The following is a 115,343-nucleotide window of genomic DNA, read 5'->3' on the forward strand; positions in this document are numbered from 1 at the left end:
CGGGACCGTCCCACCCGACGGAGAGAACTCTGAACTCAACGAGTTCCACGCTTCCGCCACCCTGGGGGGACGGGTGCACGTGAAGGGATCGTTCGACGCCGAGGTCGGCGAGGCCCTGCACACCGCGCTGTCGGGCCTGTCCAAGCCGCACCCGAGCACCGACGACGACGGAAACCCGAACCGCGACCCGCGTTCCGCCGCGAAACGCCGAGCGGACGCGTTGGAGCAGATCATCCGCGGGCACCTCGACAACGCCCGCGGACCGGTCGAGGGCGGCGAACAACCACACGTCACCGTCACCATCGACCTCGACGCCCTCAAGGACGCCGTTGCCAAGACCGCGCCCACCCCGGCAACCGGGGCATGGACGAAGAACGGGTGGGACTACCACTCCAACAACCCAACCGGACCCGTCGGCGCAACCAGATCCGCACCCGGTGAAAGCTGCTCAGACGTCCGGCCGCCGCGGCACTACCGCAGAGTCCGGCACGCCAGCATGCCCTGGGCCGGACCCGTCTCCGCCACCATCGCCGCACGCCTGTCCTGCGACGCCCAGGTCACCGCGGTGTTCGTCGACAAGGAAGGCAACCCCCTCGACATCGGCCGCAGCACCCGCTTCGTCACACCAAGCCTGCGCAAGGCACTCGTCGCCCGGGACTGCGGATGCGCGTTCCCCGGCTGCGGACGACCCGCCGCATGGACAGACGCCCACCACATCATCCACTGGTCCGACGACGGCAAGACCGCACTGTCGAACCTCGTGCTGCTGTGCAAGAAGCACCACACGATCATCCACAAGAACCACTGGGCCGTGAAGATCGAATCGGACGGATTCCCATGGTTCACTCCTCCGGCCTGGGTGGACCCGGCGCGAAGACCACGGCCGGCTCACAACCGGCGCGAGATCCACGGAGCCTGACCAGGCAGTCGCCTGAACACCCACCCACAACCGGACCGGTTGCGGCCGAGACACATTGGCCGCAACCGGTCCGGTGCTGTTTCGGCTCCGACCCGAGTCGGCGCCCAGCCGGCATCGGGCTCGCGGCAGAGGCGAGCCTGCCGAGGCGACGTCAGTCCTCCACGATCCGCTCGTCCAGTCGCACCGTCACCGTCGCCCCAGCCTCCTTGCCGATGGCCCGGCGAACCTCCGCCCTGACCGGCAGCTTGTGCGTGCCGTCGCCCATCGCCATGAACGAACTGCGGAAGGGGCGGCCGTCGACGGTGCCCCGGACCTTCACCAGGCCCCGGGTCCCGAAGAACTCCACCGACTTCGGCCACACCACGTACGTCCAGCCGCCCTTGTTCGGGCCCTTCTGCAGCACCGCCGTGAACTCCTGGTCCAACATCGGATCTCCTCCCAGCCGGTCGACCGCCTACCAACGACAGCCTCCACCGAGGTAGACCCGCCGGCGAGGCCAAACTCATCGCCGACCCACACCGACCGGTCAGCCGATCCGCGTGCCGACCGGGACGTTGACGAAACTCGGCGCGTTCGGATCCAGCACCAGGTGCTGGGGCTTGAGCCCGCTCTCGTTGAGCAGCGGCCGCAGCAGCATGCCCTTGGGGAAGTTGCTGGCGTACACGTCCACGCGGAGACGGTGACCGGGCGCCAGCACGGCGTCGGTGGCGGTCAGGCCCACGTCCAGCGCGGTCGGCTGCCCGGGAACGACGGGCTGCCGGCTGTCCAGGGTCAGCCGGTAGAACGGGTCGGTGAGGTCCCCGTTCACCGACTTCCCGCTCCTCGCGTCGTCGATCGCGCGCAGCGACGAGGTGAGCTGGCCGCTGGTGAGCACCGTCGAAGTCCCGTCGGGCGCGACGTCGTTGAGGGTGGCGGCCCAGTAGCCGTCGGTGGCGTCGAGCACGGTGTTCAGGTGCACGTTCACCTGGCCGGAGATCTCCGTCCGCTCGGCCACCGGCGCACTGGTGAAGGTGAGCGCGTTCTGCTCGCTGAACCGCGCATCCTTGCCGCAGGCGTCGAGTACCGCGGTGACGCCGATCGTCTCCTGCGCGGAGTCCCGTGAGCACACCGTCGCCAGCCCCGGGGCGACCGTCAGCGTGGAGCCGGTGGTGGGCTTGTCCGCCACCAGGCTCCCGTCGTGGACACTGCCGTTCGCGGTGCCGCTCGACCGCGCGTCGAGGTACATCCGCTGGTGCGTCATGCCCGACCGCGGGAACTGATCCGCCGTGGTCCACCCGTTGCCCTGCTGGTACAGCGTGGCCGGGCCGTAGGTGTCGATGCCGTTGTCGATGCCCTTGAGCCAACGGTCGAACCAGGCGCGCTGGAGCACGTCGAGCCGCGGCGGGTTGCCCGGCTCACCGAAGCCGGAGCCGAAGTTCAGGTGGTAGGTGTCGCCCATGACCAGTTGCTTCTGTCCGGGCGGCAGCGGGATCGCGTTGTAGATCTTGGGCTCGCTGTTGGTGAAGATGTCGTGCCAACCGCCGTAGACCATCGTCGGGGCGGTGATGTTCTCCGGGTTCGAGACCAGGTCCCGGCGCAACGAGCTGTCTTCCTCGAGAAGTGCCGTCAGATCGGGCGTGACGGCGTCGACGCTCGGCACGGTGAGGGCGTTGAGCAGCAGCGGCACGAAGGTCAGTGGGTCAGACTGCCGGTCCGCCAACCATTTCGAGTCGAAGGTCCCGTTGAGGATCGACTGCACGTCCGGAAGCCACTTCATGCCGTTGACCGCGGCCAGCCACACCGGCATGAATCCGATACCGATGCCCCCGCCCGGCGCGACCACGTCACGCAGGATGTCGCCGCCGGGCTCGACCGGGACGATGGCCTTCAGCGCGGCAGGACGCTGGCTCGCGGCCTGCACCTGGTTGATCGCGGAGTAGGACACCCCGTTCATGCCGACCTTGCCGTCCGACCACTGCTGCTTCGACGCCCAGTCGATGGTCTCCACGGTGTCCTGCTGCTCCCGGGACTGGAAGACCTGCCAGGTGCCCTGCGAGAAGCCGGTTCCGCGCACGTCGACGACCACCTGGGTGTAGCCGCTCTGGATCAGCTTGGGGTCGACGCTGAACGTCCGCAGCCCGCCGCCTGAGGTCACCTTGATCAGGTCGCCGAGACCGGTGACCGGCGTACCGGCCAGGTTCAGCTCCCGGGCGAAGTCCATGATCGGCTCGCCGAGCTGCGGGACCGAGAGCGCCGCGTTCGCGACCGCCGAGACCAGCTTGGTGTACGGCGTCATGTTGACGACGACGGGCGTCTTCGTGTCCACGGCCCGTCCGGACGCGTCCGCCGGTCGGTACACGTTGGCCTTGAGCACCACGCCGTCACTCATGGTGATCGGCACGTCCCACTCGGTGTGCACGCCGGGGTACTGCTGCGGGCCGTCGGTGGTCGCGGTCCACTGCGCACCGAGGCTGCCGCCGTCCGGCGTGAGTGCGGCGGCCGGGGACGCCAGCGGCACCGTCAGCAGCACCCCGACTGCTGCCACCAGCGCGGCCTTAGCCATCTTCACGGTCAACGTCTCTCCCCCTGCCGACGAACGTCAAGACCCGTTCACCGAGGTAGAGAGCCTATTGCTCGGGCGCCAACCAGCAAGAACGGGCAGTACCGGAGCAACCCTAGGGGAGATTCGGCGCCGGACTTTACAGTGTAATGCAGGTCACATAACGCATCGCGGCCCGGCCGAGCGGCGTCGCCACCCGCGCGTCGAGACCACGCCGACACCTCCCCCTCGGCGTAGGATTTGTTCACCCACCAGCCAACTTGTCGTGAGATAAAGACCCCACATCCAGCCGACTCAGACAGGACAACAGGGTTTGCATCTCCCCTCGTCACCGGACAGTTCACCGCGAATCCCGGCCGAATACCTCCGGTCGCCGCACGCCCCCGCGCCGCGCACCCTCGTCGACATCGTCACCGCCACCGCGGCGGCGTTCCCGGACGCGCCCGCACTCGACGACGGCGACATGACCCTGAGCTACGCGGAGTTGCTGGACGAGATCGGTCAGGGTGCCCGACTGCTCGGCGAGGCCGGGGTCGGCGGCGGTGACCGGGTGGGCGTCCGGATGCCGTCGGGCACCCGCGAACTCTATGTCGCGATCCTGTCCGTCCTGGCCGCAGGCGCGGCCTACGTGCCGGTGGACGCCGACGACCCCGAGGAGCGGGCCGAGCTGGTCTTCGGCGAGGCCCAGGTGACCGCGATCGTCACCGGCACCGGGATCGAGCCCGGGACCGCGCACCGCGCCGAACCCGGTTCGCCCCGCACCCCGACCCTCGACGACGACGCCTGGATCATCTTCACCTCCGGCTCCACCGGAACCCCCAAGGGCGTCGCGGTCAGCCACCGCAGCGCCGCCGCGTTCGTCGACGCCGAGGCCCGGATCTTCCTGCAGCAGAATCCGATCGGTCCCGGCGACCGCGTCCTGGCCGGGCTGTCCGTCGCGTTCGACGCCTCCTGCGAGGAGATGTGGCTGGCCTGGCGGCACGGCGCCTGCCTGGTCCCGGCGCCCCGCGCACTGGTCCGCAGCGGCATGGACCTGGGCCCGTGGCTGGTCTCGCGGGACGTGAGCATCGTCTCCACCGTCCCCACGCTGGCCGCGCTGTGGCCGGCGGAGGCGCTCGAGGCGGTGCGGCTGCTGATCTTCGGCGGCGAGGCCTGCCCGCCGGAACTGGCCGAACGCCTCGCGGTCGACGGCCGCGAGGTGTGGAACACGTACGGCCCCACCGAGGCCACCGTCGTCGCGTGCGCCGCACCCATGGACGGCACCGGTCCGGTCCGCATCGGACTGCCGCTCGACGGCTGGGACCTGGCCGTCGTGGACGCCGACTCCCGGCCGGTCGCCGAGGGCGAGGTCGGCGAGCTGGTGATCGGCGGCGTCGGCCTGGCCCGCTACCTCGACCCCGCCAAGGACGCCGAGAAGTACGCGCCGATGCCCTCGCTCGGGTGGGACCGCGCCTACCGCAGCGGCGACCTGGTCCGGCTGGAGACCGCGGGACTGCTGTTCCAGGGCCGAGCCGACGACCAGGTCAAGCTCGGCGGCCGACGCATCGAGCTCGGCGAGATCGACAACGCACTGCAGAACCTGCCCGGGGTCAGCGGGGCCGCCACCGCCATCCGCAAGACCGCCGCCGGACACTCGATCCTGGTCGGGTACCTGGCCAGCACCGACCCGAACTTCGACGTGGCGGCCGCGCGCGCCGCGCTGGCCGAGCAGTTGCCTGCCGCGCTGGTGCCCCGCCTGGCGCTGCTCGACGAGCTGCCCACCCGCACCTCCGGAAAGGTGGACCGGGCCGCACTGCCCTGGCCGCTGCCCGGCGCGAGCGGCGAGGACGCGGCCGCGGCCGCGGGACTGGACGGCACCGCCGCGTGGGTGGCCGGGCTGTGGACGTCGATCCTCGGCGCCCAGATCACCGGGCCCGACGACGACTTCTTCACCAGTGGCGGCGGTTCGCTGGCGGCCGCCCAGTTGGTGACGGCGCTGCGCGAGCGGTTCCCCGAGGTCACCGTCGCCCAGCTCTACGACCATCCCCGGCTCGGTTCGCTCGCCGACTACCTCGACGAGCTGGCCCCCACCGTCGCCGCCGAGCCGAGGATCGTCACGCCCACACCGCGGTCCACCCAGTGGGCGCAGGTCGCGTGGACCGTCCCGCTGACCACCCTGACCGGGCTGCAGTGGGCCACCTGGCTGGCTCTCGTGAACAACGTGCTGGCCTGGTTCGTCGACGCCCCGTGGGCGCCGACGCTGTCCTGGTGGTGGGTGCTGCTCGCGTTCGCACTGTTCATCAGCCCGGTCGGCCGGATGGCGATCGCCGTCGCCGGGTCCCGGCTGCTGCTGCGCGGCCTGCGGCCCGGCAGCTACCCGCGGGGCGGCCGCGAACACCTGCGCCTGTGGGTGGCGCACCGGCTCACCGAGGCCAGCGGCGCCGCGAACCTCTCGGGCGCGCCGTGGATGATCTACTACGCCCGCGCGCTCGGCGCAAAGGTCGGACGCGGGGTGGACCTGCACACCCTGCCGCCGGTCACCGGAATGCTCGAGCTGGGCGAGGGCTGTTCCGTCGAACCCGAGGTGGACCTGTCCGGGCACTGGATCGACGGCGACGTGGTCCACATCGGCACCGTCAAGATCGGCGACGGCGCGGCCGTCGGCGCCCGCTCCACCCTGCTGCCCGGCACCCGGATCGGCCGGAACGCGGAGATCGCACCCGGCTCCGCGGTGTTCGGCCGCGTCAAGGCCGGCCAGAGCTGGGCCGGCTCCCCTGCCGTCAAGGTCGGCAAGGCCGTGCATCCGTGGCCGTCCGAGCGGCCGCCCCGCGGCACCCGGTGGGTTCCGGTCTACGGGCTCACCTCCCTACTGATCTCCGGGCTGCCGATCCTGGCGCTGGGCGCCGGGATCGCACTGGTCGGCTGGGGCGTGCGCGAGAGCGCGGACCTCGGCGCCGCCGCCGCCCGGGCGCTGGTCTGGCTGCCGGCCGCGACGCTGCTCTCGCTGTTCGTCTTCGCCGCGGTGACGCTGGCCTCGGTCCGCGCACTCGGCATCGGGCTCCGCGAGGGCTACCACCCGGTGCGCAGTCGCACCGGCTGGCAGGTGTGGGCGACCGAGCGGCTGCTGGACTCCGCGCGCACCTTCCTGTTCCCGATGTACGCCAGCCTGCTCACGCCCGGCTGGCTGCGACTGCTCGGCGCGAAGGTCGGCAAGAACGTGGAGGCCTCGACGGTGCTGCTGCTGCCGAAGTTCACCACCGTCGCCGACGGCGCCTTCCTCGCTGACGACACCATGATCGCGTCGTACGAACTGGGCGGCGGCTGGCTGCACATCCAGGAGGCGAAGGTCGGCAAGCGGGCGTTCCTGGGCAACTCCGGGATGGCCGGGCCGGGCCGCCGCGTCCCGAAAAACGGTCTGGTCGCGGTACTGTCCGCGGCGCCGAGCAAGGCGAAGTCCGGCTCGTCCTGGCTCGGCAGCCCGCCGGTGCGGCTGCGCCGGGCCGTCGACACCTCCGACGCGGCCCGCACCTTCGCGCCGCCGTTCCGGCTCAAGGTCGCCCGGGCGGTGGTGGAGACCTGCCGGCTGATCCCGGTGATGGTCACCTTCGGCATCGGCCTGGGCGTGTTGTTCGCGCTGCAGGCGCTGGCCGGCGCGGCCGGGTTCGCCGTCGCGACGCTGCTCAGCGGTCTGGTGCTGCTGGTCGCCGGGGCCGTCGCCGGCGCGGTGTCGGTGGCCGCGAAGTGGTTGGTGGTGGGCCGGATCGGCAAGGTCGACCATCCGCTGTGGAGTTCGTTCGTGTGGCGCAACGAGGTCTCCGACGCGTTCGTCGAGACCGTCGCGGCGCCGTGGTTCGCGCGGGCCGCCACCGGGACCGCGGTGCTGAACCTGTGGCTGCGCGGCATGGGCGCGCGCATCGGCCGCGGCGTCTGGTGCGAGTCCTACTGGCTGCCGGAGGCGGACCTGGTGACGCTCGGCGACGGTGCGACCGTCGAGCGCGGGTGCGTCGTGCAGACCCACCTGTTCCATGATCGGATCATGTCCATGGACACCGTCACCCTCGGCGCCGGCGCCACGCTCGGGCCGCACTGCGTCGCACTGCCCGCGTCCGGAATCGGCGACGGCGCCACCGTCGGGCCCGCGTCGCTGGTGATGCGCGGAGACACCGTGCCGCCGAACACCCGCTGGCAGGGCAACCCGATCGCCCCGTGGAGTGAGTCCTGATGGTGAAGCCGGGAAAGTTCGCCGCCGGCGGTGCCGGCAAGTTCTACGAGGAGCCGGTGGACGCGTACCTGCCGCACAACGGCAACCGCGGCTACCGGGTCTCGCGCTACGAGCTGGACCTGACGTACAAGGTGCCCAGCAACCGGTTGGCAGGCAAGGCGTCGATCACCGCAGTCGCCACCGAGTCGCGGCCGAAGTTCAGCTTCGACCTCTCCCCCGCACTGGCGGTGGCGAAGGTGTCGGTCAACGGCACCCGGCCCAAGTACACCCATCAGCACGGCAAGCTGACAATCACACCGGCACAGAAGATTCCGGCCGGCGCGGCGCTGGTGGTGACGGTGCAGTACGCGGGCACCCCCACCCCGGTCCACAGCATCTGGGGTGAGGTCGGCTGGGAGGAGCTCACCGAGGGCGCCCTGGTCGCCAGCCAACCGAACGGCGCCGCGTCCTGGTACCCGTGCGACGACCACCCCGGCGCCAAGGCCAGTTACCAGATCTCGATCACCACCGACTCGCCGTACTACGCGCTCGCGAACGGCGTCCTGCTCCGCAAGCAGACCCGGGCCAGCCACACCACCTGGGTGTACGAGCAGAGCGAACCGATGGCCAGCTATCTCGCCACCATCCAGATCGGTCCGTACGAGCGGCACCGCGTCGCGTCCTCGGCGGCGGCCGTCCCCATGCACGCACTGCTGCCGCAACGGCTGCGCGCACCTTTCGAGCACGACTTCGGCAGGCAGCCGGAGATGATGGACGCCTTCGTCCGAATGTTCGGGCCGTACCCCTTCGCCGCCTACACGGTGCTCGTCACCGACGACGATCTCGAGATCCCCATTGAGGCACAGGGAATCTCGGTGTTCGGCGCCAACCACTGCGACGGCAGGCGGGGCTCCGAGCGGCTGGTGGCGCACGAGCTGGCGCACCAGTGGTTCGGCAACAGCCTCACGCTGCGCAACTGGCGCGACATCTGGCTACACGAGGGCTTCGCCTGCTACGCCGAGTGGCTGTGGTCGGAGAACTCCGGCGGTCCGTCCGCACAGGAGATCGCCGACCAGGCGCACCGGAACCTGGCGCTGCTGCCGCAGGACCTGCTGCTCGGCGACCCAGGACCGGAGCTGATGTTCGACGACCGGCTGTACAAGCGCGGCGCCCTGACCCTGCATGCGCTGCGTCGCGAGCTCGGCGACGAGCCGTTCTTCGAGCTGCTGCGGCAGTGGACCGCCCGGTACCGGCACTCGAACGTGAGCACCGAGGAATTCACCGACCTGGCAGCACATTTCACCGAGCGTCCGCTGCGACCGTTGTGGGACGCGTGGCTGTGGAGCACCCCGCTGCCGTAGGCCGACAGGCGCCGGACGCTCGCGGCGGGCTCACTCGGCGGCGCCCTCCCCGACCTGGCCTCCGGGGAGTATCCCGTGCAGCACAATGCCGGTCAGGGCATCGGCAAACGACTCGGAGTCGTCCACGTCACGGGCGGACATCGCGTAGATGGCGGCGCCGGCCATGATGTCGAGGAGAACGTCGGCGTCGATCCCGGCGCGGACCTCGCCACGCGCGGCGGCCTCGTCCAGGCGGCGCGTCAACTCGGCGCGGACGCCGGCGCGCTGACGCTCGACCAGGGCGTACCGCAACGCCTCGTCGGTGTGCACCTCGCTCATCAGCGCGGGAGCGGCAGCCCGGGTGGCGGGGGCGGCGAAGAGGGCGACCGCACCGTGCACCAGCGCCCGGACCTGCTCTGTCATCGTGCCGCCGACATCGAGCACGGTGTCCTCGCCGGCGCCGGGCTCCGCGTTCAGTTCCGGGTAGATCGCGTCGTTCACGATGTGTGCCTTCGACGGCCAGCGCCGGTAGATCGCCGGGCGCCCGACACCCGCCAGGGCCGCGATGGCATCGATCGAGGTGCCGGCGTAACCCTTTTCGACCAGCAGTCGCCGGGTTGCGTCCAGCACGGCTGCGTCGATCGCCGGATCGCGTTGCGGTCCGAGCCGGCGCCGGGCTTCAGGTTCCTTCGGCATTGGTAAACCCCTTGCGTCCGGATATGACGACCGTTACATTGTGTCACGTCTTAGTCGTTACATCACGTATCGACAAAGCGTTTCACACTATCGGATCTCCCGCCCTCGGGACCGACCATCTCGACAGGGGTCGTCGGACCCAGCCAGCATGACGGACTCCGCGAAGCCGGTGACGCCGTCCCTGACTGGCCTGGCCGAGCCGGGTTCCGCCACCGACCGCAATCGTCTCGGTCGGTCCGTTCACATGCAGCAGAGAGGTTCCGACAATATGTCGTCCCGCACCCTCACGAAGGCCGCGGCCGTACTGGTCACCGGCGGCCTGATGTTCGCCGCCGTCCCCGCCACCGCGAGCGCCCTCGACCTGAGCGCCCTCGACACCGGCTCGCTCGGCGCGATCGCGCCCCTCCTCGAGGCCGGCTCCAGCGCCGGCCCCGCCGCCCCCACCGCTTCCGTGCTGAAGTCCGTCGCGAACTTCCGCGACGTCGCCGGCAACGTCGGCGACGGCTACGCCACCGCCGACGGCAAGCACCTCAAGCGTGGTGTCATCTACCGCTCCAACGCGCTGACCAAGACCAGCGACGACGACAAGGCGACGCTCCTCGAACTCGGCCTCGCCGACGTCTACGACCTGCGTGGCCTCGGTGAGGTCGCGGACAAGATGATGGGCGGCGAGGACAAGCTTCCGGCCGGAGTCAACTACGTCCCGACCCCGATCGATGCCGGGGACCTGGTCAAGCTCGCGACCACCCTCAAGACTCCCGCGGAGGGCACCGCGTACATGGAGGAGACCAACCGCAGCTACGTCACCAATTCGGACAGCCGTGCAGCCTTCGCACAGGTGCTGACCGCGCTGGCCACGGAGGAGGGCGCGCAGCTCTTCCACTGCACCTCGGGCAAGGACCGCACCGGGTGGACCGCCATGCTGCTGCAGTCCATCGCCGGCGTTGACTCGAAGACCATCATGGACGACTACATGGTCAGCAACGCCTACCTCGAGGCGACCACCCAGAAGACCCTGGGCATGATCACCGCCGCGATCGGTGCGGACGCCGCCGCCAACCTGACCCCGGTGCTGCGGGTCGAGGAGAACTTCCTCAAGGCCGGCCTCGACCAGATCACCACCAGCTACGGCACCATGGACGACTACCTCACCGAGGGCCTGGGCCTGAGCGCGGACACCATCTCCAAGCTGAAGGCCAAGCTGGTCAGCTAGTCACACTGCCCCAGGCAGACAGGTTCCGCCCCGTCACCCGCAAGCAGTTGCCGGTCGTGTGAACCGAGAAGGTCTCCTGTCGCGAAGTGGAGTGCACATGCACCCGCCTCGCCGACAGGAGACCTTCGTGCGTTGCGCCGGGTCGGGCCACCTGGGCACACCGTCTCGCCCCGAGCCTGCTCGGGTTCTCTCGAGTGCGGCCGGTCAGGGAACCCAGTACTTCGCGGCGAGCTCCTCGATCACGGGGTCGCCGTCGCGCGCCCCGTCCAGCACGGCCAGATCTCCGTCGAGCGAGAGCAGTCGGGGGTCGTCATCCTCTGCGCCGTCCGACGGGTAGTCGCCGTCCTCCGCAATCTGGCGGAGCAACTTGTCGCGCACCCGGGCCTTCAGCGAATCGCCCATAGTTGAGCATGGCCCCCCGACGGGCCCGCTGTCGAGTGAAACCGCGGGCGGGTTCAGTCGTCGTTGTCGTCCCGCTTGCCGAACACCCGTCGGGCCACCGGAATGAGCGCGACGAGCGCACCCACCATCACAATCACCGAGAAGATCTGCAGTGCCATCGGGCCACCTCGCGTGCGCTGGTCTGACGCACCGATCGGTGCGTCAGGTCGGGGCGAGCCACGCACCCCACGGGGTGTTGCGTGCCACCGTGAACACGGCAAGTGCCACGAGCACACCGACAGTGCCGGTCCGCCCCAGTGCCATTGTCCGCCCCGCGGCCGCGACCCGGCCGGCCCCGCGCCACCGGCGGCGCGCCCAACCCCACCACGCCACGGTCGCCACCAGGACCAGCGGCAGGACGAACAGGTTGCTCGACAGCGAGGCCGGCACGTCGCCGTGAGTCAGGTCGGCCATCGCACGCAGCCCACCGCAACCCGGACACCACAGGCCGGTCAGCGCGTGGAACGGGCACACGCCGTACGCGCCGGGCCGGTGCGGGTCCCGCAGGTACAGCAACGCCGCGGCGGCGACGGACCCGACGGCGACCACGGCGGGCGCCCGGATCGCCCGGGCCCGAATCCCCGGCGGCGACACCGTCATCGGATCACTCCATTCCGCGCGGCTTCGACTAGAACAAGGTGACACGACAATAGTCCGGGCAGAGCCGGTTCCTTCGGTGCCGGTTGCCGAGAGCGGCGACCGGTCCACGGGACCGGACGAACAGGGAGACCCTCATGACCGAACCCATCTTCGACAAGTCCGAGCAGTTGCAGCAGGTGCAGCACGGCCTGCTCGACGGCGAGTCCATCATCGCGGTGTACGACTGCACCGGCGCAGGCACCGGATTCATCGGCCTGACCACCCTGCGGGTGGTGATCCAGGACAAGAGCTTCGTCGGCAAGCGCACCGCGATCACGTCCATCCCCTACCGGAACGTGCGCTCGGTGTCGTTCGTGAGCAACAAGTCCTGGGCCGGCGAGTTCTTCTCGTCGAGCAGCATCGCGATCACCGCGGGCCCGGACACGTTCGAGGCCGACTTCCGCGGGCTGGAGAAGGCCCTCCACGCCCACGCCGTGATCCTCGACCGGATCAGCCGCTAGCGCACTTGTCCCCACCTGTGGACAAACCTATGCACATCGGCCTCCAAGCTGTGGACAGCCTGTGGACTGACACCCACATCATTTTGGCGACACGGCGCTGACCTGCACAGACAATATTGTTCACACTGTGGACAAATTCACCAACGGCGCATCTCCGGAAGGCACCCCGCCGGCGCCACCGGGGCAAACGACGGGAACTTGGGAGGTTTTCCACAGCACCTCCGGTTGTTCACAACCAGTACCCACCTCCCCCGGGCGCCGGCCCGCCAGGCCGGGCGACACGGACCGGATCGGTGGACCGGAACGCAAGTGGCGACCGACCGCTCGCCGTCCGCCCGGAACGCAGAAAAGCCCCTCACCTGATGTACAGGTGAGGGGCTTCGCTGAGCCGCCTGACGGAATCGAACCGTCGACCTTTTCATTACGAGTGAAATGCTCTACCGACTGAGCTAAGGCGGCGTGCCCGACCTTGCGATCGAACCGTCAGGAGTCTAGCGGCACTGCCCCCGGATAGAAAAATCGCCCCCACCGGTGGCCCGCGGACGCCGTCGACTCAGTTCAGCGCGGCGCCCAGACTGGCCACCATCGCCGCCACGGCGAACCGGGGTTTGACGTTGACGGCGAGCGCCTCCCGGCAGGCCAGCACCGCCTCGATGCAGCGCAGCAGCGCCTCGGGGCTGCCGGCCGCCGCCATCTTCGCCACCTGGTCGGCGCGATCCGGATGGTTCGGCTGCGCGGTCGAGCCGAGCGAGACGGCCAGCGCGTCCCGGTAGAGCGCCGCCAGGTCGATCAGCGCCCGGTCCAGGCTGTCGCGTCCGGTCCGGGTGGCCCGCGACTTCTGCCGCCGCTCGAGGTCCTTGAGCGCGCCTGCGGAGCCACGCAGCGCCCCCGCCGCACCCTTGCCGGTACCGCCTGCACCCAGCGCGGTACGCAGCTCCTCGGTCTCGCGTTCGTCCCGGGCCGCGCTCATCTCCTTGGCCTCGGCCTCCGCGGTCCGCACCAACTCGTCCGCCGCGGCGTACGCGGTGCCGGGCCGGGTCGCCGCCGAGGCCAGCCCCAGGGCCTGATCGCGGCGCTCGCGGGCCAGCGGGTCGGTGGCGAGACGGCGGGCCCGGCCCACGTGTCCGCCGCTGATCGAGGCCGCCAGCCGGGCGGCCTCGGGGTCCAGCTGGTCGCGGTCGCGCAGCACCCCGGCGATCGCGTCGACGGACGGGGTAACCAGCGCCACGTGGCGGCACCGCGAGCGCAGCGTCACCGAGATGTCCTGCGGATCAACCGACGGCGCGCAGAGCAGGAACACCGTCCGCGCCGGCGGCTCCTCCACCACCTTCAGCAGGGCGTTCGCGGCGCCCTCGGTGAGCCGGTCGGCGTCCTCGATCACCACCACCTGCCAGTACCCGGTGCTGGGACGACGGGCCGAGGTCCGGACGATCTCCCGCATCTCCGCGACGCTGATGCTCAGCCCCTCGGGGATCACCCGCCGGACGTCGGCGTGGGTGCCGGCCATCGTGGTGGTGCAGGCATGGCACTCGCCGCACCCGGGCACGCCGGGGTCGGTGCACTGCAGCGCGGCGGCGAAACACAGCGCCGCCACCGAACGGCCGGACCCCGGGGGTCCGGTGAACAGCCACGAGTGCGTCATCAGCGAGCCCGCTGCCTCGGCGCCGCCGCGCGCCGCGGTCGCCGCGCCCGTCAGCTCCGTCTCGACGTGCTCCTGACCGACCAGCCTGTCGAATGCTCCTGCCACTCCGCGAGCCTATCGGTCGGCACCGACGGTGCCGACCGACCACGCGCGGACGGGTCAGGCCTCGGGGTCGGCCGCCTTCTTCACGGCCTTCTTGGCGGGCGCCTTCTTGGCCGCCGTCTTCTTCGCGGCGGCGGTCTTGGTGGCGGGCGTCTTCTTGGCCGCGGCCTTCTTCGCCGGCGCCTTCTTGGCCGCCGCCTTCTTGGCCGGGGTCTTCTTCGCGGCGGCCTTCTTGGCCGTCTTCTTCGGCGCCGGACCGCGGGCCCGACGGTCCGCGAGCAGCTCGGAGGCCCGCTCGTCGGTGATGGACTCCACCTCGTCGCCCTTGCGCAGGCTGGCGTTCGTCTCGCCGTCGGTGACGTACGGGCCGAAGCGGCCGTCCTTGATCACCATCGGCTTGTCGGTCGCCGAGTCGTTGCCCAGTTCACGCAACGGCGGAGTGGCCGCGGCCTGGCGGCCACGACGCTTCGGCTCGGCGTAGATCTTCAACGCCTCGTCGAGGGTCACCGTGAACATCTGCTCCTCGTTCGCCAGCGAACGGGAGTCGGTGCCCTTCTTCAGGTACGGCCCGTAGCGGCCGTTCTGCGCGGTGATCTCTTCCTTCGACTCCGGGTCGATGCCCACCACCCGAGGCAGCGAGAGCAGCCGCAGCGCGTCCTCGAGCGTCACCGTCGCGACGTCCATGGTCTTGAGCAGCGATCCGGTGCGCGGCTTGGGGCCGTCCACCTTCTTCGCGGCCTTCTTCGCAGGCGCCTTCTTCGCGGGGGCCTTGGTCTTGACCGTGTCGTCGCCGGCGTCGGCGGTCTCCGGGACGGGCACCGGCACGATGTCCGGGGTCGGCTCGGGTTCCGGCTCCGGCAGGATCTCGGTCACGTAGGGACCGAAACGCCCTTCCTTGGCGACGATCTCGTGCCCGGTGAGCGGATCCACGCCGAGCTTGCGGCCGTCCTGCGGGGTGGCGAACAACTTCTCCGCGTACTCCGGGGTGAGCTCGTCCGGCGGCAGGTCGTCGGGCAGGTTCGCCCGCTGCGAGATCGGATCACCTTCGGGGTCATCAGGATTGACGACCATGCGCTCGAGGTACGGACCGAACCGACCGACCCGGACGTGCACCTCACGGCCCTCGGAGTCGTCGAATAGCCGGATCGAGTTGACCTCGCGGGCGTCGATGTCCTCGAGGTTCGCGCCGACCATCTTCTTCAGGCCGCCAGAACGGGCCACCGACCCCTCGGCACCGTGCTCGCCACCGAAGTAGAAGCCGGACAACCAGTTTCCGCGCTGCTCGCGACCACCCGCGATCTCGTCGAGGTCATCCTCCATACCCGCGGTGAAGTCGAAGTCCACCAGTCGGCCGAAGTGCGCCTCGAGCAGACCGATCACCGCGAACGCCACCCACGCCGGCACCAACGCGTTGCCGCGCTTGTAGACGTAGCCGCGGTCGAGGATGGTCTTGATGATCGACGCGTACGTGGACGGGCGACCGATGCCCAGCTCCTCGAGCGTCTTGATCAGGCTGGCCTCGGTGTACCGCGCAGGCGGGTTGGTGGTGTGGCCGTCCGGGTCCAGCTTGGTGGCCGTGACGCCCTGTCCCGCAACGAGAACCGGCAACCGCGACTCGGCGTCGTCGGACTGGCCGTCGGCCTCCTCGTCGAGGCTCTCCACGTACGCCTTGAGGAAGCCGGCGAAGGTGATCGTCCGGCCCGACGCGGAGAAGGTGCACTCCTCGCCGGTGCCGGCGGTGCCGGTGATGCGCAGCGTCAGGGTGGTGCCGCGGGCATCCGCCATCTGCGAGGCGATGGTGCGCTGCCAGATCAGCTCGTAGAGCTTGTACTCGTCGGTGCCGAGCTGGCTGTGCAGCTGGCCCGGCGTCGCGAACACGTCACCGGCGGGACGGATCGCCTCGTGTGCCTCCTGCGCGTTCTTCACCTTGCGGGTGTACTGACGCGGGCTGGGGCTGACGTACTCCGCGCCGTACAGCTCCGTGGCCTGCGCGCGCGCCGCGTCGATCGCCGACGCGGACAGCGTCGTCGAGTCGGTTCGCATGTAGGTGATGTGGCCGTTCTCGTACAGCCGCTGCGCCGTGCGCATGGTGCGCTCGGAGGTGAAGCGCAGCTTGCGGCCCGCCTCCTGCTGCAGCGTCGAGGTCATGAACGGCGCGTACGGCTTGCGGGTGTACGGCTTGTCCTCGGCGGAGGAAACCGTCAGGTCGACGCCCTGCAGGGCCTCGGCGAGCCGGCGGGCATGCGCCTCGTCCAGCACCGCGACGCCGGTCGACTTGAGCTTGCCGTCGGAGCCGAAGTCGCGGCCCGCGGCCACCCGCGCGCCGTCGACGCTGACCAGCCGGGCCCCGAAGCTGCGGGGGCTGGCCTCGGCACCGGCGTCGAGGGTCGCGGAGATGTCCCAGTACTCGGCGGTCCGGAAGGCCATCCGCTCGCGTTCACGCTGCACGATGACCCGGGTGGCCACCGACTGCACGCGGCCGGCCGACAGCCTCGGCATGACCTTCTTCCACAGCACCGGGCTGACCTCGTAGCCGTAGAGGCGGTCGAGGATGCGGCGGGTCTCCTGCGCGTCGACCAGGTCCTGGTCGAGCTCACGGGTGTCCTCGGCCGCGGCCAGGATGGCGGGCTTGGTGATCTCGTGGAAGACCATCCGGCGCACCGGGATCTTCGGCTTGAGGGTCTCTAGCAGGTGCCAGGCGATGGCCTCGCCCTCGCGGTCGGGGTCGGTGGCGAGGAAGAGTTCGTCGGCGTCCTTGAGCAGGCTCTTGAGCTCGGCGACCTTCGACTTCTTGTCGGGACTCACCACGTAGAGCGGCTCGAAGTCGTGGTCGACGTTAACGCCGAGCCGAGCCCACGACTCGCCCTTGTACTTCGCGGGCACGTCCGCGGCACCACGCGGCAGGTCACGGATGTGTCCCACCGACGCCTCGACGACGTAGTCCTTGCCCAGGTAGGGCGCGATCTTGCGCGCCTTGGTCGGCGACTCGACGATCACGAGACGGCGCACCTGGCCGGTCGGGGAGTTCCCCGCCGTGTCCTTATCCCGAGCTGCCACCTTGCTGCCTGCACCTTCCTAGACGTCAATGGGGCGATCGCGTCAGTTACTACAGTGACACATCGCCTGCCCCATCCTTGCAGATCAATCCCGTCTCGACTTTCTACACCCGTGGCCACGCACTGCGCGCCTCCGACTGGTCCGGCGGTTGGCCGATGTTCTCGACCAGGCGACTGAGCCTCCGGTGCCCCACCACCCGCAGTCCCGGGCGCGGACCGCGGGTGCCCATCAGGGTGGGCGCGATACCGGCCCGCATCAGCGACTGGGCGAGGACCGGATGGGTGTCCGGGGCGTGCGGGTCCAGCCCGAAGACGAACCGGTCGCCGTCCCCCTCGGCGCACCCGGCGGCGAGCGTCCACGCCCGCAAGGCCCGGGGACCGGGGATCCACCCCGCAGGCACGGCCTTGACCGCGCCCTTGGTCCAGTCCGCCGCGAGCGCGGCGAGTACCGCCACCGACGCCGTCCGCACCAGTGGGCTGCCCTCCTCGGAGCGGGTCACCTCCACGGCCAACCCGGCCTCGGCGATCAGTTCCGCGATCGCCTCGGCCCGCCACTGCGCGTCGACGACCACCGACACCCTGGCGCCGCCGCCGGCCACCACCACCTGACCTTGCGCAGCCAGCAGCCCACCCAGATCGTCCACATTCGGCGGGACCGTGTCTGCGGAGAAGAAGGACAGCTGATTCACAGAATGGACAGTAGACCCGCACACCGGCTAATTCACCGTTGCCGCAACGAAATGTGCCCGGACGCGCGCAATATCCCCGGGAATGGCTCGTCCCCCGCTACCTTTCGGCAACGGGGGACGAGTTTCGATCGATAGTGCTGCCGACCGAGTCGGTAGTGTTAATCGACCAAGCCGGTGATGTTACCGACCGATCAGAGCGCGCGAACGCCCGTGGCCTGCGGGCCCTTGGCGCCCTCTCCGACCTCGAACTCGACGTGCTGGTTCTCCTCGAGGGTGCGGAAACCGTTGCCCTGAATCTCGGAGTAGTGGACGAAGACGTCAGCGGAGCCGTCCTCGGGTGCGATGAAGCCGAAGCCCTTTTCCGCGTTGAACCACTTCACAGTGCCCTGTGCCATGTTGTTCCTTCACTTTCTAACACCGGATTCGGCGGACGGCACTCACTGCCCACCGGGCCGGTTCCGACCGCAGTGCCCCGCCACCTTCCGCAGGCTTACTTTCCCCCCGAGGAAAGGACGTGCACAGCGCTCGCAACATAGATCCTGCGAGCGTGTACACGAACACAGAAACTGCGACCGGGGGTCAGTCAACCACGGTTCCCGCGTATGCAACAGGCTAAATCACATAAAGAAATGATCTTGATCTTCACTACTATCTGATAACGCTCGGCGCGTCGCGGCCCCGCAGGATCCCGCGCCCGTTCGCGTCCGCGGTGGGCGCGTCACAGTAGGGTCGAATTCCCAGGTGCGAACAGGTGCGACCGCGGCGACGAGCAAATCCGAGAGGACCCGAAGTGAGCACACCGGCCGACCCGGCTGACAGTTTCGGGCGCACGCTGCTCGGTCGCGTGCTGGCCGGCACCCCACGCGGCGAGGACCCCCTCACCCACGTCGCGGAACTACCCGGTCGCGCAACCCAGTTCGCACAGTGGCCGCTCTGGGCGGACCCCGATCTCGTCGACGGCCTGCGCGAGAACGGGATCCCCCTGCCGTGGACACACCAGGCCGAAGCCGCCGAGCACGCCGCGGCGGGGAGGAACGTGGTCGTCGCGACCGGCACGGCATCGGGCAAGTCGCTGGCGTACCAACTGCCGGTTCTCACCTCACTCGCCGCCGACCCTCGCGCCACCGCCCTCTACCTGTCCCCCACCAAGGCGCTCGGCGCCGACCAGATCCGGGCCACCGTCGCCCTGTGCGATGCCGCGGACTCACTCGCCACCGTCCATCCCAACGCGTTTGACGGCGACACCCCGCTCGAGGTTCGGCAGTGGGTGCGCGCCAACTCTCGCTGGGTCTTCACCAACCCGGACATGCTGCACATCGGGATGCTGCGTTCGCACCAGCGCTGGGCGCACTTCTTCCGGAACCTGCGCTACGTGGTCGTCGACGAATGCCATTCCTACCGTGGCGTTTTCGGATCGAATGTGGCCCTGGTCCTGCGCCGTCTGCGGCGGCTCTGCCGGCGTTACGCCGCCGACCCGGTGTTCATCCTCGCCAGTGCCACCACCGCCGACCCGGGTGCGGCGGCGAGCCGGCTGATCGGCGCGCCCTGCGAGCAGGTGACCTCCGACGGATCGCCGAGCGGTCCGCGGACGGTCGCGCTGTGGGAGCCCCCGCTGCTGACCGAGGTGTCCGGCGAGAACGGCGCCCCGGTCCGGCGGGCGGCGGGCACCGAGGCCGCGCGGATCATGGCCGACCTGATGATCGAGGGGGCCCGCACCCTCACCTTCGTCCGCTCCCGACGCGGCGCGGAGCTGACCGCGATGGGCGCCAAGCGCCTGCTGACCGAGGTGGACCCGGACCTGGCCGGCCGGGTCGCCGCCTACCGGGCCGGGTACCTGGCCGAGGACCGCCGTGAGCTGGAGACGGCGCTCTCCGACGGCACCCTGCTCGGCGTGGCCACCACCAACGCCCTCGAGCTGGGGGTGGACATCGCGGGCCTGGACGCGGTGGTGGTCGCCGGCTTCCCCGGCACCGTCGCGTCGTTCTGGCAGCAGGCCGGGCGGTCCGGGCGGCGCGGCCAGGGCTCGCTGGTGGTGCTGGTCGCCCGCGACGACCCGCTGGACACCTACCTAGTGCACCATCCCGCGGCGCTGCTGGACAAGCCCGTCGAGGCCACCGTCACCGACCCGTCCAACCCGTACGTACTGGGACCGCAACTGCTCTGTGCCGCAATGGAACTGCCCCTCAGTGACGCCGAGGTGGAGGAACTGGGCGCGCTCGAGGTGCTCACCGGGCTCGCCGCCCAGGGCCTGATCCGGCGTCGGGCACACGGCTGGTTCGTCACCGCGGACTCCAATCCGCATGCGTCCGTGGACATCCGCGGCGGCATCGGCATGCAGGTGGCGATCGTCGACGCCGACTCCGGGCGGATGCTGGGCACCGTGGACGGTGGCCGGGCGCCCGCGACCGTCCACCCCGGCGCGGTCCACCTGCACCAGGGCGGGTCGTTCGTGGTGGACACCCTCGACCTGGAGAACGGCCTGGCCCTGGTCCACGAGGAGACCCCCGAGTGGACCACCAGTGCCCGCGAGAACACCGACATCACGGTGGCAGCCGAGCTCGACCGTCGCGACCACGGCCCGGTCACCGTCGGGCTCGTGGAGGTCGACGTCACCCACCAGGTGGTCGGGTACCTGCGCAGGCTGCCGTCCGGGGAGGTGCTCGACGCGGTGGAACTGGACATGCCCGCCCAGCGCCTGCACACCCGCGCCGTCATGTACACGGTGACACCGGAACTGATGGAGGGGGCGGGCATCTCCGCGGACCGGTTCCCCGGGGCGCTGCACGCGGCCGAGCACGCCGCGATCGGCCTGCTGCCCCTGGTGGCGACCTGCGACCGCGGTGACATCGGCGGCGTCTCGACGGCGCTGCACACCGACACCGGGCTGCCGACGGTGTTCGTCTACGACGGACACCAGGGCGGGGCCGGGTTCGCGGACCGCGGGCATGCCGAGCTGGAGCCGTGGCTGCGAGCCACCCGGGACGCGATCGCCGCCTGCGAGTGCGTCGCCGGCTGCCCGTCCTGCGTGCAGTCGCCCAAGTGCGGCAACGGCAACAACCCGCTCGACAAGGACGGGGCCGTCCGGCTGCTCTCTGCCGTGCTCGACGCGCTGCCTGCCCCCGCCGCCCGAATCGAATGAACGGAAGCGTTCATTCGATTAGATCGAACGAACGTACCGTTCATGCGGGCGGTGACGGGCGTCAGATCAGGTCGTTGCGCTGCAGCCAGTTCAGGATCGGCCAGCCGACGAACACCGGCAGCCAGCAGGTCAGCACGCGGTAGAGCAGCACCGACGGCACCGCGATGTTCGCGGGCACACCGAACGCGGCCAGGCCGCCGATCAGCGCCGCCTCCACCGCGCCGACGCCGCCCGGGGTGGGCGCCGCGGACGCCAGGGTGCCGCCGACCATCGTCACGATGGTCACCGTGATGAACGTCGCGCCACCGCCGAAGGCCTCGACGCTTGCCCAGAGCGCCAGTGCCGCACCGAGTGTGGTGGCGCCACAGCCCCCGACGATCAGCAGGAACCGGCCGGGATCGCGGGCCAGGTCGACGAGTTCGGCGGTCACATCGGTGATCTGGGGTCGCAGGTCCTCGCGCAGCCAGCGTCGCAGTTTCGGTACCACCATGAAGGTGCCGATCACCCCGAACACCAGGCCGGCGATCAGGTACAGCACCGTCCCCTTGGGGATGAAGTGGGAGAGGTCGGCGTTGCGTCCGGCCGCGACGCTGAAGACGACCAGCAACCCGACGTGGGTGATCACCTGCACGGTCTGCTGCAGGGCGACGGCGGCGGTCGCCCGCATACCGCCGAGCCCGTTGTGCTGGAGGAAACGCACGCTCAACGCCAGACCGCCGACCCCGGCGGGGGTGGTGGTGGCGGCAAAGGTGTTGGCGAACTGCATGATCGTCAGGTTCCGGAAGCTGACCGTCTCGCTCGCACACGCCCACAGCGCTGCGGCCGCACCGAAGTACGTCAGCGCGGACACCAGCAGTCCGAGCAGCGCCCACCACCAGTTCGCGCTCCGGAGCTCGGTCACGAAGGTCGGGACCGCACTGACGAACGGGTACGCCACGTAGACGAGGGCGATCAGCAGCACCAGCTGGATCAACTGGTTGCGGGTGAACCGAGTGACCTGCTCGATCCGGATCTCGTCGGTGTTGGTCTGCGCGCGGACCTCCGCGCGGGTCGCCGCCATCAACGCCTTCGGGTCCGACACGACCGCACGTATCCGCCGCGGCATCGCCGAGCGGGTCAACCGGCCCGACGCGGCGATCACCTGCGCGGCGCCGACGGCCGAGACGGCCTCGCGGACCGCCGGTTCCACCCCGAACAGCCCGGCGCTGACGAGCAGCAGTTGGGCGATGTCCGACTGCACGTCCACGTCGGAGGCGCCGACCTCGGATCGCGAGAAGCCGTCGAACAGCGCACCCTCCGGCGCCGTCCTGATGTTCTCCGGACGCAGGTCACCGTGCGAGATCTGCTGGGCGTGCAGCAGCGCAAGCCCGTCCCATACTGCGCGGAGGCTGTCGGGGTCGCGGCCGTCGAGCACCGTCCCGCGGGGCTCGGTGTGGGCGTAGAGCACCCAGCCGCGGTCCAGTGCCGCGACCGCCGTCGGCGCGCTGGAGGCCGTCCCGAGCGCCCCCACCGCGGTCGCCATCAACGCGCGGTGCTCGACCGCCCGGCGCAGCGAGGCGAACGGCGACGGCGTCTCGGAGTCGCGCATGGTCAACCAGCGCGCACCCTGCCTGAGCAGGCCCTCACTGCGCTGGTGCTGGCCGTACAGGTCGAGCACCACCACCTGTTCCGCCGCCTCGTGCACCATCGCCGTCCGCCCGCCGCGGTGCGACGCGGCGCCGAACTGCAGTGGGCGACCGGCGTCGGATCCCGGCGTCGGGACGACGTGGCAGCGCGCGGAGAGCATCAGTGGTCCGGGCCCGGCGGGTCTGAGCACCGACAGGTCGCGGACCAGCAGGCCGCGGCGCCCGAGCACCCGCACCGCCGCATCGATGGGGACCTCGAGGGCCGGGGTGCCGACGAACAGCACCACCAGCGCCCCGATGAACCAGCCGGCGGCCAGTCCGAACAGGGAACGCGCCGGCACCACGGCGCTGACGACGAGGTGCATCGGCACGAAGCCCAGCAGCAGGATCCACCACAGCCGACGCCACCGCACCGGCAGCCACGGCCCGCACACGGTGAGCACCGCGGCCAGCATCGCGATCCACCGCGGGTCGTCGAGGAACTGCGACAGGAAGGTGTCCAGGTGCGCGCTGAGGTCCAGGTGCCACTGCGGCGCGGCGACGCCGTCGCCGGTCACGGACATCGCGACGCCTGCGAACAACGCGGCGGCGGCGTAGCCGGCCAACAGCTTCCAACGTCGGCCCACCACGATGCCGACCAGGATGGCGAAGGGCAGGGCCACGATGGCCGCGCCGTACACGGAGTAGATCCGGTTCGACAGGTCCGGCGACGCCACCCCGATCAGATCGGACACCGCCGACTCGACCGACTCCCAGCGACCGCGGGTGGCGAGCGAGACCGCCACGACGGCGATCACGCAGAGCGCCGAGATCGCCACCCGGACCTGGTCGTTGGTCCGTCGGCGAAGCGGCTGCAGCAGGCTGCCGTGTACCGGTATCTCTCGTCCGTCGACGCGCATCGTCGCGCTCACCCCACGTGCACGTGCGGTCGACGCGACGGGTCCGGTTCGGCGCGGCGCAACACCTCGCGGGTCACCGGCGCCACCTCGCCCTGCCCGATGAACAGAAACCGCAGCAGGTTCGCGATCGGATTGCCTTCCGTCCATTCGAAGAACACGTGCGGCGGCTCGCCGGTCCGGTCCCGGATGTCGAGCAGGACCGCGGCCACCGAGTTCGGGATGACCGCGCTGTTGACCCACAGGATCCGGTACTCGCCGCGCTGTCGGCCGTGCACCCGCAACCGGGTCGCGAACTCGGACGAGTCCCGCACGTTGACCTCCAGGAACAGGATCGGATCGTCGTCACCCAGATGGCTTTCGAGCCGTTGCGCGGCGGCCTTGCGCCGGTACTCCTCGTCCGAGCGCTCCTGCGCGTCGTGCGCGACGATGCGGACGGTTCCCCGCGCCGCCTCCTCGATGAACGCCCGCGCCGTGTCGTCGTAGGTGACCGCCTCGGCCCGCAACTCGAAGGCCCGCTGGATCCGGGACGCGAAGGACACCAACAGGATCGCGAGGATGAACAGCGCCGCGACCTGCACGCCCTCCGGTCGTTCGAAGACGTTGGCGATCGTCGTGTAGAGGAAGATGGCGGCGACGATGCCGAACCCGACCGCCTTGCGCCGCTGACCCCGCCGGCGCGCGGAGAGGGTGACGGCGACCGCCGCCGAGGTGATCAGCACCAGCACGCCGGTCGCGTAGGCGGCGCCCTGCGCGTCGACGCTGGCGTCGAAGTACCAGGTGATGCCGAAGGCGACGGTCGCGAACACCAGCACCAACGGCCGGACCGCGCGCGCCCAGTCGGGAGCCATCCCGAACCGGGGCAGGTACCGGGGGACGAGGTTGAGCAGTCCGGCCATCGCCGAGGCGCCGGCGAACCACAGGATGGCGATGGTGCTGACGTCGTAGACCGTGCCGAACGCGTTGCCGAGGTAGTCGTGCGCCAGGTAGGCCAGGGCGCGGCCGTTCGCCTCGCCGCCGGCCTCGAACGCCGGCGCCGGGATCAGCACCGTGGTGACGAAACTGCTGACGATGAGGAAGGCGCTCATGATCAGCGCCGAGGTGGTCAGCAGGCGGCGGGCACCGCGAATCCGGCCGCGCGGCGCCGTGTCGGTGTCGGTGGCGTCCCCGCGGATCTGCGGCATCACGGCGACGCCGGTCTCGAAGCCGGACAGGCCCAGCGCCAACTTCGGGAACACCAGCAGCGAGATCGCGATCATCATCCAGGGGTTGCCGTGCGCGGTGGTCATCGCCGCGGTCCAGTCGGTGACCAGCGACGGCGCGGTTGCCACCTGCCAGAGTGCGGTGCCGAGCACCACCAGGTTGAGCGCGAGGTACACCCCGACCAGCGTCACCGCGATCCCGATGGCCTCGGAGAAGCCCTTCAGGAACACCCCCGCGAGCAGCGCCAGCAGCACCAGGGTCACCGCCAGGTTCCGGCCCTGCAGCGCCTCCGGGGCGAACGGGTTCTCCACCAGGTGCGCGGCGCCGTCGGCGGCGGACAGGGTCATCGTGATGATGAAGTCCGTCGCGGCGAAGCCGAGGAGCACGAGTACGAAGATCTTCCCGCCCCATCGCGGCAACATCCGGGCCAACATTGCGATCGAGCCCGCGCCGCTGTGGCTCTCCTCGGCGACCCTCCGGTACACCGGCAGCGCTCCGAGCAATGTCAGGGCGACCAGGACCAGGGTCGCGATCGGGGAGAGCACGCCGGCGGCCAGCGCCGCGATACCCGGCTGGTAGCCGAGGGTGGAGAAGTAGTCGACACCGGTCAGGCACATCACCTTCCACCAGGAGTGCTTGTGTTCCTCCTTCGGCGGCGAACGAAACGGTCCCTGATGACCGGCCGGTTCCTCGGTGATGTCCGCGAGCAGCCAGGAACGCAGGTGCGTAGCGGGTCGGTCCGTGGTGATCACGCTGCGAATCCTGCCATTGTGCGCCGGGGTGCAGGCCGATCAGTGGCCCGTGTTGCGTGGCGACCCCCTCGCTGCGGCGCGCGTTCCCACCACCGCCCGGCCCGATCCGGGCCGTACGGAACCCGTCAGTCCACCGGCCCGGCGCGTGCTGCCGCCACCGCCTCGGCCGGTCCGACCGCCGCGAGCGGTACCGCGACGACGGCCGTCACCAGCACGTCCCAGCGATCGATCCGGCACTCGCGGACCCGGGCGTGCATACGGTCGACCACCCCGCGGGCCGCCGCGCACGCCGCCTCCGGTCCCGCGCTCAACGCCGAGGCGGCGGCCAACGCGCCCAGGTCCGCGGCGGACTGGACCCGGTGGCGCGCCGACACCGCCGACCCCAGGCTCAGCACCAGCACCGCAACCGAGATCAGTGCCAGCATCGCGAAGCAGGCGACCACCGTCGCCGAACCGCGCTCGTCGGTCACCGGGGCTTCCCCCTCGGCCACGGTCACGGCCCGGCCGGCGGCGCCGTCACGGCCGACTCCTCCAGCGCCGCCACCGCGGACGCGGAGATCGTCACCATCGGCAGCAGCGAGACGCCGGTGCTGACCGTCGCCGTCACGTACCCGGCGGCCTCCTGCAGCTCCGCCCGCGCGCCCCGCGGGGCCACCCGGAGCGCCGCGGGGACGGCCTCGTCGCGGTCCCCGCGGGCCACTAACCGGGCCGCCTCCCGCGCGGCGTCGACACACCGCACGTGGGCCGACACCGCCAGGATCGCGCCGAGGCACAGCACCACCACCACGGTGATCGACGCGAGCGCAATTGCCGACTCCACCGTCACCGCACCCCGGTCGCCGAGCCCCGGCCGATCCGTCCTCCGGTCGGCCGGTCCGCTCAGACCGCGGTGTCGAGCGCCTTGGCGATGATGTCGGTCAGCGCCGTCACGATCGAGTCGCCGGTGACAACGGAGTAGAGCACCGCCCCGAACGCCGCCGCGGCGATGGTGCCGATCGCGTACTCCGCCGTCGACATTCCGTCCTCGGCGACCGCGGCAACCAGTAGTCGTGCACGAACCTCCCGAATCCTCCTGGTCAACAATGTCTTCCCCCTTCTCGATCACCGTCGCGGTGTCTCCGCGACGACGCGTGTCGCCGGCAATCACAGCAGTCCCTCCCCCAGTACCCGGGTGGCCAGTCCGATCACCACCGGCACGATGCCCAGGCACAGGAAGGCCGGCAGGAAGCACAGCCCGAGCGGCCCGCTGATCAGCACGCCGGCCCGTTCCGCCGCCGCGACACCGCGGTCCTCCACGGCCACCCGCTGTTCGGCGGCGAGCTCGGCGACCGCACCCGCAAGCGATGCGCCGGAGCGGGCCGACCGCCGGGCGATCCGGGCCAACACCTCCGTGTCCGGGTTCGCGGCGGCGACTGCCCAGGCCACCTCGGGCTCGGCGCCCAGGGCGAGCAGGCTGGCCGCCGAATCGAGCGCGCCGCCCAGGGGTTCCGGGCTGGACGACGCCACCGCGGCGGCGGCCGATGCGACCGGCAAACCCGAGCGCAGGCACGCGGCCAGCAGGTCGTAGCCCGCGGCCCCGCCCATCGGGTCGTCGGGCAGCGGTCCACCGCCGTCGCGGTCCGAGTCGGGCATACCGGCGCGCGCCGAACGCAGCCGATCGGCGGCCGCGCCGACGCCCGGCATCACCACCAGCACCAGCGCGAGAGCGGCGGCGGTGAGGGCGGTCATCGGAGCACCCGCCCGGTGATCCGGTCGGTCCACAACAGGCCCGCACACGCGAACAGCGTGCCGAGCACCAGCAGCACCCCGCCAGGCCCCTCGGACAGCAGGACCCGCACCGGGCCCGCGCCCATCAGCTGCCCGAGCGCAAGCCCGAGCACCGGCAGCCCCGCCAGCACGGTCGCCGTCGCCCGTGCGCCCGCGAGTCCGGACTCGACGCGACCGCGGAACCTGATGCGCCCCAGCAGGTCCGAGCGCACCGCCTCGAGCAGGTCGGCCAGCGCGATGCCGTGCCGGTCGGCGACCCGCCACGCGGTCGCCATGCGTTCCAGGTCCGCCTCGATCACTGAGCCGGGCGCCCGCAACCCGTGGGCCGCGCTGCCGCCGAGCCGCGCCGTCGCGGCGGCCCCACGGAAGGCCTCGGCGGCCACCCCGGTGGTCTCCGACGCGGCCACCGCACAGGCAGTCGCCGGGTGTGCGCCGACCCGCAACTCCCCGACGGCGACCTCCAGCCCACCCAGCAGTCCGCGCAGTTCGACGTCCCGCTCGCGGGCGCGGCGACGGCCTCGACGACGGTGCGCCGTGGTCCCCACCGCGACCGCCGCGGCGATGCCCGCAGCCGGGCCGACCGTCACGACACCGACCACCAGCGCCGCGCCCACCATCGGCACCGGCCCCGGTCCCCGGCGGACGCGCCGGCGCCGGGCACGCGGTCGCAGCCTGGACGCGACCCGCCCGGCCGGGAGCACCAGCAACGCGCCCGCGGCAACCAGCAGTGCGGTCGTCACCGCATTTCCCTTCGGATCAGCAACGCCGCCAACCGTTCCGCTCCCGGGCCGGCCGCCGAGCCTGAGGTCCATGCGGGCACCACCGACACCTCCCCGGCCGCACCCCTTTCGAGCACCCCGATCTCGGCGAGTGACCGCCGCCCGTCGACGGTGCGGCGCACGTGCAGCACCACCTGGACCGCGGCGGCGAGTTGGCTGTGCAGGGCGGCGCGCTCCATCCCGCCGAGCGCGGCCAGCGCCTCGAGCCGGGCCGGCACCTCTTCCGGCGAGTTCGCATGCACGGTGCCTGCGCCGCCGTCGTGACCGGTGTTGAGAGCGGTCAGCAGGTCCACCACCTCGGCGCCCCGCACCTCGCCGACGACGATGCGATCCGGACGCATGCGTAGCGCCTGTCGGACCAGCTGCCGCACGGTCACCTCACCGATCCCCTCGACGTTCGGCGCCCGCGCGACCAGGCGCACCACGTGCGGGTGAGTGGGCGCGAGCTCGGCCGCATCCTCGACGCAGATGATCCGTTCGCGCGGGGCCACCGCTCCGAGCAACGCCGCCAGCAGGGTCGTCTTGCCGGCGCCCGTGCCACCGACGACGAGGAAAGCCAGGCGCGCGGCGACGATCCGCCGAAGCAGGTCGCCCGCGTCGGGCGGGACCGCGCCGCTCCGACAGAGCGTGTCGAGCCCCTGCGTGGCCGGACGCAGAACCCGAAGCGAGAGACAGGTTCCCGCCTGTGCGACGGGCGCCAGCACCGCGTGCAGGCGCACCCCGAAGTCGGAGCCCTCCACCCCCGGCAGCCGACCGTCGACCCAGGGCTGCGCGTCGTCGAGCCGGCGGCCGGCGGCCAGTGCCAGCCGCTGCGCCAACCGGCGGACCGCCGCCTCGTCGTCGAAGGTCACCGCGGACCGTTCCAACCCGACACCACGGTCGACCCATACCTCGTCGGGCGCGGTGACCAGGACGTCGGATATGTCCTGTTGCCCGAGAAGAGGTTCGAGCACCCCGGCCCCGGTGAGCTCGGTCTGCAGCACCCGCAGCGCATCGAGCAGGTCGGTGTCGCCCAGTACCCCGGACGATTCCGCCCGGATCGCCGCGGCCACGGTCGCCGGGCTGGGCAGCGCCGAGGTGCTGGCCAACCGCGCGCGCACCCGGTCCAGCAGATCGGGCGAGACGAGCGCGCTCACGAGGCCCGCCCCGCTCCGCCGACCTCGAGCACGTCGAGGATCGCCGTGGCCGCGGCGGCCAACGGCGATCCCCGGCGCAGTCGGAGCCCGCCGTGGTCGAGCGTGGTGGCGAGGCCCGGTTCGGGCCGCATCGATGCGATCAGCGGCAAACCCAGCAGCTCCGCGACCTCACCGCCGCGCAGGCCGCCAGGCGACGGACCCCGCACCACCACACCGACATTCGGGTGCGCGCCCCGCAGAGCCACGGCGAGCGACTCCGCGGCGGCGGCCGCCCGCACCTGCGCCGGCACCACCACAATCACCAGGTCCGCGAGGTCGAGGACGCCGGCCACGGTCGCGTCGGACGTGCGCGGCACATCGCACACCACCAGTTCTCCGGCACCGCGGCCGGACTCGATCACCGCGGCCACCGCCGCCGGACGCGGAGCAACCGACATCGCACCACGGCCGCAGGAGAGCACCGCCACGGAACTCCCGGCCCGCGGCAGTGCGTCGTGCAGCGCCGCGGCCGAAACCCGGCCACCCTCGATCGCGACCCCGGACCACCGCAGTCCCGGACGTTGCTCGACGCCCAGCAGCAGGTCGAGCCCGCCACCGCGACTGTCGCAATCCACGAGCAGCACCCGACGATCCGGCCGGTGCCGCGGCGCGGTCAGCGCCGTCGCCGCGGCCAGCACCGACGCGCCCGCGCCACCACGGCCGCCCATCATCGCGACCACGGCACCGCCGGGCACCGCCTGCTCCGACCGTCGGGACAGCAGTGCCACGAGTTCCGGCTCCTCCGCGGGGAGTGTCAGCACGGTCTCCGCGCCCACGGCTGCCGCGGCCCGCCACTGCGCCAATCCCGCCTCGGCGGCGCACAGCACCACCAGACCGGGACGCCGGGGCAGGCCGGCCGCCGCGCAGGCCATCGCGGACGCCGCATCGAGCAGCACCTGCGAGGCCCCGTCCCAGCGCTGCCTGGGGACCGGCGGGGCGTGCTCGCCGACCTCACGGTCGGCGGCCGCGGCGGCTCGCCGGATGCTCGGCGACAGGTCTGCGTCGTCCGTCACAACGAGCACCCGGCGGTCGTTCAAGGGTCTGCTGGCGTCCATGTCGTCGACACTGCGCGGACGACGACACCTGCGGAAGCCGCTCGGCGACAATTGTGGACAGTTCCGCGCCTGTGGAGAGATTCTGGTACCGGCGAACCAGACCGCGCGCGCCCGCCGGACACCGTCGGTCGCCGAAAGCCCAAGCGCGGGTGTTGAACGCGGAATTTGATCAGAAAGCGGCGGCAACTCGATGCGGCCCAAATTATGCGGAAGACCCCCGCCAGGGGGGGAGGAGGCGGGGGTCTTCAGTGTTCAGCCCCGGGGGGTCGGGCTGAACACACCCGAACGAATCCAGGCAGAGCCAATACTACACCCGGCTCACGGGCTATTCACAAATTCAACTGAGCAGGCGTCCAGCTGAAGAACCGGCACGCCGCCGCCCGGCACCTGCGAGCGCGCCCTGGCCCTATGGTGGACCCGTGACTGCACCGGCAAGTAGCGCATCCGAGAACCGGAAAGTAGCGGCATTCTTCGACCTGGACAAGACCATCATCGCCAAGTCGAGCACCGTCGCATTCAGCAAGCCGTTCTTCGCCCAGGGCCTGATCAACCGGCGCTCCGTCCTCAAGAGCAGCTACGCGCACTTCCTCTTCATGCTCGCGGGCGCGGATCACGACCAGATGGAACGGATGCGCGCGAACCTGACCGACATGTGCACCGGCTGGGACGTCGCGCAGGTGCGGGCGATCGTCGCGGAGACCCTCCACGAGATCGTCGACCCACTGGTGTTCACCGAGGCCGCCGACCTGATCGCCGACCACAAGCTCCGCGGTCACGACGTGGTGATCGTCTCCGCGTCCGGAGAGGAGGTGGTCACGCCGATCGCACTCGCGCTCGGCGCCACCCTGAGCAGCGCCACCCGGATGACCGTGGTGGACGGCAAGTTCACCGGCGGCCTCGACTTCTACTGCTACGGCGAGGGCAAGGCGACGGCCATCCGCGAACTCAGCGAGAAGTACGGCTACGACCTCGACCGGTGTTATGCCTATTCCGACTCGGCGACGGACCTGCCGATGCTCGGCGCGGTCGGACATCCGACGGCCGTCAACCCGGACCGGGCCCTGCGCCGGGTAGCCACCGAAAAGGGTTGGCCCATACTGACGTTCTCGAACCCGGTACCGCTGCGGGCACGCATACAGACACCGTCCGGGACCACGCTCGCAACCACCCTCGGGATGAGCCTGGGCGCTCTCCTGGCAGGCGCGGTGACGTACAGGATACTGCATCGTCGACCCTGATTCGGGGCGCCGACACTGGGGTCGTTCCAGTCCGATTTCACCCTTGATGTGAGCGTGGCCACAGGGTACAAAGGAGTTACGGAAGGAACAGCAGGCCAGGGTCGAATCGGAAGAGAAGAATCGATCTCCCAGCTCGGAATTCCCAGCACGGACACCAGGAACCCACGCGGAGCTCAAGCCACTCAAGGGCAGAAGCGTTGTGGGCCTGCGAGACTCGATCACACGCGAGCGAGAACCTTGCACAAGTTGCAAAGGCGAACTGGCGGTAGTCGAGCCGACGCCGAGGCCGGACACACAACCCACCTAGCACGCTTTGGTAGCCAGGTAGTCCGTGCTAGCGGGCGGCGAGGTCGACGACAGTCGGCAGCACCGCCCGCTTTTACATGCGGGGAACCACAACCGGTTCAGCGATGGTGTTGCAACACAGCAGAATTCGAGTTGACGATACGGCGACTTCAGCCGGCCGCGGCCTCCGCGATCGAGGTGGCCTCGCGGGCACCCGCCTCGAATGCGCCACAGCACAGGATCACCCAGCTGCCGACACCCTCCGCGGTGCCGGACGCGAAACCCTCTGCAGCGGAACGGTACGCCTTCTCCCGGCGCAGCCAGCTGACCTCCGGAACACCCAGGTTGTGCGGATCGAACCCGCTCGACGCAGCGACCAACCGCGAGGCGGCCCTGGCCACCACGCCGTCCGCCGTCCCGAACGGCCGCAGCGAGAGCAGTTCGCCGTGCACCACCGCGGCGAGCACCGGGGCAGGCGCCGTGGTGCCGCCGGTGACGAGCTGAGCGAGCGCATCGAGCCGCTCCCCCACCCCGGACCCGGTGCGTGGGCGGCCGAGGTCCGCCGAGTCCTCCACCAGTCCGGCGGCGGCCAGCAGATGCAGTCGGGCAAGCGCCTGCAGCGGCGCCCGCTGCCACGTCCCCACAGTGATCGGCAGTGCGTCACCGTCCAGTGCCTGCGCCACCCGCAGTGCGCCGGTGAGGATCGGATCGCCCGCCTCTCCCACGCCCGGCAGTTCGGTGCTTCCGCCTGCGAGTGACGCGGACGCCCGCGCGGCACGCACGGCGGCCTCGGCGGCCGTCGTCGGCCAGCCGCGACGATTGGTCTTGTGCCGGTGCACCGCGCCGAGGGCGTCGCGCGCCCGATCGGCGGCGTCGAGTACTCCGGGCAGGTCCACCAGGGGCTGCAGTGGGTCGTTCACGCTGCTCGACGCTACCCGTCCCGCCGACCGGCGCCGCGAGGAGCCGTCCAGCGCTACCCGGCCGGGCCTATCTCGACACGACCGTCGTCGTGCACCACCAGCCCCGGATTGTGGACCACCTCCCAGCGGTAGCCGTCCGGGTCCGCGAAGTAGCCGCTGTATCCGCCCCAGCCGCGCCGCTCGCCGGCGGCCAGCAGTGCCCCGCCCGCCGCGACCGCGGCATCGAGCACCGCGTCGACCTCCGCCGGGGCGGCCACGTTGTGGCCGAGGGTGATCGGCGCCCGCCCCGCCGGTCCCACCGCCGGGGCGGTCGGTCCCGACTCGCGCGCCATCTGGTCGGCCGACCACAGCGAGAGCACCGCGCCCGGACCGATCTGGAGGAAGAGCACCTCGCCGGGGACGTACAGCGTCGGGCGCCAGCCGAGCCCGTCGACGTAGAACGCGTGCGCGGTCGCCGGGTCGGCGACACCCAGGGTGATCACGTTCACCTGTTGCCTCATGAGTCCAGGAGACCACCGCCGTGCCGGTCGCGCCAGCGCCACTCGCCGCGGTGCGCGGTCACCCCGACGCAGAACACGCCGGCGTCGTCAGCCGCGGCCGCAGTCGTCAGCTGCAGTCGTTCGTTCCGGCCGAGTGAACGGCACGTTCATTCGATCAGATCGAATGAACGCTTCCGTTCATTCGGAAGGGAGGGGACCGACGGGTTGCCGGCCGCTCGTCGGCGGAGGCAACCGCCGGTCGCGCCGGGGCGACCGGTCGGCGCACCGGCCGGGTTGCCCGCGGATGCAACGGTGCGCCCCGGATCGCATGTGACTACGCTCACAGCAGCGCAAATGCACACCTTGAACTGACCGAAAGAGGTACGGGCGAGATGACCAGCACGACCGACGCCAACGCGGCCGAGCACGCGACCGAGAGCTACCCGCCGAGCGCGGAGTTCGCCGCGGCGGCCAATGCGAGCCCGGAGTTGCAGGCGGCCGCCGACGCGGACCGGCTCGCGTTCTGGGACACCCAGGCCCGGCGCCTGGACTGGGCGACGCCGTGGACGCAGGTGCTGGACTGGTCGGACGCCCCCGTCGCCAAGTGGTTCGTCGACGGCAAGCTCAACGTCGCCTACAACTGCGTCGACCGGCACGTGCTCGCCGGCAACGGCGACCGCGTCGCGATCCACTTCGAGGGCGAGCCCGGCGACAGCCGCGACCTGACCTACAACGACCTGCTCGCCGAGGTGAGCCGCGCCGCAAACACTTTCACCGAACTCGGCCTGGTCGCCGGCGACCGCGTCGCCATCTACATGCCGATGATCCCCGAGGCCGTCGTCACCATGCTGGCCTGCGCCCGGCTCGGGCTGACGCACTCGGTGGTGTTCGCCGGGTTCTCCGCCACGGCGCTGCGCTCGCGCATCGACGACGCCGAGGCCAAGCTCGTCGTCACCGTCGACGGCCAGTGGCGCCGCGGCCAGGCGGCGCCACTCAAGACCGCCGTCGACGAGGCCGTCGACGGCGCCGCGTCGGTCCGGAACGTGTTGGTGGTCAACCGAACCGGGATCGACGTCGCGTGGCACGAGGGCCGTGACCTGTGGTGGCACGAGACCGTCGCGCAGGCCTCCCCCGAGCACGAGGCGCAGGCGTTCGACGCCGAGCACCCGCTGTTCATCCTCTACACCTCCGGCACCACCGGAAAGCCGAAGGGCATCATCCACACCACCGGCGGCTACCTGACCCAGGCCTCGTACACCCACCACAACGTCTTCGACCACAAGGCCGGGAGCGACGTGTACTGGTGCACCGCCGACATCGGCTGGGTCACCGGCCACACCTACATCGTCTACGGCCCGCTCAGCAACGGCGTCACCCAGGTGATCTACGAGGGCACCCCGAACTCGCCGACCGAGCACCGGCACTTCGAGATCATCGAGAAGTACGGCGTCACCATCTACTACACGGCGCCGACGCTGGTGCGCACCTTCATGAAGTGGGGCCGGGAGATCCCGGACGCCCACGACCTGTCCTCGATCCGGCTGCTCGGCTCGGTCGGCGAGCCGATCAACCCCGAGGCCTGGCGCTGGTTCCGTGAGGTGATCGGCGGCAACCAGGCCCCGATCGTCGACACCTGGTGGCAGACCGAGACGGGCGCGATCATGATCTCCCCGCTGCCGGGCATCACCGCGACCAAGCCGGGCTCCGCGATGGCGCCGCTACCGGGCATCTCCGCGAAGATCGTCGACGACGACGCCAAGCCCCTCGGCAACGGCGGTAGCGGCTACCTCGTCCTGGACCAGCCGTGGCCGGCGATGCTGCGCGGCATCTGGGGCGACATGGAGCGGTTCAAGGACACCTACTGGTCCCGGTACGCCGTGGAGGGCTGGTACTTCGCCGGCGACGGCGCCAAGTACGACGAGGACGGTGCCCTGTGGGTGCTCGGCCGCGTCGACGACGTCATGAACGTCTCCGGCCACCGCATCTCCACCTCCGAGGTGGAGTCGGCCCTGGTCAACCACCACGGTGTGGCCGAGGCCGCGGTGGTCGGCGCCGCCGACGAGACCACCGGCCAGGGCATCGTCGCCTTCGTCATCCTGCGCGAGGGCGTCGAGAACACGGGCGAGACCCTGATCGCGGAGCTCAAGGCCCAGGTCTCCACCGACATCAGCCCGATCGCCAGGCCGCGCCAGATCACGATCGTCCCGGAGCTGCCGAAGACCCGCTCGGGCAAGATCATGCGCCGGTTGCTGCGAGACGTGGCCGAGGGCCGCGACCTCGGCGACACCTCCACCCTGGTCGACCCCAAGGTGTTCGACGCCATCCGGGGCAAGTAGCACCCGAGCAGGACCCGCAAGGTGCCCTTCGCGCAGTCGCGCGGAGGGCACCGGTGCGTTCGTACGGCGCCGGGCCGGACACCCGCCCGACCGGCCGCGGACCCGCCCGGTGCGGCGACAATCTTCCGCCGACGCCGCACCCATCGCGGGGGTACCGTGACCGCAGGGGGAACGCGAGGCGGGAGTGCTGAGCTATGGCGTCCTCCGTTCGGGGCAGGGTCGGCAACCTGCCGCTGGACCTGACCAGTTTCGTCGGCAGGCGCCGCGAGGTGACCGAGGCGAGGCGGCTGCTCGCCCTCTCGCGCCTGGTGACCCTGACCGGGATCGGCGGGGTGGGCAAGACCAGGCTCGCCCTCCGCGTCGCGACCGAGGCCCAGCGTGCGTTCGAGGACGGCGTGTGGCTGGTCGAACTGGGCGAACAGCGGGACCCGGAACTGGTCCCCGACATCGTCGCCGCGGCCCTCGGGATCAGGGAGAACTCGGTCCTCTCCCCACTGCAGCTGATCACCGACCTCGTCGGGGAGCAGAAGGTGCTCCTCGTCCTCGACAACTGCGAGCACCTCGTCGACGCGGTCGCGAAGCTCGCGGAGACGCTGCTGCGCACCTGCCCCGAGCTGCGCATCCTGGCCACCAGCCGCGAGCCGCTGCTGATCGGCGGCGAGACGACGCTGCGCGTCCAGCCGATGACGGCCCCCGACCCGGACCGGACCGGCAGCGCGGCGGGACTCGCGCAGTACGAGGCGGTGACCCTGTTCGTCGAACGCGCCACCGCCGCGGTGCCGGGATTCGAGCTCACCGAGGACAACCAGGCGACGATCGCCCGAATCTGTCACAAGCTGGACGGGCTGCCGCTGCCCCTGGAACTCGCCGCCGCCCGGCTGCGGGCGATGTCGGCGGACCAGATCCTCGACCGGCTCAACGACCGGTACCGCCTGCTGACCGCGGGCAGCCGGGGTGCGCCCAGCAGACAGCAGACGCTGCGGATGTGCATCGACTGGAGCCACGACCTGTGCACGGAGACCGAGCGTCGGCTGTGGCGTCGGCTGGCCGTGTTCACCCACGGCTTCGAGCTCGACGGCGCGGAGGGCGTCGCGGCCGGGGACCTGACACCGGACGACCTGCTCGACCTCGTCGCGTCCCTCGTCGACAAGTCGATCCTCATCCGCGAGGAGCCCGACGGGGTGGTGCGCTACCGGCTGCTCGAGACCATCCGCGAGTACGGCCTCGAGCGGCTCGCGGATGCCGGCGAGAAGGACGACCTGCGCCGCCGGCACCGCGACTGGTATGCCGGGCTGACCGCACGGGCCGAGGCGGAGTGGATAGGTCCGGCCCAGCCGGAGTGGATCACCCGGCTGGACCGCGAGCAGGCCAATCTCCGGGACGCGCTCGAGTACTGCATCGCGGAGCCCGGCGAGGCCGAGGCCGGACTCCGAATCACCAACGCCGTCTACCTGTTCTGGCTCTCCCGCGGCCTGCTCGGCGAGGGCAGGCGCTGGCTCGACCGCACCCTCGAGGCCCAGGGCGGCGCACCGACGCTCGACCGCGTCAAGGCGCTGTGCGCGGCCGCTGTCCTGGCCGGCAACCAGGGCGACATCGTCACCGGGACGGAGATGGTCGACCGGGCCCGCGAGGCGGCCGCCGCGCTCGACTCCCCCGAGGCCGACACCCTGGTCGAGCACGCCGCCGGGCACCTCGCGATCTACAACGGCGACCCGGAACGGGCCGTCCGATTCCTCGACGGGATCCTCGAGACGGTTCGGGGCGAGGAGGACCGACTCCGTCACGTGTCCACCCTGCTCGGAATCGCCATGGCCGCGGCCCTGCTCGGTGACACCGCGCGGGCCACCGAGGCCGCCGAGGAGGTCCTCGCGATCACCGAGCTGCACCAGGAGTCGGTGTACCGCTCGTACGCGCTGTACACGCTCGGACTTGCCCTGTGGCAACAGGATCCGAGCCAGGCGCGACCGCTGCTCGAACAGGGCCTGCGGCTGAGCGGCGTGGTGGACGATCTCCTCGGCGCGGCCGTCTGCGTCGAGACGATCGCCTGGATCGCGGCCGACGCGCACCAGTTCCAGCCCGCCACGGTGCTGCTCGGCGGCGCGCAGGTGCTGTGGCAGGCCGCGGGCAACCCCGGCGTGATGATCCCGGAATTGCGGGACTTCCACGACGAGTGCGAGCAGCGGGCCCGCGGCGCGCTTGGCCAACGCGCCTTCGAGGCCGCGCTCCGGCAGGGCGCCGGCCTCACCCTCGACGAGATCGTCGCCTTCGCCGTCGGCGACGAGCCCCCACCCGCCGAGGCGACGACCCGCCATCCGGCCGCCGAGCTGACGCCCCGCGAGCAGGAGGTCGCCGACCTGGTGGCCCGCGGCCTGACGAACCGGGCCATCGCCGACCAGCTGGTGATCTCGCAGCGAACCGTGCAGGGACACGTCGAGCACGTGCTGTCGAAACTCGGGTTCACCTCGCGCGCGCAGATCGCCGCATGGGTCGTCGAACAGAGCCACGACCCGCCGGCCTGAGCACGTCTGAAGCAGGCCCGGCGGGCGTCGGACCAGGGCACTCGGCGACAGGAAGCCCGAATGACGCGTAGGGTCGGTGGCCCGGGACCGTTCAGGTTCCCAATCAAGGGACCACCATGTCGGACAAGTCACCTCGCAACACCATGACGAAGAAATCCGGCAAGTCACTGAAGGAAAAGCGCGCAGACAAGCGGTCGAAGACCGACGGCGCGCCGGAGATCGAGATCGTCGCGAAGGCAAAGAAGCGCTGACGCACCAAAAGTGTTGATTTTCAACCACTTACGATCGAAACCTTCAGGAGACAACTGCATATGATTGACCTCGGCGTCCTCGCGCGCTCTCACAAGGAGAACGAGCGACGGCTGCCCATCCATCCGATGCACTTCCCGCGTATCGATCCCGACCTGCGGGCGCACCTCTACCTCGAACGCGGCTACGGCATGCCGTTCGGCGTCAGCGACGACGCGCTGGCGCCTCTCGTCGCGGGGATCCGCTCCCGCGACGAGCTGATCGCCGACTGCGAGGTCGTGCTGTTGCCCAAGCCGCAACGCGAGGACCTGGCCGAACTGCGCGAGGGCCAGACCCTGTGGGGCTGGCCGCACTGCGTCCAGGACGCAGGCATCACCCAGCTCGCAATAGACCAGAAGCTGACGCTGATCGCGTTCGAGGCGATGAACCACTGGACCGCCGACGGCGGTTTCGGCCTGCACGTCTTCCACAAGAACAACGAGCTCGCGGGGTACTGCTCGGTGCTGCACGCCCTCGAACTCGTCGGGTCGACGGGCGACTACGGCCGTCGGCTGCGGGCGGTAGTCATCGGCTTCGGTGCCACCGCCCGCGGCGCGGTGACCGCACTGAACGCCCTCGGCGTCGACGAGGTGCAGGTGCTCACCAATCGGAAGGCCGCCGCGGTCGGCTCGCCGATCCACTCGGCGCGGATCGTCCACGTCGCGCACGACCCGGACGACCCGACCCGCAGCTGCGTCGTCACCGACCGGGGCCGGGTGCCGCTGGCGGACTTCCTCGCCGCCAACGACGTCGTCGTCAACTGCACCCTGCAGGACACCGACGCGCCGCTGACGTTCCTGGACGAGGGCGACCTCGCCGGGTTCGCCCCCGGCAGCGTCATCGTCGACGTGTCCTGCGACGAGGGCATGGGCTTCAGCTGGGCCCGCCCGACGACGTTCGCCGAGCCCAGCTTCGTCGTCGGCGACAACGTGCACTACTACGCCGTCGACCACAGCCCGTCGCACCTGTGGAACTCCGCGACCTGGGAGATCAGCGAGGCACTGCTGCCGCACCTGCGGACCGTGATCTCCGGCGCCGACGCCTGGGATGCCGACACGACCATCTCCCGGGCCATCGAGATCCGCGACGGGGTGATCCAGAACCCGAACATCGTCTCGTTCCAGCACCGCACCGCGCAGTACCCGCACCCGGTCGAGGGCGCCGCCTGACCCGAGGTCAGCGGCCAAGGAGTCAGCTGTCGAGGGGTCAGCTGTCCATGGAGGCGTCCTTGGTCTCGCGCATCACCAGCAGCGCGACGAACGTGATCGCGGCCGCGATCAGCAGGTAGATGCCCACCCAGCCGACGCCGTACGACGTCGCCAGCCAGGTGGCGATGAACGGCGCCACCGCCGCCCCGAGGATGCTCGCGGTGTTGTAGGCGATGCCCGACCCGGTGTAGCGGACGTTGGTCGGGAACAGCTCGGGCAGCACCGCGCTCATCGGTCCGAAGGTCAGTCCCATGAGCACCATGCCGATGACGAGGAAGACCAGCATCCGACCCTCGCCCATGCCCACCGGGTCGAGCAGCAGGCCGAAGGTGAGGCCGAAGACCATGATCAGCCCGGTGATCACCAGCAGGGTGATGCGCCGGCCGTAGCGGTCGGCCAGCCAGCCCGAGACCGGGATCGCGCCCGCGAAGAAGAAGACAGCGACCAGCTGGAGCACCAGGAAGTCGGTGTACTGGAAGCCGACCCCGGTGCCGCCGTGCGCCGGGGTCTTTCCGGTTCCGTGGCTGAGCACCCAGGTGGTCATGATGTAGAAGAGCGTGTACGTCGCGAGCATCACGAACGTGCCGATGATCAGCTGGCGCCAGCTGGTCTTGAACACCTCGGCAAGCGGGGTCTTGACCTTCTCGCCGTTGGCCACGGCCCGCGCGAACACCGGCGTCTCCTCCAGCTTGAGACGCACGTAGAGGCCGATCATGACCATGACGGCGCTGAGCAGGAACGGGATCCGCCATCCCCAGCTGAGGAACGCGCCGTCCAGGTCGGGATTCGAGGTGTCGTGGTCCATGAACAGCGTGATGACCAGGAACAGCCCGTTGGCGAGGAAGAACCCGATCGGTGCGCCGAGCTGCGGCCACATCGCGGCCCAGGCGCGCTTGCCCGTCTTCGCGGTCTCGGTGGCGAGCAGCGCCGCGCCGGACCACTCCCCGCCGAGGCCGAGGCCCTGACAGAACCGCATCAGCGCCAGCAGCGCCGGGGCGGCGATGCCGATCTGGGCGTAGGTGGGCAGCAACCCGATCAGGAACGTCGCGACACCCATGGTGAGCAGCGAGCCGACCAGGGTGGCCTTGCGTCCGATGCGGTCACCGAAGTGTCCGAACACGATGGAGCCGACCGGGCGCGCGACGAAGGCGAGGCCGAACGTCGCCAGCGAGGCGAGCAACGCGGTGGTGTCGTTGCCCTTCGGGAAGAACAGGTGCGGGAACACCGACACGGCGGCGGTCGCATAGATGTAGAAGTCGTAGAACTCGACCGAGGTGCCGATCATGCTGGCGAGCACGATGCGGCTCCGCGGCACCTCCCCTGACGCCGCGACCACCTTCTCGGGTGGATCGATCACTACGTCGGGGGCCTGGCTCATCCGGAATCTCCTGCACAGTCATTCTCACGCGCAAACGAAAAGCGTCCACACTGTGGGAAATACCCTATAGGAACCGTTAGCCAAGCGAACCGCCAGGCCCTCGGCCGGCGTCGCGGGACGTGGAACGAGTTAATGAGGCGTTAAGATTCGACGCGGAGCGCCGGGAAGTCTGGTCGGCAAGTGGCCCCTGCATACCCTCACCCCAGGAGACGCGTCCAACGTGATCACGCAAGTGCGTTCCGAACTTTCCCGCTACCTACGGACCGAGACGGTCGGCGGGTCCATCCTCCTGATTGCCGCCGCGGCAGCCCTGCTCTGGGCGAACTCCGCCTGGTCCGACGCCTACTTCTCGCTGCGCGACTTCCAGGTCGGGCCGAGTGCGCTGCACCTGAACCTGAGCCTCGGCACCTGGGCGCAGGACGCGCTGCTCGCCGTGTTCTTCTTTGTCGCCGGCCTCGAACTCAAACGCGAACTGGTCGTCGGCGAACTCTCCGACCGCAAGAAGGCCATGCTCCCGATCATCGCCGCGGTCGGCGGCGTCGTCACCCCCGCGCTGATCGCGCTGGGAGTCGGCTGGGGCGAGCCGGGCATCGAGCAGGCCTGGGCGATCCCGGTCGCCACCGACATCGCGTTCGCGCTGGGCGTGCTTGCCCTGACCGGATCCCGGATCCCGGCCGGCGCCCGGGTGTTCCTGCTCAGCCTCGCCGTGGTGGACGACCTGCTCGCCATCATCATCATCGCCACCCTGTTCACGGCGTCCATCGCGATGCTCTGGCTGCTCGCCGCGGTCGCGGGTGCGGCCCTGTACTGGTACGCGCAGCACCGCCGGATCACCACACCGCTGCTGTACCTCCCGCTGGCGATGTTCGTCTGGTACGCCGTGCACGAGGCCGGCATCCACGCCACCCTGGCCGGCGTGGTACTCGGGCTGCTGACCCGGGTGCGGCCGGACCCGGGCGAGGACGAGGCTCCCGCCACCCGGCTCGAACACCGCATCCAGCCGTACTCGGCCGGGTTCTGCGTGCCCGTGTTCGCCCTGTTCGCGTCGGGCGTCCCGGTGAACGCGGAGGTGCTCGGCTCGATGTTCACCGACCGGCTGACGCTGGCGATCATCCTCGGTCTGCTGCTCGGCAAGACGATCGGCATCTTCGGTATCTCCTGGCTGGTGGTCCGGTTGCGGATCGCCGTGAAACCGGCCGGGCTCGACTTCCGCGACATCTTCGCCCTGTCGGTGCTCGGCGCGATCGGCTTCACCGTTAGCCTTCTCGTGGCCGAACTCGCACTCGAGGGCGCCGAGCAGGAGAAGGCCAAGGCGGCGGTGCTGCTGACGTCCTTGGCTGCGTCGCTGATCGGGTCGGCGCTACTGTTGCGCCGAGGGCGCGTCCACGACGCGCGCACCCGGGCCGAACCGGCCGACAACGGCTGACGAACGACGACGACGAGACAGGGGCGAGACGTGAGCATCAGCGACCGCAACGGCAGCAACAGGACCGAGCGGCTGACCGGAGACGGGGTCCCGAACTCGATCTCGTCGATCCCGCTCACCGATGTCGACTCGCTGGCACCGGGCACCGCGAGCATCGGCAACCTGGTCAAGGACGCGACCGCGCAGGTCTCCACCCTGGTCCGCGCCGAGGTCGAGCTGGCCAAGGCCGAGGTCACCGGGGAGGTGAAGAAGGGCCTGCAGGGCTCACTGTTCTTCATCCTGGCGATCTCGGTGCTCGTCTTCAGCTCGTTCTTCTTCTTCTTCTTCCTGGCCGAGCTGCTCGACGTGTGGGTCGTCCGCTGGCTCGCCTTCCTCATCGTGTTCCTGCTGATGGTGCTGATGACGGCGGCCCTGGCCGGCCTGGGCTACCTGCGGGTGCGCAAGCTGCGGGCTCCGGAGAAGACGATCGACTCGCTCCGGCAGGCCGCATCCGTGCTGCCCGGCGCCGCCGAGTCCAGCTACCGGCACGGCGACTACACGCCCGGCGAGTACGCCCGCCGGACCACCGGTTAGATCGCCATCCGACCCGGCGCGCCGACCGTGACCCTTCCGGACCCGTCCACCGCCCGTCTCGACGGACCCTGGCGGCACCACGACGTGCGCGCGAACGGCATCCGCTTCCACGCAGTCGAGGCAGGCCCGGCCGATCCCGGCGCACCGCTGGTGGTGCTGCTGCACGGCTTCGGCGACTTCTGGTGGTCGTGGCACCACCAGCTGACCGCGCTGGCCGAGGCCGGGTACCGCACCATCGCGCTGGACCTGCGCGGCTACGGCGACACCGACAAACCGCCCCGCGGGTACGACGGCTGGACCCTGGCCGGCGACGTGGCCGGACTGATCCGCGCGCTCGGCCACACCGACGCGACGCTGGTCGGGCACGCCGACGGCGGCCTGGTCTGCTGGGCGACGGCCGTCCTGCACCCGCGGCTGGTGCGGTCGATCGCGCTGGTCAGCTCGCCGCACCCGATCGCACTGAAGCGGGCCGTCGTGCGGGACCGCGGCCAGCGGGCCGCGCTGCTGCCGACCTTCCTGCGTTACCAGTTGCCGTGGCGACCGGAGCGCGCGCTGACCCGCGACGACGGCGCCGAGATCGAGCGCCTGCTCCGGGAGCGGTCCGGCGCCGCGTGGCCGCTGTCGGCCGAGTTCCCGGAGGTCGTCGCCCGGGCCCGGTCGGCCATCCAGATCCCGGGCGTCGCGCACTGCTCGTTGGAGTACCAGCGGTGGGCGTTCCGCAGCCAGTGGCGCCCCGACGGCCGACGGTTCATGAAGGCGATGAACCAGTCGCTGGCCATCCCGGTGCTGCAGATCCACGGCAGCGACGACCCCTACGTGCTGGCCGCCGCGCTGAGCCACGACACCAGGTGGGCCCCGGGCCGACGCCTGCACCGTGTCGACGGCGCAGGCCACTACGCGCATCGGGAGCATCCCGCCGAGGTGACCGCCGCACTGACGGAGTTCCTCGACCGCTGACGGTCCTCGGGGCGCGGCCGGCGCCTACAGGATGCAGTTGCCGGTCCCGACCGCCGCGGACACGCCGGACGCCTGCGCCAGCTGCCGGGACACCTCCGCCTCGGTGAGCACGAATCCGGTGTCGCTGTTGTCGACCGCGGCGCCGAACACCACGCCCAGCACCCGACCCTGGTCGTCGACGAGCGGGCCGCCGGAGTTGCCCTGCCGGATCGACCCGCGCACCGTGTATACCTCGCGGGTCACGTCGGTGCTGCGGTAGATGTCGGGACCGGACAGGTCCAGGATCTCGCGGACCCGGGCCGCGCTGGCGGTGTAGGGGCCGCCGCCCGGGTAGCCCAGCACGATCGCGCTGTCACCGGACCTCGCCGGTTCGGGCGCGAACGGCAGCACCGGGGCATCGAGTCCGGGCACCGCGAGCACCGCGATGTCCACCGCGGGGTCGAAGAGCACCACCTCGGCGTCGAGCGGACCGTCGTCGGTGTCCACCACCACCTGCGTCGTCCCGGCGACCACGTGCGCGTTGGTCATCACCCGTTCGGGAGCGACGACGAAACCGGACCCCTCCAGAGCCCGCTGGCAGCTCGGCGCCACGCCGCGGATCCGCAGCACGCTGGGCTCGAGCCGGGCCGCGACGGGGCTCGCCGCGATGCTCGGGTCCGGCGGGTCCACCACCGCGATGGGGGTGCGCCCGAACGGGCCGATCACGTCGGGCAGACCCGAGGTGTCGAGCAGCGCCGAGAACTCGCTGGGCACCCGGCGCATCCAGCTCGGCGCGAAGTCGTCGACCTGCGTGAGAACCCTGGAGCCGCGCACCGCGGTCGAGACCTCGGGCTGCGACGACGCCGTCAGCGGGATGGCCAGCAGCCAGGCCGCCACCAGGACCGCCGCGCACTGCAGCCCGGCACCGACGACGCTGTCCACCGACCGGGTGACCGGACTGTGCATGACGCCGCGGGCGGCGCGGCCGAGCACCATGCCCGCGACCTCGCCGATCACCACCATCCCGACGATGAGCAGCACCCCGACCAGCATCCGGGCCCGGCCGTCGTCGACGTGCACCAGCACGTGCGGCGCGATCAGGATGCCTGCGACCGCGCCGAGCACGACGCCGAGGAACGCCAGCGCGGACGCCACCGCCCCCTGCCGCCAACCCGAACTGGCCGCCAGCACCGCGACCGCGACTATCGCGATGTCTATCCAGGTCGATCCCGTCACCGCTCGCGCACCTCGACCACCCCTGCCTCGACCTCTGCCAGCGCGACATCCAGGTCCCGGACGTCGTCGCGGTCCCAGTCGATCTCCCACCCCGACACCGCGATCAGGCCTGCCAGCACCCCTGCGGTGAACCCCCAGACCAGCATGTCGTCGACCAGGAAGGCCGGACCCCGGTAGCCGAGGCGGTGCTTGACGACGAAGCGGTTGTCGGGGTCGAGCAGCGCGCGCATCGGCACCCGCGCGACCCGCTCGGTCTCACCCCGGTCGACCGCCCGCACCGGCGACGGCCGGTCCCAGTACCCGATCACCGGCGTCACGTCGAAGCCCGACGGCGGCACGAAGATCCCGGGCAGCACCGCGAGGGTGCGCACCCCGTCCGGCTCCAGGCCGGTCTCCTCCTGCGCCTCCCGCAGCGCGGTCCCGACCGGGCCGTCGTCCCCGGGGTCGGCGGCGCCGCCGGGGAAGGCGATCTGGCCGCCGTGCTGACGCAGCGTCGACGCCCGCTGGGTGAGCAGCACGTCGGCGTCCTCGGGCAGGCCGCCGACGGCGATCGGGTCGGCCTCCGCGCTGCCTCCGAAGAGCACCAGGACGGCGGCGTCGCGGACGGTGGCGCCGTCCGGGGCTCGGCGCTGCAGGACCGGGTTGACGGCGTGGGCGTCGCTCGGCGGCAGGGTGGCGACCCTGCGGAGCCACTCCGGCGGCTGGTGGTCGGTCAGCGTCACGTCGTCACACCCAGTTTCTCTCGCACCACGTCGGCTATCTGGTCTGCCGTGTCGAACGGCTGCGGAAGCACCGCCGCGACGGTGCCGTCGGCCCGGATCAGCACGGTCACGGGCAGCACGTTGGGCGCCGCGAGGGCGGCGGCGACGCGGCCGGTGCCGTCCTGCACACCGGGCAGGTGCACCCCGTAGTCCGCCAGCGCGGTCAGCGCGTTGCCCGCCTTCGGGTCCTGATGGACGGTGAGCACCGCGACCTGGTCCCCCGCCCGGCGGGCGTACTCGTCGAGGGCGGGCAGTTCCTTGGCGCACGGACCGCACCAGTAGGCCCAGAGGTTCACCACGGCCGGACGGCCCGCCAGCGCGGCGCCGACGTCGATCCGGCGGCCGTCGGCGAGGCATTCGAGCTCGATCCCGGCCAGCGGCCCGGAGGCGGTCGCCCCCGGCACCGGCGTCGGGCACGGGTCCAGGCCCGCGCGGGCCCGGGGGGCGGCCAGCGCGGCGTCGGTGTCGCCGGGCGCCCGTTCCTGGAGCGTCGGGGCGGGGGCGCCGCTGACGTAGTCGGCGTAGCCGCGCGAGGGACCCTCGTCCGGGCCGCCGCGCGGCCAGATGGCGACGACGAGGGCAGCGACGACGACGAGTGCGGCCAGGCTCCAGCGCCCGGCATTGGACACGTGCACGCTCAGTTCACCGACCCGCCAGGTCGAGCAGATGGTCGGTCTCGGGGCCGCGCACCAGGGCGGCGGCCACCACGGGGTCGGTCGGTCCGGCACCGAAGGACGGGCAGTCCTTGGCCAGCAGGCACACCCCGCAGGCCGGCTTCTTGGCGTGACAGACCCGCCGACCGTGGAAGATCACCCGGTGCGAGAGCAGGGTCCACTCCTTGCGGGGGATCAGCTCCCCGACCGCGTGCTCGACCTTGACGGGGTCCTCCTCCTGCGTCCAGTCCCAGCGCCGCACGAGGCGGCCGAAATGTGTGTCAACCGTGATTCCCGGCACATCGAAGGCATTGCCGAGCACCACGTTGGCGGTCTTGCGGCCGAATCCCGGCAGCGTCACCAGTTCCTTCATCGTGCGCGGGACCTCGCCGTCGAAACGTTCCACCAACGCCTGCCCGAGACCGATGATCGAGTTGGCTTTGTTCCGGAAGAACCCGGTGCTCCGAATGTATTCCTCCAACTCGGCTCGCTCGGCCCCGGCGTAGTCCTGCGCGGTGCGGTACCGCGCGAACAGGGCAGGCGTTACCTGGTTAACCCGCACGTCAGTGCACTGAGCAGACAGGATGGTCGCCACCGACAGCTCCAACGGCGTGCTGAAGTCCAGCTCGCAGTAGACATGTGGGAAGGCCTCGCCGAGACGCCGGTTCATCCGACGCGCCCGCCGAACCAGCCCGAGCCGGGTCTCGTCGCGTCGGCGGCTTCCGGCGGGCGCCGTGCGGCGCGGGGCCGGGGTCTGCGAAACGGAGATGGACACCCGGTCAACTCTACGGACGCACCCGACATGCCCCCACGGATCGTTTCGCTTCTGAGACATTCGGCGTGTTTACTTCCCGGTATGCAAGGTCTGGCTGTGGTGCTCTTCCCGGTGCTGCTCATGCTGTTTGCCCTGGCCATGGAGCGGGTGGAATTCCGCCTGCGCCGGCTGACGCTGCGTGAGCAGGAGGTTCAGGAGTTCCTGGACCAGGCGAGTCAGGCCGAGGTGGCCGCTCTCGCCGAGGAGGGCATGCCCCGAGCACTGGCCCGGTTCCACCGTCGCCGCAAGCGTGGTGGCGCCGATGCGGAGGACGAGCCCACGCTCCCTCAGCGGCAGGCGAGCTGACCCGCGGCCCGACGATTCGAGGCCGTTCGACATGCGGAGAGTGTCTCCGGTCACTAATGTTCGAGCACAGGTCTAGACTCATTGCGATAACTCACCGAACAGTCGGCGCTGATACAGGTGCCGAAGCGCGGCCGAATGCCTCATTCACTGGTGCACCGGCCGCGAGAACAAGATCTTATGAAGGAGCGCACGTGGACGAGATCCTGGCCAGAGCCGGAATCTTCCAGGGAGTCGAGCCGTCGGCAGTGGCCGCCCTGGTCAAGCAGCTCCAGCCGGTCGACTTTCCCCGCGGACACGTCATCTTCAACGAGGGCGAGCCGGGCGACCGCCTCTACATCATCGTCTCCGGCAAGATCAAGCTCGGTCGCCGCTCCCCCGACGGTCGCGAGAACCTGCTGACCATCATGGGCCCGTCCGACATGTTCGGCGAGCTGTCCATCTTCGACCCGGGCCCCCGCACCTCGACGGCCACCACTGTCACCGAGGTCCGTGCCGTGCAGATGGACCGCGAAGCGCTCAAGTCGTGGATCGACCAACGGCCCGAGATCGCCGAGCAGCTGCTGCGCGTGCTGGCCCGTCGTCTGCGCCGGACCAACAACAACCTCGCGGACCTCATCTTCACCGACGTCCCCGGTCGCGTCGCCAAGGCGCTGCTGCAGCTCGCCCAGCGCTTCGGCACCCAGGAGGCCGGCTCGCTGCGCGTGACGCACGACCTCACCCAGGAAGAGATCGCCCAGCTCGTCGGCGCCTCCCGCGAAACCGTGAACAAGGCACTCGCCGACTTCGCGCACCGCGGCTGGCTGCGGCTCGAGGGCAAGAGCGTGCTGATCTCCGACTCGGAGCGTCTGGCCCGCCGCGCGCGCTGACCCGGCCACACCCGACCGAAGCCGTCCACCCCTTCCCGGGGCGGGCGGCTTCGTCGTTTCCCGGCCCGGCCCGACCGGGACTCAGGCACGGTGCCGGGCGACCGCCTCCCGCACCGCGGGCACCACCTCGACCGCCCACCGGCGGTGCTGGTGCGGGTCGTCGCCCTCCGCACCGAAGACGAAGGTGTCCATGCCGGTCTCGACGACCAGCCCGGTCAGTTCCTCGACCCACTGCCCGACCGGGCCGCCCAGGAAGCCGCCGCCCGGGCCGTCGGCGATGGTCCCGAAGACGTTGTAGATCCGCTGGATGTCGGCGGGGTCGCGACCGGCGGCCGTCGCGGACTCGTCGATCCGCGCGTGCATGGCGGGCAGCGTCGGCGGCGGGAAGTAGCTGTTCGACGGCGCCCAGCCGTCGGCCTTGCGACCGAGCACCCCGAGCATCCGTGGACCGCCGACCCCGAGCCAGATCCCGATGTCGTGAGCGGGCCGCGGGCCCGGGTGGACCCCGGCCAACCGGTGGTGGGCGCCCTCGTATTGCACGGACCGCTCGCCGGACCACATCAGGCGGATCACGTCGACGGCCTCCGACAGCGCGCCCGCCGCCTCCCCCGGCGTGCGCTCGGGCCCGTCCATCGCGGTGATGGCCGACCAGAAGGCGCCGGCGCCGAGCGCCAGTTCGAACCGTCCGCCGGACAGCACGTCCAGGCTCGCGGCCGCCTTCGCCATCACCGCCGGGGGCCGCAACGGCAGGCAGGCCACGTCGGGGAACACCCGAATTCTGGTGGTCCGGGCCAGCGCGAAACCCATCAGCGACCAGGTGTCGAGGAAGTCCTTCTGATACGGGTGGTCCTGGATCCCGACGAGGTCCAGTCCCTCCTCGTCGGCCATCTCGACGAGGTCGAGGACCCCCTCGGCCCGGCTCGACTCCGGGGTGGGGAACATGCCGAACTGCAGCGGGCGTCCGTAGTCGGTCATCTCCGAGCTCCTCGGTTCGCGGGAACACCGAGTTCCACGCTCGCGCACCGGTCCCGGAAAGGCAAGGTCAGCGCCGCAGGTAGTCCAACTGCACCCGAACGGACTGCTCGGCGACCGGCCACAGGCTCTCGTCGACGTCGGAGTACACGTGCTCGACGACCGTCCGCGCCGTGGCGCCCGGGCCCAACGCGTCCAGTGCGGCGCGGACCTGGTCCAGCCGCTGCTCCCGGTGGTCGAGGTACTGCTGGGCGACGGTCTGCAGGTCCGGCAGGTCCGGGCCGTGACCGGGGAGCACGGTTCGGCCGGTGCCGAGATCGATCAACGACCGGAGCGAGGCCAGGTAGTCGCCGAGGTCGCCGTCCGTCGAGTCCAGGACGGTGGTGCCCCGGCCGAGGATGGTGTCCCCGGTCAGCACCGATCCCTCGCCCTCGATCACGAACGACGTCGAGTCGAGGGTGTGCCCGGGGGTGCGCAGCACCCGGATGGCGAGGCCCACCTCCTCGATGAGTTCGCCGTCGGGCAGGCCGGCGTCCGTGCGCCGCCGGAACTCCGGGGACACGGCCCGCACCGGGGACCCGGTCAGCTCGACGAACCGGTCGATTCCGCCGGTGTGATCGCGGTGCCGGTGGGTGATCAGGGTCAGGGCGACCGGACCGACCGAGGCGACCCGCAGCAGGTGTTCCTCGTCCGCGTCGCCGGGGTCGATCACCACACATTCCTCGCGGCCCGGTGCGCGCAGGATCCAGGTGTTGGTCCCGTCGAGCGTCATCATCCCGGGGTTGTCCTCCAACATCACTGCCGCGATGTCGGTGACCTGTCGTAGCTGCGCGTACGCCGGATGTGCGGGGGTCATGGCCTCACCATACAAAGCGAGACCGGGCTGCCCGTACGGGCAGCCCGGTCTCGCAGCGTGTTCGGAAGAACTCGGGCGGGTCAGCGAACCTCGACGATGACCTCGACCTCGACCGGCGCGGCGAGCGGGAGCTCGGCCACTCCGACGGCGGAGCGGGCGTGCACGCCTGCGTCGCCGAAGATCTCACCCATCAGCTCCGACGCCCCGTTGATGACGCCGGGCTGACCGGTGAAGCCGTCGGCCGACGCCACGAACCCGACGAGCTTGACGATCCGCACGACGGAATCGAGACCGACCAGCGCGTCGATCGCGGCCAGCGCGTTGAGCGCACAGGTCCGGGCCGCGGCCTTCGCCTGGTCCGCGTCGACCGGGCCGCCGACCTTCCCGGTCAGCGGCAGTGCACCGTCGACGAACGGGAGCTGCCCCGAGGTGTAGACGAGGTCGCCGGTCCGGACCGCCGGGACGTACGCGGCGACGGGGGCCGCCACCGCAGGCAGCTCGATGCCCAGCTCCGCCAGGCGCGCCTTCCACTGTCCCATCGCGGTCAGCCCTTCGGGCGCTTCAGGTACGCCACATGCTGTTCGCCGGTCGGGCCGGGCAGCACCGAAACCAGTTCCCAGCCGTCGGCGCCCCACTGGTCGAGGATCGCCTTGGTGGCATGGGTCAGCAGGGGAACGGTGGCATATTCCCAGGTAGTCAATTCGCTCATGACTGAGAGCCTAGTGCCCCCGGACACACGACAGCGGTACCGGAGCACCGCCGCACCCCGACTTATAGGCTCCGGGGGTGGCAGCACCTGCGAACACACCCGCATTCGAATGGCCGGCCAAGGCGGACAAGGCGCGGCTGCACTTTGTCTCGGGCAAGGGCGGTACCGGAAAGTCGACCGTCGCGGCGGCGCTGGCCCTGGCGCTGGCCGCCGGTGGGCGGCGGGTGCTGCTCGTCGAAGTCGAAGGCCGACAGGGCATTGCGCATCAGTTCGACCTGGCGCCACTGCCGGCGGCGGAGACCAAGATCGCGGTCGCCGACGGCGGCGGCGAGGTGTTCGCGCTCGCGCTCGACATCGAGACCGCGTTCCTCGAGTACCTCGACATGTTCTACAACCTGGGCTTCGCCGGTCGCGCGATGCGCCGGATCGGGGCCGTCGAGTTCGCGACCACCCTGGCACCCGGCCTGCGCGACGTCCTGATCACCGGCAAGATCAAGGAGTGCGTCATCCGCACCGACAAGTCGGGGGTTCCGGTGTACGACATGGTGGTGGTGGACTCGCCGCCGACCGGCCGGATCGGTAGCTTCCTGGACGTGACGAAGGCGATGGCGGACCTGGCCAAGGGCGGACCGGTGCACTCCCAGTCCGAAGGAGTGGTGCGGCTGCTGCACTCGGACGAGACGCTGGTGCACCTGGTGACGCTGCTCGAGGCGCTGCCCGTGCAGGAGACGACGGAGGCGGCGCAGGAGCTCGAGGCCGCGGACCTGCGGATCGGCGCGGTGATCGTCAACCGCAGCGCGACGGCCTACCTGCCCACCAAGGCGATGGCCGACGCGGCCGACGGCGTCATCGACGCCGCCGCCGTGCGCGACGGCCTCACCGCCACGGGCATCACGCTGTCCGACGCGGACTTCGCCGGACTGCTGGCGGAGACCATCGAGAACGCGTCCACCCTGCGGGCCCAGGACGAGAGCGCCGAGAGCCTCGACAAGCTGGACGTCGCCCGCCTGCACCTGACCGCGCTGACCGACGGCGTCGACCTCGGCGGGTTGTACGAGCTCGCCGAGCAGCTGGCCGAACAGGGTGTCCGGTGACCGCCAAGCTCGACGTCGGCAGCATCCTCGCCGACCCGAAGTCCCGGATCGTGGTCTGCTGCGGGTCCGGCGGCGTCGGCAAGACCACCACCGCCGCGTCGATGGCGCTGCGGGCGGCCGAGCAGGGGCGCCGCGTCGTGGTCCTCACCATCGACCCGGCCCGACGGCTTGCGCAGGCGCTCGGCGTCCAGGACCTCGACAACACCCCGCAGCCGGTGAAACTCGGCGAGGGCGCGACGGGCGAGCTGCACGCGATGATGCTGAACATGCGCCGCACCTTCGACGACATGGTGCTCGAGCACTCCTCGCCGGAGAAGGCAAAGCAGATCCTGGCGAACCCCTTCTACCAAACCGTGGCCACCTCGTTCTCCGGCACGCAGGAGTACATGGCGATGGAGAAGCTCGGCCAGCTCGCCGCCAGCGACCAGTGGGACCTGGTGGTCGTCGACACCCCGCCGTCACGCAACGCGCTGGACTTCCTCGACGCCCCGCAGCGACTCGGCGCCTTCCTGGACGGTCGGATGATCCGGATGCTCTCGGCCCCGGGGCGCGGGATCGGCCGTCTGGTGACCGGCGCGATGGGCCTGGCCCTGAAGGCGGTGAACACCGTCGTCGGCAGCCAGATGCTCACCGACGCGTCCGCGTTCGTCCAGTCCTTCGAGTCGATGTTCGGCGGGTTCCGCGAACGCGCCAGCCGGACCTACGAGCTGCTGCGGGCCGACGGCACCCACTTCATGGTGGTCGCCTCGCCGGAACCCGACGCGTTGCGGGAGGCCTCGTTCTTCGTCGAGAGGCTCGCCACCGACGGCATGCCGCTGGCCGGGCTGGTGCTCAACCGCACCCACCCGACGCTCAGCTCGTTGTCGGCCGACCACGCGGTGGCGGCAGCGGACCAGCTCCGGGAGTCCGGGGAGCACCAGCTGACCGCCGCGGTCCTGCGGATCCACGCCGAACGTGCGCGGACCGCGCAGCGGGAACTGCGGATGCTCGGCCGGTTCTCCAAGGCGCATCCGCGGGTCCCCGTCGTCGGGGTGCCGTCGTTGCCGTTCGAGGTGTCCGATCTCGAGGCCCTGCGGGCGGTCGCCGACCAGCTCACCGGACAGGTCTGACCGCGGCGGTTCAGGCCCCGTCGGGGACGGGTTCCGGTGCGGCCGCCTCCCGGCCGCGCACGACCAGCAGCGCGAGCCCCGCAGCGACCAGGCACGACCCCGCGCCCATCGCGAGCGCCGCCCGGCCGCCGAACTCCTCCGCGACGAAGCCGGCGATCGGGCCGCCGATCGGAGTCGAACCGAGGAACGCGACCGACCACAACGCCATCACCCGCCCCCGCATGGTCGGCTCCGCCCCCAGCTGCAGGGTGCTGTTGCCGGTGGCCAGGAAGCCGACGCTGGCCGCGCCGACGAACGCCAGCGCGACCAGCTCGAGCCAGAGCGTGGGGGCGACGGCGGCGACCGCGATCAGCACACCGAACAGCGCGGCGGACGTCGCCAGCGCCCGCACCCCGGTCCGGCCCCGGGCCGCGACGTAGAGCCCGCCGACCACCGCGCCCGCGCCCATCGCCGCGGTCATGAAGCCGTACACCTCGGCGGTGCCGCCGAAGTTCTGTTGCGCCAGCACCGGCAGCACCACCTGGAACTCGTAGGCCAGCGCGCCGACCAGTGCCATCATCAGCAGTGGGATCAGCAGTTCCTGGGTGCGGCCGACGTAGGCGAGGCCGGCCCGCAGCTGGCCGGGGCTCCGCGGCACCGGCGGTGACGGGCGCAGGGTGGCAACGTCGAGGCGCAGCAACGAGACCACGACGGCCACGAAGCTCAGGGCGTTGAGCAGGAAGCACACCCCGAGCCCGCCGGTCGCGATCACCACGCCGGCGACGGCCGGTCCGATCGCGCGAGCCGCGTTGACCAGCACCGAGTTCAGGCTGACCGCGTTGCGCAGATCCTCCGGTCCGACCATCTCGAGCACGAAGGCCTGTCGCGCCGGGTTCTCGAAGCAGTTGTTCATGCCGAGCAGGAACGCAAGGACGTACACCTGCCAGAGGGTGACCGTGTGCGTGACCGTCAGCAGGCCCAGGATCAGGGCCAGCACGCCCATCATCGTCTGCAGGCCGATCATCAGCCGGCGTTTGTCCAGGCGGTCGGCGACGACTCCGCCGTACGGACCGAACACCAGCACGGGCAGGGTCTGCAGGGCCACCGCGAATCCGAGCGCGGTGCCGGATCCGGTCAGTTGCAGCACCAGCCACGCCTGCGCGACGGCCTGCATCCAGGTACCGACCATCGAGATCGCCTGGCCGCCGAAGTAGCGACGGAAGTTGGGACTGGCCAGGGCCGCGAAGGTGTCCCGCCGCACGCCGGCCAGCACGGTCACCGGAACTCCAGACGCTCGCGGTCGGGCCGGCGCGGCGGCACGGGCCCGGCGGGCGCGCCCATCTGGCCGACGAGCGCCTCGATCGCGGGCAACGCGGCGACGATGGCGTCGGCCTGCGACTCGGGCAAACCGGCGAGTCCGTCGGCAAAGAGCCTGGTCCGATCGCGCCGCAGACGCTGGTGCAGTTCCGCGCCGAACTCGGTCACCCGCACCTGCACCGCCCGCCGGTCGGCGACGTCCGGCGAGCGGGCCAGCAATCCGTCAGCCTCGAGTTTGCCGATGACGCGCGAAAGCATGGTGGGGTTGAGTCCCTCCGCTTCCGCCAGCGCGGTCGCCCGGATCGGGCCGCATCGGGCGACGGTGCCGAGCACCGAGAGCTGGGTGCGGGTCAACCCGTCCCCCGACACCCTCCGATCGACGAACCGCGAGATCCGGGCCATCGCGATCTTGAGTCTGGTGACCTCGTCCTCCGAGAGCGTTCTCGACATGGGACGCACCTCCCGATTTGATTGCCTATCGGCAAGCATACAACCGTGATTTCGCATCAGCACTGGTCATCTGTCTGCGGTCGGGTGGCGGTACACAATCGAGACACGGTCGTGACCGTCATGCAATACCTATCTCCGGACAATCGGCCGCCGCCGCTGCGAGGATCACAGCCATGGCGGAATCACCGGACTGGGCGCGCGCCCTGACCCTCGCCCCTCACCCGGAGGGCGGCTGGTACCGGGAGACCTGGCGGAGCGGGATCACCGTTCCGACGGAGTCCCTGCCGAACGACTATCCAGACGCCCGCGCGGCCGGTACCGCCATCATGTTTCTCCTGATGCCCGGCGAGCAGTCGTCCTGGCACACCGTCCGCGGCGACGAGATCTGGTTCTGGCACCGCGGCGGCCAACTGCGGCTCGATCTCGGCGGCGACGCCGCCGAGCCGGGTCCGGCCACCGAGCACCTCCTCGGCGCCGATTTCCTCGCCGGCGCGGCCCCGCAGTTCGTGGTGCCGGCAGGGCACTGGCAGCGGGCGCGACCGGCCGGGAACGAACCCGTACTTGTCAGCTGCGTCGTGGTTCCGGGATTCGATTTCGCAGACTTCCGACTTTACGGCGGGGGCGACGGCGGATGACGACGAAAGGAAGACGCACCCGGCTCACCCGCCCGGACCCCCCCGAAAAGCCTGCTGGCCGGGATCCCGGTAGGGAGCCCGGCCAGCGGCAGAGAATACGTCCGTACGGACGGCAGAAATTAGACCGATCAGACGACAGAGGCCTGGTGGCGCTGCGCCTCGAAGAAGTCCGCCCAGGACTCGACCTCGGGGTGCTGCTTGAGCAGCGCGCGACGCTGACGCTCGGTCATCCCGCCCCAGACACCGAACTTCCACGCGGTTGTCCAGCGCGTCCGCTCCGCACTGCATGAGCACCGGGCAGTGCCGACAGATCGTGGCCGCCTTGCGCTGCGCCGCGCCGCGGACGAACAGCTGATCAGGGTCGACGGCTCGGCATCGTGCCTGGGTAACCCACGCAATTCGAGCCTCAGCCTCTTCGACGTCGAGCCGGTTACCCGGAACTGTCACGGTCATCTTCTGCCCCTCCTGCAGTACGAGCGTCGCACCTGCTGACGCTCCGGATGCGCGTAACCGCCCTACCAGAGCGAGTCACGCCACATTCCCTAACCGGTGTTACGTGAATCACACCGACTCCTAATTTAGGCAATGTACAACGGTTTGCGCAAGGTGCTGCGTGCACTTTTTTGGTACGGACGTCCATCCAGGTCGGTTTCGGCCCACGATGGCCGGCCCGGATCCTCGCCATTGGCGAATCTTCAGCTACCCGCATCGTCGCCCGCCGGCCGACGCGGGCCTCGCTCGGGGCCAACCCGTCCGCGGGGCCACGTACTCTGTCGGAGTGTCAATCGCAAAGACAGTCGCGAAGCTCGCCGGATGCTCCGCCCTCGCCGGGGTGCTGCTTGCCGGCGTGATGTTCCCGTTGGCCGGCGGGTTCGGAATCGCGTCGAACCGGGCCGCCGACGCCGTGGACAACGTCTCCGCCGAACTCATCGAGGGCGACGTCCCCGCGGTCTCGACGATGGTCGACATCGCGGGCAACCCGATCGCGTGGCTCTACGAGCAGCGCCGGTTCGAGGTGCCCAGCGACAAGATCTCCAACGACATGAAGCTGGCCATCGTCTCGGTCGAGGACCGCCGTTTCGCGGATCACCAGGGCGTGGACTGGCAGGGCACGGTGCGCGCCTTCCTCACCAACACCACCAGCGGCCAGGTCCAGCAGGGCGCGTCCACCATCGACCAGCAGTACGTGAAGAACTACCAGCTGCTGGTCGTGGCCAAGACCGACGCCGAACGTCGCGCCGCCATCGAGACCACCCCGGCACGCAAGATCCGTGAGATCCGGATGGCGCTGACGCTGGACAAGAAGCTGACCAAGGACGAGATCCTCACCCGGTACCTGAACCTGGTGCCGTTCGGCAACGCGTCGTTCGGCATCCAGGACGCCGCCCGCACCTACTTCGGGGTGGACGCCAAGGACCTGAACCTGACCCAGTCCGCCATGCTGGCCGGCATGGTTCAGTCCAGCTCCGCGCTGAACCCGTACACCAACGCCGCCGGCGTGCTCGAGCGACGAAACACCGTCCTGGACACGATGATCGCGAACATCCCGGACCGTGCCGACGAGATCCGGGACGCCAAGGAAGCGCCCCTCGGCGTGCTGCCGGAGCCGCAGACCCTGCCCCGCGGCTGCATCGCGGCCGGCGATCGGGGCTTCTTCTGCGACTACGCCCTGCAGTACCTGACCAACGCCGGGATCAGTCGCGAAGAGGTCGAACGCGGCGGCTACCTGATCAAGACCACCCTCGACCCGAAGGTGCAGAACTCGGCACACAGCGCGCTGACCGCCACCGCGAGCCCGACCGTCGAGGGCGTCGCCCAGGTGATGAACGTCGTCCAGCCGGGCCAGGACCAGCACCGGGTGCTCGCGATGAGCAGCAGCCGCAACTACGGCCTCAACGGCGAGATCAACGAGACCGTCCAGCCGCAGCCGTACTCCCTCGTCGGCAGCGGCGCCGGCTCGATCTTCAAGATCTTCACCACCGCCGCGGCAATGGAGAAGGGGCTCGGCACCAACGCGATCCTGCAGGTACCCGGCCGGGTCGACGTCAAGGGCCTGGGCAACGGTGGCGCCAAGGGCTGCCCGGCCGCCACCTACTGCGTCGAGAACGCCGGCAAGTACCCGCCGGCGTTGTCCGTCACCGACGCGCTGGCACAGTCGCCGAACACCGCGTTCGTCAAGCTCATCGAGTCGGTGGGCGTGACGCCGACCGTCGACATGGCGGTGCGGCTGGGCATGCGCTCGTACGCGCAGCCCGGAACGTCCGGCTACGGCGACGGCCTGTCCCTTGCCGACATGCAGAAGCAGCAGAACCTGGGCTCGTTCACCCTGGGCCCCACCTGGATCAACCCACTAGAACTGTCGAACGTGGCGGCCACCCTGGCCTCGCACGGCAAGTGGTGCCCGCCGACCCCGATCGACTCGATCACCGACCGCACCGGCAAGCCGGTTCCGGTCACCCAGCAGGCCTGCGAGCAGGTGGTTGACCCCGGCCTGGCGGACACGCTGGCCAACGCCATGAGCAAGGACGACCAGCCGGGCGGCACCTCCGCCGGCGCCGCCGGATCGGTCGGCTGGACCCTGCCGATGTCCGGCAAGACGGGCACCACCGAGTCGCACATGTCCTCGGCGTTCCTCGGCTTCACCAACAACATCGCGGCCAGCGTGTACGTGTACGCGGACTCGCCGACGCCCCGGGAGATCTGCACCTCGCCGCTGCGCCAGTGCAGCGACGGCAATGTCTTCGGTGGTACCGAGCCCGCCCGCGCGTGGTACCTGACAATGTCACCGATCATCAACGACTTCGGGCCCAGCTCGCTGCCGCCGATCGACCCCAAGTACCAGCGTGGATCGCAGAATGCACAGGTTCCCGAGGTTGCGGGCATGGGCCAGTCGCAGGCGACCGCGGCGCTGAAGGCGTCGGGGTTCACGGTGAACGCGGTGTCGACCTCCGGCGAGAGCGCCCGCGGCACGGCGATGAGCACGTCGCCGTCGGGACTCGCGGTCCCGGGCTCGGCGATCACGCTCTTCGTCAGTGACGGAACGGCCAAGAAGACGGCCGCCCCCGCACCCGCACCCGGGGCCGACGCCCCGGCGACTATCGAACTGCCGGGGCTGCCGCCGATCACCCTGCCGACACCCCGCTGACCCGACCCCGTCGCCTCCGGCGGGTTCGGCCGGAAATCACACCGCCCGGGTGCGGAGGGGACATCCTCTCCGCACCCGGGCGGGCGTGTGTGGCGGGTCTGCCGGCTACAGCCGGTCCTTGACCGCCTTGGAGATCCGGGAGCCGTCCGCCTTGCCTGCCGCGAGCGCGGACGCGGCCTTCATGACCTGGCCCATCTGACGGACGCCGGGACGCTCCCCCAACTCCTCCGCGACCTGGGCGATCGCGGTGTCCGCGATGTCCGCCAGTTCGGCATCGGTGAGCGGGGTCGGCAGGTACTCGTCGATGATCTGCGCCTCGGCGCGTTCCTTTGCGGCCAGCTCGCCGCGGCCGTTCTCGGTGTAGATCTCCGCTGACTCGCCGCGCTTCTTCGACTCCTTGGCCAACACCTTGACCACCTCGTCGTCGGTGAGCTCGCGTGCCTCCTTGCCCGCGACCTCCTCCTTCTGGACTGCGGCAATGAGCATTCGCAGGGTCTGGGTCCGCAACGCGTCCTTGGCTTTCATCGAGGTCGTCAGGTCGGCGCGGAGGGTGCTCTTGAGGCTGGCTGTGGAGTCGGACATGGTGCCGAACGCTACGCGCCTCGAGCAGCGACCCGCATCCCGATTGCGTCTGCTGCGTATCCTTTAGTGGTGTTTGACAACCCTCGCAACGTCCTCCGCGGAACCGCAGCCGGCATGGCCGGGGCAGCGGTGCTCGGCATCGGATACGCCTCGCTGATCGAGCGCAACGCGTTCGCCCTGCGTGAGGCCACCCTGCCGGTGCTCGAACCGGGCTCCCCCTCGCTGCGGGTGCTGCACATCAGCGACCTGCACATGATGCCCGGGCAGAAGCTCAAGCAGAACTGGCTGCGCGAACTCGAGCGGCTGGACCCGGACCTGGTGGTGAACACCGGCGACAACCTCTCGCACCAGCGGGCGGTGCCCGCGGTCGTGCAGTCGCTCGGCAGCCTGCTCGCCCGGCCGGGCCTGTTCGTCTTCGGCAGCAACGACTACTTCGCACCGAAGCCGAAGAACCCGTTCAAGTACTTCGAGAAGGAACACAAGCGCACGCACGGCGAGCCGCTGCCCTGGAAGGACCTGCGCGCGGCATTCACCGAGCGCGGCTGGCTGGACGTGACACACACCCGTCGCGAGCTCGAGGTCGCCGGTGTCCGCATCGCAACCGCCGGCGTCGACGACCCGCACCTCAAGCGCGACCGCTACGACACCATCGCCGGTCGGCCGAACCCGATGGCGAACCTGCGCCTGGGCATCACCCACTCGCCGGAGCCGCGGGTACTGGACCGGTTCGCCGACGACGGGTACGACCTGGTGCTCGCCGGCCACACACACGGTGGACAGTTGTGCCTGCCGTTCTACGGCGCACTGGTGACCAACTGCCAGCTCGACCGGTCCCGGGTCAAGGGACCGTCGCAGTGGGGCGCCCACATGCGCCTGCACGTGTCCGCCGGCGTCGGCACCTCCCCGTACGCCCCGGCCCGGTTCTGCTGCCGTCCGGAGGCGACCCTGCTGACCCTGGTCGCATCACCCTCCAGAGGGCCCAAACAGGGGGTTCTACCAGGCGTTTCGCGTTCTGCGGCAGTCGTGCGCTAGACTTCGCTGGCTGCCAAAACAACGGCAGTGAGCAGGGCACGGGGTGTGGCGCAGCTTGGTAGCGCGCTTCGTTCGGGACGAAGAGGTCGTGGGTTCAAATCCCGCCACCCCGACAGTGCTCGAAGGCGCCATCCGATTCATTCGGATGGCGCCTTCGCTGTTTCAGGACTCTTTCGCGAGCCGCGACCCGGCAGGAACCGCGCCCGTCACTCGTCCTGGTGAATCTGAATCAGGTTTCCGCAGGTGTCGTCGAAGACCGCCGAGGTGCCGGACTGGTCCGAGGTGGGCTCGCCGGTGAACCACACCCCCAGCGCGGACAGCCGCTCGTACTCCGCCCGCACGTCCGGGGTGCCGAACACGACGACCGGCAGGCCCTGCTCGTAGACACCCCTGCGATACGCCTCGGCGACCGGGTTGTCGCTGGGCTCGAGCAGCAGGCCGACGCCGTCGGGATCCTGCGGCGACCGCACGATGTACAGGTTGTACTCCGGGACGGCCATCAGCTCCTCGAAGCCCAGGACGTCGCGGTAGAACGCGAACGCCGTCGCCGGATCGACGACATGGACTCCACACATCTTGATTCGCATGGCCCGACGCCAACGGCGACCACCGACATCAGCGCCCGCAGCCGACACCGCCCACATGCCCGAATCGACCCCACGACCACACCGGCCCCCGGATCAAATCCACAGGTCGACGCGAACTCGTTGCAGAACGAACCGCCGAATGGCGGCAACGAGAACCGGTAGCGTTTGACCCCCATCCGGCGGCACCTCTCCCCAGCTGCGGGTTCAACGCCATCTCTAATACCGTTCGGTAACTTGTCTGTAATTTCAGATAACTGCAACGAGTTCTGTTTCGAGGTGAGAAAGTGTGGTGAATTTCACCCACCCCCGATGTGCGGCGCGGCCATCCCCACGCCGAGCGCAAGGAGATTCCATGTCGAGATCCAACGTGCGGCGTGTTGCCGTACCGGTCACGAGTGCAGCGGTTGTCGCCGGAATGATGCTGGTCGGCAGTCCGGCCGGCGCTGCGCCCACGACCACGTCCTACAAGAACTCCTGCCAGGCCTCGGCCGTGCTCACCGTCCACAAGGTGGCCGACACCTCGATGACGGTCGACGCGCCCGCCACGGTTGCTCCCGGCGAGACGTTCACCTACCGCATCCAGCCGGGTGGGGCGTCCTACCCCAACAGCGAGTCCGGTGCCACCACCACCAACGTCTCGCGACTGAAGGTCGACTACGAGATCCCCGCCAACTCCACGTTCGTCAGTGCGGCCGTCGTCGGCACAGGCACCAACCTGGACGGCGCCGCACCGAGCGTGCTCCGAGTGGACGACACCGGCAACGCGAACGGATCCGGAAACGTCCTCCGACTGTCCGGCAGCAACCAGACCATCGCCAACGGCCCGTCCTCGAGCACCAACAGTGAGGGCGGCATCCGCGCACCCAAGCTGAAGAAGGATCTCAACGGCAACGGCACCAGCGGTGACAGCTGGTTCCGCCTGCCCGCCGTCGACGTGACAGTGGTGGCAGGCGCACCCGGCGTGATCACCCCCAAGGTTCGCACCGCGGGCAACGCCGGCAACTACAACAACGACATGAACTACTACAGCTTCCTGCCGAGGGCAACCTTCCTCGGCGGCACTCAGTGGGCTCCCACCCGCTGCACGCCGCGCGACGCGCAGGGCAGCGCGCTGAACGCAGGCGCCGGCCCGCTGGCCACCATCACGGTGAGCGACCCGGGCCCGGTCATCGTCGACACCACCACCACGCTGAACGTCCCCGGCACCGCCAAGACCGGCACCGCCGTCGACCTCACCGCCACCGTCGCCCCCGCCGGCGCCACCGGCACCGTCCAGTTCAAGGACGGCACCAACAACATCGGCGGCGCAGTGCCCGTCAACAACGGCACCGCGACCCTGAACCACACCTTCACCACCAACGGCGCACACAACATCACCGCCGTCTACTCCGGTGACGCCACCAACCGCACGTCCACCTCGGCAGCCTCCAACGTCCAGGTCACCACGGACCCGGTCATCGTCGACACCACCACCACCCTGAACGTCCCGGCCACCGCCAAGACCGGCACCGCCGTCGACCTCACCGCCACCGTCGCCCCCGCCGGCGCCACCGGCACCGTCCAGTTCAAGGACGGCACCAACAACATCGGCGGCGCCATCGCAGTCAACAACGGCACCGCGACGCTGAACCACACCTTCACCACGACCGGTGCGCACTCCATCACCGCCGTCTACTCCGGTGACGCCACCAACCGTCCGTCCACCTCGGCGGCCTCCGCCGTCGACGTGTCGGTCAACGTTGTCGACACCACCACCACGCTGAACGTCCCCGGCACCGCCAAGACCGGCACCGCCGTCGACCTCACCGCCACCGTCGCCCCCGCCGGCGCCACCGGCACCGTCCAGTTCAAGGACGGCACCGACAACATCGGCGGCGCCATCGCAGTCAACAACGGCACCGCGACGCTGAACCACACCTTCACCGCCAACGGCGCACACTCCATCACCGCCGTCTACAGCGGCGCCGAAGGCTTCGCCACCAGCACCTCCGCTGCCGGCACCGTCGACGTCTCCACGGACCCGGTCATCGTCGACACCACCACCACCCTGAACGTCCCCGGCACCGCCAAGACCGGCACCGCCGTCGACCTCACCGCCACCGTCGCCCCGAGCGATGCGACCGGCACCGTCCAGTTCAAGGACGGCACCGACAACATCGGCGGCGCCATCGCAGTCAACAACGGCACCGCGACGCTGAACCACACCTTCACCGCCAACGGCGCACACTCCATCACCGCCGTCTACTCCGGTGACGCCACCAACCGCACGTCCACCTCGGCAGCCTCCACCGTCGACGTCTCCACGGACCCGGTCATCGTCGACACCACCACCACGCTGAACGTCCCCGGCACCGCCAAGACCGGCACCGCCGTCGACCTCACCGCCACCGTCGCCCCGAGCGATGCGACCGGCACCGTCCAGTTCAAGGACGGCACCGACAACATGGGCGGCGCCATCGCAGTCAACAACGGCACCGCAACGCTGAACCACACCTTCACCACCGACGGCACGCACAACATCACCGCCGTCTACTCCGGTGACGCCACCAACCGCACGTCCACCTCGGCAGCCGCCAACGTCGAGGTCTCCACGGACGTCGTCGTTGCCGACACCACCACCACCATGAACGTCCCGGGTGAGGCCACCACCGGAGACCAGGTCCAGCTCTTCGCCCTGGTCAAGGACGGCGACAACAACCCCGCCGTCGGCGGCACCGTCCAGTTCACGATCAACGGCAGCAACGTCGGCGGCGCGATCTCCCTCGTCGACGGCGGCGCGAAGCTCGACCACACCTTCGCCGCCAGCGGCGCGTACAACGTCGGCGCCGTCTACAGCGGTTCCGCGACGTTCCACGGCTCCACCGCCCAGGCGTCCTCGGTCAACGTCACCGACCCGGCACCGGTCGAGCTCGACACGGTCACCACGCTGACCGCGCCGGCGACCGCCACCAAGGGTGACGCGGTGAACCTGTCCGCGACCGTCAAGACCCAGGCCGGTGACGCGGTCACCACCGGCACCGTCACCTTCATGGACGGCGCCACCGCACTCGGCACCGCCGTGGACGTGGTCGACGGACAGGCGACCCTGTCGCACGCCTTCGCCCTCACCGGCGACCGGCACATCACCGCCGTCTACAGCGGCGCGTCGGGAATGAAGGAGTCGACCTCGGCCGCCTCCACGGTCACCGTCTCCGGCGGCGGCACCAACCCCGGCGGCACGGGCTCGCTGGGACAGCTCGGGAGCATCTTCGGTTCCTAGTTCCGCGCATGTCCTGACAACACCATGACGAACGCCCCTCACCGCGACGGTGGGGGGCGTTCGCCGTGCGGGGGTGGACCATTCACGCTGCTCGGCCCCGGATTCCCATTCGCCAACTCCGCTCGGAAGGCCCGCCCATGTCCTATGTTGGCCGAATGACTCTCGCCGTCCCGCGGCTCAGCCGATCGACCGTGGCCGGGTACTCCCTCGGCTCGGTCGGCACCGGCGGATTCGCCACCCTGCCCGGGCTGGTCCTCGCCTACTACCTCACCGACACCCTCGGGGTGGCGGCCGCCGCGGCCAGCGTGGTGGTGTTCGCGCCGAAGGCGCTCGACATGCTGATCAACCCGCTGATCGGGGCTCGCAGCGACGCCGAGGCCGCGCGCACCGGCACCCGTCGACGTTTCCTGCTGCTCGGCGCGCTGACCCTCCCGGTGTTCTTCGCGCTCACCTTCGCGGTGCCTGCGGGCACCTCGGCACTCGTCGGATGTCTCTGGGTGGGTGCGGCTTTCATCGCGTCCGCCATCGCGTTCAGCCTCTTCCAGGTGCCGTACATCGCGCTGCCGGCGGAGCTGACCGACGACTACCACGAGCGGTCCCGGCTGATGTCCTGGCGAGTCGCGCTGCTGGGGGTCGCGATCCTGCTGTTCGGCGCCGGCGGCCCGGCGCTGCGCGAACTCGGCGGCGACGGACGATCGGGATACCTGGTGATGGGCGTCGTCGCCGGGCTGCTGCTCGGCCTCGGCATGCTGGCGAGCTGGCGGATCGCCCCTCGCGGTCCCGCGAGCACCGTCGACTCGACCGCCGCACACGGCGTCTCCGACAGCCTGGCAGCGGTTCGCTCGAGCTCCGCGTTCCGGTTCCTGCTCGGCACCTTCGTGCTGCAGGCACTGGCGACCGGATGCATGCTCGGCGCTGCGCAGTACGTGGCCACCTACGTGCTCGGCAACGAGAACTCGGTCTCGTTCCTGTTCGTCGCCCTGGTCGGACCCGCGGTCGCGGTGATGCCGCTGTGGACGAAGCTGGTCCGCCGGTGGGGCAAGCAGCGCACCTTCTTCCTCGCCTCCGGGCTGTTCCTGGTTGCCGCGCTGGCCCTGCTCGGACTGCTCTCCGGCGCCGGCGGCTGGGTGTACGCGGTGGTGGCGCTCGCCGGAATCGGCTACGCCGGAATGCAGATGCTGCCGATGTCGATGTTGCCGGACGTGATCAGCGACCACGAGGCGCGCACCGACGGCGCCGTCCGGGCCGGCGCCTTCAGCGGCGTCTGGACGGCCGCCGAGACGGTGGGCATGGCGCTGGGGCCCGCGGTGGTGCTGCTCGTCCTCGCCGCGACCGGCTTCGTCTCGTCCGTGGGCGACCTCCCGGCCGCCCAGTCCGACAACGCGATCACCGGGATCGTGCTCGCCTTCGCGCTGGTGCCCGCCGCGCTGGTCGCCGCCAGCATGTGGGCGCTGCGCGGATACCGTCTCGCCGCCGAAGATCGGAACAGGAATCACTGATGCAGTTCGAACAATCCCCCACCGAGATCCTCGCCCGGCTCGACGAGCTGCGCGCGGCCGACGCCCCCACCGAGGGCGGGCGCCTGCTCTCCTACGTCTACGACCCGGGCGTCGCCGAGCTGCACGACCTGGCAGGCGCCGCCGCCCGGAAGGCGCAGCCGCTCAACGGGCTCGACCCCACCACCTTCCCCTCCGTTGCCGCCCTCGAGCGGGACCTGGTGGCCCTGGCCCGCACCGTGCTCGCCGACGGCGTGGACGGCGTGGTCGGCAGCGTCACCAGCGGCGGCACCGAGAGCTGCCTGTTGGCGGTGAAGTCCGCGCGCGACAGCTGGCGGGCGGCGACCGGACGTCAGGACCGGCCGACTCTGGTGATCGGGTCCACCGCGCACGCCGCCTTCATCAAGGCCGCGCACTACCTGGACCTGCACCTGCGGGTACTGCCCGTCGACCCGGACACCTGCCGGCTGCGTCCGCAGGATGTGGCGGCGGCGTTGGACGAGGACGTCGCGCTGGTGGTGGCCTCGACGCCGTCGTACCCGCACGGCGCCCTCGACCCGGTCGCGGAGATCGCGGAAATCTGTGCCGCGCAGTCCGTTCCGGTGCACGTCGACGGCTGCATCGGCGCCTGGGTGCTGCCCTGGTGGCCCGGCGCCGAGGAGCGTCCGGCGTGGGACCTGCGGGTGCCCGGGGTGACCAGCCTGTCGGTGGACCTGCACAAGTACGGCTACGCCCCGAAGGGCGTCTCGGTGCTGCTCTACCGCGACCGGGACCGGCACCGCCGACAGTGGTTCGCCACCAGCTCCTGGCCCGGCTACGCCGTCGTCAACCCCACGATCCTGGGCTCGCGGACCGTGATGCCGATCGCCGCCGGCTGGGCGGTGTCACAGGCCTTGGGACGGAGCGGATTCGCGGAGCTGACCGGGCAGATCGCCGTCGCAGTCGAACGACTCCGCAAGAGCGTCGACGCCATCGAGGGACTGCGGGTGGTCGGCGACCCGGTCGGCCCGCTGCTGGCCGTCGCCGCCGATCCGTCTGTTCCGGAGTCGCGCCGCGTGGACCCACACCGCTGGTCGGATGCCGCGAAGGAGCTGGGCTGGGTCCTGCAACCGCAGCCCGGACGCGTCCAGTCCGACGGGACGGAACTGCCACGCACCACCCACCTGACCGTCACCCCGGTGACCGAGTCGGTGTGCGACGAACTCGGCAGCGCCCTCGCCGCCGCCGCGGATTCGGTGCGCGGCGTGCCCGGCGCCACCGCCCCGGCGGACTTCGTGGCGGCCGCGGGCCAGATCCGACCCGAGGACCTCACCAGCGAGAACTGCGCCGCGGTCCTCGGCATGGTCGGGCTCACGCCGGGCGACGGGCTGGACGGCCCGATGGCCGAACTGCTGGCGCTGATCGAGGCGCTGCCGGAGCCGGTCGCCGAACGGCTGCTGATCGAGTTCCTGGCCCGCTTCATGGAGTAGGGCACTCACGCCGCGGCGGCCGGAACCCCGGCGGCCAAGTACGGGCGGATGGACCGTCCGTGAGGGATGATGAAGGCAGTACCGACGAACGAGGGAAAGACACTGATGGAAACCGTGATCGTGTTCCTGCTCGCCTGCGCCGTCTACTGGTGGGCACTGGCCTGACCCGTGAACCGCGGCTGACCGCGGTCGCCTTTCGCGTTGACGCCCAACGTGAAAGGTGTCCGCGCGGGCTTCGGGGCGATCGCCCGGGAGGCCCCGGTCCGCGTGGCGGAGTCGGCTAGCTCGGTGCGGCCGGGCGCACGCCGACAAGGTCCGGATGCGTCTCGGCCGATTCCCGGCAGTGCGCACAGGCGCCCCAGAACACGACCTCGGCCTCGTCGACGACAAAGCCCTGCGGATCGGAGGGCACCAGACAGGGCGCGTGACCGACGACGCAGTCTACATCGACGACGATCCCGCACCCACGGCACACCAGGTGGTGGTGGTTGTCGCCCGTGCGGGTCTCGAACCGCGCCGGGGAGCCGGCCGGCTCGATCCGGCGGAGGAGCCCGGCGTTCACACAGGCCCTGAGCACGTCGTACACCGCCTGGGTGGACACCGACCCGAGCTCGCGCCGAACCGCGGCGGCCACCCCGTCGGCGTCGGAATGCGGCTGCGCGGACACCGCGTTCAGCACCGCAACACGTGGGGCCGTCACCCGGAGGCCCACCGCGCGCAGCTGCGCCGGGGCGTCGAAGTGCTCACCTGAGTGCTGCATGAGTCAAGTATCCCCCCTCTCTGGAACACGTCAAGAAAACACGGCGGTGGCCGGGCTGCGTTCCCGAGATGCCGCGCCGCCTCGGGGACGAGCGGGTCGACAGAACCCCGAGCGGGGAACAAACCCGCGAGCGACGCCGTTGAACCGACCGTTGACGTCCGGACATGCCCCGGGCCTCACCCCATTAGTCGCCACGAGCGACCATCCGCCGAGAGGCGCCTGTGGGACGTCGACGCGAAGGGCCGCCCCCGTACCAATGCGGGCGGCCCTTCATCTACGTTCGGCGGGTCGCCCAGTGCCGAGGCTGCTACCGGTCACCCTCTCGAACGCAACACCTCCGACCGAGGCAGGACCTGGCGGAACGGACGACTTCCGCCGTTGCGGGTGTCATGACACGCGCACTGGCCCGGTCACCATCCGTCCCGTGACCACGATGCCGTGATGGGTGCACGACGTGAGCCAATTCCCGATCGTCGGCCCGTCTGCTCGGACGGCCACCCGCGCGTACCGGAACTGCCCCCGCAAACGCGCCGACCCCGCTGCGGGCACACCGGCCGCGGTCGGCTGGGCGAATCCGAGCGCGCCTGCGATCGGCAGCCGCGGACCGCGCGGCCTCGCCGCCGTCTCCACCCGCCAGCCGTCGCCGACAGCCTCGAAGCCGGCGTGCGCGTCACCGCCGAATCGGGCCAGCACCTTCGGCAGGTGCCAGTGCGCCCGGCCGCCGTGGACGGAGGGTTCCGAGTCGACGGCGATGAACGGCACCGCCATCGCCGGCAGCGCGCCGACGCCCCGGCCCGGCGCCCGCAGGACCGGGCTGGCAAGGATCTCCCGGTAGGGGCCAACAGGTGAGTCCAGGTAGTCCACCATCATCGCCAGTGTCAGCGGGATCGTCCGCCCGCCGGGCCCGTACGACGCGGCCGCGGCGGTGCTGCGGTGCCACCACAGCGTGGCACGCACCCGCGCGGGCCACGGCGGCGGCGGGCTTTCCGGCCAGTCGGTGCGGTCCGAAAAAGATTCATGCACGCTCCACATTGACAACTGCTTTCTTCACTGTGAGGGGTAGCCGCAACGCCCCCGGAGCGTCGGTAGGAACGACAGGGTGGTCCGGGACGACCGGATCGAGGCGGAGGTATCCGTGACCAACCGCAGGCCGCGGATCCACGTCGCCGTTGTTCGGCCACAGCGCCATGGCGCGCTCGGCTTGGGCGGTGATGGTCAGCGACGGATTGACGCCGAGGTTGGCGCTGATCACGGAGCCGTCGACGATGTGCAGTCCGTCATGCCCGTAGGCCCGCAGGTACGGGTCGACCACACCCACATCGGCGGAATCGCCGATGACACAGCCGCCGAGGAAGTGGGCGGTCATCGGGATGTTCACCACATCGAAGACTGTCCCGCCGGCGTCGCCATCGATCTTCTCGGCGATTCTTCGGATAGCCTTGTGCCCCTGAGGAATCCATGTCGGCGGCGCCTGTCCGGCGCCGCGGCGGCTGGTCATCTTACGTCGACCGAACAAACCCCGGGTGCGGGTGAGTTCAAGCGAGTTGTCGTCGGTCTGCATCACCAGCGCGATGACGGTTCGCTCCGACCAGTGCCGCACGGACAGGCTACGCAGGAACGCCCCGGGGCGCCGCGCAGCGACCGCCAACGTCTTCAGCGGCCGTGCAACCTTGCCGCCGCCGTCGCTGAGCACGGTCTGCATCAGGCCGATCGAATTGCTGCCCTTGCCGTAGCGGACGGGTTCGATGTGCGTGTGATCGTCCGGATGGAACGACGAGGTGATGGCGACACCGCGGGTGTAGTCGGTCTCGGAGCGCCTGCGCGCGGTGGCCGCGAGCACGGCCTCCGAGTTGGTGCGGACCACGCTTCCCAGCCGTCCCGACAGCCGCGGGAGGGCACCGGACTCCCGCATCTCCAGCAGGAGCCGCTGGGTTCCGAAGGTGCCCGCCGCGACCACGACCTGGTCCGCGGTGAGGACGGTCTCGCGCCTGTGCACCCCGCCGGTTCGGCGCGTCCGAACCTCGTAGCCTCCGCCTGCCCGCGGCCGGATCTCCCGGACGGTGGTAAGCGGGTGCACGACCGCACCCGCCCGCTCGGCCAGGTACAGGTAGTTCTTGACCAGGGTGTTCTTCGCGCCCACCCGGCAGCCGGTCATGCAGCTTCCACACTCGGTGCAGCCGGTGCGTTCGGGTCCCTTCCCCCCGAAGTAGGGATCTGGTGCGCTCATGCCGGGTTGGCCGAAGAACACACCGACGGGGGTCGCGGTGAAGGTCTCGCCCACCCCCATCTCCTCGGCTACCTCCCGCATGATCCGGTCGGACGGCGTGATCCTCGGGTTCATCCGCACACCGAGCATCCGCGTCGCCTGCTCGTAGTACGGGGCGAGCTCCGCCTGCCAGTCCGTGATGTGGCCCCATTGTGGGTCCTCGAAGAATCGCTTCGGCGGCTGGTAGAGGGTATTGGCGTAGTTGAGCGAACCGCCCCCGACCCCGGCGCCGGCGACCACCAGGACATCCGGCAGCAGGTGCAGCCGTTGCAGGCCGTACATGCCGAGCTGCGGCGCCCAGAAGTAGCGGCTGACCCGCCAGTTGGTCTTCGGGAGCTCGTGGTCGGCGAATCGGCGTCCGGCCTCGAGCACCCCGACCTTGTAGCCCTTTTCCGTCAGCCGGAGTGCTGCCACACTGCCCCCGAAGCCGGATCCGACCACAATCACGTCATAGTCGTTCATGCGACAGACTCCTGCACAGTACGTCGCGTCTGGTAGTTCTCGGAGTCGAATCTCTTTGTCCGGGAGCGGTATCGAAAGGTGAAGGTGGGCCACATGACCGAATTGTGGCCGTCCTTGTCGAGGTACCAGCTCGAGCAACCACCGGTGTTCCAGACGGTGCCATGCAACTGGTCGGCGATCCGCTCGTTGTACCGTGCCTGCGCGGCGGGGTGGACCTCGACGGCGGCCCCGGCACCGGCGGCGAGGTGCGCCAGCGCTCCGTTGATGTAGGCGGACTGTGCCTCGAGCATGTACACGATCGAGCTGTGCCCGAGATTCGTGTTCGGCCCGTACATGAGGAACAGGTTGGGGAACCCGGCGACGGTGGTGCCGAGGTACGCCCGCGGGCTGCCCGACCAGTGTTGCGCCAGCGTCCGCCCATCCCGCCCCCGAAGCTGATGTGCCACAGGAGGTTCGGTGGGAGTGAAGCCGGTCGCGAAGATGATCGCGTCGACCAAGGTCTCCCTACCCGCACCGTCGACGACCCCCCCTTCGGTGACCTCGGAGAGCCCCGAATCGACCAGGTCCACGTCGTCGCGGGCGAGGGTCCGCAACCAGTCGTTTGACAAAAGTATCCGCTTGCAGGTGATCGTGAACGTAGGCGTCAACTTGTGACGTAGTGCCCGGTCGGGCACCTGCCGCCTCAGGTGCGCCTTGGCAAGGAGTTGGAATACCGGCAGCACCCGGGGCGCCTTCGCCATCGCGAGCACGTATCCCTCGCGGCAGGTGTAAACGGCGGCCCGAACGATCTTCTGCGTGAGCGGGATACGCCGATAGAGTCGCTTCTCGAGCCTCGTGAGGGCGCGGTCGCCGCGCGGCATCACCCAGGTGGGGGTGCGCTGGAACACGGTCAGCCGGTCCACCCGATCGGCGATCTCCGGGACGAACTGCACGGCGGACGCACCGGTCCCGATCACCGCGACCCGTTTCCCGGTCAGGTCGTAGTCGTGGTCCCAGGTGGCCGAGTGGAACATCGCGCCCGTGAAGTTCCCGATGCCCGGCACATCCGGCAGCCGAGGCGTCGACAGCGCGCCGGTCGCGGCGACGAGGGCCTGCGCGGTGAGCCCACCCAGCGAGGTGCGCACCCGCCACAACGCCGAACCGTTGTCCCACGACGCTTCGAGCAGCTCGCATCCGGTCAGTACCCGATCGCGGATACCCTTGTCGGCAGCAACCTTCCGCAGGTAGGCGTGAATCTCGGGCTGCCGGGCGAAGGTGTGATTCCAGTCCGGACTGGGCGCGAACGAGAACGAGTACAGGGCCGTGGGGACATCGCAGGCACATCCTGGGTAGGTATTGTCGCGCCACGTCCCTCCGACGTCGGCGGCCCGCTCGATGACCAGGATGTCCGCGGCCGGATCATCACGCAGCATGCGCTCGGTGACCGCGAGGCCGGCAAATCCGGCGCCCACCACCAGCACCCGGACATGGTCCGGCAACGCATCCGGATTCGAAGTGTCGGTCATTTCATCACCATCTCCTTCCAGACCGGGAGCAGGCGCTCGCGGAGTTCGCTGTCAGATTCGGGAGTGCGGAACAACGCCGAGACGGCAAGTCCGCGGGCCAGTTCGATACTCAGGTCGATGGCGGCGACGCTCATCCGCTCGCCCATGACCTCGGCGCTGCCGAGCCGCAGGGCGTCACCGACCTTGCGCTCAAGCGGGATCATCGCTTCGCGCAGGCCCGGATCGGTGCGGGCGGCCACCCACAGCTCGAGGGCCGCGTAGAACAGCGGGCCCGAAAACGCATCAACGAGGGTCTCGATTCCGAGGTCAGGATCGGGTTGGGCGCCGAGGATCTCGGTCAGGCGCTTCTCCATCAGATGCTCGACGGCCGCGACCACCAGCGATTCCTTTGTCGGGAATTGGTGTAGCTGCGCACCACGGGAGATCCCCGCACGGCGTGTGATCTCCTGGGTGCTGGTCCGACCGTATCCGACCTCGACGAGCAGGGCGATGGCTGCGTCGAGCAGCTTCTGCCGGGTCACGGCGCTCCGCTGCGCCTGCGTGCGCGGGCCACGTTCAGTGTTCTGGGTCACACGGAATAGGTTATCGATAAACAGTCCGGACTGTCGGCAAATCTGAAGACCGAGAACCGTAGCCCGGGCCTCACCCCATTGGTCGCCACGAGCGACCATCCGCCGAGAGGCGCCTGTGGGACGTCGACGCGAAGGGCCGCCCGCATACCAATGCGGGCGGCCCTTCACCTCTACCGGCTCGGAGTCGGGCCCGGAGACCCCGACGCGTCGATCAGTCGAGCGCCTTGACCGCCTTCGCGACGCCCTCGCCGTAGGCCGGGTCGCACGCGGTGCAGTTCTCGATGTGCCGATCGATGATCTGCTGGTCGATGCCGTGGATGTTTCGGGCGGTGTTCTCGAACAGCACCTGCTTCTGCTCGTCGCTCATGTTGTTGAACAGCACCCGCGGCTGCGAGAAGTAGTCGTTGTCGTCCGCGCGGTAGTCGAAGTGGTCGGCGACGGCGCCGACCGCCTGCGCCGGTTCGCGGTACTGCGCCTGCTCCTGCCACCGGCCGTAGCTGTTCGGCTCGTAGTGCAGCCCGCCGCCGTTGTTGCCGTCCACCCGCATGGCGCCGTCCCGGTGGAAGTTGCTGACCGGGCACTTCGGCGCGTTGACCGGAATCTGGTAGTTGTTGACGCCCAGGCGGTAGCGCTGCGCGTCGCCGTAGGAGAACAGCCGACCCTGCAGCATCCGGTCCGGGGAGAAGCTGATGCCCGGCACCACGTGCGCCGGGTTGAAGGCGGCCTGCTCCACCTCGGCGAAGTAGTTGTCCGGGTTGCGGTTGAGCTCCCACTCCCCGACCTCGATCAGCGGGTAGTCGCCCTTCGGCCACACCTTGGTCAGGTCGAACGGGTGGTACGGCACCTTCGCGGCGTCCGCCTCCGGCATGATCTGCACGCACAGCTTCCACTTCGGGAAGTCGCCGCGCTCGATGGCGTCGAACAGGTCCCGCTGGTGGCTCTCGCGGTCGTTGCCGACGAGCTCCGCGGCCTCGGCGTCGGTCAGGTTCTCGATGCCCTGCTGGACGCGGTGGTGGAACTTGACCCAGAACCGCTCACCGGCGTCGTTGATGAAGCTGAAGGTGTGCGAGCCGAAGCCGTGCATGTGCCGGTACGAGGACGGGATGCCGCGGTCGCTCATCACGATGGTGACCTGGTGCAGCGCCTCGGGCAGGTGCGTCCAGAAGTCCCAGTTGTTGTTGGCGCTGCGCATGTTGGTGCGCGGGTCACGCTTGACGGCGTGGTTGAGGTCCGGGAACTTCAGCGGGTCCCGGAAGAAGAACACCGGGGTGTTGTTGCCGACGAGGTCCCAGTTGCCCTCCTCGGTGTAGAACTTGACCGCGAAACCACGGATGTCGCGCTCGGCGTCGGCCGCGCCGCGCTCGCCGGCGACGGTGGAGAACCTGGCGAACAGCTCGGTCTTCTTGCCCACCTCGGAGAAGATCTTCGCGCTCGTGTACTTGGTGATGTCGTTGGTTACGGTGAACGTGCCGAACGCGCCGGAGCCCTTGGCGTGCATGCGCCGCTCGGGAATGACCTCGCGGTCGAAGTGTGCGAGCTTCTCGAGGAACCAGACGTCCTGCAGCAGCTGCGGGCCGCGCGGGCCGGCGGTCTGGACGTTCTGGTTGTCCGGCACCGGCGCGCCGACCGCGGTGGTCAGCTTCGAGTCGGTCGCCGAGATGTTCTGAGGATTACCTTGAGTCATCTGTGGATCCCTTCCTTACCTGCCGCGCCCGTGGGCGTCGGCCGCGTTGGACTGTGAACCTCGGTCGGAGCTGCATCCGAAGGCGGTGTGACCGGCCGCGCAGCGGGTCGCGCGGCGTGGGGCTCGATCTCGGCCACATGGACACTCCAACACCTTTTCTGGAATTAATCAAGATTAGGTTGGGCGTGTCGCGAAGCCGCCTCCGCCGCCCATGCTCGCCCATCGCGCCGTCCCCCGTGCGGAGTTCGCGCATTGTTCTCCCAGGCCTCGGCCGGAAGTACCCCGACGCGGACGGGCGCCGAATCGACCCCGGCCCGCATCGGGCCGCGCCCGGCCACAGAGTCGCACATCACCCGACGACGCCGAGCAGCACACGGATCCCGCCGGCGCCCACTTATTTGACATACGTCAAGTAGGTGGCAGTATCGGGACATGCCCAAGACGCTGCCGACACTCGACGTGACCGCGCCGATCTGCTGCGCACCCGTCTCGGCCGCACCGATCACCGACGAGGCCGCCCTGCACGTCGCGCTGCGCCTGAAGGCGCTCGCGGACCCGGTCCGGATCAAGCTGATGTCGATCCTGCTGACCGACAGCGCGGGCGAGGTGTGCACCTGCGACCTCGCCGCCGCCGTCGGGCTCGCCGAGTCGACGGTCAGCCACCACCTCGGCCAACTCCGCAAGGCCGGCATGGTCCGGCCCACCCGCCGCGGCATGAACGTCTACTACAGCGCGCACCGCGACGCCCTCGAGGCGCTGCGACTGGTCCTCGACCCGAACTGCTGCGCCTGACGACTGCGGGCGGGCGCCGCCTGCCGAACCGTGCCGGGCGGCCGAATCGACACGACGGCTCAGGCGCCTAGCCGGAGTGATCGACCGGCGAGTCCGTGGCAACGTCCGCGGCGGCCTCCGCCGCGACCACGCCGGGCCGTGCCACCGCCTCGAGCACCACCAGCGCGACGACGGCGCCGAGCGCGACCAGGGCGACGACCAGCCCGGTCGGGTACCGCCAGAACAGCAGGATCGCCACCGCGACGACGCCGATGGCCACCCGCAACGGCACCCGCAGTCGAGCCGCCCACAGCTCGTACGGCCGGGCCGGACGGTCCGAGCCCATCCGGCGCAGCGCGTCCACGCCGCGACCGAACCCGCCCCGCACCGCCAACGCGGAATGCGAACCGCCGGTGAGGTACCCGACCAGCGCGACCACCAGCCCCAGGGCAAAGAAGGCCCGCAGCATCGTCTTGAGCGGGACGCTCACCGTGTCGACGATCGCCGACGCGGCGGCCGGCGAGAGCACGTCGCTCGGGATCTCGTCGATGTACACCGACCGGGCGACGTTCAGCGACAGCCCGAGCAGCGCCGTTGCGACGGCCACCCCGAGCCCGACGAGCGACAACGCCCGCAGCCGTCGGCCCCGCGGCGCCGCGAACACCGCGCCGACCGCGGCGGCGACGGCCAACCAGGGCAGCCAGGTGGCGGCCCGGTCCAGGGCCCGCACCACTCGCTGCGCCTTGACCAGGTCCGGCGACTGGAAGAGCACGAACTCCGTGTCGATGCTCGGGACCTTGTCCGCGAACGCGAAGCCGCGTTCGCTGAGCGCGGTGGTGACGTTCTCGACGATCGGCCCGAGCGGCAGGCTGACCGTGCCCTTGTCGTCGATCTCCACCACGCTCGTGTCACCGGTCGCCACCGCGACGAGCTTCTGGTGCGCGATCCGGTTCGCGTCCACCCAGGCCCGCTCGAACTGCTCGGTGCCCAACACCGACATCACCGTCTGGTGGATGAAGCCCTCCGCCTGGCCCGCGATCACCGGCGCCAACCCCACCACCTGCGACGGCACCCGCGGGGCGGTTTCGGTGAGCGCGGTCAACGCCTCCGCGGTGATCTTCTCGATGTCGAGGCGTTCGGAGAGCTGCCGGGTGACCTGGTCCGCGACGTCCGCCTGCACCGCCGGTTCCGACGCCAGCGGCGTCACCGTCTGCACGTACCGGTCGGTGTCCAGGATCTCGCTGCGGGCGAACCCCGCGACCAGGGACCCCAGCATCAGCACCGCGACCAGGAAGATCAGGAATCCCGACAGCGTCCATCGGAGCGCATTGCGCATCCCCCGATGCCGCACCGCGGCGCTCTCGGCCACCTGCGCCCGTAGTCGCAGCAGCTCCGCTCTCTCCGACGCGTCCAGCGGCTGGGTTCCCTCGGTCGACGCCATACGAGCATGGTCCTCCGGCGGCGAGGACAACGGGCGTGCCGGAAGTCGATTTCACCCTCCGCGGATGAGGGCGCCCGCACCTGTGCGGACGGGCGTCGCGGCGGTTCGACGCGTCAACAAGGAACGGGGCGCCCGGTCACGGCCTTCGGCCACGACCGGGCGCCCCGCCCGGATCCTTACAGCTGCACAGAGGCTCAGGCGCTGGCGCCGTCACGCTCCGCGACGAGGTTCAGCGCGATGTCGACGAGCATGTCCTCCTGGCCACCGACCAGCTTGCGCTTGCCCGCCTCGAGCAGCAGGGTGCGCACGTCGATGCCGTAGCGCTGCGACGCCGTCTCCGCGTGCCGCAGGAAGCTCGAGTACACGCCTGCGTAGCCGAGGGTGAGGGTCTCGCGGTCGACGCGGACCGGCCGGTCCTGCAGCGGCCGGACGATGTCGTCGGCGGCGTCCTGCAGGGCGAACACGTCGCAGCCGTGCTTCCACTCGTGCAGGTCCGCAACCGCGATGAAAGGCTCGATGGGGCAGTTGCCCGCACCGGCGCCGTGCCCGGCGAGCGACGCGTCGACGCGGAAGACGCCTTCCTCGACCGCGACGACGCTGTTGGCCACCGACAGGGAGAGGTTCTCGTGGGCGTGGATGCCGATCTCGGTGCCCTCGTTGAGGACGTCCTTGTAGGCACGGACCCGGTCACGGACGCCGTTCATGGTCAGGCGTCCGCCCGAGTCGGTGACGTAGACGCAGTGCGCGCCGTACGACTCCATGAGCTTGGCCTGCTTCGCGAGCTCCTCGGCGGGCGCCATGTGGCTCATCATCAGGAAGCCGGAGACGTCCATGCCGATCTCGCGGGCGGTCTCGATGTGCTGCGCGGAGACGTCGGCCTCGGTGCAGTGGGTGGCGATGCGCACCGAGCGCACGCCCAGCTTGTAGGCGTGCTTGAGCTCCTCGATGGTGCCGACACCGGGCAGCAGCAGGGTGGTCAGCCGGGCGTTCTGGATGGACTCGGCCGCGGCCTCGATCCACTCCCAGTCGGTGTGCGAGCCCGGGCCGTAGTTGACGGAGCCGCCTGCGAGGCCGTCACCGTGCGCGACCTCGATGGCGTCGACACCGGCGGCGTCGAGGGCCGACACGATCCGCTTGACGTCCTCCGGCGAGATCCGGTGGCGCACCGCGTGCATGCCGTCCCGGAGGGTGACGTCCTGGACGAAGATGGTGGGGTTGCTCATCGGGTGGCTTCCTTCTTCTGTGCGATCCGCTCCGCGATCTGCTGTCCGGCGGAGGTCATGATGTCGAGGTTGCCCGCGTAGGCCGGCAGGTAGTGGCCCGCGCCCTCGACCTCGAGGAAGATCGAGACCTGGTGGGTGGGGCGGTTGCCCTCGACGACCAGGGTCTCGACCGGCTGGTCGGCGGGGATCTCGGTGATCTGGACCTGCTGCTTGAGCCGGTAGCCGGGCACGTACGCGGAGACGTCGCCGACCATCTTCTCGATGGACTGACGGATCTCGTCGTGCGTCTCCGGGTTCGGGGCGTCGACCAGGCAGAACACCGTGTCGCGCATGATCAGCGGCGGCTCGGCGGGGTTGAGGATGATGATCGCCTTGCCGCGCTTGGCGCCGCCGACGGACACGATCGCGCTGGACGTGGTCTCGGTGAACTCATCGATGTTGGCGCGGGTACCCGGGCCTGCCGACTTGGACGCGATCGACGCCACGATCTCGGCGTACGCCACCGGGACCACCCGGGAGACGGCCGCGACCATCGGGATGGTGGCCTGGCCACCGCAGGTGACCATGTTGACGTTCGGGGCGTCGAGGTGGTCGTCGCCGTTGACCGCGGGGATCACGAACGGGCCGATGGCGGCCGGGGTGAGGTCGATCATCCGCTTGCCGAGCGGGACGAGACGGTCGTTGTTCACGACGTGTGCCTTCGCCGACGTCGCGTCGAAGACGATCTCGATCTCGTCGAAGTTCGGCAGGGCGACCAGGCCCTCGACGCCCTCCGCGGTGATCGGCACGCCGAGGGCGGCGGCGCGGGCCAGTCCGTCCGACGCGGGATCGATGCCGACCATGGCACCCATCTCCAGGTACTCCGAATGGTTGAGGACCTTGATCATCAGGTCGGTGCCGATGTTGCCCGATCCGATGATCGCGACCTTGACTTTGCTCATGCTTCCTTCTCTTCCACGAATCGAGCGGTAACGGTGCCGAGTCCGGACACGGTGACGGTGACGGTGTTGCCCGCGGCGACGGACGCCATCGGGCCGAGGGCACCCGAGAGGATGACCTGACCGGCGAGCAGCGGCTGGCCGAGATCGCGGGCGGCGCGGGCGAGCCACACCACCGCCTCGATCGGGTCGCCCAGGCAGGCCGCGCCGGTGCCGCTGGAGACCTCGACGCCGTCGACCTCCATCGACATGGTCACGTCCACCGGGGTCACCTCGTCGAGGGTGCGACGCTCGGTGCCGAGGACGTACACGCCGGACGACGCGTTGTCGGCGACGGTGTCGCCGAAGCGGATGTCCCAGTTCTCGACGCGGCTGTCGCAGATCTCCAGGGCGGCGACGGCGTAGTCGATCGCGCCGCGGACCTGGGCCGCATCCAACGGGCCCTCCGCGAGATCGGCGGCGAGCACGAACCCGACCTCACCCTCGATCTTGGGCTGGATCAGCCGGCTCATCGGGATGTCGGAGCCGTTCGCGAAGTCCATGTCGTCGAACAGGACGCCGAGGTCGGGCTGGTTGACGCCGAGCTGCTGCTGGACGGCCACCGAGGTCAGGCCGATCTTGCGGCCCACCACGCGGGCGCCCGCGGCCAGCCGGCCGTCGTTGACCCGCTGCTGCACGGCGTAGGCGGCGGCGAGGTCGTCGGCGCCGATCAGTTCCCGTACCGGCGCGCAGGGCACGCCGGTCGCGGCGGCGGCCGCGAGGCGGTCCGCGGCGGCGGCGACGTCGGACTCGCTCGCCGCGATAGAATTCGTGGTCTGGCTCATGACGACAACTGTTACCGCACCAGAGCTGGCGCACCAGCCATTCGTCTCACTCAGCGATACGCTCGGACAATGTCCGGTCCCGCGAACCTCAACACCGTCCTCGGCAAGGCGGTGACGATCCTGCGCTCCTTCCGCCCGGAGGACCAGGCCGTACCCCTCGCCGAACTCGTCCGGCGGACCGAGCTGCACAAGGCGACCGTGCACCGCCTCGCCGGCGAGCTGGTCGCGAACCGGCTCCTCGACCGCGTCGACGGCGGCTACCGGCTCAGCGGCGGACTGTTCGAACTCGGCATGCTCGCCTCGCTCGAGCGCAGCCTCCTGGAGATGGCGATGCCGTTCCTGCAGGACCTGTACGAGCGGACCCACGAAACCGTGCACCTCGGCATCCGGGACGGCCACGACGTCGTCTACGTCGCGAAGATCGGCGGCCACCGCCAGGCCAACGCCCCGTCCCGCACCGGCGGCCGGATCCCGTTGCACTGCTCCGCGATCGGCAAGGCGCTGCTCGCCTACTCCGGTCCGGCGCTGCAGCGGGAGGTGCTCTCGGCGCCGATGGTCCGGCGCACCCCGCACACCGTGGTGGCGCCCGGCATCCTGCGCACCCAGCTGACCCGGGTGGTCGAGACCGGGGTCGCGTTCGAACGCGAGGAGTCGGCGCTGGGCATCACGTGCGTGGCGGCCCCGGTCCTCGGGCGCGACGACGAGCCGGTCGCGGCGATCAGCGTCACCGGCCCGACGAGCCGGTTCCGGCCCGAGCTGCACGTCTCCGCGGTGCGCGCGGCGGCCGGGAGCCTGGGCAGCACCTTCGTCCGCCGCGACCAGCTCCGCTGACCACCACCCGGCGGGCCGACTACCGCATCCGGTCCCCGGCGCGCAGCAGGTTGCTGGGCACCGAGTGCCCCACCACGCCCTGCGCGACCCGGGCGGCGTCGATCGAGCGTTGCAGGTCGACGCCGGTCTCGATGCCCATGTCCTGCAACAGGTAGACCAGTTCCTCGGTCGCGATGTTGCCGCTGGCACCCGGGGCGAACGGGCAGCCGCCCAGTCCCCCGGTCGACGCGTCGAGCCGGAGCACGCCCGCGTCGACCGCCGCGACGGCGCAGGCCAGTCCCGCACCGCGGGTGTTGTGGAAGTGCGCGCCGAGCTCGACCGGCCCGACGCGTTCGCGCACCGCCCCGATCAGCCGCCGCACCCGCACCGGGGTGGCGGTGCCGATGGTGTCGGCGATCGCCAGCTCGTCGGCGCCGAGCTCGACCGCCCGCTCGACGATCCGGAGCACCCGCTCCGGCGGCGTCGGGCCGTCGAAGGGGCAGTCCCAGGCGGTCGCGACGATGACCTCGACCCGCCCGCCGGCGTCGTGCACCACGGCGGCGACCTCCGCGACCTGCTCCGTCGCCTCCTCGGTGCCGATCCGCACGTTCGCGCGGCTGTGACCGTCACCCGCAGACACCACATACTCGAGGTCGGTGATGCCGGCCGCGACGGCCCGCCGCGCGCCGTTCGGGCTGGCGACCAACGCGGAGAACCGCACGCCCGGCCACCGGTGCAGCTGCGCCGCGACCTGCTCGGCGTCGGCCATGCTCGGCACCGCCCGGGGCGAGACGAAGGCGGTGGCCTCGACGCGTCGAACCCCGGTGGCGACGACGGCGTCGAGCAGCAGCGCCTTGGCCGCCACGCTCACCGGCGCCTCGTTCTGCAGCCCGTCACGCAGGCCCACCTCCCTGATGTCCACGCGCACAGGAGCTTCCGATACGACACCGGCCATCTCAGATCACCCCCGCGGCGCGCAGCCGGGCCTGGTCCTCGGCGTCACGGCCGAGCAGTTCGCGGTACACCTCGGCGTTGTGGGTACCGGGGACCGGCGGGCCTGCGGACCGCACCGATCCCGGGGTCGCGCTGAGCTTGGGCACCACCCCCGGGCCCCGCACCGCCGCGCCGATCCGTTCGTCGTAGTGGTCGACGATCATCTCGCGCGCCAGCAGCTGCGGGTCCTCGACGACGTCGGCGACGGTGTTCACCGGCCCGGCCACCACCCCGGCATCGGTGAGCCGGTCCACCAGCGTCGAACTATCCTGCTCGGCAACCCATTTCGATATCAGCTCGTCGAGCTCGTCCTGATTGCGGCCGCGGGCCACGTGGTCGGCGAACCGCGCGTCGGCGGCGAGGCCCGGCTGCCCCATCACCGCACACAGCCGCGCGAACACGGTGTCCTGGTTGGCCGCGATCACCACCCAGCTACCGTCGCGGGTGGCGTAGAGATTGGACGGCGCGATGCCCTCGAGCCGGGTTCCGGACGGGCCGCGGACAATTCCGCCGCGGTCGTAGTCGGGGATGGTGGACTCCTGCACCGCGAGGCACGCCTCGTTGAGCGCGACGTCCACCACCTGGCCGCGTCCCGTGGCAGTGCGCGCGACCAACGCCGCCAGCACCCCCTGCACCGCGAACATGCCGGCGAGGGTGTCCCCGAGGGACAACGCGATCCGCGGCGGCGGCTGATCCGGGTAGCCGTTGAGGTGCCGGAACCCGCTGACCGCCTCGGCCACCGAGGCGTACCCGGCACGGCCGGCCAGCGGTCCGGTCTGGCCGTACCCCGAGACCCTCGCCAGCACGATGCCCGGATTGCGCTGCGCAAGCGTGTCGTACCCCAGGCCCCACCGCTCGAGAGTGCCCGGCCGGAAGTTCTCGATCACCACGTCCGACTGCGCCACCAGGTCGAGGAACACCTGCTGGCCGTCCGGCACCCGCAGGTCCAGGGTGATGCACCGCTTGTTCCGGGCGTGCACCGTCCAGAAGAAGTGGTGGCCGTCCTGCTCGGCCTGACCCCACGTGCGCAGCGGGTCCGGCCGGTCCGGCGCCTCGATCTTGATGACGTCCGCGCCCAGGTCGCCGAGCAGCCGGCCGGCGTAGGGGCCGGCGATCAGCGACCCCAGTTCGAGCACCCGGATCCCGTCCAGTGCCCCCGTCGTCGATGCGTCCTGTCCACCGTTCATCCGTCGAGTGTGCACCTGTTCCCCGATCCACCCGGGCGATGCCCCCGCAGCGACACGCTCGGCGGCGTCCTCACCCGCTCCGGGTGACGCCGAACCGGTCGCGGGCTCCTAGCGTCGACGCCATGTCGAACGAACATCACCCGTCGTCCGAAGGCGGCACCAAGGTCGTGGCCATCGTCGCGCTGGTCGCCCTCATCCTGACCACCGCACCGGTCATCGTCGCGCTCTTCCTCTGATCCGACCGCCGCCGTCACGCACTCCCAGAACGAAGGAACCCCCATGGACGACAGGACCCCCGGAGGCTGGGGCGTATTCGCCGGCCTGATGCTCCTCATGATCGGCACCTTCAACGCCATCGAGGGGATCGTCGCGCTCACCGCGCCCAGCCGGATCTTCGCAGGCGAGGAGAAGCTGGTCATCCTCGACTACGACCGCGCCGGCTGGATCCTGATCATCTGGGGCGTCCTGCTCCTGATCGCCGGGATCGGCCTGCTGGCGGGCGCCACCTGGGCGCGGGTATTCGGCGTGACGCTCGCACTGCTCAACGCGATCGGCCAGCTCACCTGGATCGGTACCCAGCCCTGGCTCTCGGTCATCCTGATCGCCCTGAACGTCGGCGTCATCTGGGGCCTGACCGTCGGGTGGCCGGCGGACCGCGCCCGCACCTCGAATGCCATCGCCTGACCTGGACGACCCCACCGACCACGGCCGGCCGCGTGTCCCGGACGTCGAGTTGACTGTCCCCGTGACGAAGCAACCGAAACCCCCGCGGAAGTCCTCGAAGCTCTCGGTCGCCGTGGCCAAGGAGGCCCTGGAGGTCCAGAAGCAGACGGCCCGGGGCTGGCTGAAGCGGACCTCGGTCGGCCGGACGGTCGCGCGGACGATCCAGGCGATCGTCGACATCGAGCTGGCCGACCGGGCCATGACGCTCGCCGCGCAGGAGTTCATCTCGGTGCTGCCGGTGATCATCGCGGTCGGCACCATCGGGAACCTCGACCCGGTCGCGGGCACCATGACGGATCAGTTCGGCGTCAACCCCTACGCGATGGGGCTGACCACCGCGACCGCCGACGCCGTCAGCGCCGACTCCCCCACGTTCGCGACCTTCGGCGTGTTCGGTCTGCTCATGGTGATCCTGTCCGGCACGTCGTTCGCCCGGGCGCTGGGCCGGCTCTACGGCCGGGTCTGGGACATCCCGACGCTGTCCATCCGGCGCGGCTGGCGGTGGGTGGCCGTGCTGTTCGCCGTGGCGATCTCCGTCGGCCTGATCAGCGGCACCCGGCACCTGACGGGGGTGAACTGGTTCGACGTGCCACTTGCCTTCGCCCTGGAACTGGCCATCTGGTTCGCACTGTGGACGGCGGTGCCGTACCTGCTCACCGAGGGTCGGCTGGCCGGTCGGTTGCTGTGGGCGACCGCCGCACTGACAGCCGTCGGGCTGGCGGTGGTCCGGATCGCGGGCCGGGTCTACCTGCCACTGGCGGCCGACTCGGCGCAGAGCAAGTTCGGTTCGCTCGGCCTGGTCTTCACCACCATCAGCTGGATGTTCGTGCTGTCCGGGGTGATCGTCGGGTCCGCCGCGATCGTCAAGGCCCTGGCGCTGGACGAGGGCATCGTGGGCCGGGTGCTCCGCGGCGGACCGGGATCGGCCTGAGCGGTACCGGCTCGCGGCGCGCGCAGACAACCCACGAACGCATGCGGGCCGGTCACCTCGAGGAGGTGACCGGCCCGCATGACGTCGACGGCTACTTGTTGACGAGCAGCTCGGCGATCTGGATCGTGTTGAGCGCGGCACCCTTGCGCAGGTTGTCGCCGCAGACGAACAGCGCCAGTCCACGGCCACCGGGGACGCCCGGGTCCTGACGGATCCGGCCGACCAGCGACGGGTCGGAGCCCGCCGCCTGCAGCGGGGTGGGCACGTCGACGAGCTCGACGCCCGGCGCGTCCGCCAGCAGTTCCTTGGCGCGCTCGACGGACAGCGGGTTGCCGAACTCGGCGTTGATCGCCAGGGAGTGCCCGGTGAACACCGGGACCCGCACGCAGGTTCCGCTGACCAGCAGGTCGGGCAGGCCGAGAATCTTGCGGCTCTCGTTGCGCAGCTTCTGGTCCTCGTCGGTCTCGCCGCTGCCGTCCTCGACCAGCGCGCCTGCCAGCGGGATCACGTCGAACGCGATCGGCGCGACGTACACGTTGGGCTCGGGGAACGCGACCGCGCCGCCGTCGTGCACCAGCTTCTCGGCGTCGCCGATGACCGCGCGAGCCTGCGAGGCCAACTCCTCGACGCCCGCGAGCCCGCTGCCGGACACCGCCTGGTAGCTGCTGATGATCAGCCGCTGCAGGCCTGCCTCGTCGTGCAGCACCTTGAGCACCGGCATCGCGGCCATCGTGGTGCAGTTCGGGTTGGCGATGATGCCCTTCGCCGGGCTCAGCGCCTCCTCCGGGTTGACCTCGCTGACGACCAGCGGGACCTCGGGGTCCTTGCGCCAGGCGGACGAGTTGTCGATCACCGTGGCGCCTGCGGCGACGAACCGCTGGGCCTGCGCGCGCGAGAGCGTGGCACCGGCCGAGAACAGCGCGATGTCGATGCCCGCCAGGTCCTCGTCCGAGGTGGCCGCGGTGTCTTCGACGACGATCTGCTCGCCGCGGAACTCGATCGTGCTGCCTGCCGAGCGGGCGGAGGCGAAGAAGCGCACCCGGTCGGCGGGGAAGTTGCGCTCCTCGAGCAGCGTGCGCATGACGGCGCCGACCTGCCCGGTCGCGCCGACCACTGCAATTGTCAGTGCCATCTCTAGCGTCCCGTTCCCGCGTGGACGACGGCCTCTTCGGCGCCGCCCAGATCGAATGCCTTGTGGATCGCGCGCACCGCGTCGTCGAGATCCGTGTCCTTGACCAGCACCGAGATCCGGATCTCGGACGTGGAGATGAGATCGATGTTGATGCCGGCCTCGGCGAGCGTCTCGCAGAAGGTCGCGGTGACGCCGGGGTGGCTCTTCATGCCGGCTCCGACGAGCGAGACCTTGCCGATCTCCTCGTTGAAGAGCATCTCCGAGAAGCCGATCTCGGCCTGCAGCGCGGTCAGCTTCTCCACGGCGGCCGCCAGGTCGGACTTCGGCAGGGTGAAGGTGATGTCGGTCTTGCCGGTCTCCACCTTCGAGATGTTCTGCAGCACCATGTCGATGTTGATCTCGGCATCGGCGACGGCCCGGAACACCTTGGCCGCGTAGCCCGGCACGTCGGGCAGGCCGACGACGGTGACCTTCGCCTCGCTGCGGTCGTGAGCAACGCCGGTGAGGATGGCTTCTTCCACTGGAATGTCCTCCATCGATCCGGACACCATGGTGCCGGGCTTGGTGGTGTACGAGGAACGCACGTGCACGGGCACGTTGTAACGACGGGCGTATTCGACGCAGCGCAGCATGAGCACCTTCGCCCCGCACGCGGCCATCTCCAGCATCTCCTCGAAGGAGACGGTGTCGAGCTTCTGCGCGTCGGAGACGATCCGCGGGTCGGCGCTGAAGATGCCGTCGACGTCGGTGTAGATCTCGCAGACGTCCGCGTCGAGCGCGGCGGCGAGGGCGACCGCGGTGGTGTCCGAGCCGCCCCGGCCGAGGGTGGTGACGTCCTTGCTGTCCTGGCTGACGCCCTGGAACCCGGCGACCAGCACGATCGAGCCCTCGTCCAGCGCGTCCCGGACCCGTCCCGGGGTGACGTCGATGATCTTGGCGTTGCCGTGCGCACCGGTGGTGATCACGCCGGCCTGCGAACCGGTGAAGGAGCGGGCCTCCTCGCCGAACGAGTGGATCGCCATGGCGACCAGCGAGTTCGAGATGCGCTCCCCGGAGGTCAGCAGCATGTCCATCTCACGCGCCGGCGGACCCGACGGGCAGACCTGTTGTGCCAGGTCAAGCAGCTCGTCGGTGGTGTCGCCCATGGCCGAGACCACGACCACCACGTCGTTGCCCGCCCGTTTGGTCTCGACAATCCGTTCGGCGACGCGTCGGATGCGCTCGGCAGATGCCACCGAGGATCCGCCGTACTTCTGCACGACGAGCGCCACGCCAATCAACCTCCGGGTCGGGGAACAGGTACGAAGTCCAGTTCGTCAGCTTACCGACGGCATCCGACACGGTTGCGTCAGGCACCCGTCACCTTTCCTATCGGTGGCAGCATGGGCGGGTGGACACCCCAAGACGCGTCCGACTGCAGGCCACCTCGGACCGCTCGTCGGTCTCTCCCCTGGAGCTGTTCTTCGATCTGGTCTTCGTCTTCGCACTGACCGGCGTCACCGGCCTGATCGCCGACGACACGTCTGCAAGGAGCCTGATCCGCGGGCTGCTCGCCATGGCCGTGGTGTGGTGGTGCTGGATCGGCTACGCCTGGTTGGGCAACGTGATCCGCGCCGACGAGGGCTTTGCCCGGGTGTCCCTGTTCTTCGCGATGGGCGCGATGTTCGTCGTCGCGGTCACCATCCCGGAGGCCTTCGACGACCTGCCCGGCGGGCTGCCCGGCCCGGTGGTGTTCGCAGTCGGCTACTTCTTCGTCCGGCTGATGCACGTGGTGACGTTCTGGCTGGCCAGCGCAGGCGACCCGCAGCTGCGCGGGCAGATCCTGCGCTTCGTCCCGTCGATGGCCACCGGCACGGTCCTGCTGCTGGTGGCCTCGCAGCTCAGCGGCGCCGCGCAGACGGCCATGTGGGTGGCCGCACTGGTCGGCGACTACCTCGGCACGCTGGTCGGCGGCGAGGGCTGGCGACTGAACTCGCCGAGCCACTTCGCCGAGCGCCACGGCCTGATCGTGATCATCGCGCTCGGCGAGTCGATCGTCTCGATCGGCGTCGGGGTGACGCATCTGCCGGTGTCCTGGCCGATCATCGTCGGGGCGATGCTGGGCCTGGCCGTCTCCGGCCTGCTCTGGTGGGCGTACTTCGACACCACCACCCTCGCCGCCGAGCGGGCCCTGGCCGCGGCGACCGGCGAGCGGCAGATCAGATTGGCCCGGGGCGGCTACAGCTTCCTGCACCTGCCGATCGTGGTCGGCGTGGTGTTGCTGTCCGTCGGCCTGAAGAAGGTGCTCAACTACGCCGGGGACGACAGCCACCACTCGCTCACCGACCCCCTGCACGGCCTGCCGCTGGTGGCACTGCTCGCCGGCCCGGCGGTGTACCTCCTCGGGCTGGCGGCGTTCAAGGCCTACGTCACCGGGACGATGGGGGCCGTCAACCTGCTCCGGATCTCGACCGCGGTGGTGCTGCTGGCGCTCATCCCGGTCGCCGGTCGACTGCCTGCACTGGCCGCCCTCGGCCTGCTCGCCGCGGTGCTGCTGACGCTGGTCTCCTACGAGACGATCCGGTACGCCGCGCATCGCGAGCAGATCCGGCACGGCGAGAGCCCGGCCTAGTCCACGCGGTCCGCGGCACGGCACACTGGGGCCGATGAGGATCGTGTTGGTGCCCGGGCCGGAGCACACCTGCGCGACCCGCACCGACGACGACGGCCACCCGCTCGGCGCACCCCTGACCTTCCCCGACCCGGTCGCCGCGGTGCGCGCGCTCGAACCCGGCGAGCACCCGCGCTGGGTGTGGCCGGACACCGCGACCGTCTACCCCGCGGTGCTGCGCGCCGGACTGACCGTGCGGCGCAGCCACGACCTGGCCCTGACCGACGCGCTGCTGCGCACCCGGGCCGGCCGGCCACCGGCCGAGACCGCGGCGACGGCCGACGACCGCCCGGGGCTGTTCGACGTCACCCCGGCCCGCGACCCCGCCGAGGTGCTCGCCGAGCACCTGGACCAACTAGACCGGATCGGGACGGACCCGCGGCTGCGACTGCTGGTCGCGGCGGAGTCCGCGGGCGCGCTCGCGGCGGCGGAGATGGGCCACACCGGGCTGCCGTTCTCCGCGCGCACGCACCACGAATTCCTCACCCGCACACTCGGTCCGCGCACGACGGGCGACGCGGTGCCGCAGCGGATGCTGGCGGTGGGCGAGGAGATCAACGCCGCCTTCGGTCGACGGGTCAACCCGGCCTCGCACCCCGAACTGGTGGACGCGTTCGCCCGGGACGGCGTCGAACTCACCTCCACCCGGGCGTACCTGCTGCGCGAGGTCGACCATCCCGCCGTCGAACCGTTGCTGCGGTACCGGGACCTGGCGAAGCTGTACAGCACCAACGGCTGGGCGTGGCTCGAGTCCTGGGTGCGCGACGACCGGTTCCGGCCGGTGTACGTACCTGGCGCCGTGGTCTCCGGCCGCTGGGCGAGCCGCGGCGGTGGCGCACTGCAGATCCCGAAGACGGTGCGCACCAGCGTCATTGCCGATCCCGGCCACACCTTCGTGGTGGCCGATGCCGGGCAGCTGGAGCCGCGCATCCTGGCGGCGATGTCCGGCGACAGGCTGATGGTCGCGGCGGCGGGCGCCGACGACCTCTACCAGCCGGTGGCCGACGAGGTGTTCGCCGGAGACCGGGCCAAGGCCAAGGTCGCCATCCTCGGGGTGCTCTACGGCGCGACCGCGGGCGAGGCCCGTTCGCTGCTCGCGATGCTGCGCAAGCGCTTCCCGGTCGCGGTGCAGTACGTCGAGGAGGCGGCCCGGGCCGGCGAGCGCGGCGAGGTGGTGCACTCGTGGCTGGGCCGGGCCTGTCCCCCGCCGGACGATTCCTGGTGGTCCGAGGGCGACGCGCACGCCCGTGGCCGGTTCACCCGCAACTTCGTCGTCCAGGCCACCGCCGCCGAGTGGGCGCTGTGCCTGCTGGCCGAGCTGCGACGCCGGCTCGCCGACGACCGCGAGCACCGCGACGCCGAACTGGTGTTCTTCCAGCACGACGAGGTGGTGGTGCACTGCCGCGACGCCGACGCCGACGCCGCGACCCGGCACGTGCTCGACGCGACGGCCGCGGCGACCCGACTCCTGTTCGGCGACACCGCGGTCCGGTTCCCGATGGATGTCGGGGTGCGACCGTGCTACGCCGACCCGGAGGACGAACAGTGACGGGCTCTAGATCAACGCCAGCACACCACGGATCGTGAACAGCGCACCGAACCCGAGGAACACCGCCACGCCGAGTTCCTTGTTGCGACTGACCATCCAGTTCTTCGCGGTGTCCAGCCCGCGCCGCGCCCGGTCCCCGAGCAGCAGGTAGGCGCCGATCGGCACCAGGAAGTCCAGGCTCGCCGCCAGCACCAGCAACACCGTCCCCAACAGGGCCTGCGGCCAGGTCGAGTCCGAACTGGAGATGATGGTCATCCCCGAGAGCATGATGAACAGATTCGGATTGAGGTTCGCCAGGACCAACCCGATCGCGAACGACCGCCGCGGCGTGGCCTCCTCCAGTTCGACGATCCACTTCGGCTTCTCCGCACCGAGTTTCGTCCGCCTCGCCAACTGGACGAAGCCGACGACCAGGAAGAGCACGCCGACGCAGACCCCGACCCAGTGCGAGACGGTCTGCGAGGTCGCCGACTGGTCGCCGGCCCCGCCCAGCAGTGCCGCCACCCCGATCACCGTGTACACCAACAGGAATGCGGCGCCGAAGCTCAGCGCATTGCGGATCGGCTCGTGCGACTGCAAAAGCAGCACACACCCCGCGATCGCGGCGGGCGTGATGATCAGGCCGATCATCTCCGGCAACAACAACAGCAACAGATCGCCCACAGTGACCCTTCTTTCTCAGGAAAAGCGTTTCAGGCCTTGACGATCGGCGGGATCGTGTAGGTGCCGTCGAAAACCCCTTCGCGCGGGCCGTACATCCGCAGCAACGGCCGGAACCCACCCGCCGGGGTCGGCAACCAGTTCGCCCGCGAGGCCGCGTCGGCGGGCGGGGTCGCACTGAGCGTGAGAACCAGTGAGCCGTCCTCGCCGTACACCAGCCCGGGGGTGCGGTCGCCGATCGAGTACCGGTCGATCTCGTTGGCCACCAGGTAGTAGTCGGGTACGTCGTACATCGTCAGTGACCAGAACGCGTCCACCGGCGGCGTCTGGGTGAAGGTCAGGGTGTAGCTGCGCTCACCTGTCAGCTCGTCGCCGTCGCCGTCCAGGTAGACCGGTGAGTACGCCGCCTCGTAGCCGTGGTTGCCCCACAGCCCGCCCATCGCCGCTGCCGCCCGCAGCCCGATTGCCTTCGTGCGGTCCGCGATCCGCCACTCCGGCGAGTCGATCGTGCCGATCTCGAAGAAGTCGTCGTTGTAGTCGAAGACGTGGAAGGGCTGGTGCCACCCGTTGACGACGGCGTCCCCGGCGCCGGACTTCAGCGCGGCCACGATCCCGTCGTGGCCCGCCTTCGCGCCGGCCGTGAGTGCCGCGACCAGGTCGTCTTCGGCCGCCCGGTACGGGCTGACCCCGGCGTCGAGCAGGCCGAGCGGCGCGAACGCCTGCTGCAGCGGAAGGTCCCGCGCGGCGGGTGGATAGGCCTGCAGGTAGACCCGCAACTGCTCCCAGAACGCCAGCGCCTCCGGGACTGCCGGGTCGGGCTGCGGCAGGCCCGGCGCGGGCTCCTGGTTACCGAGTGGAGTCAGGGTCAGCTGCTGCTGCAACCCCCGCACCCGCGGCAGGTCCGCCGCGCCGTCGCACGCCCACCGGCCGACGATCGACGCGACCGCCGTGGGCACCGAGACGGCGGTGACACCCTCCGGGACCTCCCCGGCCCAGCCGGACGGAGCCAGCAGGTACCGGCCGCGGGCCGTCCCGGTGGCCCGCTTGCCGATGTAGGCGAAGTTGTCGGTCCAGGCATCCACGAACTGCAGTACGTAGTAGGCGCCGGCGGTGTCCGGGACGTCGAGCAGGAGCGGCCCGTTCGTCAGGTCCAGCTGACACATCGAGTACACGGTGTCGTTGTTGATGGAGACGAAGGTGTCCTGCGGCCCGGCCAGCGTCGCAGCGTGGCTGAACTGGTTGAACGGCGCCGCCGGGTTCGACCCGACGCCGGTGGTGACGTAACGCCGCACCTGCTCGAGGTTGAACACCAACGGAAATCCGTAGACATAGGCCTTTGCGGCCAGTTCCTCGAGATCCATACTCACGACGCGCTCCTGTTCGACGGCAACTGTGCCCATCGCAACAGGACACCGCCGCCGACGCCTCACCCGCCGGGTGTGAGCCGGTCCGCGGCACGGCGGTCACTACCATCGTTGACGTGCCAACTCCCCCGTCCCACCCGGCCGCGCCGCGTGCCTGAGTCGCACGGCCCGCCGTCGCCGGCACCCGCTCGACAGGTCCTGTTCGGGCTGCCGCCCGCCGGACGCCGCTGGCCCGGCGCCACCCGCGCGGCCTTCGCGATGGGGATCCCGGCGCTGGCGGCGGTCGCCCTCGGCTACCCGCAGCAGGCGCTGACCGTCACGATCGGCGCCTTCGCGGTGATCTACGGGGAGGGCAGGCCTTACCGCGCGCGGTGGAAGGTGGTCGCGCTGGCGGCGCTGGCGCTGGCGGCCGCGTCCTGGGCCGGCGGTCTCGTCGGCGAACCGGTGCGCGACGCCATCGCCGACGGCGAGTCACCGGCGCTGCTGATGTGGGTGGTGCTGGTCATGTCGGCGGTCGCGGTGGTCGGTACGTACACGGTCGACGCCCTGCGACTCGGCCCGCCCGGCGTCTGGTTCATCGTCCTCACCACCCAGATCGGCGCGCTGAACGTGCAGTCCGGCATGAGCCCGACCGGGATCGCCCTGTGGTGCGCCCTCGGCGGCGCCAGCGCGGTGGCCGTCTCGATGGTCGGCGCGCTGCGAACGCCGCACGGGCCGGAGGTGGCGGCGGCCGCGGCGGCCACCACCGCGATCGACGACTACGTGGCCCGGCAGGCCGCGGGCCGGGGCTCGCCCGCGCTGCGGCATCGGGCGGCGCAGCTGCTGCAGGTGGCCTGGCAGAGCCTCTACGACGGCGGGCTGGTCGCCCGCGGGCACCTGCTGGTCGAGGTCCTCGCGGCCGCCCAGGTGCGGCTGTCCGGCGCCATCCGCCGGGACCCCGGCCTTGACCCGGACTCGGATCTCGACGACGTCCGGCCCCAGCCGCCGATGCCCCGGCCGGGGGTGCGGTACCGGTTCCTGCGGGCCCTGCACCCGGACTCGCACGCCTGGACGGCGGCCACTCGGGTGCTGGTGGCCTGCCTGGTCGCCGGGGGCGTCACCGTCGCGATCGGGACCGACCGGCCGGACTGGGCGGTGATCACCGCAGTGCTGGTGCTGCACCAGGGGCCGGACCGGATCCTCGGCACCTACCGGGGCATCCACCGGGTCGCCGGGACGGTGGTGGGGGTGCTGGTCTTCGCGGTGCTGTTCTCCCTGCACCTCAGCGGGGTGTGGCTGGTGCTGACGGTGATGGCGCTGCAGTTGCTCTTCGAACTGTTCGTCTCCCGCAACTACGGTGTGGCGGTCGTCTTCATCACCCCGCTCGCCATCCTGATCGGCAACACCGGCCAACCGCACGCCGCCGTCGCACCGGTCGTGTGGGAACGGCTGGTGGAGACGGCGATCGGCGTGACCGTCGCGCTGGTCGTGCTGTGGACGGTGGACCGCCGCGCACACCGTCGCGTCCTGCGCTGGACCGACCGACGGGTCGCGCTGTTCACGGGACTGACCCTGCAGGCGCTGCGTGCCCCTGCCGACGACGACGCGTTGCTCCCGCTGCGCCGCGACCTGACCTTCGAGTTGCACAGTTCGTCACTGGCGGGCATCGACGCCGCCCACAACGAACCGGCCTGGGCGGCCGCCCACTGGCCCGCCCACACCGACCTGCACCACCTCGGTTTCGACGTGCTGGCCGGATGCTGGTCCGCCGCGGCGGGGCGCCCACCCCACGACGACGAGATCACCGGGTGGGAACGACGGCTGGCGGAATTCGCACGCAACGGGTGAGCCGCGGCGCCGCGGCCGTGCCTAGCGTCGACGGGGACTCGTTGTCGACTGGAAGGAACCACCCCATGGCCGAGGAACTCCCCGGATCCGTGCTCCCCATCCCGGACCAGCAGTACCAGGGGCCGCTGTTCTTCGACGCCAAGCACCCCGAGGCGAAGCTGCCGCCCATCGAGATGAAGCGGCCACCGAAGGGCGCACCGAACGTCCTGCTGATCCTGCTCGACGACGTCGGTTTCGGTGCGTCGAGCGCGTTCGGCGGACCCGTGCACACCCCGACCGCCGAACGACTGGCCGCCGGCGGCCTCAAGTACTCCCGGTTCCACACCACCTCGCTGTGCTCCCCGACCCGCGCCGCCATGCTGACCGGCCGCAACCACCACGCGGTGGGAATGGGGCACATCACCGAGACCGCCACGCCCGCACCGGGTTACCGCTCAACCCGGCCCAACTCCTGCACCCCGTTGGCGGAGATCCTGCGCCAGAACGGTTACAACACCGCGCAGTTCGGCAAGTGCCACGAGGTGCCGGTGTGGGAGTCGGGCCCGACCGGCCCGTTCGACCACTGGCCGGCGTTCAGCGGATTCGAGCGGTTCTACGGGTTCATCGGCGGCGAGACCAACCAGTGGCAGCCCGCGCTCGTCGACGGGGTCTCCGCGATCCTGCCGCCGGACGACCCGGACTACCACCTGATGCCCGACCTCGCCGACAAGGCCATCGACTACATCAAGCAGCAACAGGCCCTCACCCCCGACAAGCCGTTCTTCACCTACTTCGCGCCGGGCGCCACGCACACCCCGCACCACGTGCCGAAGGACTGGATCGCCAAGTACAAGGGCAAGTTCGACCAGGGCTGGGACGCGGTCCGGGACGAGACCTTCCGCAAGCAGCTGCAGCTCGGCGTGATCGGTGCTGACTCGGACCTGACGGCCCGCCCCGACGGCATCATGGCCTGGGACGACGTCCCCGCCGAGCGCAAGCCGATCCTGGCGCACCAGATGGAGGTGTACGCGGCCTTCCTGGAGTACGCGGACTTCCACGTGGGCCGGGTGGTGGACGCCGTCGAGGAACTCGGCGAGCTGGACAACACCCTGATCCTCTACATCATCGGCGACAACGGCGCCTCCGCCGAGGGCGGCCTCGAGGGCACCTACATGATCACCACCGCCTCGAACGGCGGCGGCGAGTACGAGACGGTCGAGTTCTGGAACGAACACCTCGACAAGATCGGCGGACCGGAGGCCTACAACCACTACGCCGTCGGCTGGGCACACGCGATGTGCACGCCGTACCAGTGGACCAAGCAGGTGGCCTCCCACTACGGCGGCACCCGCAACGGCACGATCATGCACTGGCCCGGCGGCATCGAGGCCAAGGGTGAGATCCGCACCCAGTGGCACCACGTGATCGACGTGGCCCCGACCATCCTCGAGCTGGCCGGACTCGCCCAGCCGCACACCGTCAACGGCGTCACCCAGGTCCCGATGCACGGCACGTCGTTCGCCTACTCGTTCAACGACTCCCGCGCCGACGAGCGGCACAGGACGCAGTACTTCGAGCTGATGGGCAACCGCGGGATCTACCACGACGGCTGGACCGCGGTCACCAAGCACCGCACGCCGTGGGACGTGGTCGCGCAGGCCCCGGACTTCTCGCTGGACGTGTGGGAGCTCTACGACACCACCACGGACTGGACGCAGGCGCACGACGTCTCGGCGCAGCACCCGGAGAGGCTCGCGCAGCTGCAGCAGCTGTTCATCATCGAGGCGGCCCGCTACAACGTGCTGCCGCTCGACGACCGGGCCGCGGAGCGGATGAACCCGGCCATCGCCGGCAGGCCCACCCTGGTGCAGGGCGACAAGCTTCGGCTGTTCGAGGGCATGACGCGGCTGAACGAGAACGTCGCGATCAACATCAAGAACCGCAGCTACTCGGTGACCGCGCAGGTCCAGGTCCCCGAGACCGGAGCCGAGGGCGTGGTGGTCACGCAGGGCGGCCGCACCGGCGGCTGGTGCCTGTTCACCGAGGGCGGCAAGCTCGGCTACCACTACAACTACTGCGGCCTGCGCCGGACGACGGTGCTCTCGGAAGAGGCGCTCTCACCCGGCGAACACCAGGTGCGCGTCGAATTCGCCTACGACGGCGGCGGAATCGGCCGCGGCGGTACCGCGACGCTGTACATCGACGGCGACGAGGCTGGCAGCGGGAAGGTCGAGCGCACCCACCCGCTGTACTTCTCGTTCGACGAGGGCCTGGACGTCGGCATCGACACCGGGATGCCGGTGTACGAGGGCTACAAGACCGAGCGGGGCAAGTTCAACGGCAGGATCGACTGGGCCGACATCGTGCTGGGGGACGACGACCACAGCCACCTGATCGACCCGGAGGACGCCCTCGCCGCGGTGCTCAAGCACCAGTAGGCGCTACGCGCTCGTGCGCGGTTGACGGGTCCGGGGACCCCGTAACCGCGCACGAGCGGCGGAGCCGCCTACGGGCAGCGGCGTGCGAGCGCCGTGGCCCAGTCCGCGGCCGCGTCGGGGTCTTCCGGCGGGGTCTCGACGAGTACGAGTTCGTCGATGCCCAACTTCGCGAGCGCGGCGCCGTCGCCCGGGCCCGGTTCCCGCAGCGCGACTGCCAGCCGCAGTTCGTCGGGGTCGCGACCGGCCTCACGGCACAGCTCACGCAGAACACCGGTCCGCTCGGCGACCTCGTCGACGCCGTCGAGGTTGAAGCCGTACCAGCCGTCCGCCCAGGCCGCGACGCGACGCAGCGCCCCGTCGCTGTTGCCCCCGAGCACCACCGGGATTCGCCGGTCGCGGACCGGCTTCGGGTTGACGCGAACCGCCTCGAAGCCGACGAACTCGCCGGCGAACGACGCGATGTCCTCGCGCCACAGCGCCCGCATGGCGGCGACGTACTCCGCGGTGCGCCGTCCCCGACGCTCGAACGGAACCCCCAGTGCCGCAAACTCTTCGCGCGACCAGCCGACACCCACGCCCAGCGTGAGCCGGCCGCCGCTGAGCCGGTCCAACGTGGCCGCCTGTTTGGCGACGAGCACCGGGTTGTGTTCGGGCAGCAGCAGCACGCCGGTGGCGATGCCGATCGTGTGGGTGGCCGCGGCGGCGAAGCTGAGCCCGATCATCGGATCCAACCAGTCCGCGGCAGCGGGCACCGCGATCCGGCCGTCGTCGGCATACGGGTAGCGCGAGTGCGACCGGTCCGCCATCACCACGTGCTCCCCCGACCACAGGGTCGCGAACCCGTTGTCCTCGGCGGCGACCGCGACCGCGTCGATCACCTCTCGGCGGGCGCCGGTGCCGATCCCCAGTGCGTGCAGTCCCAACCGCACCGTCTCACGCCCCGCCCGCCGTGCAGCGCACCGCGTCGTCGACGGTCCCGAAGGTCCGGCCCGACTCCGCGAAGTGCCGGCCCAGCTCCGTCTTGCGGGCAGTCTCGAGGTCGCGCTGCGGGACGTCCGCGAAGTAGATCGTGACGCCGCGGTCGGACAACTCCTGCTCGAGGTCCCGGATGTGGTGCATCACGGTGGTGGTGACCTTCCACGCCCGGGAGCAGTCCAGCACGACGGTCTTCGCGCCTGCCGCGTCGATGCGTTCCCGGATCGCCGTGACGTTGGCCAGCACGTTGGCCGTGTACAGGGCCGAATTGATCCGCAGCACCAGCGGATCGGCCGGATCGGTCGGAGCATCCTCGTCACCGCCGACCCACCGGCCGTCCGCGCCGCGGCGTAGCTGCACCACGTGCGGCCGGTTGAGCTCGCGCAGCACCAGGTACAGCGTGAACAGCACCCCGACCGCGACCGCGGGCAGCAGGCCTGCCGTCAGTCCGATCAGCGCCGTCGCCAGCGCAATCGCGAACTCCAGCTTGTTGATCCGCCAGAACTGTCCGAACGCGCCGATGTCCACCAGCCCGAGGGTCGCGACCACCACCATCGCACCGAGCGTGGCCTGTGGCAGGTCACTGAGCACCGGGGCCAGGAACAGCGCCACCAGCACCGCCAGCGCGGCGGTCACCAGCCCGCTCGCCTGGGTGCGCGCCCCCGCCCGCAACGCGACCGCCGTCTGCGAGAACCCGCCGGCCGGCGGCAGGGTGTGGAAGAACGCGCCCGCCACCGAGGCGACGCCGTTCGCCAGCATCTCCTGGTCGCTGTCGATCTGCGGCTCGCCCGGCCTGCGCACCCCGCGCGCCACGGACACCGTCTCGAGGAAGGCCATCGCCGCGATCGCGAGCGCGCCGGGAATCAGCGCGCCGATATCGTCGAGGCTCGGGATTCCCGGGAGTGGAATACCCTGTGGCACTTCCGCGATCAGCTCCACCCCGCGGCCGTCCAGGCCCGCGAACGCGACCAGCGCGATCCCGACCGCGACGACCACGAGCGGTCCGGGGATCCGGGGCGCCAGCCGCGACATCGCGTACAGGGCACCGATGGACCCGGCGGCCAGGAGCACCGTGGCGCCGTTCGCGTCACCGATCTGACGCAGCGCCGACCACACCACCCGGAAGAATCCCGTCGCGTCCGGATCCGAGGGCACGCCGAGCAGCTTCGGCAACTGACTGGCGGCCACCGTCAACCCGACGCCCACCTTGATCCCGACCAGCGTCGCCTCGTTGATGTTCTCGATGATCGACCCGAGCTTGAGCACGCGCGCCAGCAGCAGGATCACGCCGACCAGCAGGGTCAGCGTCATGAGCGAGGTCTGCGCGTCCTCCGAACCGGCCGCGATCCCGGCCCCGATCATCGTCGACGCCGTCAACAGCGCGATCGTCGACGTGGTGCTGACGCTGACCGCCCTGGCCCCGCCGAGCATCGCGTACACGACCATCGGCACCATGCAGGTGTACAGGCCGATCTGCACCGGCAGGTCCGCAATCGTCGCGTAGGCCATCGCCTGCGGGATCACCACGGCCCCGGCACTGAGTCCGGCGACCACATCGGCACGGAGCCAACGCTTCTGGTACCCGACGAGAGTCGGTGCGAGCACTGCCACCCGTGTCTCCCCTACGATTCCGCGGCCGGAAACACGATGTCCCAGTCGTCCCGGACGCTCACCGTCGTCCATCCCTCGGCGGCGGCCGCCTTCAGTGCGTCCTCGGCGCCGGCGTCGTAGGCGAACTCACGCTCGGCGTCGTCGTGGTGGACCAGCAGGCGCAGCGCATCCGGCCGCGCGAACTCGAACATCGGCACGTCGCCGTTCGAATTGCCGCCGACCAGAAGCGGTTTGCGGCCGATCCGGCTCCAGATCCGGATCGGCTTCTCCGGGCCGTCGTCCAGGAAGCCCATCGCCGAGGCGTAGGTGACCGCACCGTCGGCGTAGCTGAGCCCGAGACTGCTACCGATCACCCGTTCCCGCGGAATGCCGTACAGCTGATCGCCTGCCGGCCGCATGAAGTCCCGGTCCCCGCCGGACGCGATGTAGGTCGCGAATCCGTGCGCCTCCAGGTACCGCAGCAACTCCACCATCGGCGCGAACACGCATCGGGTGAACGGCAGCCCCAGCGAGGGATGCGTACCGGCGTCGAGGAACGCCCGGGCCGACTCGGTGTACGCCTCCACCTCCTGCCCCGCCGACGCCCGCACCACGCCGGCCATCAGCATCTTCAGGTCGGTGTCGTCGCCGGCGTAGTGCTTGTCGACCGCGGCGGACAGCCAACCGAAGTCCTTGTCCACCACCGCCTTGTACGGCTGCTGCGATGCCAGTGCCGGATCGGCCGCCGCCATCTTGGCCCACAGTCCGAAGATGAACTGGAGCTGGATCGGCATCGGCTTCTCGGTCCAGAGGGTGCCGTCGTTGTCGAACACGGCGATGCGCTCGGCGACCGGGACACCCTGCGCCTCGACGCGGGCCACGAAGTCGACGATTGCCGTGCGGGTCGCGGTGTCACGCCACAGAGTGAGTTCGCTCATCACTACTGCTTCATCATCGCGACGGTCATCAGATGCTCGGGATCGGCGAGGTGGCCGTGGTCGTCTTCCCCGAGGTCGATCCGCACCCGGTCGATCGTTCCCGTGAACGCGTTGCCGGTCGCCTGGTAGTCCGGCGAGACCGGTGAGGCGAGGTCCTGCCCGACGTCGAGGGTCTCGTCGAAGGTGAACTGGAACGGGATGGTCCGCTCCACCCGGCCCTCGCCGATCTTCTCCTCGCCCGCGAAGAGCGACACCGTGCCGCCCTTGCCCATTCCGCCGCCGTCGTACGCGAAGTGCAGGCGCAACTCCTGGTCGCCGGACGGCACCGGGGCATCCGACCGGACGATGTCGACATTGATGCCGAGCAGGTTGTACGCGAAGGCGAGCTTGCCGTCGAGGGTGTACAACGACCACCCGCCGTAGGCGCCGCCCTGCGCGACGATCACCCCGTTCACGCCGTCGTCCGGCACGTCGACCTTCGCGGTCACCGTGAACGACTTGTTCTTGATGTTGATCGCCGAGTTCTCGCTCAGTCGCCGCATGCCCCGGTACAGCGTCTGGCTCTGCGCGGTGATCAGCGCGGGGCGGCCCGCGAGGTCCGGGTTGAACCGCTCGGCCGTGCGGATGTCCATCGGCAGCACGTTGAACCGGGCCGCCTGGATGAGGAACAGTCGCTGCAGGTGCGCGAGCTTGTCCGGGTGCTCGGCGGCCAGGTCGTTCGACTGGGTCCAGTCCTTCTCGACGTCGTAGAGCTCCCAGACGTCGTCGTCGAGACCGTGGTCCGAGCCCAGCCACGGGTCCTTGTGCTTGGCGACGGCGGTCCAGCCCTTGTGGTAGATCGCGCGGTTGCCGACCATCTCGAAGTACTGCGTCACGTGCCGCTCGGCCGCGTCCGCGTCGTCGAAGGTGTAGTTCATCGCGGTGCCCTCGTACGGCCGCTGGGTGACGCCGTGCACCGTCGACGGCTCGGGGATGCCCGCGGCCTGCAGCACGGTCGGGGCGACGTCGATGGCATGGGCGAACTGGTTGCGGATCTCGCCGCGCGCCGCCATGCCGTTCGGCCAGCTGACGATGGTGCCGTTGCGGGTGCCGCCCCAGTGCGAGGCCACCTGCTTGGTCCACTGGTACGGCGTGTCCATGGCATGCGCCCAGCCGACCGCGTAGTGGTTGTACGAACTCGGGGTGCCGAGGTCGTCGACGTGCGCGGCGACGTACTCCTCGGTCTCGATGTCGTTCATGTGGTTGATCGTGAATCCCTCGTTGGTGGTGCCGTGCATCGAGCCCTCGGCGGATGCGCCGTTGTCGCCGATGATCACGTAGACGAGGGTGTCGTCGAGCACGCCGAGATCCTCGAGCGAGTCGAGCAGGCGGCCGACGTGGTGGTCGGCGTACTCGAGGAAGCCCGCGTAGACCTCCATCTGGCGCACGAGTGCCGGCTTGATGGTCTCGCTCATCTCGTCCCAGGCGGGGATGCCGGGGCTGCGCGCGGTGAGCACCGCGTCCGGACCGATGACGCCGAGCGCCTTCTGCCGCGCAAAGGTCTCCTCGCGCAATGCATCCCAGCCTTGGTCGAACTTGCCGCGGTACTTGTCCGCCCATTCCTTCGGCACGTGGTGCGGGGCGTGCGTCGCGCCGGGCGCGAAGTAGGTGAAGAACGGCTTGTCCGGTGCGAGCGACTTCTGTTGGCGGGTCCAGTCGATGGCCTTGTCGGTCATGTCGCCCATGAAGTGGTAGCCCTCCTCGGGCGTGCCCCACGGCTCGACGGGCGAGGTGTTCTCGTAGATGGCCGGGTACCACTGGTTGGTCTCCCCACCGATGAACCCGTAGAAGTACTCGAACCCACCGCCGGGATGCGGCCAGTGGTCGAACGGTCCCACCGCCGACGCCTCCCACACCGGAACCTCGTGGCACTTGCCGAACTGGGCGGTGTTGTAGCCGTTGAGCTTGAGGGTCTCGGCGAGGGGGGCGCAGTTGTTCGGTCGCAACGAGTTGTATCCCGGTGCGCTGGTGGCGATCTCGGTGATACCACCCATGCCGACGGTGTGGTGGTTGCGGCCGGAGAGCAGGGCCGCCCGGGTCGGGGAGCACAGCGCGGTGGTGTGGAATCGGGTGTACTTCAGTCCCTGTGCGGCGACGCGCTCGAAGTTCGGCGTCTCGATCGGACCGCCGAAGGCGCTCGAGGCCCCGAACCCCACGTCGTCGATCAGCACCACGAGCACGTTCGGGGCACCCTCCGGCGGGAGCAGCCGGCGGATCGGGGGGAACTTCGTGTCCGGGTCCGTCGCGTCGTAGGTGACGGTGCCGGTGTAGGCGAGGTCGGGGATCGGCAGGGATCCGCGCTGGAGGCCGTTCGAGTCGTCGGTCATGGTGCGGCACCTTCCGTGGTTTCCTGCAGGTGTTTTGACACTAGGCAGGGACTCGGTCTGCCGGCATCATCCGTCGCGGGTGACGCAGTCGGCGGCGGGCGGGGCGCGTACCCGATCCAGACCTTCGGGGCCCTTCAGCCGGTCGGGTCGCTCGGTCCGTGCGACGGTTCCCGCGGCGGTCCGCCAGACGGTCGGACCAGGCGCCGCCGAGCGTCCTCGAAGGCGCGGAGTGTCGACTCACCCAGAACAGGGGTCGCACCGTATGTCTCGAGCACCACGCCCTGCGCATCCAACCGCTCGTCGTCCCAGGTCTCTAGGACTTCGGGAGTCAGGCCACTGAGGTACAGCCTGCCGCCCACCGTGTCCAGTCGGTTCGCATAGTCGGCAACAACCTTGAAGAAGGTGGCGCCGAGTGTTGTTCGCCCGCGCAGTCGCAGGATCACCTCGGGCGAGTTCGCGGTTGACGGGTCCGGCAACTGCACCTGGAGTGTGCGCGCACCGGCGTAGAACAGGCTGCCGTACACATCGAGGATCACCACCTCCCGGTCCTCGAGGCGCGCCGGAACCGGGGCCTCGGTCAGCCTGCCGTCGCGGTCAGCCTCCAGTCGCACCACCCTCAGGTCCACTGCTTCCTGGTTGAGCTGCAGCAGCAGCGAGAGCGCCACACCGATTCCCACGGCGGCCGTCACGGGGAGCAGCAACGTCGCGACGAAGGTGGTGACGAGCGCGACGATCGAGGCCGGTCCGCTGGAGACTATCGATCGGATCTGCGCCGGCCGGATGGAGCCGGCCGCCGCGAAGATCAGCACCGCAGCCAGTGTCGGCATCGGCACCTTTCCGACCAGGCCCGAGAAGAGGACCAGGATCACGACCATCCAGATCCCGGAGAACACCGCGCCCCAGCGACTTCTCGCTCCCGCGGTGTCGTTGAGTGCCGTCTGTCCGACCGATCCGCCGACCGGCATGCCGCCGAACAGTCCGGAGGCGAGGTTGCCCACGCCCTGCGCAGAGAAGTCCCGATTCGGTCGGGTCCGGGTACCGTCACGGTTCGGAGCGGCCTCGGCGACCCCGGCACCCTGCACCAGGACGATCGCCGAGACGGCAAAGGCGCCACTGACCAGCGAGACGGACAGCAGGCCGAGGTCGGGAAGCTCGAGCGGCGGGAACCCGGTCGGGATGGCACCGACGTCCGACACGCTCGCGACCGTGTCGAGGCCGAAGACGATCACCACCAGGCACGGAACCACCAGCGCGACAAGGGAACTGAACAGCGCAAGACGGGTCCGCGCCAGCACGATCAGCAGCACCAGCGCCAGGACCCCGGTCAGCACCGACGGCCAGTCGACACGCGTCGGATTGGTGATCAGGTCGAAGGCCTTGGCCAGCGCGACCGACCCGGACACTGACGCGCCGGTCAGGTCGGGCAACTGGCCCAGCACGATGTTCACCGAGATCCCGGTCAGGAATCCCGTCATCACCGAGTGCGAGACGAATCGGGTGTAGCGGCCGAGCCGGAGCAGTCCCGCGAGGACCATCACCGCCCCGGCGATCAATGTCAGCAGCACCAGCGCATCCGCGCGATCCCCTTCGGGGACGGTGGCGATCGCGGAGCCCGCCGCCAGCGCGGAGGCGCTGGTGGTGGTGACCACCATGAGTTTGGTGCTGGTCTGCATTCCTCCGAACAGCGGACCGGCAAAACTCGCATACAGCCCGTGTACCGGGCTTACCCCGGCAAGAACCCCGGAGGCCATCCCGTCGGGGACACTGCTGATCGCCCCCGGAAGACCGGCAATCAGGTCGGCCTTGAGGTCGCGGCGCTGCGGTAGACGGTCCCGAAACCACCCACGCACGGCGGTCACCGTCGGTGTCATCGGTCCATGGTCTGCTTCGAGGCTGTCCCTGGGCATCACTCCCAGCGGGTGAACTTGCCACTCCGCGACATCAGGTGCCCCGTGGAAGGATCGGAGCCGCGCTTCTCGCGGTCGTCACCGCCCGAGCCGACCCCGCACCATCATCCCTCGAGTGAGAATCCCCGCACTTCCGGTGTCACCGGGTATCTCCCACGTCCACCAATGCCTCGCCGACCGTCGGGTAGACCCCCACGGTCTTGCCGTCGGACGCGGTCCGCTCGAGGGTGTCCCGGAACTGCCCGATGTCGCGGGCGACCCGGAGCTCGATCCCCTTGCGCCCGAGCGTGTCCCGTAGCTGCATCAGCATCTCCGCGGCGCTGACGTCCACGAACGGCGAGGTCTCGGCATCGAGCACCACCACCCGCGTCGCGTCGGTGCACAGCGCCTCGATGCTCTCCTTCACGTGGTCGGCGTTTGCGAAGAACAGGCCGGCCTCCACGCGAACCACCACCACGTCCGGCCGGGTGGCCAGGTCGGGATGGCGCTCGGCATCGACCCACAGCGAACCCTCCTTCGCCAGTGCCGCGACGTGCGGGCGCGAGGACCGGTAGAGCAGCAGCAGCATCGACACCCCGATGCCGATCACCAGGCCCGGCAGGGTGTCGAAGAGCAGCACGCCCATCATGGCGGCGAACGCGCCCGCGAAGTCGGCGCGGGCGGCGGGTCCGTAGATGCTGCCGAGCCGTTCGGTCCACACCCCGTAGAGACGCTTCATCGCGGAGACATCCACCAGCTCGATGACCGCGGCGATGACGACGGCCGCGAGGGTGGCCTCCGGCAGCTTCTCGAACAGCCCGGTGAGGAAGAGCAGCGTGACCACGGTGAGCGCCGCGACGACGAGGCCGCTCACCTGGGTTTTCGCTCCGGCCCCACCGTTGACCGCGGTCTTGGAGAGGCTGCCGTTGACCACCATGCCCGAGGTCAGACCCGAACCGAAGTTCGCGGCGCCCATCCCCATCAGCTCGCGGTTGGCGTCCACCTCGTAGCCCGCCTTGACGGCATAGGTCTTGGCCGCGCCCAGACCCTCCGCGAAACCGATGAGCAGCACTCCGACCGCCGGCCCGAGCAGGTCCACGTAGTCGTCGAAGCCGACGCCGCCGGGCAGTCCGATCGAGGGCAACCCGGAGTCGATGTGCCCGACGATCTCGACCCCCTTGCCGTCCAGGCCGAACACCGCGACCGCCGCGATGCCGAGCAGCACCGCGAGCAGCGATCCCGGGATCAGCGGCAGCCAGCGTTTGAGGCCCAGCACCACCGCGAGGCTCAACAAGCCGACGACCAGGGTCCGCCAGTCGGTGTCGCCGAGATGGCTGAGCACTCCCCAGGCCTGCTCGAAGAAGTTGCCGTCGGACTTCTCGACGCCGAACAGCTTGGGGACCTGACCGATGATGATGGTCAGCGCGAGGCCGACGATGAAGCCCTTGAGCACCGGCTCGGAGATGAAGGACGCGATGAAGCCGAGCCGGAGCAGTCCGGCGAGCAGCCCCACGATGCCGGTGGCAATGGCCAGCACCGCGGACAGCGCGATGTACTTGCCGCCGTCCGCCCCGGCGATCGGCGCAATGATGGCCGCCGACAGTGCCGCGGTCGCGGACATCGGACCCACCACCAGGTGTCGCGAACTACCTACCGCGGCATACAGGATCAGCGACGGGATCGCGGCATAGAGGCCGACCACCGGCGGCACGCCCGCGATGGTGGCGTACGCGAGCGCCTCCGGAACGAGGACCGCCCAGACCGTGAGGCCGGCGATGATGTCGGGCCGGATCCACTTCGTCTGGTAGCCCTGCAGGGAACCGAACAGCAGCCAGTGCCCGCGCGTCTTCTCCGTGATGCCCACTCTGTCCGGCCCCTTTCGCCACGCCTCTCCCCATGGTCTGGCAGCCGCTCCGTGACCGCTTCACCTCACGAGGGTGAGGCGCGAGTGGGCATCCGCCGCGACCGTCAGGCCCGCGATCATCACGGGAATCGCGGACCGGAACACCTGTGCGGCGGCCGGGCCTTCCCGACCACTGCTCCCGGCGCGGCTACCGGGCCTGCTGCGCCAGCAGCTGCTCGAACGGCACCGGGTCGTCGAACGGGTCGACCGGACCCCGGTTTGCGCGCCCGACGATCGCGTCGGCGAGTTCGGCCGCCGCGCGGTCGACCCGTCCGGCGAGTCCGCTCCCCGATCCGTTCGCGCCCCAGTCCTCCGACGCGGCGAACACGCCGGTGGGCACCGCCGCCGCGCGCAGGTAGGCGAACATCGGGCGGACGGCGTGCTCGATCACCAGCGAGTGCCGGGCCGTGCCGGCCGTCGCACCGATCAGCACCGGCACGGCGTCCAGTGCGCCGGGCTCGAGCACGTCGAAGAACGACTTGAACAGCCCGCTGTATGACGCGTTGAAGACCGGCGTGACGACGATCAAGCCGTCCGCGCCGACGACGGCGTCGATCGCCCGCTTCAGGTCCGTGCTCGGGAATCCCGTGAGCAGGTTGTTCATCAGGTCGTGGGCGTGGTCGCGCAGCTCGACGACCTCCACCTCGGCGCCCTCGCCGAATTCGGCGAGGGCCCGGGCGGTGGCGGCCGCGAGCTGGTCCGCGAGCAGCCGGGTGGACGAGGGCTGGCCGAGCCCGGCCGCGACGACGGCGATCCGGCGCGCGGTCACGGCCGCACCGCCGCCGTCTCGCCGCCGGACCGTGCCGCGACCAGGGCGCCGTGCGTCGGCCCGTCCGGGACGTGCGCCGGGCGCAGCGCGTCGAGTTCCCTGCGCAGCACCGGGACGACCTCCTCGCCCAGCAGGTCGAGCTGCTCGAGCACCGACTTGAGCGGCAGGCCCGCGTGGTCGACCAGGAACAGCTGACGCTGGTAGTCGCCGAAGGTCTCGCGGAAGGTCAGCGTCTTGTCGATGACCTCCTGCGGGCTCCCCACCGTCAGCGGGGTCTGCTCGGTGAACTCCTCCAGCGACGGGCCGTGGCCGTACACCGGCGCGTTGTCGAAGTACGGACGGAACTGCCGGACCGCGTCCTGCGAGTTCTTGGAGATGAACAGCTGACCGCCGAGCCCGACGATCGCCTGGTCGGCCGAGCCGTGGCCGTAGTGCTCGTACCGGCGGCGGTACAGGTCGACCAGGCGCTTGAAGTGCTCCTTGGGCCAGAAGATGTGGTTGGCGAAGAAACCGTCGCCGTAGTACGCGGCCTGCTCGGCGATCTCGGGGCTGCGGATCGATCCGTGCCAGACGAACGGGGCCACCCCGTCGAGGGGACGCGGCGTCGCGGTGAACGACTGCAGCGGCGTGCGGAACTTGCCCTCCCAGTTCACGACGTCCTCGCGCCACAGCCGGTGCAGCAGCCCGTAGTTCTCGACGGCCAGCGGAATGCCCTGGCGGATGTCCTGACCGAACCAGGGGTAGACCGGACCGGTGTTGCCGCGGCCGAGCATCAGGTCGACGCGACCGTCCGCGAGGTGCTGGAGCATCGCGAAGTCCTCGGCGATCTTCACCGGGTCGTTGGTGGTGATCAGGGTCGTCGAGGTGGACAGGATGATCCGCTCGGTCTGCGCGGCGATGTAACCGAGCATCGTGGTCGGTGAGGACGGTACGAACGGCGGGTTGTGGTGCTCGCCGGTCGCGAACACGTCCAGGCCCACCTCCTCGGCCTTCTTCGCGATGGCGACCATCGCCTTGATGCGCTCCGCCTCGGTGGGGGTGTGCCCCGTGGTCGGGTCGGTGGTGACGTCGCCGACCGTGAAGATCCCGAACTGCATACCCACTCCAATTGGTTGATGATTCAATTACCTGGGTGAACCGGCGGGCTCTCGGACATATTCCTCCGGTGCGCCCGCCGCCGACTCAGCGCGCGACCGAGAAGACCCAGCCGCGCAGCATGAGGAACCGGAACACGCCGACGAGCGCGCTGACCCCGATGACCAGGACGGCCTGCGCGCCGCCGGGAGCCGACGGGAACCAGAGGTCGGACAACGCGAGCATCACCGAGCTCAGGACCAGCCCGACCAGCGCGAGCCCACCCGCCTCCCACTGCGCCTGCATCCAGTTCACCCGCTCGGCGGCATGGAAGGTGAGCCGGCGGTGCAGCTCGTTGGCCAGCACGGTGCTGACCGCGACCCCGGCGATGTTGGCCACCAACGAGCCGCAGCCACGCAGCAGCAGGAACAGTGCCGCGTACGCGACGTTGCTGGACCCGCCGACCAGCACGAACCGCGTGAACTGCGCCAGGGCGCCGTCGCCGCGCAGCCGCCCGGCACCCGAGCGTGACGGGCCGGCCTTCGCGAGGGCGACCGATCCCCCGTCGACGAGATCCACGTTCCCGGGATTCACGCCCACGTCCTCACTCATGCGCCCGCGCCGGCTCGCGCCAGGTCAGCGCCGGCACCAGCACGCCGTCGATGATCCGCTCCACCAACTCCTTGCCCACCGGGGCGGCGAGCACGGTCAGGTGGTGGAAGGTGACGGCCGGGAACACGGTGCCGATCATCTCCAGGTCGCGGTCGGCCGGGACCTCGCCTCGCGCGACGGCCCGGTCGACGATGGCGGTGAACACCGCCTGGTGGGGTTCCGCGACGGCACCCCGGACCGCCTCGCGCAGTCCGGCGTCGTGGGCCATCGCGGTGAGCAGGCCCGCGACCACCGCGTCGCGGCGGGCGTCCCGGTCGAGCCAGGTCGACGACATCAGCACCAGGTCGCCGCGCAGCGTGCCGGTGTCCGGCTCCGGGTACTCGCCGTGCAGCTGCGCGACCGCAGCAGCGACCAGTTCGCTCTTGCCCGCCCACCGGCGGTACACGGTGGCCTTGCCGGCGCCGCACCTGGCCGCGACGGTTTCGATGGTCAGACGGTCGTACCCGACCTCGGCGAGCAGGTCCTGGGTGGCGACGAGAAGGGCCAGGTCGAGGTCCGCGCTGCGCGGACGGCCGGCCTTCGACGGCGATGACACTGGTGTCCTCCAATCAGGTGTGGCGGCCCTGCGGCCGCCACACCGATACTCTCAGCCACCCGATTCCCGGGTGACGCGACGTCAGCCTGCGTGCACCGGCGGCGCCGACTCGCCGGTCGCGGCCTTGGCGTTGACGGCGGTCACGGTGACCACCAGGCCCACCACCAGCAGCACCGCTGCCACGGCGAAGGCCGCCGTGAATCCCTCGGTCAGGGCGTTCGACGCCTGCGCGAGCAGGGACTCGTCGCCGGTGCCCAGCGCCCGGAAGTACTCCTTGTCCGCATCGGCGAGCACCCCGTTCGCGGTGGTGGTGGCCACCGTCGAGAGCAGTGCGAGCCCCATCGCGCCGCCGATCTGCTGGGCAGTGCTCAGCAGCGCCGACGCGATACCGGCGTCGCCGTCGGTCACCCCGGACACCGCGCCGAGGGTCATCGGCAGGAAGGTCACGCCCAGGCCGAGCGCGGTGACGAACATCGCCGGCAGCAGGTGCGTCCAGTACGACGAGTCGGGCGTGAGGAACGCGAACCACGTCAGGCCGACCGCGGCGAGTACCAGTCCCGGACCGGCCAGCAGCCTGGCCGGGACCCGGCCCGCGAGCTTCGAGCCCATCGCCGCGCCGAAGCCCATGCCGACGCTGAACGGCAGGTACGCGAGTCCGGTCTGCATCGGCGAGAAGCCGAGCACCTGCTGCATGTAGAGCGAGAGGAAGTAGAACATCGCGAACATCGCGGCGCCGACCACCAGCATGGTGACGTACGAGCCGGACCGGTTGCGGTCCCTGAGCAGGCGCAGCGGCATCATCGGGTGGTCCGAGCGGGTCTGGACCACCACGAAGGCGACCAGCAGGCCGGCGGCGGCCGCGAACAGCGCCAGGGTGACCGAGTCCGTCCAACCGGACTCTCCGCCGCGGGTGATCGCGTAGACGAGGCTGACCAGGCCGAGGGTGCCGGTGATCGCGCCGGGCACGTCGAGGCGTCCGGTCATGCGGTCCCCGACGGGCAGGATCCGGGTGCCGACGAGCAGCGCGACGCCGATCGGGACGTTGACGAAGAAGATCCACCGCCAGTCCAGGTAGTCGGTGAGCACGCCGCCGAGCAGCAGGCCGAGGGTCGAGCCGATGCCCGACATGGCCGCGTAGACGCCCATCGCCTTGTTGCGGGGTCCACCCTCGGGGAAGGTGGTCGCGATCAGCGAGAGCGCGGTGGGCGCGGCGATCGCCGCACCGACACCCTGCAGCACCCGGGCCGCGATCAGCAGTTCGGCGTTGGGCGCCAGGCCGCCGAGCAGCGAGGCGAAGGTGAACACGGCGATGCCGATCCGGAACATCCGGCGACGGCCGAACAGGTCACCCGACCGGCCACCGAGCAGCAGCAGACCGCCGAAGGCCAGCACGTACGAGTTCACCACCCAGGCCAGACCGGACGCGGAGATGCCGAGGTCCGCCTGGATGCTGGGCAACGCGATGTTGGTGATGGTGCTGTCGAGGATCACCATCAGCTGTGCGGTGGCGATGACGACAAGGGCCAGGCCCAGGTGTCTCGGCGCCCCGGTGCCGGGCGCGGCGGACGCGCGTACCGACGAGGTTGTGGTCATGACTGGCCTTCCGAAGAGCGGTGACGGTCACCGACGTCCTGCCGGTCGACCCGCAATATAGAGACGGAACCGTATCGTATTTTATTCCGCGGGGCACGCGAGCGGCCGTCGGAGAGACGACGACCACAGGGGTCCGAGGCAACGCGGCGGGCGGGCGGCGGTGCCGCGCACCGGCAGCCCACGAGCCACGCACCGGCGCGATGCCGAAGCCGGCTAGCGGGAACTGATCTCGGCGCGGTCGACGGTGACCAACAGCGCCAACGAGTCGGCGGTGCGGGCACAGAAGGCGTCGACGTCGGCGAGCCCGCTGGTGAGGCCTCGCATGGTGGTGGCCGCCATCAACAGGTCGAAGGCAGCCTCGGAGACCGCGGCGTTGGCGTCGCCGGAACGGTCCGGGAACGCCGCGGACACCCGCGCGGCCAGCGCGGCACGGGCGGGGTCCTCCGACCGCGCGACCAGGCGCTCGTAGACACCGTCGTCGGAGTGGTAGGCGGACAGCAACCCCGGGATCGCCGCCCGGGTCGCGGGTTCCGCAATCCGCACGAGGAACATCCGCGTCCAGGCGAGCAGGTCCGCACGCAGGTCGTCGGTGGCTTCAGGCAGGGCGACGTCCTGCATCCCGAAGATCGCATCCTCGATGATCGACTCCCGCGTGGCCCAGCGCCGATAGATCGCGGCGGTACCCAACTTCGCCCGACGAGCGATCGCGGTGATGGTGGTCTTCTGGTAGCCGCACTCCACCAGCAATTCCCTGGTTGCGGCGAGGATGGCCTCGTCGACCTGCGGATCACGAGGCCGTCCCACTCCGGCGGTGCCGGTTCGGCGATCCCTGCGTTCATCCACAGTCGCGGACAGTACCGGACGCCTTTCTCCAAAACCAATACGTTGCGGGTCGCTCCGCAATAGATTCCCGAACAGGCATCCATCGACGAAAGGGCCGGACATGATCACCCCGCACGACGAACTGCTCATCCACCAGCTCCCCACCACCCTCGACCACGTCTCGCAGAGCGACCTGCGCTGGACCGAGCGCATCGTGATGTACGGCTTCGACAAGTCCGGCGACATCAGCATCATGACCGGCATGGCGAAGTACCCGAACCGTAACGTCATGGACGCCTACGCCATGGTCACCCGCAAGGGCGAGCAGGCCCGCGTGGTGCGCATGTCCACCGAGCTGAACCCGCAGACCGGTGCCCTGAACGCCTTCAGCGTCGGGCCGTACACGTACGAGATCGTCGAGCCGCTGCGCAAGGTGAGCTCCACCGTCGAGTCCAACGAGCACGGCCTGAGCCTGCAACTCGACTTCACCGGCGACTTCCCGGTCTACGAGCAGACCGCGGCCTTCCACCGCAGCCGCGGCCGGGTCCGGGAGGACGCCCGCCGGTTCTACCAGAACGGCACCATCACCGGCTGGATCGAGATCGACGGCGAGCGCATCGAGATCGACCCCGAGAACTGGTGGTTCGGCCGCGACCACTCGTGGGGCGTGCGGCACGGCGGTGGCGGCGGCAGCCTGCCCGAGGGCGGGAACATGCAGCCCTCCGAGGTGCCCGCCGGCGTCCTCTACTACATGGGCATCTTCCAGTTCGACGACGAGGTGGTGCACTTCGCACAGCGCGAGACCCACACCGGGGAGCGCTGGCAGTTCGAGGGCGAGGTGCTCTTCCCGATCGACTCCGGCAAGGAGCCGCTGCCGATCATCGACGTCGAGCACGACCTGGACTTCCGCGACGACCTCCGCGTCGTCAGGTCCGGCACGTTCACCGTGCACCGCGCGGACCGCTCGACCGACGTCATCGAGGTCAAGCCGGTGTGCGACTTCTGGCCGGGCCTGGCCGGGTACGACGAGTACAACGGCTACGCGTCGGGAATGTACCGCGGCAAGGACTTCAGCGACAGCTTCGACGTCGACATCACCGACGTCGACGAGATCCGCAAGGTGAGCATGCTCAGCGAGACGCTCGTCGAGGTCCGGATGGGCGACAAGGTCGGACACGGGCTGGTGGAGATGGTGTTCATGGGCGTGAACCCGCGCTACGGCTACACCGACTGGAGCGCCAACCGGGCCGGTCAGAACAATGGCTGAGCGGGTCGCGCCGGAGGACTTGGCGGCCGCCCTCGAGCCGATTGTCCGGCAGCGCATTCCGGGTGCACAGAACGCGAAGATCGTCGACTGGAAGCGCACCGAACGCGGCTTCTCCACCGAGACCTACCTGTTCAACCTCGAGGGCGCCGAGCAGGAGTCGGCCGGCTACGTCTTCCGACGGCCGCCCGAGATCGCGCTGTTCCCGGACTACGACCTGCGGCGCCAGTACCTGGTCTCGGAGCGGCTCGCGCCGACCGATCTCCCGGTTCCGGGCGTCCGGTGGATCGACGCCGACGACAACCCGCTCGGCACCCCGTACTACGTGATGGACCGCATCGGAAATGCCGAGGCGCCCAGCGACTTCCCGTCGTACCACACCGCCGGAAACTACTTCGAGGCCGACGAGGAGGGTCGGGCGAAGATGTGGTGGGAGTGCATCGAGACGATGGCGCAGGTGCATCTCCTCGACACCGACGAGCTGCGGCTCGGTTTCCTCGCGATGCCCAAGTTCGGGGCCAAGCCGGTCGAGCAGATCGTGAACTACCTCGACTGGGCCGTGCGCTGGGCGGCGCCGGAGCTGCCGCCGGTGATGGAGAAGGCCCTGACCTGGCTCAGGGGCAACCTCTACGAGCCGGAGCACGTGACCCTGGTCTGGGGCGACGCCCGCATGTCGAACATCCTGTACACGCCGGAGCTGTCCGTCGCCGGCGTACTCGACTGGGAGATGGCGTATCTGGGTGACCACGAGGCCGACCTGGCCTGGGTGCTGTTCCTGGACTGGGCGTGCAGCGAGTACGAGGGACACCCCTGTCTGCCCGGCACCCCGACGCGGGAGGAGACCGTCGCCCGCTACGAGGAACTCACCGGCTGGAAGGTGCAGAACCTGCTGTTCAACGAGGTCCTCGGGGTTGTGCTGCTCTCGGTTCCGCTGCTGCGCCTGTCCACCCATCTGAACCTCGGTGACAACGTCAGCATCACCGGGTTCTGCATGGCTCGACTCGAACAACTCCTGGGCGAAGCCTAGAAGTTGTTCATCCCCTGGCGAACTGGATGGAGATCGTCAGTGGGCATGGGCCTCCGGTGCCGGTGTGCGGTCCGACGACCACACACCGGCGCCCGGGGCCCTTTCGGTACGACGAGATCGGCGAGGCAGCGCCGTACGACGGTCACGTGGTATGGCCGTGCCCTGACCCGACCCTCCGGACCGACAGCGCCGCAACAGATGTCGGTCGGCATACTGCCAGCGGGCAGGCGGTGGCTCGCCTCGAGGGCTCCACCGGGACCGACGACGTCGGTGCCGTCGCGGTCGAGCACCAGCACCGCGCCCCGGCTCATCGAAACCGCGGCGGTCCTGTTGCCGGGCAGCAGGATCGGACCCTCGGTGAAGCCGATGCCGTCCGCGAGCATGGTGGCGTCCATGTCAGCGCGGCAGTCCGAGCGCGCGCTGGGCGATCACGTTTAGCTGGATCTCGATGGTCCCGCCGCCGATCAGCACGGCCGGGACACCCAGGTAGTCCACCACGTACGGCAGCTCCTCACTGCTCACGAGACCGCGCGGGCCGAGCAGCCGGATCATCGCGTCGGAGCCCTCCCGCTGGGCGATCGCATGGAAGACCTTCTGCACGCTGGTCGCCGCGCCGGTGGCGTCCTCGGTGCCGTGCAGTCGGTGCAGCACGGCCTTGAGGTTCATAGCGCCCACCGAGAGCTCGCGGGCGGTGTTGCGGCCCAGCACCTTCACGACCTCCTCGCGGGTACTGCCGTGCTCACCGGAGTCGAGCAGTTCGCGGATCGTCGATGCGGCGCCGTGCCCAAACTTGGCCGTGCCCATCTTCAGCCGCTCATTCGACAGGGTGGTGACGGCCAGGCGCCAACCGTCGCCGGGGTCGGCGACCACGCAGTCGTCGGGCACAAACACCTCGTCGAGAAACACCTCGTTGAACTCCCACACCCCGGTGGCCTGCTGCAGCGGGCGCACATCCACGCCGGGCGAGGACATCTCGATCAGGAAGTACGTCAGGCCCTTGTGCTTGGGCACCTCCGCGTCGGTCCGGGCCAGGCACACGCCCCAGTCCGCCTCCCGCGCCTGGGTGTTCCACACCTTCTGGCCGTTGAGAGCCCACCCGCCGTCGACACGTCGAGCCTTGGTGGTCAGGCCCGCGAGGTCGGAGCCCGCGCCCGGCTCGGAGAACAGCTGGCACCAGATCAGCTCCCCACGGAGCGTGGTGTCCACGAACCGCTTCCGCTGCTCCTCGCTGCCGTGCGCGATCAGCGTGGGCAGCACCCACTCGGCGATGCCGGTGTCCGGCTGAGCGAGGCCGTGGCTCGCGAACTCCTCGGCGATCACCGCCTGCTCAACCGCTCCCGCGTCGCGCCCGTACGGCGCCGGGTAGTGCGGCGCGGTCAGACGCTCCTCCGCGAGCAGGGCCCGTCGGTCTCCCCCGCGGGTCGGCGCCCAGCCCTCCGTCGCGGTCTCGTCCTCGGGGAGCGCCACGACGGTGTCGAGCACCGCGGAGACCTCGGCCCGCAGCTGCGGGAGCGTGTCGCCGGTGATGAACGAGAAGTCCCGCCGGGCTCCCAGCGCGGCCTCGCCCAGCCTGCTCGCCCAGGAGTCCTCGGTGCCCACCACGGACGCGACGGCGACCGCGCGGCGCCAGTACAGGTGCGCGTCATGCTCCCAGGTGAATCCGATGCCGCCGAGCGCAGTGATGCACTCGAGCGCCTGGTCGACGCCGGCCTGGGCCGCGGTCAGCGCCGCCTGCGCGGCGACCAGCCGCCGTTGCGCCGAGCCCGCGTCGGCGGCGCGGGCCGCGTCCCACACCGCGGCGCAGGCGGTCTCGGCGCGGATGAGCATGTGCGCCGCCTTGTGCTGCACGGCCTGGAAGCTGCCGACCGGGCGGCCGAACTGGTGCCGGGTGCGCACGTAGTCCACGGTGGTCTCGAGGCACCAGGCCGTGATCCCGCTGGCCTCTGCGCCGAGCAGGGTGGCGACGAGAAGGTCCACCGCGACTGGATCCAGGCCCGGCAACGCCCGGCCGGGCGCGAG

At 70.3% G+C, this 115,343-nt stretch carries 97 protein-coding genes, 2 tRNA genes and 1 pseudogene (1 of these 100 running past the window's edge); 35 read left to right on the forward strand and 65 right to left on the reverse strand.

Annotated elements, in window-relative coordinates; genetic code table 11:
- On the forward strand, positions 1 to 919 hold a 919-nt coding region (locus ACFO6S_RS19560), incomplete at its 5' end, for an HNH endonuclease signature motif containing protein (RefSeq protein WP_378419651.1).
- A gap of 151 nt (positions 920 to 1,070) precedes the next feature.
- On the opposite strand, the gene ACFO6S_RS19565 is transcribed toward ACFO6S_RS19560, so the two are convergent.
- Positions 1,071 to 1,346, reverse strand: coding sequence for a DUF1905 domain-containing protein (locus ACFO6S_RS19565; protein WP_378419652.1), 276 nt, complete (start codon positions 1,344 to 1,346; stop codon positions 1,071 to 1,073).
- 99 nt (positions 1,347 to 1,445) lie between these two features.
- Entirely contained in the window at positions 1,446 to 3,461 is a 2,016-nt protein-coding gene (locus ACFO6S_RS19570) for a CocE/NonD family hydrolase (RefSeq protein ID WP_378419944.1), read from the reverse strand.
- A gap of 310 nt (positions 3,462 to 3,771) precedes the next feature.
- Here ACFO6S_RS19570 and ACFO6S_RS19575 point away from each other — a divergent pair, with 310 nt between their 5' ends.
- Both ACFO6S_RS19575 and ACFO6S_RS19580 read left to right on the forward strand, forming a co-directional pair.
- Positions 3,772 to 7,659 (forward strand): Pls/PosA family non-ribosomal peptide synthetase, encoded by a 3,888-nt coding sequence (locus tag ACFO6S_RS19575; RefSeq protein WP_378419653.1) that lies wholly within the window; start codon positions 3,772 to 3,774, stop codon positions 7,657 to 7,659.
- A complete protein-coding gene (locus tag ACFO6S_RS19580; RefSeq protein WP_378419654.1) occupies positions 7,659 to 8,999 on the forward strand; it encodes a M1 family metallopeptidase in 1,341 nt (446 codons plus the stop codon). Before ACFO6S_RS19575 ends, ACFO6S_RS19580 begins: the two co-directional genes overlap by 1 nt.
- Positions 9,000 to 9,029: 30 nt before the next feature.
- Here ACFO6S_RS19580 and ACFO6S_RS19585 read toward each other — a convergent pair whose 3' ends face one another.
- The gene (locus ACFO6S_RS19585) at positions 9,030 to 9,674 is read right to left on the reverse strand and encodes a TetR/AcrR family transcriptional regulator (RefSeq protein WP_378419655.1); all 645 of its coding nucleotides are present in this window, start codon (positions 9,672 to 9,674) and stop codon (positions 9,030 to 9,032) included.
- A gap of 268 nt (positions 9,675 to 9,942) precedes the next feature.
- Here ACFO6S_RS19585 and ACFO6S_RS19590 point away from each other — a divergent pair, with 268 nt between their 5' ends.
- Positions 9,943 to 10,887, forward strand: coding sequence for a tyrosine-protein phosphatase (locus ACFO6S_RS19590; protein WP_378419656.1), 945 nt, complete (start codon positions 9,943 to 9,945; stop codon positions 10,885 to 10,887).
- A 204-nt stretch (positions 10,888 to 11,091) separates the two neighbouring features.
- On the opposite strand, the gene ACFO6S_RS19595 is transcribed toward ACFO6S_RS19590, so the two are convergent.
- Positions 11,092 to 11,289, reverse strand: a complete 198-nt coding sequence (locus ACFO6S_RS19595) for a hypothetical protein (RefSeq protein ID WP_378419657.1) — start codon at positions 11,287 to 11,289, stop codon at positions 11,092 to 11,094.
- 201 nt (positions 11,290 to 11,490) lie between these two features.
- Positions 11,491 to 11,928, reverse strand: coding sequence for a DUF2752 domain-containing protein (locus tag ACFO6S_RS19600; protein ID WP_378419658.1), 438 nt, complete (start codon positions 11,926 to 11,928; stop codon positions 11,491 to 11,493).
- Between the two features lie 134 nt (positions 11,929 to 12,062).
- Between ACFO6S_RS19600 and ACFO6S_RS19605 the strand changes: the two genes are divergently transcribed.
- A complete protein-coding gene (locus tag ACFO6S_RS19605; RefSeq protein WP_378419659.1) occupies positions 12,063 to 12,428 on the forward strand; it encodes a hypothetical protein in 366 nt (121 codons plus the stop codon).
- Positions 12,429 to 12,814: 386 nt separating this feature from the next.
- Here the strand turns inward: ACFO6S_RS19605 and ACFO6S_RS19610 are convergent.
- The 5 genes from ACFO6S_RS19610 to ACFO6S_RS19630 all read right to left on the reverse strand — a co-directional run bounded on the left by ACFO6S_RS19610 (position 12,815) and on the right by ACFO6S_RS19630 (position 18,312).
- A tRNA-Thr gene (locus ACFO6S_RS19610) sits at positions 12,815 to 12,887 on the reverse strand.
- Positions 12,888 to 12,981: 94 nt separating this feature from the next.
- Positions 12,982 to 14,175, reverse strand: coding sequence for a DNA polymerase III subunit delta' (locus tag ACFO6S_RS19615; RefSeq protein ID WP_378419660.1), 1,194 nt, complete (start codon positions 14,173 to 14,175; stop codon positions 12,982 to 12,984).
- A 54-nt stretch (positions 14,176 to 14,229) separates the two neighbouring features.
- Positions 14,230 to 17,229 (reverse strand): type I DNA topoisomerase, encoded by a 3,000-nt coding sequence (topA, locus tag ACFO6S_RS19620; RefSeq protein WP_378419661.1) that lies wholly within the window; start codon positions 17,227 to 17,229, stop codon positions 14,230 to 14,232.
- 103 nt (positions 17,230 to 17,332) lie between these two features.
- The gene (locus ACFO6S_RS19625; RefSeq protein WP_378419662.1) at positions 17,333 to 17,917 is read right to left on the reverse strand and encodes a hypothetical protein; all 585 of its coding nucleotides are present in this window, start codon (positions 17,915 to 17,917) and stop codon (positions 17,333 to 17,335) included.
- A gap of 191 nt (positions 17,918 to 18,108) precedes the next feature.
- Complete coding sequence (locus ACFO6S_RS19630) at positions 18,109 to 18,312, reverse strand: cold-shock protein (protein WP_378419663.1); 204 nt, start codon at positions 18,310 to 18,312, stop codon at positions 18,109 to 18,111.
- A 395-nt stretch (positions 18,313 to 18,707) separates the two neighbouring features.
- On the opposite strand from ACFO6S_RS19630, the gene ACFO6S_RS19635 reads away from it, so the two are divergent.
- Complete coding sequence (locus tag ACFO6S_RS19635) at positions 18,708 to 21,056, forward strand: DEAD/DEAH box helicase (RefSeq protein WP_378419664.1); 2,349 nt, start codon at positions 18,708 to 18,710, stop codon at positions 21,054 to 21,056.
- A gap of 61 nt (positions 21,057 to 21,117) precedes the next feature.
- Here the strand turns inward: ACFO6S_RS19635 and ACFO6S_RS19640 are convergent, their stop codons facing one another.
- The 9 genes from ACFO6S_RS19640 to ssd all read right to left on the reverse strand — a co-directional run bounded on the left by ACFO6S_RS19640 (position 21,118) and on the right by ssd (position 30,308).
- On the reverse strand, positions 21,118 to 23,580 hold the full coding sequence (locus ACFO6S_RS19640) for a lysylphosphatidylglycerol synthase domain-containing protein (RefSeq protein ID WP_378419945.1): 2,463 nt from the start codon (positions 23,578 to 23,580) through the stop codon (positions 21,118 to 21,120).
- Positions 23,581 to 23,588: 8 nt separating this feature from the next.
- The gene (locus tag ACFO6S_RS19645) at positions 23,589 to 25,397 is read right to left on the reverse strand and encodes an APC family permease (protein WP_378419946.1); all 1,809 of its coding nucleotides are present in this window, start codon (positions 25,395 to 25,397) and stop codon (positions 23,589 to 23,591) included.
- 260 nt (positions 25,398 to 25,657) lie between these two features.
- Positions 25,658 to 26,002 carry an Rv3654c family TadE-like protein gene (locus ACFO6S_RS19650; RefSeq protein WP_378419665.1) on the reverse strand — a complete coding sequence of 115 codons (345 nt, stop codon included), beginning with the start codon at positions 26,000 to 26,002 and terminating at the stop codon, positions 25,658 to 25,660.
- 23 nt (positions 26,003 to 26,025) lie between these two features.
- Positions 26,026 to 26,352 (reverse strand): TadE family type IV pilus minor pilin, encoded by a 327-nt coding sequence (locus tag ACFO6S_RS19655; RefSeq protein WP_378419666.1) that lies wholly within the window; start codon positions 26,350 to 26,352, stop codon positions 26,026 to 26,028.
- A 59-nt stretch (positions 26,353 to 26,411) separates the two neighbouring features.
- Positions 26,412 to 26,612, reverse strand: a complete 201-nt coding sequence (locus tag ACFO6S_RS19660; protein ID WP_378419667.1) for a DUF4244 domain-containing protein — start codon at positions 26,610 to 26,612, stop codon at positions 26,412 to 26,414.
- Between the two features lie 63 nt (positions 26,613 to 26,675).
- Positions 26,676 to 27,260: a type II secretion system F family protein gene (locus ACFO6S_RS19665; RefSeq protein WP_378419668.1), complete on the reverse strand. Its 585-nt coding sequence runs from the start codon at positions 27,258 to 27,260 to the stop codon at positions 26,676 to 26,678.
- Positions 27,257 to 28,039: a type II secretion system F family protein gene (locus ACFO6S_RS19670; RefSeq protein ID WP_378419669.1), complete on the reverse strand. Its 783-nt coding sequence runs from the start codon at positions 28,037 to 28,039 to the stop codon at positions 27,257 to 27,259. The genes ACFO6S_RS19665 and ACFO6S_RS19670 overlap by 4 nt, the downstream gene beginning before the upstream one ends.
- Positions 28,036 to 29,214 (reverse strand): TadA family conjugal transfer-associated ATPase, encoded by a 1,179-nt coding sequence (locus tag ACFO6S_RS19675; protein ID WP_378419670.1) that lies wholly within the window; start codon positions 29,212 to 29,214, stop codon positions 28,036 to 28,038. The genes ACFO6S_RS19670 and ACFO6S_RS19675 overlap by 4 nt, the downstream gene beginning before the upstream one ends.
- A complete protein-coding gene (ssd, locus tag ACFO6S_RS19680) occupies positions 29,211 to 30,308 on the reverse strand; it encodes a septum site-determining protein Ssd (RefSeq protein WP_378419671.1) in 1,098 nt (365 codons plus the stop codon). The genes ACFO6S_RS19675 and ssd overlap by 4 nt, the downstream gene beginning before the upstream one ends.
- A gap of 419 nt (positions 30,309 to 30,727) precedes the next feature.
- Here ssd and ACFO6S_RS19685 point away from each other — a divergent pair, with 419 nt between their 5' ends.
- The gene (locus ACFO6S_RS19685) at positions 30,728 to 31,546 is read left to right on the forward strand and encodes an HAD family hydrolase (protein ID WP_378419672.1); all 819 of its coding nucleotides are present in this window, start codon (positions 30,728 to 30,730) and stop codon (positions 31,544 to 31,546) included.
- A gap of 455 nt (positions 31,547 to 32,001) precedes the next feature.
- On the opposite strand, the gene ACFO6S_RS19690 is transcribed toward ACFO6S_RS19685, so the two are convergent.
- Both ACFO6S_RS19690 and ACFO6S_RS19695 read right to left on the reverse strand, forming a co-directional pair.
- Positions 32,002 to 32,751, reverse strand: coding sequence for a Fic family protein (locus ACFO6S_RS19690; RefSeq protein WP_378419673.1), 750 nt, complete (start codon positions 32,749 to 32,751; stop codon positions 32,002 to 32,004).
- 53 nt (positions 32,752 to 32,804) lie between these two features.
- Positions 32,805 to 33,251 carry a VOC family protein gene (locus ACFO6S_RS19695; protein ID WP_378419674.1) on the reverse strand — a complete coding sequence of 149 codons (447 nt, stop codon included), beginning with the start codon at positions 33,249 to 33,251 and terminating at the stop codon, positions 32,805 to 32,807.
- A gap of 371 nt (positions 33,252 to 33,622) precedes the next feature.
- On the opposite strand from ACFO6S_RS19695, the gene acs reads away from it, so the two are divergent.
- From acs to ACFO6S_RS19715, 4 genes are all read left to right on the forward strand, one after another.
- Positions 33,623 to 35,566, forward strand: coding sequence for an acetate--CoA ligase (gene acs, locus ACFO6S_RS19700; protein WP_378419675.1), 1,944 nt, complete (start codon positions 33,623 to 33,625; stop codon positions 35,564 to 35,566).
- 194 nt (positions 35,567 to 35,760) lie between these two features.
- Positions 35,761 to 38,085: an ATP-binding protein gene (locus tag ACFO6S_RS19705; protein ID WP_378419676.1), complete on the forward strand. Its 2,325-nt coding sequence runs from the start codon at positions 35,761 to 35,763 to the stop codon at positions 38,083 to 38,085.
- Positions 38,086 to 38,201: 116 nt separating this feature from the next.
- The gene (locus ACFO6S_RS19710; protein ID WP_378419677.1) at positions 38,202 to 38,336 is read left to right on the forward strand and encodes a hypothetical protein; all 135 of its coding nucleotides are present in this window, start codon (positions 38,202 to 38,204) and stop codon (positions 38,334 to 38,336) included.
- 60 nt (positions 38,337 to 38,396) lie between these two features.
- Positions 38,397 to 39,542 carry a N(5)-(carboxyethyl)ornithine synthase gene (locus tag ACFO6S_RS19715; RefSeq protein ID WP_378419678.1) on the forward strand — a complete coding sequence of 382 codons (1,146 nt, stop codon included), beginning with the start codon at positions 38,397 to 38,399 and terminating at the stop codon, positions 39,540 to 39,542.
- Positions 39,543 to 39,579: 37 nt separating this feature from the next.
- On the opposite strand, the gene ACFO6S_RS19720 is transcribed toward ACFO6S_RS19715, so the two are convergent.
- Entirely contained in the window at positions 39,580 to 40,959 is a 1,380-nt protein-coding gene (locus ACFO6S_RS19720) for an MFS transporter (RefSeq protein WP_378419679.1), read from the reverse strand.
- A gap of 223 nt (positions 40,960 to 41,182) precedes the next feature.
- On the opposite strand from ACFO6S_RS19720, the gene nhaA reads away from it, so the two are divergent.
- The 3 genes from nhaA to ACFO6S_RS19735 are packed head-to-tail and all read left to right on the forward strand — an operon-like array spanning position 41,183 to position 43,915.
- Positions 41,183 to 42,385 (forward strand): Na+/H+ antiporter NhaA, encoded by a 1,203-nt coding sequence (nhaA, locus tag ACFO6S_RS19725; RefSeq protein ID WP_378419947.1) that lies wholly within the window; start codon positions 41,183 to 41,185, stop codon positions 42,383 to 42,385.
- Between the two features lie 36 nt (positions 42,386 to 42,421).
- On the forward strand, positions 42,422 to 42,958 hold the full coding sequence (locus tag ACFO6S_RS19730; RefSeq protein ID WP_378419948.1) for a phage holin family protein: 537 nt from the start codon (positions 42,422 to 42,424) through the stop codon (positions 42,956 to 42,958).
- Between the two features lie 27 nt (positions 42,959 to 42,985).
- Positions 42,986 to 43,915: an alpha/beta fold hydrolase gene (locus tag ACFO6S_RS19735; RefSeq protein ID WP_378419680.1), complete on the forward strand. Its 930-nt coding sequence runs from the start codon at positions 42,986 to 42,988 to the stop codon at positions 43,913 to 43,915.
- 24 nt (positions 43,916 to 43,939) lie between these two features.
- Here the strand turns inward: ACFO6S_RS19735 and marP are convergent, their stop codons facing one another.
- From marP to nth, 4 genes are read right to left on the reverse strand one after another with little or no spacing between them, the layout of a single operon-like run.
- Positions 43,940 to 45,130 carry an acid resistance serine protease MarP gene (gene marP, locus ACFO6S_RS19740; protein WP_378419681.1) on the reverse strand — a complete coding sequence of 397 codons (1,191 nt, stop codon included), beginning with the start codon at positions 45,128 to 45,130 and terminating at the stop codon, positions 43,940 to 43,942.
- A complete protein-coding gene (locus ACFO6S_RS19745; protein ID WP_378419682.1) occupies positions 45,127 to 45,852 on the reverse strand; it encodes an NUDIX hydrolase in 726 nt (241 codons plus the stop codon). Before ACFO6S_RS19745 ends, marP begins: the two co-directional genes overlap by 4 nt.
- A complete protein-coding gene (locus ACFO6S_RS19750) occupies positions 45,849 to 46,526 on the reverse strand; it encodes a TlpA family protein disulfide reductase (RefSeq protein ID WP_378419683.1) in 678 nt (225 codons plus the stop codon). Before ACFO6S_RS19750 ends, ACFO6S_RS19745 begins: the two co-directional genes overlap by 4 nt.
- A gap of 7 nt (positions 46,527 to 46,533) precedes the next feature.
- Positions 46,534 to 47,379, reverse strand: a complete 846-nt coding sequence (gene nth / locus ACFO6S_RS19755; RefSeq protein ID WP_378419684.1) for an endonuclease III — start codon at positions 47,377 to 47,379, stop codon at positions 46,534 to 46,536.
- Between the two features lie 21 nt (positions 47,380 to 47,400).
- Here nth and ACFO6S_RS19760 point away from each other — a divergent pair, with 21 nt between their 5' ends.
- Together ACFO6S_RS19760 and ACFO6S_RS19765 are read left to right on the forward strand one after the other, a co-directional pair.
- On the forward strand, positions 47,401 to 47,664 hold the full coding sequence (locus ACFO6S_RS19760; protein WP_378419685.1) for a hypothetical protein: 264 nt from the start codon (positions 47,401 to 47,403) through the stop codon (positions 47,662 to 47,664).
- 191 nt (positions 47,665 to 47,855) lie between these two features.
- The gene (locus ACFO6S_RS19765; RefSeq protein ID WP_378419686.1) at positions 47,856 to 48,530 is read left to right on the forward strand and encodes a Crp/Fnr family transcriptional regulator; all 675 of its coding nucleotides are present in this window, start codon (positions 47,856 to 47,858) and stop codon (positions 48,528 to 48,530) included.
- Positions 48,531 to 48,611: 81 nt separating this feature from the next.
- Here the strand turns inward: ACFO6S_RS19765 and ACFO6S_RS19770 are convergent, their stop codons facing one another.
- The 4 genes from ACFO6S_RS19770 to ACFO6S_RS19785 all read right to left on the reverse strand — a co-directional run bounded on the left by ACFO6S_RS19770 (position 48,612) and on the right by ACFO6S_RS19785 (position 51,067).
- Complete coding sequence (locus tag ACFO6S_RS19770; RefSeq protein ID WP_378419687.1) at positions 48,612 to 49,505, reverse strand: LLM class flavin-dependent oxidoreductase; 894 nt, start codon at positions 49,503 to 49,505, stop codon at positions 48,612 to 48,614.
- 67 nt (positions 49,506 to 49,572) lie between these two features.
- On the reverse strand, positions 49,573 to 50,358 hold the full coding sequence (locus ACFO6S_RS19775) for an MBL fold metallo-hydrolase (protein ID WP_378419688.1): 786 nt from the start codon (positions 50,356 to 50,358) through the stop codon (positions 49,573 to 49,575).
- Between the two features lie 80 nt (positions 50,359 to 50,438).
- Positions 50,439 to 50,897, reverse strand: coding sequence for a RidA family protein (locus ACFO6S_RS19780; protein ID WP_378419689.1), 459 nt, complete (start codon positions 50,895 to 50,897; stop codon positions 50,439 to 50,441).
- Between the two features lie 5 nt (positions 50,898 to 50,902).
- On the reverse strand, positions 50,903 to 51,067 hold the full coding sequence (locus ACFO6S_RS19785; RefSeq protein ID WP_378419690.1) for a DUF4177 domain-containing protein: 165 nt from the start codon (positions 51,065 to 51,067) through the stop codon (positions 50,903 to 50,905).
- A gap of 77 nt (positions 51,068 to 51,144) precedes the next feature.
- On the opposite strand from ACFO6S_RS19785, the gene bagA reads away from it, so the two are divergent.
- Together bagA and bagB are read left to right on the forward strand one after the other, a co-directional pair.
- Entirely contained in the window at positions 51,145 to 52,161 is a 1,017-nt protein-coding gene (gene bagA / locus ACFO6S_RS19790; RefSeq protein ID WP_378419691.1) for an ATPase BagA, read from the forward strand.
- Positions 52,158 to 53,270, forward strand: a complete 1,113-nt coding sequence (bagB, locus tag ACFO6S_RS19795) for an ATPase BagB (RefSeq protein WP_378419692.1) — start codon at positions 52,158 to 52,160, stop codon at positions 53,268 to 53,270. Before bagA ends, bagB begins: the two co-directional genes overlap by 4 nt.
- A gap of 10 nt (positions 53,271 to 53,280) precedes the next feature.
- On the opposite strand, the gene ACFO6S_RS19800 is transcribed toward bagB, so the two are convergent.
- Positions 53,281 to 54,528 carry an MFS transporter gene (locus ACFO6S_RS19800; RefSeq protein ID WP_378419693.1) on the reverse strand — a complete coding sequence of 416 codons (1,248 nt, stop codon included), beginning with the start codon at positions 54,526 to 54,528 and terminating at the stop codon, positions 53,281 to 53,283.
- Positions 54,525 to 55,016 carry a MarR family winged helix-turn-helix transcriptional regulator gene (locus ACFO6S_RS19805; protein ID WP_378419694.1) on the reverse strand — a complete coding sequence of 164 codons (492 nt, stop codon included), beginning with the start codon at positions 55,014 to 55,016 and terminating at the stop codon, positions 54,525 to 54,527. Before ACFO6S_RS19805 ends, ACFO6S_RS19800 begins: the two co-directional genes overlap by 4 nt.
- A 173-nt stretch (positions 55,017 to 55,189) precedes the next feature.
- On the opposite strand from ACFO6S_RS19805, the gene ACFO6S_RS19810 reads away from it, so the two are divergent.
- Positions 55,190 to 55,651, forward strand: a complete 462-nt coding sequence (locus tag ACFO6S_RS19810) for a cupin domain-containing protein (protein WP_378419695.1) — start codon at positions 55,190 to 55,192, stop codon at positions 55,649 to 55,651.
- 128 nt (positions 55,652 to 55,779) lie between these two features.
- Here ACFO6S_RS19810 and ACFO6S_RS19815 read toward each other — a convergent pair.
- Positions 55,780 to 56,104, reverse strand: a pseudogene (locus ACFO6S_RS19815) (WhiB family transcriptional regulator).
- A gap of 325 nt (positions 56,105 to 56,429) precedes the next feature.
- Between ACFO6S_RS19815 and ACFO6S_RS19820 the strand changes: the two are divergent.
- A complete protein-coding gene (locus ACFO6S_RS19820) occupies positions 56,430 to 58,796 on the forward strand; it encodes a penicillin-binding protein (RefSeq protein WP_378419696.1) in 2,367 nt (788 codons plus the stop codon).
- Between the two features lie 105 nt (positions 58,797 to 58,901).
- Here the strand turns inward: ACFO6S_RS19820 and ACFO6S_RS19825 are convergent, their stop codons facing one another.
- Positions 58,902 to 59,378, reverse strand: coding sequence for a GatB/YqeY domain-containing protein (locus ACFO6S_RS19825; RefSeq protein WP_378419697.1), 477 nt, complete (start codon positions 59,376 to 59,378; stop codon positions 58,902 to 58,904).
- A 114-nt stretch (positions 59,379 to 59,492) separates the two neighbouring features.
- On the opposite strand from ACFO6S_RS19825, the gene ACFO6S_RS19830 reads away from it, so the two are divergent.
- Both ACFO6S_RS19830 and ACFO6S_RS19835 read left to right on the forward strand, forming a co-directional pair.
- On the forward strand, positions 59,493 to 60,410 hold the full coding sequence (locus ACFO6S_RS19830; protein WP_378419949.1) for a metallophosphoesterase: 918 nt from the start codon (positions 59,493 to 59,495) through the stop codon (positions 60,408 to 60,410).
- Positions 60,411 to 60,449: 39 nt separating this feature from the next.
- Positions 60,450 to 60,523, forward strand: a tRNA-Pro gene (locus ACFO6S_RS19835).
- 93 nt (positions 60,524 to 60,616) lie between these two features.
- On the opposite strand, the gene ACFO6S_RS19840 is transcribed toward ACFO6S_RS19835, so the two are convergent.
- Complete coding sequence (locus tag ACFO6S_RS19840; protein WP_378419698.1) at positions 60,617 to 60,997, reverse strand: VOC family protein; 381 nt, start codon at positions 60,995 to 60,997, stop codon at positions 60,617 to 60,619.
- A gap of 352 nt (positions 60,998 to 61,349) precedes the next feature.
- On the opposite strand from ACFO6S_RS19840, the gene ACFO6S_RS19845 reads away from it, so the two are divergent.
- The 3 genes from ACFO6S_RS19845 to ACFO6S_RS19855 all read left to right on the forward strand — a co-directional run bounded on the left by ACFO6S_RS19845 (position 61,350) and on the right by ACFO6S_RS19855 (position 67,221).
- Complete coding sequence (locus tag ACFO6S_RS19845) at positions 61,350 to 64,256, forward strand: beta strand repeat-containing protein (RefSeq protein ID WP_378419699.1); 2,907 nt, start codon at positions 61,350 to 61,352, stop codon at positions 64,254 to 64,256.
- 155 nt (positions 64,257 to 64,411) lie between these two features.
- Complete coding sequence (locus ACFO6S_RS19850) at positions 64,412 to 65,755, forward strand: MFS transporter (RefSeq protein ID WP_378419700.1); 1,344 nt, start codon at positions 64,412 to 64,414, stop codon at positions 65,753 to 65,755.
- Entirely contained in the window at positions 65,755 to 67,221 is a 1,467-nt protein-coding gene (locus tag ACFO6S_RS19855; RefSeq protein ID WP_378419701.1) for a pyridoxal phosphate-dependent decarboxylase family protein, read from the forward strand. The genes ACFO6S_RS19850 and ACFO6S_RS19855 overlap by 1 nt, the downstream gene beginning before the upstream one ends.
- 280 nt (positions 67,222 to 67,501) lie before the next feature.
- Here ACFO6S_RS19855 and ACFO6S_RS19860 read toward each other — a convergent pair whose 3' ends face one another.
- The 6 genes from ACFO6S_RS19860 to ACFO6S_RS19885 form a co-directional block, all read right to left on the reverse strand.
- The gene (locus ACFO6S_RS19860; RefSeq protein WP_378419702.1) at positions 67,502 to 67,981 is read right to left on the reverse strand and encodes a Fur family transcriptional regulator; all 480 of its coding nucleotides are present in this window, start codon (positions 67,979 to 67,981) and stop codon (positions 67,502 to 67,504) included.
- A gap of 387 nt (positions 67,982 to 68,368) precedes the next feature.
- Positions 68,369 to 69,013, reverse strand: coding sequence for a hypothetical protein (locus ACFO6S_RS19865; protein ID WP_378419703.1), 645 nt, complete (start codon positions 69,011 to 69,013; stop codon positions 68,369 to 68,371).
- Positions 68,997 to 70,709: a GMC oxidoreductase gene (locus tag ACFO6S_RS19870; RefSeq protein ID WP_378419704.1), complete on the reverse strand. Its 1,713-nt coding sequence runs from the start codon at positions 70,707 to 70,709 to the stop codon at positions 68,997 to 68,999. The genes ACFO6S_RS19865 and ACFO6S_RS19870 overlap by 17 nt, the downstream gene beginning before the upstream one ends.
- Complete coding sequence (locus ACFO6S_RS19875) at positions 70,706 to 72,214, reverse strand: flavin-containing monooxygenase (protein ID WP_378419705.1); 1,509 nt, start codon at positions 72,212 to 72,214, stop codon at positions 70,706 to 70,708. Before ACFO6S_RS19875 ends, ACFO6S_RS19870 begins: the two co-directional genes overlap by 4 nt.
- The gene (locus ACFO6S_RS19880) at positions 72,211 to 72,786 is read right to left on the reverse strand and encodes a TetR/AcrR family transcriptional regulator (protein WP_378419706.1); all 576 of its coding nucleotides are present in this window, start codon (positions 72,784 to 72,786) and stop codon (positions 72,211 to 72,213) included. The genes ACFO6S_RS19875 and ACFO6S_RS19880 overlap by 4 nt, the downstream gene beginning before the upstream one ends.
- Before the next feature lie 211 nt (positions 72,787 to 72,997).
- A complete protein-coding gene (locus tag ACFO6S_RS19885) occupies positions 72,998 to 74,470 on the reverse strand; it encodes a catalase (protein ID WP_378419707.1) in 1,473 nt (490 codons plus the stop codon).
- 432 nt (positions 74,471 to 74,902) lie between these two features.
- On the opposite strand from ACFO6S_RS19885, the gene ACFO6S_RS19890 reads away from it, so the two are divergent.
- A complete protein-coding gene (locus ACFO6S_RS19890) occupies positions 74,903 to 75,262 on the forward strand; it encodes an Rv2640c family ArsR-like transcriptional regulator (protein ID WP_378419708.1) in 360 nt (119 codons plus the stop codon).
- Between the two features lie 67 nt (positions 75,263 to 75,329).
- Here ACFO6S_RS19890 and ACFO6S_RS19895 read toward each other — a convergent pair whose 3' ends face one another.
- The 4 genes from ACFO6S_RS19895 to ACFO6S_RS19910 form a co-directional block, all read right to left on the reverse strand.
- Positions 75,330 to 76,682 carry a hypothetical protein gene (locus tag ACFO6S_RS19895; protein WP_378419709.1) on the reverse strand — a complete coding sequence of 451 codons (1,353 nt, stop codon included), beginning with the start codon at positions 76,680 to 76,682 and terminating at the stop codon, positions 75,330 to 75,332.
- Between the two features lie 194 nt (positions 76,683 to 76,876).
- On the reverse strand, positions 76,877 to 77,905 hold the full coding sequence (gene dmpG / locus ACFO6S_RS19900) for a 4-hydroxy-2-oxovalerate aldolase (RefSeq protein WP_378419710.1): 1,029 nt from the start codon (positions 77,903 to 77,905) through the stop codon (positions 76,877 to 76,879).
- Positions 77,902 to 78,846, reverse strand: a complete 945-nt coding sequence (locus tag ACFO6S_RS19905; RefSeq protein WP_378419711.1) for an acetaldehyde dehydrogenase (acetylating) — start codon at positions 78,844 to 78,846, stop codon at positions 77,902 to 77,904. The genes dmpG and ACFO6S_RS19905 overlap by 4 nt, the downstream gene beginning before the upstream one ends.
- Positions 78,843 to 79,667, reverse strand: a complete 825-nt coding sequence (locus ACFO6S_RS19910) for a 2-keto-4-pentenoate hydratase (RefSeq protein ID WP_378419712.1) — start codon at positions 79,665 to 79,667, stop codon at positions 78,843 to 78,845. Before ACFO6S_RS19910 ends, ACFO6S_RS19905 begins: the two co-directional genes overlap by 4 nt.
- A gap of 69 nt (positions 79,668 to 79,736) precedes the next feature.
- Between ACFO6S_RS19910 and ACFO6S_RS19915 the strand changes: the two genes are divergently transcribed.
- The gene (locus tag ACFO6S_RS19915; RefSeq protein WP_378419713.1) at positions 79,737 to 80,498 is read left to right on the forward strand and encodes an IclR family transcriptional regulator; all 762 of its coding nucleotides are present in this window, start codon (positions 79,737 to 79,739) and stop codon (positions 80,496 to 80,498) included.
- Positions 80,499 to 80,517: 19 nt separating this feature from the next.
- On the opposite strand, the gene ACFO6S_RS19920 is transcribed toward ACFO6S_RS19915, so the two are convergent.
- Together ACFO6S_RS19920 and ACFO6S_RS19925 are read right to left on the reverse strand one after the other, a co-directional pair.
- Complete coding sequence (locus ACFO6S_RS19920; protein WP_378419714.1) at positions 80,518 to 81,432, reverse strand: hydroxymethylglutaryl-CoA lyase; 915 nt, start codon at positions 81,430 to 81,432, stop codon at positions 80,518 to 80,520.
- Position 81,433: 1 nt separating this feature from the next.
- On the reverse strand, positions 81,434 to 82,657 hold the full coding sequence (locus tag ACFO6S_RS19925) for a CaiB/BaiF CoA transferase family protein (RefSeq protein ID WP_378419715.1): 1,224 nt from the start codon (positions 82,655 to 82,657) through the stop codon (positions 81,434 to 81,436).
- A 279-nt stretch (positions 82,658 to 82,936) separates the two neighbouring features.
- Between ACFO6S_RS19925 and ACFO6S_RS19930 the strand changes: the two genes are divergently transcribed.
- Both ACFO6S_RS19930 and ACFO6S_RS19935 read left to right on the forward strand, forming a co-directional pair.
- A complete protein-coding gene (locus tag ACFO6S_RS19930; RefSeq protein ID WP_378419716.1) occupies positions 82,937 to 83,341 on the forward strand; it encodes a DUF7144 family membrane protein in 405 nt (134 codons plus the stop codon).
- A 61-nt stretch (positions 83,342 to 83,402) separates the two neighbouring features.
- Positions 83,403 to 84,311: a hypothetical protein gene (locus ACFO6S_RS19935; RefSeq protein WP_378419717.1), complete on the forward strand. Its 909-nt coding sequence runs from the start codon at positions 83,403 to 83,405 to the stop codon at positions 84,309 to 84,311.
- Positions 84,312 to 84,402: 91 nt separating this feature from the next.
- Here ACFO6S_RS19935 and ACFO6S_RS19940 read toward each other — a convergent pair whose 3' ends face one another.
- Together ACFO6S_RS19940 and ACFO6S_RS19945 are read right to left on the reverse strand one after the other, a co-directional pair.
- Positions 84,403 to 85,443: an aspartate-semialdehyde dehydrogenase gene (locus ACFO6S_RS19940; RefSeq protein ID WP_378419718.1), complete on the reverse strand. Its 1,041-nt coding sequence runs from the start codon at positions 85,441 to 85,443 to the stop codon at positions 84,403 to 84,405.
- A 2-nt stretch (positions 85,444 to 85,445) separates the two neighbouring features.
- Entirely contained in the window at positions 85,446 to 86,714 is a 1,269-nt protein-coding gene (locus ACFO6S_RS19945; RefSeq protein ID WP_378419719.1) for an aspartate kinase, read from the reverse strand.
- 119 nt (positions 86,715 to 86,833) lie between these two features.
- Between ACFO6S_RS19945 and ACFO6S_RS19950 the strand changes: the two genes are divergently transcribed.
- Positions 86,834 to 88,054 carry a low temperature requirement protein A gene (locus ACFO6S_RS19950; protein ID WP_378419720.1) on the forward strand — a complete coding sequence of 407 codons (1,221 nt, stop codon included), beginning with the start codon at positions 86,834 to 86,836 and terminating at the stop codon, positions 88,052 to 88,054.
- A 34-nt stretch (positions 88,055 to 88,088) separates the two neighbouring features.
- Complete coding sequence (locus tag ACFO6S_RS19955; protein WP_378419721.1) at positions 88,089 to 89,642, forward strand: bifunctional 3'-5' exonuclease/DNA polymerase; 1,554 nt, start codon at positions 88,089 to 88,091, stop codon at positions 89,640 to 89,642.
- Positions 89,643 to 89,648: 6 nt separating this feature from the next.
- Here the strand turns inward: ACFO6S_RS19955 and ACFO6S_RS19960 are convergent, their stop codons facing one another.
- Both ACFO6S_RS19960 and ACFO6S_RS19965 read right to left on the reverse strand, forming a co-directional pair.
- The gene (locus tag ACFO6S_RS19960; protein ID WP_378419722.1) at positions 89,649 to 90,305 is read right to left on the reverse strand and encodes a GAP family protein; all 657 of its coding nucleotides are present in this window, start codon (positions 90,303 to 90,305) and stop codon (positions 89,649 to 89,651) included.
- A gap of 29 nt (positions 90,306 to 90,334) precedes the next feature.
- Positions 90,335 to 91,669 (reverse strand): DUF1254 domain-containing protein, encoded by a 1,335-nt coding sequence (locus ACFO6S_RS19965; RefSeq protein WP_378419723.1) that lies wholly within the window; start codon positions 91,667 to 91,669, stop codon positions 90,335 to 90,337.
- A 147-nt stretch (positions 91,670 to 91,816) separates the two neighbouring features.
- On the opposite strand from ACFO6S_RS19965, the gene ACFO6S_RS19970 reads away from it, so the two are divergent.
- Positions 91,817 to 93,493 (forward strand): FUSC family protein, encoded by a 1,677-nt coding sequence (locus ACFO6S_RS19970; protein WP_378419724.1) that lies wholly within the window; start codon positions 91,817 to 91,819, stop codon positions 93,491 to 93,493.
- 65 nt (positions 93,494 to 93,558) lie between these two features.
- A complete protein-coding gene (locus ACFO6S_RS19975; protein WP_378419725.1) occupies positions 93,559 to 95,910 on the forward strand; it encodes an arylsulfatase in 2,352 nt (783 codons plus the stop codon).
- 68 nt (positions 95,911 to 95,978) lie between these two features.
- Here ACFO6S_RS19975 and ACFO6S_RS19980 read toward each other — a convergent pair whose 3' ends face one another.
- The 12 genes from ACFO6S_RS19980 to ACFO6S_RS20035 all read right to left on the reverse strand — a co-directional run bounded on the left by ACFO6S_RS19980 (position 95,979) and on the right by ACFO6S_RS20035 (position 111,054).
- Complete coding sequence (locus tag ACFO6S_RS19980) at positions 95,979 to 96,839, reverse strand: LLM class F420-dependent oxidoreductase (protein WP_378419726.1); 861 nt, start codon at positions 96,837 to 96,839, stop codon at positions 95,979 to 95,981.
- Positions 96,840 to 96,843: 4 nt separating this feature from the next.
- On the reverse strand, positions 96,844 to 98,496 hold the full coding sequence (locus ACFO6S_RS19985; RefSeq protein WP_378419727.1) for a SulP family inorganic anion transporter: 1,653 nt from the start codon (positions 98,494 to 98,496) through the stop codon (positions 96,844 to 96,846).
- An 11-nt stretch (positions 98,497 to 98,507) separates the two neighbouring features.
- Positions 98,508 to 99,413 carry an HAD family hydrolase gene (locus tag ACFO6S_RS19990; protein ID WP_378419728.1) on the reverse strand — a complete coding sequence of 302 codons (906 nt, stop codon included), beginning with the start codon at positions 99,411 to 99,413 and terminating at the stop codon, positions 98,508 to 98,510.
- A 2-nt stretch (positions 99,414 to 99,415) separates the two neighbouring features.
- Positions 99,416 to 101,779, reverse strand: coding sequence for a sulfatase-like hydrolase/transferase (locus ACFO6S_RS19995; RefSeq protein ID WP_378419729.1), 2,364 nt, complete (start codon positions 101,777 to 101,779; stop codon positions 99,416 to 99,418).
- 134 nt (positions 101,780 to 101,913) lie between these two features.
- A complete protein-coding gene (locus ACFO6S_RS20000) occupies positions 101,914 to 103,650 on the reverse strand; it encodes a SulP family inorganic anion transporter (RefSeq protein WP_378419730.1) in 1,737 nt (578 codons plus the stop codon).
- A 175-nt stretch (positions 103,651 to 103,825) separates the two neighbouring features.
- Positions 103,826 to 105,523, reverse strand: a complete 1,698-nt coding sequence (locus tag ACFO6S_RS20005) for a SulP family inorganic anion transporter (protein ID WP_378419950.1) — start codon at positions 105,521 to 105,523, stop codon at positions 103,826 to 103,828.
- Positions 105,524 to 105,716: 193 nt separating this feature from the next.
- Positions 105,717 to 106,337 (reverse strand): FMN reductase, encoded by a 621-nt coding sequence (locus tag ACFO6S_RS20010; protein WP_378419731.1) that lies wholly within the window; start codon positions 106,335 to 106,337, stop codon positions 105,717 to 105,719.
- On the reverse strand, positions 106,334 to 107,434 hold the full coding sequence (locus ACFO6S_RS20015) for an LLM class flavin-dependent oxidoreductase (protein WP_378419732.1): 1,101 nt from the start codon (positions 107,432 to 107,434) through the stop codon (positions 106,334 to 106,336). Before ACFO6S_RS20015 ends, ACFO6S_RS20010 begins: the two co-directional genes overlap by 4 nt.
- Before the next feature lie 85 nt (positions 107,435 to 107,519).
- A complete protein-coding gene (locus tag ACFO6S_RS20020; protein ID WP_378419733.1) occupies positions 107,520 to 108,023 on the reverse strand; it encodes a GtrA family protein in 504 nt (167 codons plus the stop codon).
- A complete protein-coding gene (locus ACFO6S_RS20025) occupies positions 108,016 to 108,618 on the reverse strand; it encodes a TetR/AcrR family transcriptional regulator (protein WP_378419734.1) in 603 nt (200 codons plus the stop codon). The genes ACFO6S_RS20020 and ACFO6S_RS20025 overlap by 8 nt, the downstream gene beginning before the upstream one ends.
- An 81-nt stretch (positions 108,619 to 108,699) precedes the next feature.
- Positions 108,700 to 110,211: an MFS transporter gene (locus tag ACFO6S_RS20030; RefSeq protein ID WP_378419735.1), complete on the reverse strand. Its 1,512-nt coding sequence runs from the start codon at positions 110,209 to 110,211 to the stop codon at positions 108,700 to 108,702.
- 213 nt (positions 110,212 to 110,424) lie between these two features.
- Positions 110,425 to 111,054 carry a TetR/AcrR family transcriptional regulator gene (locus ACFO6S_RS20035; RefSeq protein ID WP_378419736.1) on the reverse strand — a complete coding sequence of 210 codons (630 nt, stop codon included), beginning with the start codon at positions 111,052 to 111,054 and terminating at the stop codon, positions 110,425 to 110,427.
- Between the two features lie 100 nt (positions 111,055 to 111,154).
- On the opposite strand from ACFO6S_RS20035, the gene ACFO6S_RS20040 reads away from it, so the two are divergent.
- Positions 111,155 to 112,300: an Rv3169 family protein gene (locus ACFO6S_RS20040; protein WP_378419737.1), complete on the forward strand. Its 1,146-nt coding sequence runs from the start codon at positions 111,155 to 111,157 to the stop codon at positions 112,298 to 112,300.
- Positions 112,293 to 113,324, forward strand: coding sequence for a phosphotransferase family protein (locus ACFO6S_RS20045; protein ID WP_378419738.1), 1,032 nt, complete (start codon positions 112,293 to 112,295; stop codon positions 113,322 to 113,324). The genes ACFO6S_RS20040 and ACFO6S_RS20045 overlap by 8 nt, the downstream gene beginning before the upstream one ends.
- Here ACFO6S_RS20045 and ACFO6S_RS20050 read toward each other — a convergent pair.
- On the reverse strand, positions 113,321 to 113,719 hold the full coding sequence (locus ACFO6S_RS20050; RefSeq protein ID WP_378419739.1) for a hypothetical protein: 399 nt from the start codon (positions 113,717 to 113,719) through the stop codon (positions 113,321 to 113,323). The genes ACFO6S_RS20045 and ACFO6S_RS20050 overlap by 4 nt on opposite strands.
- A gap of 1 nt (position 113,720) precedes the next feature.
- On the reverse strand, positions 113,721 to 115,343 hold the 3' portion of the coding sequence (locus tag ACFO6S_RS20055) for an acyl-CoA dehydrogenase family protein (RefSeq protein WP_378419740.1). Its footprint extends 600 nt past the window's final position; only the last 1,623 of its 2,223 coding nucleotides appear in the window; the start codon falls outside the window, past its right edge — the gene reads right to left on this strand; its stop codon occupies positions 113,721 to 113,723.

Origin of the sequence: Rhodococcus kronopolitis, from assembly GCF_042654025.1 — a bacterium.
In the GTDB taxonomy this organism is placed as follows: Bacteria; Actinomycetota; Actinomycetes; order Mycobacteriales; family Mycobacteriaceae; genus Rhodococcus_G; species Rhodococcus_G kronopolitis.

Excerpts from the sequence above, each read along its gene's own strand:
- ACFO6S_RS19565 (WP_378419652.1), bottom strand. The coding sequence starts at position 1,346 with ATGTTGGACCAGGAGTTCACGGCGGTGCTGCAGAAGGGCCCGAACAAG.
- ACFO6S_RS19570 (WP_378419944.1), bottom strand. The coding sequence starts at position 3,461 with ATGGCTAAGGCCGCGCTGGTGGCAGCAGTCGGGGTGCTGCTGACGGTG.
- ACFO6S_RS19580 (WP_378419654.1), top strand. The coding sequence starts at position 7,659 with ATGGTGAAGCCGGGAAAGTTCGCCGCCGGCGGTGCCGGCAAGTTCTAC.
- ACFO6S_RS19585 (WP_378419655.1), bottom strand. The coding sequence starts at position 9,674 with ATGCCGAAGGAACCTGAAGCCCGGCGCCGGCTCGGACCGCAACGCGAT.
- ACFO6S_RS19590 (WP_378419656.1), top strand. The coding sequence starts at position 9,943 with ATGTCGTCCCGCACCCTCACGAAGGCCGCGGCCGTACTGGTCACCGGC.
- ACFO6S_RS19595 (WP_378419657.1), bottom strand. The coding sequence starts at position 11,289 with ATGGGCGATTCGCTGAAGGCCCGGGTGCGCGACAAGTTGCTCCGCCAG.
- ACFO6S_RS19600 (WP_378419658.1), bottom strand. The coding sequence starts at position 11,928 with ATGACGGTGTCGCCGCCGGGGATTCGGGCCCGGGCGATCCGGGCGCCC.
- ACFO6S_RS19605 (WP_378419659.1), top strand. The coding sequence starts at position 12,063 with ATGACCGAACCCATCTTCGACAAGTCCGAGCAGTTGCAGCAGGTGCAG.
- ACFO6S_RS19630 (WP_378419663.1), bottom strand. The coding sequence starts at position 18,312 with ATGGCACAGGGCACTGTGAAGTGGTTCAACGCGGAAAAGGGCTTCGGC.
- ACFO6S_RS19640 (WP_378419945.1), bottom strand. The coding sequence starts at position 23,580 with ATGCGCGTCGACGGACGAGAGATACCGGTACACGGCAGCCTGCTGCAG.
- ACFO6S_RS19645 (WP_378419946.1), bottom strand. The coding sequence starts at position 25,397 with ATGTGCCTGACCGGTGTCGACTACTTCTCCACCCTCGGCTACCAGCCG.
- ACFO6S_RS19665 (WP_378419668.1), bottom strand. The coding sequence starts at position 27,260 with ATGACCGCCCTCACCGCCGCCGCTCTCGCGCTGGTGCTGGTGGTGATG.
- ssd (WP_378419671.1), bottom strand. The coding sequence starts at position 30,308 with ATGGACGCCAGCAGACCCTTGAACGACCGCCGGGTGCTCGTTGTGACG.
- ACFO6S_RS19695 (WP_378419674.1), bottom strand. The coding sequence starts at position 33,251 with ATGAGGCAACAGGTGAACGTGATCACCCTGGGTGTCGCCGACCCGGCG.
- acs (WP_378419675.1), top strand. The coding sequence starts at position 33,623 with ATGACCAGCACGACCGACGCCAACGCGGCCGAGCACGCGACCGAGAGC.
- ACFO6S_RS19705 (WP_378419676.1), top strand. The coding sequence starts at position 35,761 with ATGGCGTCCTCCGTTCGGGGCAGGGTCGGCAACCTGCCGCTGGACCTG.
- ACFO6S_RS19710 (WP_378419677.1), top strand. The coding sequence starts at position 38,202 with ATGTCGGACAAGTCACCTCGCAACACCATGACGAAGAAATCCGGCAAG.
- ACFO6S_RS19715 (WP_378419678.1), top strand. The coding sequence starts at position 38,397 with ATGATTGACCTCGGCGTCCTCGCGCGCTCTCACAAGGAGAACGAGCGA.
- ACFO6S_RS19720 (WP_378419679.1), bottom strand. The coding sequence starts at position 40,959 with ATGAGCCAGGCCCCCGACGTAGTGATCGATCCACCCGAGAAGGTGGTC.
- nth (WP_378419684.1), bottom strand. The coding sequence starts at position 47,379 with ATGTCTCAGAAGCGAAACGATCCGTGGGGGCATGTCGGGTGCGTCCGT.
- ACFO6S_RS19760 (WP_378419685.1), top strand. The coding sequence starts at position 47,401 with ATGCAAGGTCTGGCTGTGGTGCTCTTCCCGGTGCTGCTCATGCTGTTT.
- ACFO6S_RS19770 (WP_378419687.1), bottom strand. The coding sequence starts at position 49,505 with ATGACCGACTACGGACGCCCGCTGCAGTTCGGCATGTTCCCCACCCCG.
- ACFO6S_RS19775 (WP_378419688.1), bottom strand. The coding sequence starts at position 50,358 with ATGACCCCCGCACATCCGGCGTACGCGCAGCTACGACAGGTCACCGAC.
- ACFO6S_RS19780 (WP_378419689.1), bottom strand. The coding sequence starts at position 50,897 with ATGGGACAGTGGAAGGCGCGCCTGGCGGAGCTGGGCATCGAGCTGCCT.
- ACFO6S_RS19785 (WP_378419690.1), bottom strand. The coding sequence starts at position 51,067 with ATGAGCGAATTGACTACCTGGGAATATGCCACCGTTCCCCTGCTGACC.
- ACFO6S_RS19805 (WP_378419694.1), bottom strand. The coding sequence starts at position 55,016 with ATGTCGAGAACGCTCTCGGAGGACGAGGTCACCAGACTCAAGATCGCG.
- ACFO6S_RS19810 (WP_378419695.1), top strand. The coding sequence starts at position 55,190 with ATGGCGGAATCACCGGACTGGGCGCGCGCCCTGACCCTCGCCCCTCAC.
- ACFO6S_RS19825 (WP_378419697.1), bottom strand. The coding sequence starts at position 59,378 with ATGTCCGACTCCACAGCCAGCCTCAAGAGCACCCTCCGCGCCGACCTG.
- ACFO6S_RS19830 (WP_378419949.1), top strand. The coding sequence starts at position 59,493 with ATGGCCGGGGCAGCGGTGCTCGGCATCGGATACGCCTCGCTGATCGAG.
- ACFO6S_RS19840 (WP_378419698.1), bottom strand. The coding sequence starts at position 60,997 with ATGCGAATCAAGATGTGTGGAGTCCATGTCGTCGATCCGGCGACGGCG.
- ACFO6S_RS19845 (WP_378419699.1), top strand. The coding sequence starts at position 61,350 with ATGTCGAGATCCAACGTGCGGCGTGTTGCCGTACCGGTCACGAGTGCA.
- ACFO6S_RS19850 (WP_378419700.1), top strand. The coding sequence starts at position 64,412 with ATGACTCTCGCCGTCCCGCGGCTCAGCCGATCGACCGTGGCCGGGTAC.
- ACFO6S_RS19855 (WP_378419701.1), top strand. The coding sequence starts at position 65,755 with ATGCAGTTCGAACAATCCCCCACCGAGATCCTCGCCCGGCTCGACGAG.
- ACFO6S_RS19860 (WP_378419702.1), bottom strand. The coding sequence starts at position 67,981 with ATGCAGCACTCAGGTGAGCACTTCGACGCCCCGGCGCAGCTGCGCGCG.
- ACFO6S_RS19865 (WP_378419703.1), bottom strand. The coding sequence starts at position 69,013 with ATGTGGAGCGTGCATGAATCTTTTTCGGACCGCACCGACTGGCCGGAA.
- ACFO6S_RS19870 (WP_378419704.1), bottom strand. The coding sequence starts at position 70,709 with ATGAACGACTATGACGTGATTGTGGTCGGATCCGGCTTCGGGGGCAGT.
- ACFO6S_RS19875 (WP_378419705.1), bottom strand. The coding sequence starts at position 72,214 with ATGACCGACACTTCGAATCCGGATGCGTTGCCGGACCATGTCCGGGTG.
- ACFO6S_RS19885 (WP_378419707.1), bottom strand. The coding sequence starts at position 74,470 with ATGACTCAAGGTAATCCTCAGAACATCTCGGCGACCGACTCGAAGCTG.
- ACFO6S_RS19890 (WP_378419708.1), top strand. The coding sequence starts at position 74,903 with ATGCCCAAGACGCTGCCGACACTCGACGTGACCGCGCCGATCTGCTGC.
- ACFO6S_RS19895 (WP_378419709.1), bottom strand. The coding sequence starts at position 76,682 with ATGGCGTCGACCGAGGGAACCCAGCCGCTGGACGCGTCGGAGAGAGCG.
- dmpG (WP_378419710.1), bottom strand. The coding sequence starts at position 77,905 with ATGAGCAACCCCACCATCTTCGTCCAGGACGTCACCCTCCGGGACGGC.
- ACFO6S_RS19905 (WP_378419711.1), bottom strand. The coding sequence starts at position 78,846 with ATGAGCAAAGTCAAGGTCGCGATCATCGGATCGGGCAACATCGGCACC.
- ACFO6S_RS19910 (WP_378419712.1), bottom strand. The coding sequence starts at position 79,667 with ATGAGCCAGACCACGAATTCTATCGCGGCGAGCGAGTCCGACGTCGCC.
- ACFO6S_RS19915 (WP_378419713.1), top strand. The coding sequence starts at position 79,737 with ATGTCCGGTCCCGCGAACCTCAACACCGTCCTCGGCAAGGCGGTGACG.
- ACFO6S_RS19920 (WP_378419714.1), bottom strand. The coding sequence starts at position 81,432 with ATGGCCGGTGTCGTATCGGAAGCTCCTGTGCGCGTGGACATCAGGGAG.
- ACFO6S_RS19925 (WP_378419715.1), bottom strand. The coding sequence starts at position 82,657 with ATGAACGGTGGACAGGACGCATCGACGACGGGGGCACTGGACGGGATC.
- ACFO6S_RS19930 (WP_378419716.1), top strand. The coding sequence starts at position 82,937 with ATGGACGACAGGACCCCCGGAGGCTGGGGCGTATTCGCCGGCCTGATG.
- ACFO6S_RS19940 (WP_378419718.1), bottom strand. The coding sequence starts at position 85,443 with ATGGCACTGACAATTGCAGTGGTCGGCGCGACCGGGCAGGTCGGCGCC.
- ACFO6S_RS19955 (WP_378419721.1), top strand. The coding sequence starts at position 88,089 with ATGAGGATCGTGTTGGTGCCCGGGCCGGAGCACACCTGCGCGACCCGC.
- ACFO6S_RS19975 (WP_378419725.1), top strand. The coding sequence starts at position 93,559 with ATGGCCGAGGAACTCCCCGGATCCGTGCTCCCCATCCCGGACCAGCAG.
- ACFO6S_RS19990 (WP_378419728.1), bottom strand. The coding sequence starts at position 99,413 with ATGAGCGAACTCACTCTGTGGCGTGACACCGCGACCCGCACGGCAATC.
- ACFO6S_RS19995 (WP_378419729.1), bottom strand. The coding sequence starts at position 101,779 with ATGACCGACGACTCGAACGGCCTCCAGCGCGGATCCCTGCCGATCCCC.
- ACFO6S_RS20000 (WP_378419730.1), bottom strand. The coding sequence starts at position 103,650 with ATGACACCGACGGTGACCGCCGTGCGTGGGTGGTTTCGGGACCGTCTA.
- ACFO6S_RS20015 (WP_378419732.1), bottom strand. The coding sequence starts at position 107,434 with ATGCAGTTCGGGATCTTCACGGTCGGCGACGTCACCACCGACCCGACC.
- ACFO6S_RS20020 (WP_378419733.1), bottom strand. The coding sequence starts at position 108,023 with ATGAGTGAGGACGTGGGCGTGAATCCCGGGAACGTGGATCTCGTCGAC.
- ACFO6S_RS20030 (WP_378419735.1), bottom strand. The coding sequence starts at position 110,211 with ATGACCACAACCTCGTCGGTACGCGCGTCCGCCGCGCCCGGCACCGGG.
- ACFO6S_RS20040 (WP_378419737.1), top strand. The coding sequence starts at position 111,155 with ATGATCACCCCGCACGACGAACTGCTCATCCACCAGCTCCCCACCACC.
- ACFO6S_RS20045 (WP_378419738.1), top strand. The coding sequence starts at position 112,293 with ATGGCTGAGCGGGTCGCGCCGGAGGACTTGGCGGCCGCCCTCGAGCCG.
- ACFO6S_RS20050 (WP_378419739.1), bottom strand. The coding sequence starts at position 113,719 with ATGGACGCCACCATGCTCGCGGACGGCATCGGCTTCACCGAGGGTCCG.